This is a genomic window from Staphylococcus pseudintermedius (genome assembly GCF_001792775.2).
Classification (GTDB): Bacteria; Bacillota; Bacilli; order Staphylococcales; family Staphylococcaceae; genus Staphylococcus; species Staphylococcus pseudintermedius.
This window is the reverse complement of sequence record NZ_MLGE02000004.1, coordinates 115,343-229,799: the sequence shown is the minus strand read 5'-3', so window position 1 is coordinate 229,799 and position 114,457 is coordinate 115,343. Positions and strand designations below refer to the sequence as shown.

The 114,457-nt window shown below is 38.1% G+C and carries 106 protein-coding genes, 1 tRNA gene and 2 pseudogenes (1 of these 109 only partly in view); 91 read left to right on the top strand and 18 right to left on the bottom strand.

The genetic code is table 11. The features are described from left to right. Positions 1–606 precede the first annotated feature (606 nt). The gene (locus tag BJK46_RS05095) at positions 607–4,056 is read left to right on the top strand and encodes a pyruvate carboxylase (RefSeq protein WP_096535823.1); all 3,450 of its coding nucleotides are present in this window, start codon (positions 607–609) and stop codon (positions 4,054–4,056) included. Between the two features lie 137 nt (positions 4,057–4,193). Here the strand turns inward: BJK46_RS05095 and BJK46_RS05090 are convergent, their stop codons facing one another. Further along, on the bottom strand, positions 4,194–5,108 hold the full coding sequence (locus tag BJK46_RS05090; protein WP_015728962.1) for a COX15/CtaA family protein: 915 nt from the start codon (positions 5,106–5,108) through the stop codon (positions 4,194–4,196). 211 nt (positions 5,109–5,319) lie between these two features. Here BJK46_RS05090 and cyoE point away from each other — a divergent pair, with 211 nt between their 5' ends. The 4 genes from cyoE to BJK46_RS05070 all read left to right on the top strand — a co-directional run bounded on the left by cyoE (position 5,320) and on the right by BJK46_RS05070 (position 8,873). Next, the gene (cyoE, locus tag BJK46_RS05085) at positions 5,320–6,231 is read left to right on the top strand and encodes a heme o synthase (protein WP_103263523.1); all 912 of its coding nucleotides are present in this window, start codon (positions 5,320–5,322) and stop codon (positions 6,229–6,231) included. 27 nt (positions 6,232–6,258) lie between these two features. After that, positions 6,259–6,720 carry a DUF420 domain-containing protein gene (locus tag BJK46_RS05080; protein WP_014614224.1) on the top strand — a complete coding sequence of 154 codons (462 nt, stop codon included), beginning with the start codon at positions 6,259–6,261 and terminating at the stop codon, positions 6,718–6,720. Positions 6,721–7,363: 643 nt separating this feature from the next. Next, positions 7,364–8,431 (top strand): CAP domain-containing protein, encoded by a 1,068-nt coding sequence (locus BJK46_RS05075; RefSeq protein ID WP_065354416.1) that lies wholly within the window; start codon positions 7,364–7,366, stop codon positions 8,429–8,431. A 1-nt stretch (position 8,432) separates the two neighbouring features. Next, positions 8,433–8,873, top strand: coding sequence for a YlbF/YmcA family competence regulator (locus BJK46_RS05070; protein ID WP_019165903.1), 441 nt, complete (start codon positions 8,433–8,435; stop codon positions 8,871–8,873). Between the two features lie 70 nt (positions 8,874–8,943). Here the strand turns inward: BJK46_RS05070 and BJK46_RS05065 are convergent, their stop codons facing one another. Beyond that, positions 8,944–9,870 carry a glycerophosphodiester phosphodiesterase family protein gene (locus BJK46_RS05065; RefSeq protein ID WP_103263522.1) on the bottom strand — a complete coding sequence of 309 codons (927 nt, stop codon included), beginning with the start codon at positions 9,868–9,870 and terminating at the stop codon, positions 8,944–8,946. Positions 9,871–9,963: 93 nt separating this feature from the next. On the opposite strand from BJK46_RS05065, the gene BJK46_RS05060 reads away from it, so the two are divergent. Beyond that, positions 9,964–10,209: a YlbG family protein gene (locus BJK46_RS05060; protein WP_014614220.1), complete on the top strand. Its 246-nt coding sequence runs from the start codon at positions 9,964–9,966 to the stop codon at positions 10,207–10,209. 2 nt (positions 10,210–10,211) lie between these two features. Here BJK46_RS05060 and BJK46_RS05055 read toward each other — a convergent pair whose 3' ends face one another. Continuing rightward, on the bottom strand, positions 10,212–10,601 hold the full coding sequence (locus tag BJK46_RS05055; protein ID WP_037543286.1) for a DUF7147 family protein: 390 nt from the start codon (positions 10,599–10,601) through the stop codon (positions 10,212–10,214). A 62-nt stretch (positions 10,602–10,663) separates the two neighbouring features. Between BJK46_RS05055 and rsmD the strand changes: the two genes are divergently transcribed. Together rsmD and coaD are read left to right on the top strand one after the other, a co-directional pair. Then, positions 10,664–11,215 (top strand): 16S rRNA (guanine(966)-N(2))-methyltransferase RsmD, encoded by a 552-nt coding sequence (gene rsmD / locus BJK46_RS05050; RefSeq protein WP_014614218.1) that lies wholly within the window; start codon positions 10,664–10,666, stop codon positions 11,213–11,215. Beyond that, positions 11,208–11,699: a pantetheine-phosphate adenylyltransferase gene (gene coaD / locus BJK46_RS05045; protein WP_014614217.1), complete on the top strand. Its 492-nt coding sequence runs from the start codon at positions 11,208–11,210 to the stop codon at positions 11,697–11,699. Before rsmD ends, coaD begins: the two co-directional genes overlap by 8 nt. A 333-nt stretch (positions 11,700–12,032) precedes the next feature. Here the strand turns inward: coaD and BJK46_RS05040 are convergent, their stop codons facing one another. Next, a complete protein-coding gene (locus BJK46_RS05040) occupies positions 12,033–13,169 on the bottom strand; it encodes a nucleotidyltransferase (protein WP_014614216.1) in 1,137 nt (378 codons plus the stop codon). Positions 13,170–13,295: 126 nt separating this feature from the next. On the opposite strand from BJK46_RS05040, the gene BJK46_RS05035 reads away from it, so the two are divergent. The 5 genes from BJK46_RS05035 (at position 13,296) to pheT (ending at position 18,795) form a co-directional block, all read left to right on the top strand. After that, positions 13,296–13,835, top strand: a complete 540-nt coding sequence (locus BJK46_RS05035; protein ID WP_014614215.1) for a YceD family protein — start codon at positions 13,296–13,298, stop codon at positions 13,833–13,835. A 56-nt stretch (positions 13,836–13,891) separates the two neighbouring features. Then, the gene (gene rpmF / locus BJK46_RS05030; RefSeq protein WP_103263521.1) at positions 13,892–14,065 is read left to right on the top strand and encodes a 50S ribosomal protein L32; all 174 of its coding nucleotides are present in this window, start codon (positions 13,892–13,894) and stop codon (positions 14,063–14,065) included. A gap of 113 nt (positions 14,066–14,178) precedes the next feature. After that, a complete protein-coding gene (locus tag BJK46_RS05025; protein ID WP_096535819.1) occupies positions 14,179–14,925 on the top strand; it encodes a TrmH family RNA methyltransferase in 747 nt (248 codons plus the stop codon). Positions 14,926–15,332: 407 nt separating this feature from the next. Beyond that, the gene (pheS, locus tag BJK46_RS05020; protein WP_014614212.1) at positions 15,333–16,403 is read left to right on the top strand and encodes a phenylalanine--tRNA ligase subunit alpha; all 1,071 of its coding nucleotides are present in this window, start codon (positions 15,333–15,335) and stop codon (positions 16,401–16,403) included. After that, positions 16,390–18,795: a phenylalanine--tRNA ligase subunit beta gene (gene pheT, locus BJK46_RS05015; protein ID WP_065354414.1), complete on the top strand. Its 2,406-nt coding sequence runs from the start codon at positions 16,390–16,392 to the stop codon at positions 18,793–18,795. The genes pheS and pheT overlap by 14 nt, the downstream gene beginning before the upstream one ends. 111 nt (positions 18,796–18,906) lie before the next feature. Here pheT and merB read toward each other — a convergent pair whose 3' ends face one another. Both merB and rnhC read right to left on the bottom strand, forming a co-directional pair. Further along, positions 18,907–19,500: an organomercurial lyase gene (gene merB, locus BJK46_RS05010; protein WP_063278841.1), complete on the bottom strand. Its 594-nt coding sequence runs from the start codon at positions 19,498–19,500 to the stop codon at positions 18,907–18,909. A gap of 791 nt (positions 19,501–20,291) precedes the next feature. Further along, entirely contained in the window at positions 20,292–21,230 is a 939-nt protein-coding gene (rnhC, locus tag BJK46_RS05005; RefSeq protein WP_101485286.1) for a ribonuclease HIII, read from the bottom strand. A gap of 142 nt (positions 21,231–21,372) precedes the next feature. Between rnhC and zapA the strand changes: the two genes are divergently transcribed. The 12 genes from zapA to BJK46_RS04945 all read left to right on the top strand — a co-directional run bounded on the left by zapA (position 21,373) and on the right by BJK46_RS04945 (position 34,294). Next, a complete protein-coding gene (gene zapA / locus BJK46_RS05000; protein ID WP_014614208.1) occupies positions 21,373–21,639 on the top strand; it encodes a cell division protein ZapA in 267 nt (88 codons plus the stop codon). Position 21,640: 1 nt separating this feature from the next. Next, on the top strand, positions 21,641–22,162 hold the full coding sequence (locus tag BJK46_RS04995; RefSeq protein ID WP_037543270.1) for a CvpA family protein: 522 nt from the start codon (positions 21,641–21,643) through the stop codon (positions 22,160–22,162). Between the two features lie 72 nt (positions 22,163–22,234). Beyond that, complete coding sequence (polX, locus tag BJK46_RS04990; protein ID WP_014614206.1) at positions 22,235–23,944, top strand: DNA polymerase/3'-5' exonuclease PolX; 1,710 nt, start codon at positions 22,235–22,237, stop codon at positions 23,942–23,944. 15 nt (positions 23,945–23,959) lie between these two features. Then, positions 23,960–26,308 carry an endonuclease MutS2 gene (locus BJK46_RS04985; protein ID WP_014614205.1) on the top strand — a complete coding sequence of 783 codons (2,349 nt, stop codon included), beginning with the start codon at positions 23,960–23,962 and terminating at the stop codon, positions 26,306–26,308. 78 nt (positions 26,309–26,386) lie between these two features. Continuing rightward, complete coding sequence (trxA, locus tag BJK46_RS04980) at positions 26,387–26,701, top strand: thioredoxin (RefSeq protein ID WP_014614204.1); 315 nt, start codon at positions 26,387–26,389, stop codon at positions 26,699–26,701. Positions 26,702–26,966: 265 nt separating this feature from the next. Next, the gene (gene uvrC / locus BJK46_RS04975; protein WP_014614203.1) at positions 26,967–28,754 is read left to right on the top strand and encodes an excinuclease ABC subunit UvrC; all 1,788 of its coding nucleotides are present in this window, start codon (positions 26,967–26,969) and stop codon (positions 28,752–28,754) included. Positions 28,755–28,918: 164 nt separating this feature from the next. Continuing rightward, the gene (locus BJK46_RS04970) at positions 28,919–29,530 is read left to right on the top strand and encodes a succinate dehydrogenase cytochrome b558 subunit (protein WP_014614202.1); all 612 of its coding nucleotides are present in this window, start codon (positions 28,919–28,921) and stop codon (positions 29,528–29,530) included. 32 nt (positions 29,531–29,562) lie between these two features. Beyond that, positions 29,563–31,329, top strand: a complete 1,767-nt coding sequence (gene sdhA, locus BJK46_RS04965) for a succinate dehydrogenase flavoprotein subunit (protein WP_014614201.1) — start codon at positions 29,563–29,565, stop codon at positions 31,327–31,329. Beyond that, positions 31,329–32,144, top strand: coding sequence for a succinate dehydrogenase iron-sulfur subunit (gene sdhB, locus BJK46_RS04960; protein WP_014614200.1), 816 nt, complete (start codon positions 31,329–31,331; stop codon positions 32,142–32,144). The genes sdhA and sdhB overlap by 1 nt, the downstream gene beginning before the upstream one ends. A gap of 250 nt (positions 32,145–32,394) precedes the next feature. After that, complete coding sequence (racE, locus tag BJK46_RS04955; RefSeq protein WP_014614199.1) at positions 32,395–33,192, top strand: glutamate racemase; 798 nt, start codon at positions 32,395–32,397, stop codon at positions 33,190–33,192. An 11-nt stretch (positions 33,193–33,203) separates the two neighbouring features. Next, a complete protein-coding gene (locus BJK46_RS04950; RefSeq protein ID WP_103263720.1) occupies positions 33,204–33,788 on the top strand; it encodes an XTP/dITP diphosphatase in 585 nt (194 codons plus the stop codon). Continuing rightward, positions 33,785–34,294, top strand: coding sequence for a YfcE family phosphodiesterase (locus tag BJK46_RS04945; RefSeq protein WP_100040308.1), 510 nt, complete (start codon positions 33,785–33,787; stop codon positions 34,292–34,294). The genes BJK46_RS04950 and BJK46_RS04945 overlap by 4 nt, the downstream gene beginning before the upstream one ends. Before the next feature lie 190 nt (positions 34,295–34,484). On the opposite strand, the gene BJK46_RS12635 is transcribed toward BJK46_RS04945, so the two are convergent. Both BJK46_RS12635 and BJK46_RS12630 read right to left on the bottom strand, forming a co-directional pair. Next, positions 34,485–34,550 carry an epsilon family phenol-soluble modulin gene (locus tag BJK46_RS12635; RefSeq protein WP_095658924.1) on the bottom strand — a complete coding sequence of 22 codons (66 nt, stop codon included), beginning with the start codon at positions 34,548–34,550 and terminating at the stop codon, positions 34,485–34,487. Between the two features lie 427 nt (positions 34,551–34,977). Continuing rightward, positions 34,978–35,130 (bottom strand): ribbon-helix-helix domain-containing protein, encoded by a 153-nt coding sequence (locus BJK46_RS12630; protein ID WP_081247720.1) that lies wholly within the window; start codon positions 35,128–35,130, stop codon positions 34,978–34,980. 79 nt (positions 35,131–35,209) lie between these two features. Between BJK46_RS12630 and BJK46_RS04930 the strand changes: the two are divergent. Then, positions 35,210–35,726, top strand: a pseudogene (locus BJK46_RS04930) (CHAP domain-containing protein); the annotation flags it as partial. A gap of 289 nt (positions 35,727–36,015) precedes the next feature. Further along, positions 36,016–36,282 carry a hypothetical protein gene (locus BJK46_RS12415; RefSeq protein WP_129821132.1) on the top strand — a complete coding sequence of 89 codons (267 nt, stop codon included), beginning with the start codon at positions 36,016–36,018 and terminating at the stop codon, positions 36,280–36,282. Positions 36,283–36,519: 237 nt separating this feature from the next. Here the strand turns inward: BJK46_RS12415 and BJK46_RS04920 are convergent. Beyond that, positions 36,520–36,894, bottom strand: a pseudogene (locus BJK46_RS04920) (recombinase family protein); the annotation flags it as partial. A gap of 840 nt (positions 36,895–37,734) precedes the next feature. Here BJK46_RS04920 and BJK46_RS04915 point away from each other — a divergent pair. The 4 genes from BJK46_RS04915 (at position 37,735) to BJK46_RS04900 (ending at position 41,147) form a co-directional block, all read left to right on the top strand. Then, the gene (locus BJK46_RS04915; RefSeq protein WP_112424780.1) at positions 37,735–39,585 is read left to right on the top strand and encodes a heavy metal translocating P-type ATPase; all 1,851 of its coding nucleotides are present in this window, start codon (positions 37,735–37,737) and stop codon (positions 39,583–39,585) included. A gap of 63 nt (positions 39,586–39,648) precedes the next feature. Further along, entirely contained in the window at positions 39,649–39,885 is a 237-nt protein-coding gene (locus tag BJK46_RS04910; RefSeq protein ID WP_015728977.1) for a heavy-metal-associated domain-containing protein, read from the top strand. A gap of 1 nt (position 39,886) precedes the next feature. Then, a complete protein-coding gene (locus BJK46_RS04905; protein ID WP_103263671.1) occupies positions 39,887–40,438 on the top strand; it encodes a Dps family protein in 552 nt (183 codons plus the stop codon). A gap of 16 nt (positions 40,439–40,454) precedes the next feature. Next, the gene (locus BJK46_RS04900; RefSeq protein WP_011867731.1) at positions 40,455–41,147 is read left to right on the top strand and encodes a Crp/Fnr family transcriptional regulator; all 693 of its coding nucleotides are present in this window, start codon (positions 40,455–40,457) and stop codon (positions 41,145–41,147) included. A 119-nt stretch (positions 41,148–41,266) separates the two neighbouring features. Here BJK46_RS04900 and BJK46_RS04895 read toward each other — a convergent pair whose 3' ends face one another. Beyond that, on the bottom strand, positions 41,267–41,941 hold the full coding sequence (locus BJK46_RS04895) for an IS6-like element IS257 family transposase (protein WP_001105987.1): 675 nt from the start codon (positions 41,939–41,941) through the stop codon (positions 41,267–41,269). 43 nt (positions 41,942–41,984) lie between these two features. On the opposite strand from BJK46_RS04895, the gene BJK46_RS12705 reads away from it, so the two are divergent. Next, the gene (locus BJK46_RS12705) at positions 41,985–42,089 is read left to right on the top strand and encodes a hypothetical protein (protein ID WP_442248534.1); all 105 of its coding nucleotides are present in this window, start codon (positions 41,985–41,987) and stop codon (positions 42,087–42,089) included. Positions 42,090–42,359: 270 nt separating this feature from the next. After that, entirely contained in the window at positions 42,360–43,964 is a 1,605-nt protein-coding gene (locus BJK46_RS04890; protein WP_070407706.1) for an SIR2 family protein, read from the top strand. 312 nt (positions 43,965–44,276) lie between these two features. Here BJK46_RS04890 and BJK46_RS04885 read toward each other — a convergent pair. Next, positions 44,277–44,350: transfer RNA gene (locus BJK46_RS04885), tRNA-Arg, on the bottom strand. Positions 44,351–44,657: 307 nt separating this feature from the next. Here BJK46_RS04885 and BJK46_RS04880 point away from each other — a divergent pair. Then, positions 44,658–45,101 (top strand): VOC family protein, encoded by a 444-nt coding sequence (locus tag BJK46_RS04880; RefSeq protein WP_014614193.1) that lies wholly within the window; start codon positions 44,658–44,660, stop codon positions 45,099–45,101. A 123-nt stretch (positions 45,102–45,224) separates the two neighbouring features. Here the strand turns inward: BJK46_RS04880 and BJK46_RS04875 are convergent, their stop codons facing one another. Beyond that, positions 45,225–46,529 (bottom strand): TrkH family potassium uptake protein, encoded by a 1,305-nt coding sequence (locus BJK46_RS04875; protein WP_015728986.1) that lies wholly within the window; start codon positions 46,527–46,529, stop codon positions 45,225–45,227. Between the two features lie 386 nt (positions 46,530–46,915). Beyond that, positions 46,916–46,984: an alpha-1/alpha-2 family phenol-soluble modulin gene (locus tag BJK46_RS12625; protein WP_224398680.1), complete on the bottom strand. Its 69-nt coding sequence runs from the start codon at positions 46,982–46,984 to the stop codon at positions 46,916–46,918. A gap of 434 nt (positions 46,985–47,418) precedes the next feature. Here BJK46_RS12625 and BJK46_RS04865 point away from each other — a divergent pair, with 434 nt between their 5' ends. Both BJK46_RS04865 and BJK46_RS04860 read left to right on the top strand, forming a co-directional pair. Beyond that, positions 47,419–47,550, top strand: coding sequence for a beta-class phenol-soluble modulin (locus BJK46_RS04865; RefSeq protein ID WP_014614190.1), 132 nt, complete (start codon positions 47,419–47,421; stop codon positions 47,548–47,550). A 313-nt stretch (positions 47,551–47,863) separates the two neighbouring features. After that, a complete protein-coding gene (locus BJK46_RS04860; RefSeq protein ID WP_014614189.1) occupies positions 47,864–48,550 on the top strand; it encodes a YjjG family noncanonical pyrimidine nucleotidase in 687 nt (228 codons plus the stop codon). A gap of 189 nt (positions 48,551–48,739) precedes the next feature. On the opposite strand, the gene BJK46_RS04855 is transcribed toward BJK46_RS04860, so the two are convergent. Then, complete coding sequence (locus tag BJK46_RS04855) at positions 48,740–49,189, bottom strand: N-acetyltransferase (protein ID WP_014614188.1); 450 nt, start codon at positions 49,187–49,189, stop codon at positions 48,740–48,742. A 131-nt stretch (positions 49,190–49,320) separates the two neighbouring features. Here BJK46_RS04855 and bshC point away from each other — a divergent pair, with 131 nt between their 5' ends. From bshC to BJK46_RS04785, 14 genes are all read left to right on the top strand, one after another. After that, on the top strand, positions 49,321–50,934 hold the full coding sequence (gene bshC, locus BJK46_RS04850) for a bacillithiol biosynthesis cysteine-adding enzyme BshC (RefSeq protein ID WP_063278835.1): 1,614 nt from the start codon (positions 49,321–49,323) through the stop codon (positions 50,932–50,934). A gap of 146 nt (positions 50,935–51,080) precedes the next feature. Further along, positions 51,081–51,512, top strand: coding sequence for a division/cell wall cluster transcriptional repressor MraZ (gene mraZ / locus BJK46_RS04845; protein ID WP_014614186.1), 432 nt, complete (start codon positions 51,081–51,083; stop codon positions 51,510–51,512). A gap of 17 nt (positions 51,513–51,529) precedes the next feature. Next, the gene (gene rsmH / locus BJK46_RS04840; RefSeq protein WP_014614185.1) at positions 51,530–52,465 is read left to right on the top strand and encodes a 16S rRNA (cytosine(1402)-N(4))-methyltransferase RsmH; all 936 of its coding nucleotides are present in this window, start codon (positions 51,530–51,532) and stop codon (positions 52,463–52,465) included. Positions 52,466–52,483: 18 nt separating this feature from the next. Further along, on the top strand, positions 52,484–52,870 hold the full coding sequence (gene ftsL / locus BJK46_RS04835) for a cell division protein FtsL (protein ID WP_014614184.1): 387 nt from the start codon (positions 52,484–52,486) through the stop codon (positions 52,868–52,870). Next, complete coding sequence (locus BJK46_RS04830; RefSeq protein WP_014614183.1) at positions 52,851–55,004, top strand: penicillin-binding protein; 2,154 nt, start codon at positions 52,851–52,853, stop codon at positions 55,002–55,004. The genes ftsL and BJK46_RS04830 overlap by 20 nt, the downstream gene beginning before the upstream one ends. Before the next feature lie 199 nt (positions 55,005–55,203). After that, positions 55,204–56,169, top strand: coding sequence for a phospho-N-acetylmuramoyl-pentapeptide-transferase (gene mraY, locus BJK46_RS04825; RefSeq protein WP_015728992.1), 966 nt, complete (start codon positions 55,204–55,206; stop codon positions 56,167–56,169). Continuing rightward, positions 56,170–57,519 (top strand): UDP-N-acetylmuramoyl-L-alanine--D-glutamate ligase, encoded by a 1,350-nt coding sequence (murD, locus tag BJK46_RS04820; protein WP_015728993.1) that lies wholly within the window; start codon positions 56,170–56,172, stop codon positions 57,517–57,519. Positions 57,520–57,534: 15 nt separating this feature from the next. Beyond that, on the top strand, positions 57,535–58,425 hold the full coding sequence (locus BJK46_RS04815; protein ID WP_014614179.1) for a cell division protein FtsQ/DivIB: 891 nt from the start codon (positions 57,535–57,537) through the stop codon (positions 58,423–58,425). Between the two features lie 215 nt (positions 58,426–58,640). Beyond that, complete coding sequence (gene ftsA, locus BJK46_RS04810) at positions 58,641–60,041, top strand: cell division protein FtsA (RefSeq protein WP_037543248.1); 1,401 nt, start codon at positions 58,641–58,643, stop codon at positions 60,039–60,041. A gap of 29 nt (positions 60,042–60,070) precedes the next feature. Beyond that, a complete protein-coding gene (ftsZ, locus tag BJK46_RS04805) occupies positions 60,071–61,243 on the top strand; it encodes a cell division protein FtsZ (protein ID WP_014614177.1) in 1,173 nt (390 codons plus the stop codon). A 153-nt stretch (positions 61,244–61,396) separates the two neighbouring features. After that, positions 61,397–62,209, top strand: coding sequence for a peptidoglycan editing factor PgeF (gene pgeF / locus BJK46_RS04800; RefSeq protein ID WP_099987016.1), 813 nt, complete (start codon positions 61,397–61,399; stop codon positions 62,207–62,209). Then, positions 62,210–62,884: a YggS family pyridoxal phosphate-dependent enzyme gene (locus BJK46_RS04795; protein WP_014614175.1), complete on the top strand. Its 675-nt coding sequence runs from the start codon at positions 62,210–62,212 to the stop codon at positions 62,882–62,884. It begins immediately after the preceding gene. A 5-nt stretch (positions 62,885–62,889) separates the two neighbouring features. Next, positions 62,890–63,450, top strand: a complete 561-nt coding sequence (locus BJK46_RS04790; RefSeq protein WP_014614174.1) for a cell division protein SepF — start codon at positions 62,890–62,892, stop codon at positions 63,448–63,450. An 11-nt stretch (positions 63,451–63,461) separates the two neighbouring features. Continuing rightward, on the top strand, positions 63,462–63,755 hold the full coding sequence (locus BJK46_RS04785) for a YggT family protein (protein ID WP_014614173.1): 294 nt from the start codon (positions 63,462–63,464) through the stop codon (positions 63,753–63,755). Between the two features lie 231 nt (positions 63,756–63,986). Here the strand turns inward: BJK46_RS04785 and rbsD are convergent, their stop codons facing one another. Next, the gene (gene rbsD / locus BJK46_RS04780) at positions 63,987–64,391 is read right to left on the bottom strand and encodes a D-ribose pyranase (protein WP_063278833.1); all 405 of its coding nucleotides are present in this window, start codon (positions 64,389–64,391) and stop codon (positions 63,987–63,989) included. Positions 64,392–64,409: 18 nt separating this feature from the next. After that, positions 64,410–65,291, bottom strand: coding sequence for a ribose/proton symporter RbsU (gene rbsU / locus BJK46_RS04775; RefSeq protein ID WP_014614171.1), 882 nt, complete (start codon positions 65,289–65,291; stop codon positions 64,410–64,412). Between the two features lie 356 nt (positions 65,292–65,647). Between rbsU and BJK46_RS04770 the strand changes: the two genes are divergently transcribed. From BJK46_RS04770 to BJK46_RS04670, 20 genes are all read left to right on the top strand, one after another. After that, entirely contained in the window at positions 65,648–66,475 is an 828-nt protein-coding gene (locus BJK46_RS04770; RefSeq protein WP_099987018.1) for a MurR/RpiR family transcriptional regulator, read from the top strand. A 96-nt stretch (positions 66,476–66,571) separates the two neighbouring features. Then, a complete protein-coding gene (locus BJK46_RS04765; RefSeq protein WP_099987020.1) occupies positions 66,572–67,495 on the top strand; it encodes a dihydrodipicolinate synthase family protein in 924 nt (307 codons plus the stop codon). A gap of 27 nt (positions 67,496–67,522) precedes the next feature. Next, positions 67,523–69,064: a sodium:solute symporter family protein gene (locus BJK46_RS04760; RefSeq protein WP_015729000.1), complete on the top strand. Its 1,542-nt coding sequence runs from the start codon at positions 67,523–67,525 to the stop codon at positions 69,062–69,064. Positions 69,065–69,082: 18 nt separating this feature from the next. Continuing rightward, positions 69,083–69,532, top strand: a complete 450-nt coding sequence (locus tag BJK46_RS04755; protein WP_014614167.1) for a NanQ anomerase/TabA/YiaL family protein — start codon at positions 69,083–69,085, stop codon at positions 69,530–69,532. 355 nt (positions 69,533–69,887) lie between these two features. Beyond that, positions 69,888–70,658 (top strand): YlmH family RNA-binding protein, encoded by a 771-nt coding sequence (locus tag BJK46_RS04745; protein WP_063278832.1) that lies wholly within the window; start codon positions 69,888–69,890, stop codon positions 70,656–70,658. 23 nt (positions 70,659–70,681) lie between these two features. Continuing rightward, a complete protein-coding gene (locus tag BJK46_RS04740) occupies positions 70,682–71,281 on the top strand; it encodes a DivIVA domain-containing protein (protein ID WP_063278831.1) in 600 nt (199 codons plus the stop codon). A gap of 200 nt (positions 71,282–71,481) precedes the next feature. Continuing rightward, positions 71,482–74,229, top strand: coding sequence for an isoleucine--tRNA ligase (gene ileS / locus BJK46_RS04735; RefSeq protein ID WP_101485077.1), 2,748 nt, complete (start codon positions 71,482–71,484; stop codon positions 74,227–74,229). A 253-nt stretch (positions 74,230–74,482) separates the two neighbouring features. Then, entirely contained in the window at positions 74,483–74,968 is a 486-nt protein-coding gene (lspA, locus tag BJK46_RS04730) for a signal peptidase II (protein WP_014614161.1), read from the top strand. After that, a complete protein-coding gene (locus BJK46_RS04725) occupies positions 74,968–75,885 on the top strand; it encodes an RluA family pseudouridine synthase (protein WP_015729003.1) in 918 nt (305 codons plus the stop codon). Before lspA ends, BJK46_RS04725 begins: the two co-directional genes overlap by 1 nt. A 285-nt stretch (positions 75,886–76,170) precedes the next feature. Continuing rightward, on the top strand, positions 76,171–76,695 hold the full coding sequence (gene pyrR, locus BJK46_RS04720; protein WP_014614159.1) for a bifunctional pyr operon transcriptional regulator/uracil phosphoribosyltransferase PyrR: 525 nt from the start codon (positions 76,171–76,173) through the stop codon (positions 76,693–76,695). A 177-nt stretch (positions 76,696–76,872) separates the two neighbouring features. After that, positions 76,873–78,165: a uracil-xanthine permease family protein gene (locus tag BJK46_RS04715; RefSeq protein ID WP_014614158.1), complete on the top strand. Its 1,293-nt coding sequence runs from the start codon at positions 76,873–76,875 to the stop codon at positions 78,163–78,165. Between the two features lie 21 nt (positions 78,166–78,186). Beyond that, entirely contained in the window at positions 78,187–79,065 is an 879-nt protein-coding gene (locus BJK46_RS04710; protein ID WP_014614157.1) for an aspartate carbamoyltransferase catalytic subunit, read from the top strand. A 15-nt stretch (positions 79,066–79,080) separates the two neighbouring features. Then, positions 79,081–80,355, top strand: a complete 1,275-nt coding sequence (locus BJK46_RS04705) for a dihydroorotase (RefSeq protein WP_037544242.1) — start codon at positions 79,081–79,083, stop codon at positions 80,353–80,355. A 2-nt stretch (positions 80,356–80,357) separates the two neighbouring features. After that, positions 80,358–81,458 carry a carbamoyl phosphate synthase small subunit gene (locus tag BJK46_RS04700; RefSeq protein WP_103263446.1) on the top strand — a complete coding sequence of 367 codons (1,101 nt, stop codon included), beginning with the start codon at positions 80,358–80,360 and terminating at the stop codon, positions 81,456–81,458. Then, the gene (gene carB, locus BJK46_RS04695; RefSeq protein ID WP_014614154.1) at positions 81,451–84,624 is read left to right on the top strand and encodes a carbamoyl-phosphate synthase large subunit; all 3,174 of its coding nucleotides are present in this window, start codon (positions 81,451–81,453) and stop codon (positions 84,622–84,624) included. The genes BJK46_RS04700 and carB overlap by 8 nt, the downstream gene beginning before the upstream one ends. Positions 84,625–84,637: 13 nt before the next feature. Next, a complete protein-coding gene (locus tag BJK46_RS04690; RefSeq protein ID WP_014614153.1) occupies positions 84,638–85,402 on the top strand; it encodes a dihydroorotate dehydrogenase electron transfer subunit in 765 nt (254 codons plus the stop codon). Beyond that, positions 85,399–86,319: a dihydroorotate dehydrogenase gene (locus BJK46_RS04685; RefSeq protein WP_020220102.1), complete on the top strand. Its 921-nt coding sequence runs from the start codon at positions 85,399–85,401 to the stop codon at positions 86,317–86,319. Before BJK46_RS04690 ends, BJK46_RS04685 begins: the two co-directional genes overlap by 4 nt. Before the next feature lies 1 nt (position 86,320). Then, a complete protein-coding gene (pyrF, locus tag BJK46_RS04680) occupies positions 86,321–87,025 on the top strand; it encodes an orotidine-5'-phosphate decarboxylase (protein WP_014614151.1) in 705 nt (234 codons plus the stop codon). Continuing rightward, positions 87,013–87,621 carry an orotate phosphoribosyltransferase gene (pyrE, locus tag BJK46_RS04675; protein ID WP_103263445.1) on the top strand — a complete coding sequence of 203 codons (609 nt, stop codon included), beginning with the start codon at positions 87,013–87,015 and terminating at the stop codon, positions 87,619–87,621. Before pyrF ends, pyrE begins: the two co-directional genes overlap by 13 nt. Before the next feature lie 434 nt (positions 87,622–88,055). Further along, complete coding sequence (locus tag BJK46_RS04670; protein ID WP_014614149.1) at positions 88,056–88,469, top strand: VOC family protein; 414 nt, start codon at positions 88,056–88,058, stop codon at positions 88,467–88,469. Between the two features lie 83 nt (positions 88,470–88,552). Here the strand turns inward: BJK46_RS04670 and BJK46_RS04665 are convergent, their stop codons facing one another. Then, positions 88,553–90,256, bottom strand: a complete 1,704-nt coding sequence (locus BJK46_RS04665; RefSeq protein ID WP_101431284.1) for an Rqc2 family fibronectin-binding protein — start codon at positions 90,254–90,256, stop codon at positions 88,553–88,555. Positions 90,257–90,415: 159 nt separating this feature from the next. On the opposite strand from BJK46_RS04665, the gene gmk reads away from it, so the two are divergent. The 14 genes from gmk (at position 90,416) to BJK46_RS04595 (ending at position 106,361) form a co-directional block, all read left to right on the top strand. Beyond that, on the top strand, positions 90,416–91,039 hold the full coding sequence (gene gmk, locus BJK46_RS04660) for a guanylate kinase (RefSeq protein WP_014614147.1): 624 nt from the start codon (positions 90,416–90,418) through the stop codon (positions 91,037–91,039). Next, positions 91,039–91,248 (top strand): DNA-directed RNA polymerase subunit omega, encoded by a 210-nt coding sequence (gene rpoZ, locus BJK46_RS04655; protein WP_014614146.1) that lies wholly within the window; start codon positions 91,039–91,041, stop codon positions 91,246–91,248. The genes gmk and rpoZ overlap by 1 nt, the downstream gene beginning before the upstream one ends. Positions 91,249–91,552: 304 nt before the next feature. Next, on the top strand, positions 91,553–92,758 hold the full coding sequence (gene coaBC / locus BJK46_RS04650) for a bifunctional phosphopantothenoylcysteine decarboxylase/phosphopantothenate--cysteine ligase CoaBC (RefSeq protein WP_041613233.1): 1,206 nt from the start codon (positions 91,553–91,555) through the stop codon (positions 92,756–92,758). Further along, entirely contained in the window at positions 92,755–95,163 is a 2,409-nt protein-coding gene (gene priA, locus BJK46_RS04645; protein ID WP_063284604.1) for a primosomal protein N', read from the top strand. Before coaBC ends, priA begins: the two co-directional genes overlap by 4 nt. 256 nt (positions 95,164–95,419) lie before the next feature. Continuing rightward, entirely contained in the window at positions 95,420–95,905 is a 486-nt protein-coding gene (locus BJK46_RS04640) for a peptide deformylase (protein ID WP_014614143.1), read from the top strand. Then, positions 95,898–96,830 (top strand): methionyl-tRNA formyltransferase, encoded by a 933-nt coding sequence (gene fmt / locus BJK46_RS04635; RefSeq protein WP_014614142.1) that lies wholly within the window; start codon positions 95,898–95,900, stop codon positions 96,828–96,830. The genes BJK46_RS04640 and fmt overlap by 8 nt, the downstream gene beginning before the upstream one ends. Further along, entirely contained in the window at positions 96,831–98,132 is a 1,302-nt protein-coding gene (rsmB, locus tag BJK46_RS04630) for a 16S rRNA (cytosine(967)-C(5))-methyltransferase RsmB (protein ID WP_014614141.1), read from the top strand. It begins immediately after the preceding gene. A 5-nt stretch (positions 98,133–98,137) separates the two neighbouring features. Next, entirely contained in the window at positions 98,138–99,232 is a 1,095-nt protein-coding gene (gene rlmN / locus BJK46_RS04625; RefSeq protein ID WP_014614140.1) for a dual-specificity RNA methyltransferase RlmN, read from the top strand. A gap of 6 nt (positions 99,233–99,238) precedes the next feature. After that, positions 99,239–99,982, top strand: coding sequence for a Stp1/IreP family PP2C-type Ser/Thr phosphatase (locus tag BJK46_RS04620; protein WP_014614139.1), 744 nt, complete (start codon positions 99,239–99,241; stop codon positions 99,980–99,982). Continuing rightward, positions 99,979–101,985 (top strand): Stk1 family PASTA domain-containing Ser/Thr kinase, encoded by a 2,007-nt coding sequence (gene pknB / locus BJK46_RS04615; protein WP_103263444.1) that lies wholly within the window; start codon positions 99,979–99,981, stop codon positions 101,983–101,985. The genes BJK46_RS04620 and pknB overlap by 4 nt, the downstream gene beginning before the upstream one ends. A 759-nt stretch (positions 101,986–102,744) precedes the next feature. Beyond that, a complete protein-coding gene (locus BJK46_RS04610; RefSeq protein WP_103263443.1) occupies positions 102,745–104,013 on the top strand; it encodes a cytochrome P450 in 1,269 nt (422 codons plus the stop codon). Between the two features lie 181 nt (positions 104,014–104,194). After that, the gene (gene rsgA / locus BJK46_RS04605) at positions 104,195–105,070 is read left to right on the top strand and encodes a ribosome small subunit-dependent GTPase A (protein WP_103263442.1); all 876 of its coding nucleotides are present in this window, start codon (positions 104,195–104,197) and stop codon (positions 105,068–105,070) included. Further along, a complete protein-coding gene (gene rpe / locus BJK46_RS04600; RefSeq protein ID WP_014614135.1) occupies positions 105,070–105,720 on the top strand; it encodes a ribulose-phosphate 3-epimerase in 651 nt (216 codons plus the stop codon). Before rsgA ends, rpe begins: the two co-directional genes overlap by 1 nt. Then, a complete protein-coding gene (locus BJK46_RS04595; RefSeq protein ID WP_070407571.1) occupies positions 105,720–106,361 on the top strand; it encodes a thiamine diphosphokinase in 642 nt (213 codons plus the stop codon). Before rpe ends, BJK46_RS04595 begins: the two co-directional genes overlap by 1 nt. A 70-nt stretch (positions 106,362–106,431) precedes the next feature. Here BJK46_RS04595 and rpmB read toward each other — a convergent pair whose 3' ends face one another. Beyond that, complete coding sequence (rpmB, locus tag BJK46_RS04590) at positions 106,432–106,620, bottom strand: 50S ribosomal protein L28 (RefSeq protein WP_014614133.1); 189 nt, start codon at positions 106,618–106,620, stop codon at positions 106,432–106,434. A 332-nt stretch (positions 106,621–106,952) separates the two neighbouring features. Between rpmB and BJK46_RS04585 the strand changes: the two genes are divergently transcribed. The 7 genes from BJK46_RS04585 to plsX all read left to right on the top strand — a co-directional run. Continuing rightward, positions 106,953–107,327, top strand: a complete 375-nt coding sequence (locus tag BJK46_RS04585; RefSeq protein ID WP_014614132.1) for an Asp23/Gls24 family envelope stress response protein — start codon at positions 106,953–106,955, stop codon at positions 107,325–107,327. A 12-nt stretch (positions 107,328–107,339) separates the two neighbouring features. After that, entirely contained in the window at positions 107,340–109,004 is a 1,665-nt protein-coding gene (gene fakA / locus BJK46_RS04580) for a fatty acid kinase catalytic subunit FakA (RefSeq protein WP_065354395.1), read from the top strand. A 950-nt stretch (positions 109,005–109,954) separates the two neighbouring features. Next, positions 109,955–110,620, top strand: coding sequence for an L-serine ammonia-lyase, iron-sulfur-dependent subunit beta (sdaAB, locus tag BJK46_RS04575; RefSeq protein WP_014614130.1), 666 nt, complete (start codon positions 109,955–109,957; stop codon positions 110,618–110,620). 18 nt (positions 110,621–110,638) lie between these two features. Beyond that, complete coding sequence (gene sdaAA, locus BJK46_RS04570; protein ID WP_031254141.1) at positions 110,639–111,508, top strand: L-serine ammonia-lyase, iron-sulfur-dependent, subunit alpha; 870 nt, start codon at positions 110,639–110,641, stop codon at positions 111,506–111,508. A gap of 2 nt (positions 111,509–111,510) precedes the next feature. Further along, positions 111,511–113,556 carry an ATP-dependent DNA helicase RecG gene (recG, locus tag BJK46_RS04565; protein WP_014614128.1) on the top strand — a complete coding sequence of 682 codons (2,046 nt, stop codon included), beginning with the start codon at positions 111,511–111,513 and terminating at the stop codon, positions 113,554–113,556. Between the two features lie 126 nt (positions 113,557–113,682). Continuing rightward, positions 113,683–114,243, top strand: a complete 561-nt coding sequence (gene fapR / locus BJK46_RS04560; RefSeq protein ID WP_026066989.1) for a transcription factor FapR — start codon at positions 113,683–113,685, stop codon at positions 114,241–114,243. A 1-nt stretch (position 114,244) separates the two neighbouring features. Continuing rightward, a protein-coding gene (plsX, locus tag BJK46_RS04555; RefSeq protein ID WP_103263441.1) for a phosphate acyltransferase PlsX crosses the window boundary here: on the top strand, positions 114,245–114,457 show its 5' portion. The gene runs 774 nt beyond the window's last position; 213 of the gene's 987 nt are visible here — the first part of the coding sequence; its start codon is at positions 114,245–114,247; its stop codon lies beyond the right edge, outside the window.

Genomic DNA, 114,457 nt, shown 5'->3' with positions numbered 1-114,457 from the left:
AAGTGGGGATTAATACCATTAGCCCAGCTTGCAGAGTTGGCTTACGCAAGATATTGAACCGCCGAGTACGGAACCGTACGCTCGGTGGTGTGAGAGGACGAGTAGTCAATTAATGACTATTCTCCTACTCGATTCGAAAAGGGATAATACAACCATCAAAATTCTGAAATTTCTAATAACGAACTTATCATTAATACTAAAGAACATGTAACAGGGGGATTTAGGATAGACATAATTGTGGAAAGATTGATGAAGGATGACAAAATACAAACGATACCGCGAACGGAGAAGGATAACAACTCATTGCTTCAAGCCCTTTGTCGAGAATTTGAAATTGGACATGCGTATAGTGAAAAAGGGGGAGACAGAGTTGTCACGTTAAAAAAGACAATACAGTATAACCTTTGACATCATCAAAAAATATAGATACAATATGAATCATTAGTTTAAATTATTATAAATGATAAAATATTATTATCACATTGGTTGTTTTTGATTTCAAATTTAAAATCATTTTTACACCAGAATCTTTTAATCACACCTCATTTATTGATATAATAGAGATTGTATTTTTAGAATTTTCCCACTATTAAGGAGGTTCACTTCATGAAGCGTATACATAAATTATTAGTCGCTAACCGCGGTGAAATTGCCATTCGAATTTTTCGAGCCGCAACAGAATTGAATATTAAAACGGTAGCTATTTATTCTAAGGAAGATATGGGGTCATTACACCGATATAAAGCGGACGAGTCTTATTTAGTCGGTGAAAACTTAGGTCCAGCAGAAAGTTATTTGAATATTGAACAGATCATTAAAGTTGCTAAAGAGGCAAATGTTGATGCCATCCACCCTGGTTATGGGTTTTTGAGTGAAAATATGCACTTTGCTCAACGCTGTGCTGAAGAGGGAATTGTTTTTATCGGTCCACATGTCGAACATTTAGATATGTTTGGGGATAAAGTGAAAGCACGTGCCACTGCAATTAAAGCTGATTTGCCTGTGATTCCAGGTACAGATGGCCCTGTGGCAGGATTTGAAGAGGCACAAACGTTTGCGGAAAAAGCCGGCTTTCCGTTGATGATTAAAGCAACAAGTGGCGGTGGCGGTAAAGGGATGCGTATCGTCAGAGAACCATCTGAATTACAAGAGGCGTTCACTCGTGCTAAATCTGAAGCAGAAAAGTCATTTGGCAATAGTGAAGTGTATATTGAAAAATTTATTGATCAACCAAAACATATTGAAGTACAAGTGATGGGTGACGAAGCGGGCAACATCATTCACCTTTATGAAAGAGACTGCTCGGTTCAACGCCGTCATCAAAAAGTGGTTGAAGTAGCCCCATCAGTCAGCTTACCAGATAATTTGCGCGAACAAATTTGTGAAGCGGCTGTCGATTTAATGCGCCAAATTCAATACGTGAATGCAGGAACGGTTGAATTTTTAGTTTCTGGCAACGAATTTTACTTTATTGAAGTGAATCCACGTGTACAAGTTGAACATACCATTACGGAAATGATTACGGGCGTCGACATTGTTAAAACACAAATTTTGATTGCAGATGGCCAGTTATTACATGACGACGCGATTGCAATGCCGCAACAAAGTGATATTCGCACGTTAGGTTACGCAATTCAATGCCGTATTACGACTGAAGATCCAACGCAAGATTTCATGCCGGATACAGGGCGTATCGTGGCCTACCGATCGAGTGGAGGGTTCGGTGTCCGTTTAGATGCTGGCGATGCATTCCAAGGGGCAGAAATTTCACCGTATTACGATTCACTACTCGTTAAAGTGTCTACGCATGCAATCAGTTATAAAGAAGCAAGAGAAAAAATGGCACGCTCCCTTCAAGAAATGCGTATTCGTGGTGTGAAAACGAATATTCCATTTTTACGTAATGTGATTCAACATGCCAAGTTTGCTTCGGGTGATTACACGACGAAATTTTTAGAAGAGGCACCAGAGTTATTCACAATTAAAACGTCACGTGATAGAGGTACAAAAACGTTAGAATATATCGGGAATGTAACAATTAACGGCTTTCCAAGTGTTGAAAAAAGACCGAAGCCTCATTTCGAGAAACCTCATATTCCGACGACAGATACGAAGGCGATTGCTTCATTAAGTGGTACGAAACAATTACTTGATGCAAAAGGGCCTGATGCCGTAACAGCATGGGTGAAAGCACAAGAAGACGTATTGCTCACTGATACGACATTCCGTGATGCACATCAATCTTTGCTCGCAACACGTGTGAGAACGCATGATTTACTCAAAATTGCCCCAGAAACTGCACAAGTGATGAAAGATAACTTCTCACTTGAATTATGGGGTGGCGCGACGTTTGATGTCGCCTATAATTTCTTGAAAGAAAATCCATGGGAACGTCTCGAAAAATTAAGAAAAGCCATTCCGAATGTGTTATTCCAAATGTTATTACGTGCTTCTAATGCAGTCGGTTATCGCAATTACCCTGACAATGTCATTCAAAAGTTTATTGCGGAAAGTGCCGATGCAGGGATCGACGTCTTTAGAATATTTGACTCATTGAACTGGTTAGAACAAATGAAAGTCGCTAACGAAGCAGTCCAAAAAGCCGGTAAAATTTCTGAAGGAACGATTTGTTATACAGGTGATATTTTAAATCCTGAACGTTCTAATATTTATACGTTGGACTACTATGTAAAACTCGCGAAAGAGCTAGAGCGTGAAGGTTTCCATATGTTAGCGATTAAAGATATGGCAGGATTATTGAAACCAAGAGCCGCCTATGAGTTAATCGGTGAATTGAAAGCAGCTGTTGACCTGCCGATTCACCTTCATACACACGATACGAGCGGTAACGGAATCCTCACTTATAAAGAAGCAATCGAAGCGGGCGTTGACGTCATTGATACGGCAGTTGCGGCAATGTCAGGTTTAACAAGTCAACCAAGTAGCAATTCATTGTATTATGCCATGAGTGGCTTTGAACGTAATATTCGTATGGATATTGAAGGCCATGAAACACTTTCGCATTATTGGGATGCAGTACGTCCGTATTATAGTGATTTTGAAAGTGATATGAAGTCGCCACATACAGAAATTTATCAACATGAAATGCCAGGGGGCCAATATTCTAACTTACGACAACAAGCGAAAAGTTTAGGACTCGGTGAACGTTTCAGTGAAGTGAAAGACATGTACCGACGTGTCAACTTCCTCTTCGGTGATATTGTGAAAGTGACACCATCATCAAAAGTAGTCGGCGATATGGCGCTCTACATGGTACAAAATGAATTGGATGAAACGTCTGTAATTGAGCAAGGCCATAAGTTAGATTTCCCTGAATCTGTGGTCTCTTTCTTTAGAGGCGATATTGGTCAGCCAGTGAATGGATTTAACGAGACATTGCAACGGGTCATTTTAAAAGGCCAACAACCATTAACTGCACGTCCCGGTGAATATTTAGCACCGATTGATTTCGAAGCTTTACGCGAAGAATTACAAGAAAAGCAACAAGCTCAAGTGACGGAACAAGACTTAATCAGCTATGCATTGTATCCAAAAGTGTACGAACAATATATGCAAACTTATGAAATGTTTGGCAATGTTTCAAAGTTAGATACACCAACATTCTTCTTCGGTATGCGTAACAACGAGAAAATTCAAATCGAAATTGATAAAGGTAAAATTTTAATCGTTGAGTTGAAAACCATTACAGAACCTGATGAAAATGGTGTGCGTACTGTATTCTTTGATATGAATGGTCAAGCGCGTCGTATTCAAGTGAAAGACGAAAATATTCAAACGTCCCATTTAGCGAAAATGAAGGCAGATAAGAGCAATCCAAACCATATCGGTGCACAAATGCCGGGTACGATTATTGAAGTAAATGTCGCTGAAGGAGATCAAGTTGAAGCGGGGCAATCACTCATTATTAGTGAAGCAATGAAGATGGAAACAACAGTACAAGCGCCGTTTAAAGGAACGATTTCAAAAATTTATGTGGCTGCAAACGATAGCGTCGAAACCCAAGATTTACTCATTGAAATTGAACCAGAAGTATAGAGGTAAATTTGGAAGATTAACGATAAAACCGACATTTATTATTTTATCCAGGATATGGAAACCCGAATAACAAAGCAATCAAAAAGACATCAAACAACGATTTTTGCTGTTTGATGTCTTTTAAAACTTGTATCATTTTAAGCTTGTTGATCTCCACGATTCGTACGTAGGATTAACAAGATGAAATAGCTAATCATACCGAACAGTAACGTGATAAATAACGCATGAAGTAAAGCGATGATTAAATTCACGTTAGTCACGATAGAGAGTGCCCCTGTTAAAACTTGTAAAATAATTAAAATAAAGCTCACTGTATAACCGTAGTGAATCGTTCTCATTGTTGGATAATGTTTGACTGCATGGATATACGTGAACATAATGATGAAAAACGCTACCATCGCCATCAGTCTGTGTGTCAGTTGAACCCAGTCATGTACATCATGAGGCACAATATCGTTAAATGGTAATGGCCATGCACCGTATGCAAGACTTGAATCTGTATGTCTGACAAGTGCGCCAGTATAAATCGTTAAATATACAACAATGGTCATCAACCACGTATAGCGCTGCAATGGCTTACGGATATGGACTTTATTGGCTTCATATTTTTTGTCCATGTCGAAAATGATTAATGTCAACACGAAAACGGACGAGAAGCTAATAAGGGAAATGCCGAAATGAAGTGCCAATACATAATCATTTTGTTGCCACATGACGGCAGCAGCGCCGATTAAAGCTTGAACGAGTAAAAAGCCAATGCTAATCACACCTAAAGGCTTTACTTCTTTAATATGCCCTATGTTTTTCCAAGATGTAATCACAAGCCATGTCACAAAAATTACAGATAATCCAGATACAGCTCTGTGACTCAATTCAATAATTGTTTCTATCGGTAGGTTTTGTGGTAATAATGCGCCATGACATAGCGGCCAATCTGAACCACAACCATCTTCAGAACCTGTTTTTGTTACGAGTGCACCACCAAGCTGAACCCAAGTCATAATCAACGTCGTTACGACAGCAAGCCACTTTAGGTTTCGCTTTTTAAACAATCTCAAACACCTCATTATGTATCAAAGTTAAATAATCGCTATTCATCAATACCACCCACATTATAACAAAAACTGAACTAAAAAATGTGAATTTATCATGACGTTTTTTGAATGTCGTTAAAGTGTCACAAATTTTTCTTATTTAACCTAGTCATTCACGACGCTTTCATATATCATAAATGTATATGTTATTTTAAGGGGGAGGGAACTGATGTCCAAATCAGAGGTTGTATCACAAACTTCCGGTCGTATTACTTATAAAGAGCTGAAACAAATCATTAAGTTAGGTCTTGTTCAAGGCAACTTAATTCCATCATTTGCGGGCGCATGGTTGGCTATCGTCATGACACATCATGCATTTTTAGCTGCTATTCCACAAATTATTGTGATGATCATAGGTTCTACGTTAGTAATGGGCGGAGCATGTGCATTGAACAATTTCTATGACCAAGATATTGATCAATTAATGCCAAGTAAACAAAATCGACCAACTGTTAACAATCGTATTTCAGATCGTCATTTATTGTTATTAAGCTTTGGTATGATGGTCGTTGGTGAAATATTATTGTTCATGTTGAATATGCAAGCAGGTGTTATCGGACTCGTTGGTATCGTTGGTTATGTCTCATTTTATTCCATTTGGTCAAAGCGACATACGACATGGAATACTGTGATAGGCAGTGTGCCTGGAGCGGTACCACCATTAATCGGTTGGGTTGCAATTGAAGGTCACTTAAGTTTGATGGCCTGGGCATTATTTTTAGTTGTGTTTTGTTGGCAGCCCATTCATTTTTACGCGTTAGCAATTAAACGTAAAGATGAATATGCAACTGCACGTATTCCAATGTTACCATCTGTTAAAGGTTTTTCGCGCACACGTGTCGGCATGTTTTTATGGTTGTTCGCATTATTACCACTTCCATTTTTAATGCAAGATTTAGGTGTCGTCTTCGTCGTTTTAGCCACGTTACTGAATGTCGGATGGATTGCATTAGGGCTTACAAGTTTTAAATCGTCAGCGAATGAAACAAAATGGGCAACAAAAATGTTTATTTACTCATTAAACTATCTTGTTCTATTTTTTGCACTTGTTGTCGTGATTTCTTTAATACAATTAATTTAGAAGATCTACGAGTGAGGAATGAATAAAATGAATGTACCTATTTTACCTACGTTAAGTACAACTTGTATTGTAATTAGTGCCATTTTAGTCGCTATCGGTTGGCGCCTCATCTGGAAGCGTCAAATTGAACGTCATAAAAAAACGATGCTGTGGGCTGCTATTTTCGCAGTTGTCTTTTTTACAATTTATGCGAGTCGTACTATCTTTATTGGTAATACAGCATTTGGAGGACCAGATTCAGTAAAAGTTTATTACACGATTTTCTTGGTTTTCCACATTACACTAGCAACAGTGGGGGCAGTACTTGGTTTAATCCAAATTTTTACAGGTTTAAAAGATCGTTACAGCGTTCACCGTAAAATCGGACCTGTCGCATCAGTGATTTGGTTTTTTACAGCGATTACAGGTGTAGCGGTATATATTTTACTTTATGTGCTTTATCCTGGTGGCGAAACGACGTCGCTTATTAAAGCAACATTTGGTTTATAATAAAAAAGCAACAGATGGGAAATCATTCTGTTGCTTTTTTATTTGCACATTGAAGTCAATCATTTGATGAATCATTGATATGAATAGAGCCAATTTAAAAGTAAGTGTTTTCTATTTTAATTTCGCTCAATACCGTTAAAAACAAAAAAGAGGTAAAACGCAGCCGCATGTTTTACTTTAAACAGTTTCCATAACCATACAATTAATTGTAAATCAAAAGGCTTTTAAAAACCTGGAAAAATCATAGTGAATAAATAAGGGATTGTTTATAAAGTCAGTCATCAAGCTATTTTGAGATTCTAATTAAATGTGTAGAATTTATAGAGCGTATGAGGTATATAGTGCTGACATTTAGAGCTCAACTGTCATTGTACTTCAATTGAAGCATATGACAAGGTGACGAAGTTTGATATGCGTGTATGACAAAATTTCGACGTCTATTTTGTTAATAGTAGAAAGTCTTTTTCAACAGTGATACGATAAAGTGAAATCAGTGGATTGGTTATTTTTTAACTTTGCCCATTCACAAAGTGGTTGAATGTTTTATAATGAAAAGTGAGTTTTAAAGTCGGATAAGTCAATATGAACGATTTTATCTATATTAATTGAAATAAAATGATAATGAAAATGAGGGGGGGAACGTATGCGAAGAAAATTGATTAAAGTATTAGCGGTGTTGTTATTAGTCGGCTTTTTAGTCTATTTATTTTATTCCCCTCAACTTGAATTTGATGTACTAGAAAACCCAAATCGCGCCAATCATCAACAACCAGAAAAGCCTAAAAATGTGAACCAAAATGAGGGGCAGAATCCGCCATTGGAAAGTGGTGTCGGAACGTATATCGGCAAATCACTTAATCAAATCACATCACAATTTGGAACACCGGATCGCATTTATTCTTTTCAGCAAGGCTATCGTAAATACATTTATAAAGGTGACAAACGGTATATTATTTTTGCGGTTAAAGATGACAAAGTGAAATCTGTTTATGTGACGGGCAAAAATACGGAAAAATTAACGGGGCCTATTAAAATTAATGAACAAGCGTCCGATTTGTTTGATAAATTTTCAATCAATACAGAGCCTCAATTTAAAGTGAATGGACAAACGTATCATTACGAACTATCGGATAAAGACGTTAAAACACAAGCTTTAATCCAGTTTGATGATACATTTGCGCAAGTGTTTATAGATCAACAAAAAAATAAAGTACTCGGATTACGCTATTTAGATAAAGAAGCTTTGGCAGATATGAATCCGTATGCACAAAATAATGAAGAAACGACGTCTCAAGAAACAGAAGCATCAGAAGAAGGAGCGCGTCCTGCAGATCAAAATGTGAATGAGCGACTCACGTTATACGAATTAACGAATGAAATGCGTCAACTGAATGAACGTCAACCTTTAAAAGTGAATGATACGCTTGAAAATGTCGCAACGGTTGATTTGTTTAATTATGGTAATCAAAAAAATACGGAATTTACAGAAGAGAATTTGATTAATTTGATGAAACAAACACCACTTAACTATCAATCTGTTTCTCAGAATGTAGGGTATAACTTTAACGATGTCCCTACGTTGGTACACAGTTGGATTAATTCAGATGTTCACCGTTCACGTATGCTCAATGCAAAGTATGTTGAAATGGGTGGAGAAGTTCAGTACCAATACTATATGTTAATCTTTCTAGAGAAAGGGGAGAACGCGTAACATGTACGATGAACCGTTGATGCAAGTACTTGATCAAACCGATGACTTAGCCGATCAAATTCGCCAATCTGATTTGTTTATTACTTATCAAAAAGCAAAACAAGCTTTAGTGGAAGATCGAGAAGCACAACGATTATATGGTCAGTTTTTGAAAAGTAAGATTAATTATGATGAAGTGCAACGATTTGGACGTTATCACCCTGATTATCAAGAAGTGATGCTAACGACGAGACGACTGAAGCGGGAATATGAAATGCATGATACTGTTGTCGCATTTAAGCAAAGTGAAACGGCACTTCAACAATTATTGGATGAGATTGTTACGATGATTGCGACAAGCGTATCAGAGCATGTCAAAATCGATGCGGGAACGCCGTTGTTTGAAGCGTTAACGACAGGTGGGGGATGTGCTACAGGTGCGACGTGTCAATGCCGAGTTTAAGTAAATGAAAATTGAATATATCATAAAAGTGGTTAGGAAATATTATCCTAACCACTTCACTGTATTAAGGCTATTGTTGGCGATAGGCAGTGAGAAACTGACGACCGAGTGATGGGCGATCTGTCACGATAGTATGCACACCTAGCGACACAAGATGGTGCATTAAATCGACACTATTAACGTCATAATAGCCCGGCATTCGATTCGTGTTGTTCAACCATTGAATCAGCTTCGGTTGAACGAGCGGAATACCATGGAAGTGTGTTGGCATTTGGAATGTTTGCGCTTTTCCGTGATAAAAGTGTTTCAACCCTGAATAAAGTTTTAAAATGCCCTCTGTCACTTCAGCTTGGCTTGCCCCAATTGCTACAGTTCCTTGGCTAATTTTATGGAAACGTTCAATTTGTTCGCGATAAAAACTTGTGACGAGTACCCGTGATTTAGCTTCATGTTGTACAATGACATCGTATAAGCGTTGAGCAGCAATTTGTCCTTCATAGCTATCTGGATGATCTTTAATATCAATATTCACAAGTTGTTCAGGGTAACGCGACAAAAGCTCACCCATTGTTAAAATTTTTGCATCTGGGTGATTTTGGTAAGGACGGTCGCCGTTAATATCTTTAAAATGGTAACCCGCATCTAACGCTTTCAATGCATCAAGTGTATGTGCGCTAACGGGCCCAGAACCATTTGTTGTACGATCCACTTCAGCATCGTGAAAGACAATCACTTGTTCGTCTTTAGAAATACGAATATCTGTTTCGAAACCAGTCAATTGCATCTGCACAGAATAATCAAATGCCAGTGCAGTTGACTCAGGACGTTCACCCATGCCACCACGATGACTGAATAGGTAAGGCGCTTGGCCACTAAAAAATGACGGTATCGTTCGAAGTGTAGGTGTTTTTGTAGTCTTTTGAAGTAATACGGCACCAGTCACCATGGAAACAGCACCGAATAGCATTCCTTTTAAAATTTGCGATTTGCGTGTCATAGTCTAATACCTCCTATAGAATAAAGTGATACTTATGCTTTCCGTAGTTAGCGGCACATGGTACGATAATAATGTGAAATTCGAGGTGAAAAAATGGATATCATACAACGTGAAAATATAATTATTTATCTTAAAAACATGAAGCATGAACGTCATATTCGAAAATATGGTCACATTGTCTATACGAATTCACAACAAAAATACGTATCGATGTATGTGAATCAAAAGGATATTGACGATGTGGTGACGCGCCTGATGAAACTGAAATATGTCATTCGCGTGGTCGGCTCACCTTATAAAGATTTGAAACAAGAATATCCAAAAGAAGCAAATGAATAACCTTATTCCAGTGCGGGAATCCAATGTTGCAAGCGTAATACACTTTTTAAATAGTTAAAGTATAAATCAAGCTCAGGATAGTCATCGGGTGCATGGACATCTACACCGACCATTTCGATATGGTAGGGTGCTGCATATGATTGAATGAGCTCATATTTACGATTGCTTTCGGGATAAGGATAACGCAAGGCATCTAACATGATATACATGGCTTGAAACTTACGCCCTTCAGTAGGCTGCATAATGATCGCCACAGATGTCAATTGATGTGTGGACTTTGGTGTATGGAAAAAGACGATGCGATCGATACGTTCATGATTATATTCAATGAGCGTTTTAAATTCGTACAGATCCGTCAATCCGTGTCCTAAAACGATAAAAGATTGTTGCATTTGGGTTCCTCCTCTTAAAACAAAGTATATTAAAAATGAAATCGGATTGGAAGTGTAAAAACATGCGTGTCATCGCAGGAAAACATAAAAGTAAATCACTCGAAACATTGGAAGGGCGCAATACGAGACCGACGATGGACAAAGTGAAGGAAGGTATTTTTAATAGTTTACATACAGTTGAAGGGCTGGGGCTTGATTTGTTTGCTGGAAGTGGCAGTTTAGGCATTGAAGCACTTTCTCGAGGGATGGACAAAGTCATTTTCGTCGATCAAAACATCCGTGCTGTTAAAGTAATTCAACACAATTTAAAAAAGTTAGACTTAACACATCAAGCTGAAGTATATAAAAATAATGCAGACCGTGCGTTAAAAGCGTTGAATAAACGAGAAATTCAGTTCGATTTAATTTTTCTTGATCCACCATACGAAAAAGGATTAATTGATGAAGCGCTGAAAAGTATTCATCAATTTGATTTATTAAAGCAAAATGGTATCATCGTGTGTGAGTATAGCCATCGTGAATCCATTGATACTTCACTTTTTGAAGAAGTCAAACGCTATCACTATGGTTTAACTGACACTTGTGTTTTGAAAAAAGGAGAAAGTCATGGTTAATACGAAAGCTGTTATTCCTGGAAGTTTTGACCCTATTACAAAAGGACATATCGATATCGTTGAAAGAAGTGCCGACCGTTTTGATGAATTGCACGTCTGTGTATTACGAAACAGTAGTAAAAAAGGGACGTTTACAGTGGAGGAACGCTTGGAATTAATTGAAAAGTCCGTCGCGCATTTACCGAATGTGTATGTGCATTCCTTCAGTGGCTTATTAGTAGATTTTTGTGACGAAATTGGTGCAACAACGATCATTCGTGGATTGCGTGCGGTCAGTGACTTTGAATATGAGTTGAGAATTACTTCAATGAATAAAAAGTTGAATGACAAAGTAGAAACCTTATATATGATGAGTTCGACAGACTATTCCTTCATTAGTTCGAGTATGGTGAAGGAAGTCGCACAGTATGATGCGGATATTTCTGAATTTGTGCCGAAACATGTAGAAGAGGCGTTGTTGAAAAAGTTTAAGCTTGATAAGTAAAATGGAAACGAATGACCCAGATATTGCTTTTGAGAAAACAATAGAAGTATACGGTTAATTAAGCATTAAAAAGATGGTGAGACATCATTAAGATCTTATTCGGTAAAAGGTCAAATTGTCATCACTATCAAATGTATTGTGCCAAAATAAGTTTGGATTTTGATTATGCTAATACGATTGATATATATTAGGAAGGGCTAGGTGAAAAATATTTTTTGCCTCTAGCCCTTTTCTTAAGATTTTAGAATACAATGCGTTGACAGTCCGAATTAAAATAGTTGAAGTTGATGCCGAAAATAAAACATATTTAAGGCAGCATGATATTTTAATGATTTAACGCTTGCGAATATACACAGGTGTATTAAAGTCGGTCATAGTATCGCCCGTTAAAACGTTATAAATATTTGTTGCTTTCACTTCGTTTGGAAATAGCTTTGCCGTCTCACGATGAATCGATGTGACGATGCGGCGTTCTGGAAAATGTACTTTTAAATATTTCAAGTAGCGTTGCCCTTGAGGCGTCATTGCCAATACTCTTACGGCATGGACGTCTTCGGTAACATCAGCATATTGAAAATGCAACAACACATTCATTAAAATACGTTGAATATGGGTATAAGTATAACGCTTCGTTTTTAATGCGTGCATAAAAGTTGTGTAATCTGTTGCTGACAACGCTGCACGGTATAAACGATTTTCAAAACCTTCACTCATCGTATAAATTTGCTTTAATGTTTCAGGTGTATGTTGCAAAATCGCAAATTTAATCAAATCGAATAAACGCTGTTGATCGTGAAATGGGATGGTCATTAAAGGTATGTTTTGTTCAGGTACCATTTTTTGCCATGTCCGATCGCCACTCATGATGCCTTCGCGAATCGCTGTACCACTCGCGATGGAGGTGTGATGCATTTCGGAATCGTGGTGTTGGGCGTGTGCACGCGTTACGGTCATCGGTTGCATGCTACTGCGTTGTAAGTGCAATTGCTTCAAGTAGGCGATAGCCAAAATGTTATTCGGTGTACTTAATAGGTCGCTTTGCAATGTTTCCGCTGCGATTCTGGCATAACTTTTCCCTGATTTGATTGCTGTTTGAAAAGCGGATGTTTGCTCGAGTTGAATAAGTTGTTGCGCGGCGTGCTCTAATTGTGATAGGTCACCGCTTTCACTTCCGAAACTTAACACATCAGTTTGTAAATAGTCTGCTACTTTAACACCGGTTTGAGCGAAAATGTCACTCGATGATAGTGAGCCGACTAATGGCATTTCGACTACTAAATCAACACCTACTGTAGCCATTTGTGCACGTTTAAATTTGTTGTACATCGCGGGCAACCCACGCATCATAAATTGGCCACTCATGATGGCAATTGCAACGTCACTTTGAGAAAGTTTTTTACTTTGTTGCGCATGATAGAGATGGCCGTGATGAAAAGGGTGATACTCTGTAATCATTGCGACACTTTTCATTTGCATTCTGTCCTTTCGTGTCTCATTATGAATATTGTATCAGAACTTAAGATGTTAAGAAAAAATCTTGACAACTTAACTATCAATAGTTAAAATAAATTTTGTGCTTGTTAGAGGTGAAGCCATATGAAGTGGTCAATAACACAATTGAGAAAATACCAAGGACAACCTTTTAAATTTAATCAGACCGTAACGTTTAACCATCTGATTCAAAACTTGGATCTATTAGACTTGTCACCGATTGATATCGAGGGTGAGTTGATTGTTAAATCGAATGAGGTTGTTGCGACAATGCATTTAACTGGGCAATATAAGATGGCGTGCGCGCGTACGTTAGTGCCTGTAGATGTGCCGTTGGATGCAACAACAACGGAAGTGTTTGATTTAGATGGTTTGTATGAGGATGAGGACGATGAACATTATCATCTTGTCACTAATGGTATGATTGATCTTCGTGAAATTGCCGAAGAGATTGTTATGCTTGAGAAACCAATGCGTGTCGTTGCGGATGACAGCGATCAAATGCTTACTGGTGGTCAAGGTTGGGAAGTTATTGACGAAGATAATTTGGATAACGACCCATCTCAAGATGAATCACATGTGAATGTCGATCCAAGGCTTCAGAAATTACAACAATTATACGATGATAGTAATCATGCACGCTAAGTTTTTTGAACTACGATGCGTCAAATGAATCGAATAAAAGGGAGGATGAACTAACCATGGCAGTACCAAAAAGAAGAACTTCTAAAACAAGAAAAAACAAACGCCGTACACATTTTAAATTAGCAATACCAGGCATGCAAGAATGCCCAAACTGTGGTGAATTAAAATTATCTCACCGTGTATGTCCAAACTGTGGTTCATACAAAGGTGAAGAAGTCGTTTCTAAATAATAGACTTTTTACAGTAACTGGATATTAATGTAAAATAGGACTGGAACAATCACTGTTCCAGTCCTATTTTTTGAGCAGTACATGAACATAAGATGAAATGAGATGAACCCAAAATGGAAGCTATTACATCGATACAAAATCCTAAAATTAAAAATTACAATAAATTAAAAAAGAAAAAAGAACGCGATAAGCAAGGGCTTGCAATTCTAGAAGGATTTCATTTAATTGAAGAAGCGGTCGAAAGTCAAATTAAGGTGACGCAATTGTTTATGATTGAGCCGAGCCGTGTGCCGACAGAACTCATTGAAGCGGCAGAGGAAGTATACGAAATTACGCAAAAAGTCGCTGAAACATTATCAGGAACTGTCACACCTCAAGGGATATTTGCAATCATTGAAAAGCCGCAAGTTGATGTCACTGCAGCAAAACAAGTGTTAATTTTAGATCGTATTCAAGACCCAGGTAACCTCGGCACGATGATTCGTACGGCTGATGCAGCAGGGTTAGACTTAATAGTGATGACGAAAGGAACTGCTGATGTCTACCAAGATAAAGTATTACGTGCTAGTCAAGGTAGCGTCTTTCACATTCCAATTCAATATGTAGATGACATGTCAGCTTGGATGTCATCGTTTAAAGGACCAATATATGGGACTGCGCTCCAAGATGCAACGACGTATCATCAAGTCGCTAGCCAACAAGATACATTTGCACTCATCCTCGGCAATGAAGGGGAAGGTGTCGCGATGGATTTATTAGCGCATACGACACAAAACTTGATTATTCCAATTTATGGACAAGCTGAGAGTTTAAATGTTGCCGTCGCTGCAGGGATTTTAATGTTTTATTTAAAGGGTTAGACTTTGGGTTGACCCTTGATGAACGCATGTATATAATAGACGTATTAACAATTCAACAAACTGCTGATAAAAAGACGTAAACTATTATCGAGATTGTTCAGGGAGGTCTGGCATAAACTGTGAGTTGGACTCAATCTACATAGTTTTTTTCACCTTTTTAGCTACTTAAAGAGATTTAAGTCGGAAGTAAAATCCGTTATCAATATGAATTCAGAGTGTATGTGTCTTGGATACATAAAACTGGGTGGTACCACGGAAGAGATTTCGTCCCAATAGTGCGGGCGGAGTCTTTTTTATTTGTGTGCGCTGTGATTGAGGGCAAAAGACATATCCGACAGTTGACAAAATGAAGTGCGATAAAGAGGTTTCAGTATGAATGGCGTTAAAGAATTAAAGGAGGAATGACAATGGTGCAGAATGAAGCAATGATTCAAATCAAAAATGAAGCAATGACTGATATTGAACAAGCACAAGATGAAAAAGCGTTACAAGATGTTAAGGTCAAATATTTAGGTAAAAAAGGTCAAGTGACAGGTCTGATGAAACAAATGAAAGACTTGCCGAAAGAAGACAGACCTGCATATGGCCAAAGAGTCAATGAAGTGCGTCAAGCGATTGAAGGGGCGGTTGCTGAACGTCAAACGCTACTTGCTGAAGCACAATTAAATCAACAATTAGCAGAAGAGTCGATCGATGTGACATTACCAGGGCGTACAGTCGCAACGGGAGCACAACATCCTTTAACACGTACAGTTGAAGAAATTGAAGACTTATTTTTAGGTTTAGGTTATGAAATTGTGACAGGATTTGAAGTGGAACAAGATTACTACAACTTCGAAGCACTCAACTTACCGAAATCACATCCAGCGCGCGATATGCAGGATAGTTTTTACATTACTGAAGAAGTATTGTTACGTACTCATACGTCACCCGTACAAGCGCGTACAATGGAGCAACGTAATGGTCAAGGCCCAGTGAAAATCATTTGCCCGGGTAAAGTGTATCGACGTGACTCTGACGACGCGACACATAGTCATCAATTTACACAAATCGAAGGGCTCGTGGTCGACGAAAACATTAAAATGAGTGATTTAAAAGGAACACTCGAATTATTAGCGAAATCACTGTTTGGTGCAGATCGTGAAATTCGTTTACGTCCAAGTTATTTCCCATTTACTGAACCGTCTGTGGAAGTTGACGTGTCATGTTTTAAATGTAAGGGTAAAGGCTGTAACGTGTGTAAACATACTGGCTGGATTGAAATTTTAGGAGCAGGTATGGTACATCCGAACGTACTTGAAATGGCAGGCTTTGATTCGAAAAAATATTCAGGTTTTGCGTTTGGAATGGGGCCTGATCGTATCGCGATGTTGAAATATGGTATTGAAGATATCCGTCATTTCTATACGAACGATATCCGTTTCTTAAATCAATTTAAAGCAGTAGAAGATAGAGGTGAACAACATGTTAATATCTAAAGAATGGTTAGAAACATATGTCGATTTAGATGTTTCAATTGAGGCGTTGGCGGAACGTATTACGCGTACAGGAATTGAAGTTGATGATATTCAAGACTTTACGAAAGAGATTAAAAATTTAGTGGTCGGTTATGTTGAAGAAATTGCACCACATCCAGATGCAGATAAACTTAACATTTGCCAAGTGAATATCGGTGAAGAGACCCCTGTACAAATTGTTTGTGGTGCGCCGAACGTAGGTGCAGGTCAAACAGTCATCGTCGCAAAAGTAGGCGGTCGTTTACCAGGCGGTATTAAAATTAAACGTGCTAAATTACGTGGCCAAGTATCTGAAGGTATGATTTGTTCGCTTCAAGAAATCGGTCTGCCAAGCAATGTTGTACCGAAAAAGTTTGAAGATGGCATTTATCAATTTGCGACTGCTATTGAACCAGGCACAGATGCATTAAAAGCGTTATATTTAGATGATCAAATGATGGAATTTGATTTAACACCGAACCGTTCTGATGCATTAAGTATGATTGGAACAGCTTACGAGGCAGCTGCCTTGTACGATAAGCAAGTTCGCAAACCAGAAACAACAGTGACAGCACAGCCGAAAGCAGCGCATGAAACATTGACGGTCAAAGTTGAAGATACGACACAAGTTCCATACTACAGTGCACGCGTCGTTGAAAATGTCCAAATCGCACCGTCACCCGAATGGATGCAAGCGCGTTTAATGAAGGCAGGCATTCGTCCAATTAATAACGTTGTCGATATTTCAAACTATGTCATGTTAGAATACGGTCAACCATTGCACATGTTTGACAAAGATCACATTGGGTCAAACGATATTGTCGTTCGACTCGCTCATGAAAATGAAAAAATGACAACTTTAGATGATCAAGAACGCGAATTATTATCAAGCGATATCGTCATTACCAATGGTCAACAACCGATTGCACTTGGTGGTGTGATGGGTGGCGATTTCTCTGAAGTAACACCAGAAACTAAAAATGTTATCGTTGAAGGGGCGATTTTCAACCCAGTTGCGATTCGTCATACATCACGTCGTTTAAACTTACGTAGCGAATCATCAAGTCGTTTCGAAAAAGGCATTGCGACTGAATTTTTAGATGAAGCTGTTGATCGTGCATGTTTCTTACTTGAAACATTGGCACAAGGTCAAGTGTTAGACGGCCGTGTGACAGACGGTGATTTAGGTGCATTAGTCACAGATATTACGATTACAGCAGATAAAGTAAATCGTACAGTCGGCTTTGATTTGACAGAAGCGGATATCGTGCGTGTATTTGAACAACTTGGCTTTAACACTGAAATTACGAATAACGACATTCATGTAAAAGTCCCATCGCGTCGTCGCGATATTACGATTGAAGCGGATCTAATTGAAGAAATTGCACGTATTTACGGTTACGATAACATTCCATCGACGTTACCAGTATTTGAAGATGTAACAAGTGGTGCACTGACTGACCGTCAACGTAAAACACGTGTCGTGAAACGTACATTAGAAGGTGCGGGTTTATCACAAGCGATTACGTATTCATTAGTGGATCGTGAACGTGCAACCGCATTTACAACAACAACGCATCAAACGGTTGAACTGTTGATGCCGATGAGTGAGGCCCATTCAACATTACGTCAAAGCTTAATTCCACATTTAATTGACGCAACGCAATATAACGTTGCGCGTAAAAATCAAGATATTGCACTTTATGAAATAGGAAATGTCTTTTTCGGTCAAGAAGGCCAAACATTACCAGAACAAGTGGAATATTTAAGTGGGATTATGACAGGAGAATATGTATCTAATCCATGGCAAGGTAAAAAAGAAGTGGTTGATTTTTATCTTGTGAAAGGTATTGTCGAACGTATTGCTGACCAACTCGCATTACGTTTTGAATATGGAACAACCCAAATCGATGGTCTTCACCCAGGTCGTACTGCAGCAGTGACGTTAAATGGTGAAGCGATTGGTTTTATCGGGGAATTACATCCAACTGTAGCGAAAACATATGATTTAGGCCGTGCGTATGTTTTTGAACTCAATTACGAAAAAATCATGCAACAGTCAGTCGGTTATATTAACTATCAACCGATTCCGAAATTTCCGGGCGTGACACGTGACATTGCACTTGTTGTAGCGTCAGAAGTACGTGCCGCAAGCCTTGTTCATACGATTCATCAAAATGGTGGTGCAATTTTAAAAGATGCCCGTGTATTTGATGTTTATGAAGGTGAACATATGGAACCAGGCAAAAAATCAGTAGCCATTCGTTTAACTTACTTAGATGAAAATAATACATTAACAGAAGAACAAGTGACAAAAGTTCATCAAGCGATTCTTGCAGTGTTAGAAGCACAAGGTGCAACATTACGTGGATAAAAAACGATAACAGGGAACACCAAGTAACGATTGAAGTTACTTGGTGTTTTTTGAGTTGTCTCGTTATATCGAAAATTGATGTATTTCAAATGATAACCTTAACTGTACATGTCATGATTGACAACAGCGACCACATTCCACTGGCTGATATCGAAATAATGCCTTTGCTGTTTCATTCGCTTCATCTAAATTTAATATTTGATAAGGTCCCGTATATTGAACTTGTTTAAGATATTCTAGGGCATTTTGCTCGCTTGTAAAAAAGTGAATATAAGGACAACAGTCAACATTGCAATTTTCTTTTTTTAGCACATCTTTGTATAAAACAAAAATGTCGTGTTCATTTCGATTGATGATATGTCCGTCTTTCATTTCAAGGTGGATGGGTGTGTGCATCAACTCGTCTTCACTCTCAATCGTGATATTCGAATGAATCGTATAATGCACACCTATCGCATCAATCGCACACATTGCAAATACTGGCGACGTATTTTGATTTGTGTATACTTTTTTATTCGTTGCTTTAAGTGAAATCGGATAAATAGAAATCAATTCACCATTTTCGGCAACCACAACATTTTTGTTGATGAGTGTTTGATATTCAGGCTTTACTTTAAGAGGTGTTTCTGGGTTGTCGCAAATATAGTGAATCATCTCAAGTCTTGAGTCATTCTCTGCTTCAGTTAAACCCTGGGTAAAATTCAAGTCAATCCCTCAAATCGTAATTATTTCGATTTATTATATATGGAAACACACTTTGAAGTAAAATATAAACGTCCAAACGAGCAAAGAAAGTATAAATTTTGATACGCAAAAAGCAGAAATGAATAAAATTGAAAAATCGTCTATCAAAACGTAAAAGTGAATCAATGATTATAGTATTCGAAAGCAAACCAGATACACAGTGAATCAAAGAGGTAAGTATTAAAGTCATCAACATGTCGCAAAAACAGAAAAGCACCGACAAATATAAACATGACTCAAAAATCAAGAAGGTGTAGAAGGCACGGATCATATACAATAAAAGAGAGGGTATCTGCAATAGAAAAAGTAGTGTAGGTTGAGAAAAATAGTAACCGAAAGAAAACCAGCTGCACAGTGAATCAAAGGGGTAAGGATTAGAGTTATCCACATGTCGAAAAAACAGAAAAGTACCAAAGATTGCAAGAATCGCGCAAGACTCCTGAGGGGACGCGTGCATACTGCTAGCAGTCACATCTTTACTTTAAAAGTGGCTACCGTTTAACGCAGTAGCTGTTTGACTTCTCAATGCGCATGCTTTTGAGAAGTCTAGTCAGCCTTGCGGGGGCAGTACAACGAAATCTTTGTTACACATAAGATTTCTGTACTGCTCCCAAAATCCAATTCGGCCTCGAATAAGTATCTATTTTAATTAAGCCGAATTGAGTTGAAGGGCCAGCCCCTAGGAAAGCGCAGCGCGATTCAAGCAATCTAAGGTTGCAACGCCTACTGTGAACAAGTGTTCATAACCCCAATTAACGCTTTGAATTCACCAGTGCCAACGCTTTATTTCGATTACTAAAGTGACTTTTACTCATTCCATCAAGCACCTCAATCCCATACTTCTCAATCACCTTTGCCGCAGTCACATCTACCTTATGACTCGCCCCTTTCAAAATTTCCATACGGTAACGCTTCGACAACTGATCCATATGTTTCACAAACGCATACCGTGAAATGATACTCGCCGCCGCAATCGCCAAAGATTTCGACTCACCCTTCGTCTCAAATTGCGTTTTCTGACGTTCTGGAATCGCACCTAGCGCATAATGTTCATAAACCTCTTGTTTCGCAAACTGATCAATAACAATATAATCCACTTCAGTTGCATCCACTTTTTTCAATACATTCTTAATACATTCATTATGTAAAACAGCCTTCATTTTAACTTGTGACCAGCCTAATTGTTTGCGTTCATTATATTTTGGGTTATCCAATACGAGTAAAGAATGAGGTAAAAATGTAACAAGTTGCTCAGCCAAGGCAACAATTTTTTTATCAGTTAAACGTTTGGAATCATCTACACCTAATTCTTTCAATATAGGAATATGCTGTGCAGAAACGTAACACGCACATACTGTTAATGGTCCGAAATAATCACCGCTACCTGCCTCATCACTGCCGATACAACTATGTGTATTGTAACGAATGTACTGTGTCGATGTGACGGATTTCTTTTTCGATTTCGACTTCGCAGGGGACTTCCTTTCAGAGTGGTCAATCAGTTTACGCCATAACGCTTCTGCATTTTTACCTTGAAACATGACTTTTTGTGAATTGTAAATACTGATCGTGACCCCTTCATATTTCGCCCGTGCGCGCATGCCAGTAGGGAGATCTTGCGTGTCGGGATGAAGGTGCTTTAAAAGTTGTTCAATTTCGTTTTCATTTAACTTTTTAACAATATTTGTCATCCAATACCCTCTCTTCTATTTTTACTTTAAAATGGTAACATAGAATCGATAAGACGGGAACAATGAATGATACACAAATAAGCCTAACTCGTGTATAATGTACCATGATCAAACAAAAAGATAATAAGGCTAGGTGAGTGAAATGGCTGAGTTTAAAAACCGAATCAATGTAACGATTAATGATCAAAACTATACGATTTTAGGGGAAGATGACCCTGAACGCATTCGTTATGTCGCTGACTTAGTCGATGGTAAAATTCGAGAGTTGGGACGTAGAAACGCAGGACTGGATTCTGTGCGCAAAGCTGTACTAACTGCGGTCAATGTGATGCATGAACTCGTGTTATTAGAAGAAGAGAATGCACTGTTACGAGAAGAAATTCAACGTTTAAAACATAGAGGACACTAATGTGTATCTACTATTTATTATCATTGTCTTACTGCTTTTTGCAATGACAGGATTTCATAGAGGTTGGAATGTCAGTGCGTTGCATTTGGGAAGTACATTTTTTTCTTTGTGGGTTGCAGCTCAATTTTATCAACCACTCAGTCATTATTTTAGGTTGTTTATTCCTTATCCACGAACTGTCGCATACGATACCCAATTTGCTATGGATATTGCGCAACCAGAAGTGCGATTCAATTATGTCATCGTATTCCTGTTGCTCGTGATGATTGTAAAAACGATGCTGTATTTTGTGATTGGCAGCTTTAATGGTGTGTTTGCATTGCAACGCCTCGGATGGTCCAGTAGAATTATAGGCGCATGTCTCGCTTGTTGTTCGGGCATCATTTTTATCCATTTTACTTGTTATGTCACAGCATTGTATCCGAATGAGATGATGCAATATGCACTTGCACAATCACAAGTGGCTCAATGGTTTATTAACGGCATTCCATTTTTATCAGAATTTACATTGAATTTGAAATAAAACAGACGAATGAGGCTGAGACGGATATGTGTTGTCACATGGTTTCACCCTCTTTTTTAATGAGGTGATGAGATGACTAAGAAAGATGTTATTCGTTTATTAGAAGAAATCGCGACTTATATGGAGTTAAAGGGAGAAAATGCGTTCAAAGTCTCTGCATATCGTAAAGCTGTCCAAAGTTTAGAAGCAGATGAACGCACAATGGATCAAATTGATGATGTAACAGAATTAAAAAATATTGGTAAAGGTGTAGGCGAAGTCATCAACACATTTTTAGAAACAGGTGACTCACCTACATTGAATGCTTTAAAAAAAGAAGTGCCAAGTGGATTAATTCCATTATTGAAAATTAAAGGGCTCGGCAGTAAACGGATTGCACGACTCTATCAAGAACTCAATATTACGGATAAAGATTCATTTCAAAAAGCGGCTGAAAACCATGAAATAAGTGCATTAGACGGCTTTGGTAAGAAGACTGAAGAAAAATATTTAGAAGCCATTCGTGAGTTAGGTGCGAAAAAAGATGCGTACCCAATCGACACGATGAAAGGATTAAACACGCTGATTACAAAACATCTACAGTCGATAGAAGCGATTGAACGTTTTGAAGTTGCAGGCAGTTTTCGTCGTAAGAAAGAAATGAGTAAAGATTTAGACTATATTATTAGTACAAATGATCCGCTTGAAGTTCAACAACAATTGTTAGCGATACCTGAAAAAGTGGAAGAGGTTGCTGTAGGAAAAACGAAAGTATCTCTGGAACTGGCTTTTGATGATGAAACGATTGGTGTGGACTTTCGCCTAATTGAACCTGCTGCATTCTATCATACATTGCAACATTTTACAGGTTCTAAAGAGCATAATATTCGAATACGTCAAATTGCGAAACAAACGAACGAAAAAGTAAGTGAATACGGCATCGAACAACCGGATGGCTCTTTGTTACAATTCGATAGTGAAGCGGCGATTTATGAACATTTTGGTGTGAAATGGATGGCGCCAAGTATGCGCGAAGATGGTACAGAATTTGATAAAGATTTATCAGAAATTGTCACACTCGATGATATTAATGGGGATATTCATATGCATACGACTGCGAGTGATGGTGCGTTTTCATTAAGAGAAATGGTAGAAGCAAATATCGAAAAAGGCTACCAATTCATGTGTATTACAGACCATTCACAAAGCTTACGTGTGGCGAATGGTTTGTCTGTGGACCGTTTATTGAAACAAAATGAAGAGATTAAAAAATTAAACCAAGCGTACCCAGAAATTGATATTTATTCAGGTACGGAAATGGATATTTTGCCTGATGGTCGATTAGATTACGATGATGAAGTGCTCGCTCAACTCGATTATGTCATTGCGGCGATTCATCAAAGTTTCAATCAATCGGAAGAAGAGATTATGAAGCGATTAGAAGCCGCATGTCGCAATCCTTATGTACGTCATATTGCACATCCGACTGGTCGAATTATTGGGCGTCGTGATGGTTATGCGCCGAATATGACGAAGTTGATTGAGCTCTGTCGCGAAACAGGGACCGTGCTTGAAATCAATGCGAACCCGAAACGTTTAGATTTAAGTGCGGAAGTGTTACGACAAAATCCAGGTTTGAAAGTAACGATTAATACAGATGCGCACCATGTCGACCATCTCAACTTTATGAATTATGGTATCGCTACAGCACAAAAAGGCTTCGTCAAAAAAGAGGACGTGGTGAATGCGATGTCTCGACAAGCATTTAAACAATTTATTACGCAACCCAAATCTGTTGAATAGAAATTGAGGGATTGGATGAAACAAAAAACGTTAGAAATATTGGAATTTAATAAAGTGAAGTCATTGATTGAGCAAGAGGTCATCAGTGATTTAGCGATTGAAAAAGTAAAACAATTAGCGCCATCGTCTGATTATGAGACGGTCGTCCATCAAATGGATGAAGTGGACGAAATTTCACGAATCTATAATCAATATCGTTTGCCAAGTATGAGCGGTTTGTCACGCGTGCAACCGTATATTAAGCGTTCGCAAATTGGTGGGACATTGAATGTGCAAGAACTGAATGCGATTAAAACGTTAATTCAAGTTCAAAACCAGTTTAAAACATTTTATAACCAACTTGTTGAAGATGAAGAAACGGTCAATTATGAGATTTTAGATGGGCAGATGCAGCAATTACCTGTATTAACGCATTTATACCAATCGATTCATCAAAAATGTGATACGCAAGACTTATTCGATTCTGCAAGTATGGAGTTACAGTCGATTCGGAGTCGGATTGCTAAAACGAATCAACGTGTTCGTGCACAATTAGATCGTATGGTGAAGTCGACAAGTAATCAGAAAAAGTTATCCGATGCCATTGTGACAGTGAGAAATGAGCGCAATGTAATTCCTGTACGTGCAGAATATCGCCAAGATTTTAACGGGATTGTGCATGATCAATCTGCTTCAGGTCAAACACTTTATATCGAACCTTCTGCAGTCGTCGAGTTGAACAATCAAATTAGTCGTTTACGCAGTGAGGAAGCAACGGAAGTTCAACGCATACTTGCTGAGTTAACGGCCGAAGTAGCAGAAGAAGCAGAAGCATGTTTGATTTCTGAACAAGTGATGGGGCATTTAGATTTTCTGATTGGTAAAGCGCGTTATGCTGCTAAAATTAAAGGGACGAAGCCGACATTTGCAGTAGAGCGCCAAGTGTATTTACCGAAAGCATTTCACCCGTTGTTGGACCGAGACACAGTTGTAGCGAATACGATTGAATTTGAGTCTTCTATTCAAACTGTTATTATTACCGGTCCGAATACAGGTGGTAAAACAGTCACATTAAAAACATTAGGCTTAATTATTCTAATGGCACAGTCTGGTTTGTTAATTCCAACACTAGATGGCAGCCAGTTGAGCGTGTTTGACAACGTCTTTTGTGACATTGGCGATGAACAGTCGATTGAACAATCATTGTCTACATTTTCGTCTCATATGAAAACGATTGTAAATATTTTAGAAGAAGCCAATGATAAGAGCTTGATTTTATTTGATGAGCTTGGTGCTGGGACTGATCCAAGTGAAGGTGCGGCCCTTGCGATGAGCATTTTAGATCACGTGCACGGTATGGGCGCGCTTGTTATGGCCACGACGCACTATCCTGAATTGAAAGCATACAGTTACAATCGTGAAGGTGTCATGAATGCAAGTGTGGAATTTGATGTGGATACGTTAAGCCCGACTTACAAGCTTTTAATGGGTGTGCCAGGACGTTCAAATGCGTTTGATATTTCGAAACGTTTAGGTCTCGGCTTGAAAATCATTAATCATGCGAAATCTATGATCGGTCAAGATGAACAAGAAATTAATGAAATGATTGCGTCACTCGAAAAAAATGCGAAACGTGTGGATGATCAGCGTATTGAACTTGATCGACTGGTCCGTGAAGCTTCACAAATTCATAACGACTTATCACGTGCATATGAACAATATCAAAACATGGAATCCCGTTTAATTGAAGAAGCAAAAGATAAGGCGAATCAGCGTGTCAAAGCAGCGATGGAAGAAGCGGATGATATTTTGAAATCATTACGTGATATGCGCGATCAAAAAGGTGCAGAAGTGAAAGAACATGAGCTCATTGATCAACGTAAACGCCTAGAAGATCAATATGAAGCGAAATCCATTAAACAAAATGTGCAAAAGCAAAAATGGGATGAAATTAAAGCAGGCGACGAAGTCAAGGTGCTTTCTTACGGTCAAAAAGGAGAAGTGCTTGAAGTATTGAGTGATGAAGAAGCGGTCGTTCAAATGGGCATTATTAAAATGAAATTACCATTAAGTGACCTTGAGAAAAAAGAAAAGGCTAAAGAGCAACCGAAAAAAGTGGTCACACGTACGAATCGTTCTACTGTAAAAATGGAACTGGATTTAAGAGGCTATCGTTATGATGAAGCGATGGTGGCACTTGATCAGTATCTCGATCAAGCTGTGCTCAGTAATTATGAAGATGTTTACATTATTCATGGTAAAGGGACGGGAGCATTACAAAAAGGCGTGCAACAACATTTGAAACGTCATAAAAGTGTGGCTACGTACAGAGGCGGCATGCCAAGTGAAGGTGGATTTGGTGTTACAGTCGCAACATTGAAATAATTGAGCAATGATAATGAAATCATGCATACAATTTGTTATAATTTTAACATCAAACGATATTTAAGGAGGAAACTTCCTATGGCAATAATAGAAGTGAAAGATTCCAATTTTGACGAACAAATTCAATCAGGTGTTAAGTTAGTAGACTTTTGGGCAACTTGGTGTGGCCCATGTAAAATGATTGCACCTGTATTAGAAGACTTAGCAGTTGACTACGAAGGTAAAGCTGACATTTTAAAATTAGATGTTGACCAAAACCAAGCAACAGCAGCAAAATTTGAAGTAATGAGTATTCCAACATTAATCGTATTTAAAGACGGTCAACCCGTGGACAAAGTTGTTGGATTCCAACCAAAAGAAAACTTAGCACAAGTATTAGATAAACACGTATAATCTCATATTCACTTTTATAAAAATAAATGAATTTAAATAGTTAGAGTATCAAATTACAGTTATTTTATTAAATGGAAAGCGCAGTCGGTGATAAGTGACTCCGCGTGCTTGTAAATATGAAGTGAATCACCGTTGCGGGAGTGAAACAGTCATTGAAGTATTGCGATGATGTTCGTTTCACTCCTTTTCGTTGTTTATAATGATGATGGTGTTATTTGAAAATGAGCTTGTTTAAGGTAGGAGATGTAAAGAAGGTGAATGATGCATGGAGGAGACCCAAAGTCGAATTAAACAAAAGTTAGGTGTGTTACCAATGGAGCCGGGCTGCTATTTAATGAAAGACCGGCAAAACCAAGTCATCTATGTTGGCAAAGCGAAAAAGCTACGCAATCGTGTGCGTTCTTATTTTACAGGCGCACATGATACAAAGACGACACGTTTAGTTCGAGAGATTGTTGATTTTGAATATATCGTCACTTCAAGTGAAACGGAATCATTGTTGCTTGAGCTGAATTTAATTAAAAAATATCAACCGCGCTATAATATTTTACTTAAAGATGACAAAAGTTATCCGTTTATAAAAATCACGAAAGAACGTCATCCAAAATTGATTGTGACGCGAACAGTGCGTAAAGGAAGCGGAAAATATTTTGGTCCTTATCCGAATGCCTACTCTGCACATGAAACGAAAAAGTTATTAGATCGGATTTATCCATTTCGAAAATGTGATAAAATGCCGGACCGTTTATGCTTGTATTATCATATTGGGCAATGTTTAGGACCATGTGTTTATCCCGTTCAGCAAGAAGAATATGGACGCATGACGAAAGAAATTACTGATTTTTTGAATGGTGAAGACAAAACGATTTTAAAAAATTTAGAAGAAAAAATGATTAAGGCGAGTGAAAATCTAGAGTTTGAACAAGCGAAAGAGTATCGCGATTTAATTCAACACGTGAATAATTTGACGAAAAAACAAAAAATTATGTCTGTCGATCAAACGGTGCGAGATGTATTTGGTTATCACGTCGATAAAGGTTGGATGTGTATTCAAGTATTCTTTATTCGACAAGGGAATTTGATTGAACGTGAAGCAACAATGTTTCCGTTACAACAAACGCCTGAAGAAGAGTTTTATACTTTTATCGGACAATTTTATCAGCTAAATCAACATTTTCTACCTAAAGAAGTGCATATTCCGAAACAGCTAGATGTAGAAATGGTGCATACTGTTGTGGATACAAACATCGTCACACCGCAACGTGGACAGAAAAAGCAATTGGTCGATATGGCCAATAAAAATGCACGTATATCATTAGAGAATAAATTTGAACTGATTGCGCGTGATGAATCCCGTACGGTAAAAGCAATTGAACAACTTGCTGATGCGATGGGAATACAGATACCGATTCGTATTGAAGCCTTCGATAACTCCAATATCCAAGGTGTGGATCCGGTTTCAGCAATGGTTAGCTTTGTGGACGGGAAACCAGATAAAAAAGGGTATCGTAAATATAAGATTAAATCTGTTGAAGGACCAGATGATTATAAATCAATGCAAGAAGCCGTACGTCGCCGATACACACGTGTGTTGAATGAAGGGTTACCGTTGCCAGACTTAATCATTGTTGACGGTGGGAAAGGTCATATGTCGAGTGTGGCAGATGTCCTTGAAAATGAACTTGGTCTAGACATTCCAATTGCAGGACTTGCAAAAAATGATAAACACCAAACTTCAGAATTGTTATATGGAGAAACTGCGCAAGTCGTCCCATTAAAGAAAAATAGTCAAGCGTTCTATTTATTACAACGCATTCAAGATGAAGTGCACCGATTCGCGATTACTTTTCATCGTCAAACACGACAAAAGACGGGATTGCGTTCGATTTTAGATCAAGTTGAAGGCATCGGGCCAAAGCGGAAAACAAAATTATTGCGTACATTTGGTTCAATAAAAAAAATGCGTGAAGCATCTGTAGAGACACTACAAGAAGCGGGATTGCCGAAAAAAACGGCGGAGGTCCTTTTTAAAGCATTACAAGAGGAAGGCTAGATAAATTTGGTATGAGAATCATTCTCATACCCAAATTTGTCACAATTAATGTTACAATAATAGAGAGTTGATTTCTTTTTTTTATATGATATGCAAACGTTTTCTCGATAGTCAATTACAAAAAGAAATCAAAAAAATTAATAGTATCGCAGGGGGGACTTCCTTTGGCACATTCAAAGAACCAATTCTACCTTAGACGTTTACATTCTTTACTTGGTGTCATTCCGTTAGGTGGCTTTTTACTCGTTCACTTATTGGTTAACCATCAAGCAACTCAAGGGGTGGAAGCATTTAATAAGGCGGCAAGCATGATGGAGTCGCTACCATTTTTATATGCTTTAGAGATTATCATGATTTATATTCCAATTTTGTATCATGCAGTCTATGGCGTACATATCGCGTTTACAGCGAGCCACAACATCGGGCATCATTCGTATATGCGAAATTGGATGTTCTTGTTTCAACGTATTTCGGGCATTTTAACGTTTATTTTCGTAATGATTCACATGTGGCAAACACGTATTCAAAAGTTTTTTGGTCAAGAAGTGAACTACGATATGGTACATGATATCGTATCGAATCCGATTTGGTTAGTGTTCTACATCATATGTATCATTGCGGTCGTATTCCATTTCTCTAATGGTTTATGGTCATTTTTAGTAACTTGGGGCATTTTGCAATCACCAAAATCACAAAAGGTATTCACTTGGGTATCCCTTGTCATCTTCCTTGTGATTTCTTATATCGGTGTAAGTGCAATTTTAGCTTTCGTATAAACGTTTAATCATTTCAGGGGAGTGACAATTCTATGGCAGAGAAGAAAATTATTGTTGTCGGAGGCGGTCTTGCCGGTTTAATGTCAACAATTAAAGCAGCGGAGCAAGGGGCACATGTTGATTTGTTCTCAATTGTTCCAGTAAAACGCTCTCACTCAGTATGTGCACAGGGCGGTATTAACGGAGCGGTAAATACAAAAGGTGAAGGTGACTCTCCGTGGGTTCATTTTGATGACACTGTTTACGGTGGGGACTTCTTAGCGGATCAACCGCCTGTTAAAGCAATGACTGAAGCAGCACCACAAATCATCCATTTATTAGACCGCATGGGTGTCATGTTTAACCGTACAGCTGAAGGACTTATCGATTTCCGTCGTTTCGGTGGAACATTACATCACAGAACTGCATTCGCTGGTGCGACAACAGGTCAACAATTATTATATGCATTAGATGAACAAGTGCGTAGTTATGAAGTGGATGGACTTGTGACGAAATATGAAGGATGGGAATTTTTAGGTATCGTTAAAGATGATGAAAATGCGGCGCGTGGTATTGTTGCGCAAAACATCACAACTTCTGAAATTCAATCTTTCGGTTCTGATGCAGTGATTATGGCAACTGGTGGTCCAGGTATTATTTTTGGTAAAACGACAAACTCTATGATCAATACAGGATCAGCTGCATCTATCGTATATCAACAAGGGGTAAAATATGGTAACGGTGAGTTTATCCAAATTCACCCAACAGCAATTCCTGGTGACGATAAATTACGTTTAATGAGTGAATCAGCACGTGGTGAAGGTGGCCGTATTTGGACGTATAAAGACGGTAAGCCTTGGTATTTCTTAGAAGAGAAGTATCCTGATTATGGTAACCTCGTTCCTCGTGATATTGCGACACGAGAAATTTTCGATGTTTGTGTGAATCAAAAGCTCGGTATTAACGGTGAAAACATGGTATACCTTGACTTATCACACAAAGATCCACATGAATTAGATGTAAAATTAGGGGGTATCATCGAAATTTACGAAAAATTCACAGGTGACGATCCACGTAAAGTACCAATGAAAATCTTCCCAGCAGTACACTACTCAATGGGTGGTCTTTATGTAGATTATGATCAAATGACGAACATTGATGGTTTATTTGCGGCAGGGGAATGTGATTTCTCACAACATGGGGGTAACCGTTTAGGTGCCAACTCATTATTATCAGCTATTTATGGTGGTACTGTTGCAGGACCTAATGCTGTGAAATATGTAGAAAACATTGAAAAATCTTACGTTGACATGGATGATAGCATGTATCAAAAACGTGTGGATGAAGAACAAGCACGTTTTGACAAGTTGTTAAACATGAAAGGTTCTGAAAATGCATATAAATTGCATCGTGAACTTGGTGAAATTATGACTGCGAATGTGACGGTTGTTCGTCATAATGACAAATTGTTAGAAACTGACAAGAAAATTGTTGAATTGATGAAACGTTACCAAGATATTGATATGGAAGATACATCGCAATGGAGTAACCAAGCTGTATTCTTCACACGTCAATTGTGGAACATGCTTGTGTTGGCGCGCGTAATCACAATCGGTGCTTATAATCGTAATGAATCTCGTGGTGCGCACTATAAGCCGGAATTCCCAGAAAGAAATGACGATGAGTGGTTAAAACACACATTAGCTGAATATAAAGGGCCAGATGCACCACCAGCATTTACGTACAAACCTGTTGATGTCAGCTTAATCCCACCTCGTAAACGTGACTACACAAGTAAGTCAAAAGGGGGTAAAAAATAATGGCAGAAACACAAGAGAAACAACAAACATCACAACAAGTTCAAAATAGCACTTCAAATAAAACAATTAAGTTAATTATTAAACGACAAAAGGATCAAAATTCATCACCATATGAAGAATCTTTTGAAATTCCTTATCGTGAAAATATGAATGTCATCGCAGCATTAATGGAAATTCGTCGTAACCCAATCAATACAAAAGGTGAAAAAACAACACCGGTAACATGGGATATGAACTGTTTAGAAGAGGTCTGTGGTGCATGTTCAATGGTCATTAATGGTAAAGCCCGTCAATCATGTTCAGCGATTATCGATCAATTAGAACAACCGATTCGTCTTGAACCGATGACGACATTCCCAGTCATTCGCGACTTACAAGTAGATCGTACGCGTATGTTTGACAACTTGAAACGTATGAAAGCATGGGTGCCGATTGATGGTACGTATGACTTAGGTCCTGGTCCACGTATGCCAGAAAAAAAACGTCAAACAGCTTACGAATTATCAAAATGTATGACATGTGGGGTATGTTTAGAAGTATGTCCAAACGTCACAAAAACCAATAGTTTCGTCGGTGCTCAAGCCATTTCTCAAGTGCGTTTGTTTAACTTACATCCGACTGGTGCAATGACAAAAGACGAACGTTTAGATGCGTTAATGGATCAAGGTGGTTTACAAGCTTGTGGTAACTCACAAAATTGTGTGCAAGCTTGTCCGAAAGGTATTCCGTTGACAACTTCTATTGCAGCGATGAACCGTGAAACATCATTCCATATGTTCAAATCATTCTTTGGTTCTGATCATGAAGTAGAATAAGTATATTAAAATGGCGCATGTTCTTAATAGAGCATGCGTTATTTTTATGAAAAAAGTCAATTTCGTATACAAGTGTGTAAAAGAAGAGTCAATCATATATCAATATATATCCTATTATGAGTGTAATGAATATCAATAAATATTTAAAATGGTATCTTTCAGTGTAGTTTTACGGAATGTCAGATTGTTCAACTTCATATTAGATGTGATAAAATAAAAAGCAATAATGAACACGAATAGGATGAAAGAGATGGATAGACCAATTGGAGTTATGGATTCAGGGGTCGGGGGACTCACAGTAGCAAAAGAAATTATGAGACAACTCCCCAATGAAACCATTTATTATTTAGGGGATGTCGCTCGTTGCCCATACGGTCCTCGAGATCAAGAGGAAGTTAAAAAATTTACAATCGAAATGGCCAATTATTTAGTACAGTATGATATAAAAATGCTTGTCATCGCATGTAATACGGCAACAGCTGTTGCATTGGAGCCCTTACAAGAACAGTTGAAAATTCCAGTTATCGGCGTTATTGAACCCGGTGCGAGAACAGCAATTATGACGACTAAAAATCAAAATGTCCTCGTACTTGGTACAGAAGGAACGATTAAATCAGAAGCTTATCGTACGCATATTAAAAAAATTAACCCGCATGTCGATGTATACGGTGTGGCATGTCCAGGGTTTGTACCATTAGTAGAAGAGATGAAGTACAAAGACCCGACGATTACAAATATCGTAATTCACCAAACATTGAAAAGTTGGCGTCAAACAGAAGCAGATACGGTCATTTTAGGATGTACACATTATCCGTTACTCTATCAACCGATATTTGATTACTTTGGAAAGACGAAAACCGTTATTTCATCAGGGTTAGAAACAGCGAGAGAGGTCAGTGCACTCCTTACATTTAGTCATGAACATGCGCACTACACGCCTCAGCCAAAACATCGCTTTTTTGCGAACGGTGAAGTACGTCATATGACTTATATTATTCAAGAGTGGCTCAAAATAGACGCTGAAGTTGAAAGAATTCAGCTAGGATAGGAGAGGTAGATATGGCAGATATCGTCATTGCATCATCAAATCAAGGGAAAATTAATGATTTTAAAGTCATTTTTTCTGAAGACAATGTCATTGGAATCAACGAGATGATTGAAGATTTTGATGTTGAAGAAACAGGCACGACATTTGAAGAAAATGCCCGCTTGAAATCAGAGGCAGCCGCAAAGTTACTGAATGCAACGGTGATTGCTGATGATAGTGGCTTAGAAGTTGCTACATTGAACGGCGAACCCGGCGTCTATTCAGCACGTTATGCAGGGGTACAAAAAAGTGACGAAGCGAATATTGAAAAAGTGCTTAAAGGATTAGAAAATGAAGAGAACCGTGCAGCCCGTTTTGTATGTGTGATTAGTATGACGACAGCAACTGGAGAAACAACAACGTTTAAAGGCACGGTTGAAGGAGAAATCACGTTAAGTCAAATTGGTGAGAATGGTTTTGGATATGATCCGATTTTCTTAATTCCTGAACGCCAAAAAACAATGGCCCAACTGACTGCCGAAGAAAAATCAGAAATCAGTCATCGTCGTAAAGCCATTGACCAATTAAAAGCATATATTGAGGGTGAGGGGAAATGAAAAAGCTTATCGTCCTGAGTGACAATCATTCAGAAACAGGTATTTTATATGATGTGTACCAACAACATGAAGACGCAGATGCATTTTTTCATTTAGGTGATTCAGAATTTAAATATGATGACACAGAGTTAAGTCTATTCCTACGTGTGAAAGGGAATATGGACTTTTATCCTGAATTTCCTGACAATCAAGTCACATCGGTTGGTAGTCATCGTATATTTTTCGCGCATGGACATCTCTATGGTGTTAACAGTTCACGTCAACAACTTGCACAAGCCGCAATTGCACATGAAGCAGTCATTGCCTTGTATGGTCACACACATGTCGCAAAATATGAACAAATTCATGGTGTACATGTGATCAATCCGGGAAGTATTTCACAATCACGGAGCGACATTGAAGAAACGTATGCTGAAATTATACTAGAGGGTACAGACAGTTTTGTGAATTTCCGCAATCGTCACCATGACATCATCGATAAAGTGACATTTCAAATAGAGGAATAAATCATTGAGCAGTACAGTTTTGGGATTCAGACCTATCACTGTATTGCTTTTTAATTGATGAAAACAAAGCCACCCTACTAACGATTCATATGAAATGAAACGTAGTAGGGTGACGTTAGAGGTGAGAATCGGAATGAAGATATGTATCTCCATTAGTATGATTCAGCCTCAAACTCAGTCAAACGATGTCTTATTTGTTACCGAATAAACCTTTCAAGAATTCGATAACTTTTTTGATTAAGTCGATGATAAACATGTCGATTCACCTCCTAATGTTTGATTAATGTCATTATAAATCACGTAAGGCATTAATTTTTGAAAAGTCCTCAAGTTGTTTAAATTCATTCGCAACTGTTTAAATAATGAAAAGTACAGACAGTTGTGCATGCCGAAATGTCCGAAAAATGAAAGGCTTCCGTTTATTTTAGTGTTGCTACCATGATGAAGACGTTGAATATCAATAAGGATTCGAAAAATTTTCGGAAAGTGGATGATTAAATGGCTTCAATGATCCTTTTAGTGGATTTAATTTTAAAAGTCGCAATATCGAGAAAATAGAGACGTGTTAAGATTTTATTTTCTTCTTCCCATCACTGACACGCCTACCAATTGATTTCTTTGATGATGCATCAAGTTCTTCATCAATTTACTGTGTCCGTTTCTTAGTCTAGCATCAATTCACCTCATTTTTCTGAACTTCTCTCGATGTAAGATGTAATCAAATGCTCAACCATGTTCGACATACTTCTGTTTTCTTTTTTAGCGAGTTCCTTCAACTTGTCTCGATTATCTTTTGAAACTGTAACGCTAATTCTCGTGTTAGTATCTTTTATCATTTTATCACCTCACAAATAATATAGCACAGTGCCTGCACTTTTTAAATAAAAATAGAAATTAGTGTTTGCATAGTGTATCGTACCGCAAGTGGGTGATGTGGCGGTATATAGAGACGGTATTTATAAACAATACGGCCGGTACTGTTTACAATGGTGGTAATACGAAGCAGTTTTTAATTTTAGAGCAAAATTTTGATGGCAATGCAAACATGACCGCAATATTAAGATGAAACAATTACTATGGTTGCACTCATTTTATCCGCCCTCATTACAAAAGCGAGAATACCACTTCTAAAATCGCTAATAAGATTAACCCACCATTGCACAAAGCTGTAAATAACTCAGCTAGTAAGATTATCAGTGGAAGTAGAACGCCTTATCACCTCAAATGGTCAAAAGGTGCATATTTTAATGCAAAAGTGGACGGTTTAGGTGCTACATCAGCAACACGCTATGGAGAGAATCGCGCTAATTATCAATTCAATGTAGGACAAGCCGAATACGTACTAGGCGCGTTAATTTATGTGTTTGAAATCATTGATAGTTGGTGTCGCATCTATTGGAAAAATCATAATGAATGGATCTGGCATGAATGACTAATCGCTAAAGAAGTTTTTTAATTGTAAGTTGGGACTATCCCTATATAGATTGCTTTTTTTGTGTGTTAGGAAATGACGTTTTAGCTTCTTAATGCTATACATATTTCGGTGATAAACCATGGGACATTAAATTATTTAATTATTATTTCAAGTGAACCCATGGCAATAAATTACTTGTAATAAGATTAAACTATATTATGGTTACGAAGGAGATGTTATTAAAACTTGGAAGTAAAATTAAAACTAAGGGTTTTTAAATTCGAAACTAAGAAAAACATTTGGAACATTGTTAGCGAGTGCAGTTTTATTAATGGAGATGAGTCCATTAGCAGATGCTAAAGCAAGCAATGTGAACAGTCAGACTTTTAAAACAGCCAATGATAGTACGGAAGCCAGATATGTAAGTGTCGATGGAGTTAAAATAAATAAAAATTCTGACTTGGCTATTAACCCAAAAGCGCAAAATCGAATTGGGACTACAAAGATTGTTAAGACCGCTATTAAATTAATCATTAACAATAAAAGCAAGGCGGTTGCACTAGTAGAAAAGTAGGTGAAAAAAAGCGGTTAATGCTTTTAATAAAGCATACACTCCTTTAGTAAAAGAGTTAAAGCATTTGTTGAAATGGAGTGAAGTCCCTGCTAATGCAGTTAGAGATGCTGCTATTAGAGCGGGTCGTGCAGCTGGTTTATCTGAGTCACAAGTCCATACTCTAGGAGTGACTTTAAAGGAAGCTATATCTTGGTTATTTTAATATGTTAAGGAGGTTTATATGTTAAAAGAAAAAGGTTTTGTACGTTCACTTAATAAGTTAGCTTCAAGTTCCGCAAATGCACTCATCATGGTAAAGAACATTTTTCCCATCGCATCTTTGGTCGATACGTTCATATCAATAATATGTAAATCGATGTTATTTTCGTCCAACCATTGAGAAAGTTCGATGAGTTGTTTCGTTGTACGACCAAGACGATCGAGTTTGTAAATAACCAACACATCGCCTTCACGTAAATAATCTAAACATTTATCAAGTTCCGTTCTTTTTGTTTTACATCCACTTGCTTTCTCACTAAAGATACGTTCACAACCATATTCTTCAAGTGTATCTATTTGTCCGTCTAAACTTTGATCTTGTGTTGATACACGTGCATAACCAATTTTAGCCATTTGAATACCACCTCTTTTAATAGTTTTATAGGTACTTACTAATGAAATCTGGTTCTCGATGCAAATAAACACGACTCTCATCGTCTAAAAACTCGTATTTTTTGATATTTATGACACATTGATTATAACACAAGTTTAGAAACTAAAGTATGTAAGAAAAACCTCCTAATTCTGTAGTAGGAGGTTTTGTCTCAAAAACGATGATTTACAAGAAAATAATTGGAATATTGTCCAAAGTAATGGTAATTCAGGTGAAGCAGATTTCGCTGATGACACCGTTATATTTTCTTCTTCTAATATTTTATCAATAACAACAGCTTATCAATATACATTAAATGAAGAAGAAACAGAAATAACATTTACACTTAATAAACCTAGTTATACTGGAAATAAATCAGAAGAAGTAGTTATGAAATATACTATTGAGAAAAAAGATAATGAATATTTACTTATTTTAATTAGTGATAGTTCAGAATATTTTGAAAAGGGGTTTACAATTATATTAATCCCTCAAGAATTAGAAAGTACAAGTTAAAAACAATAATAAAAAGAAAACGGCTAGCATTGCGACTGCTAGCCGTTTAGAGAATAAGCTTAAGATGAATGATCATTTGAGCTATAAAAAGGAATTAAATGCTAACAAAAATTATATGAAAGAGTAAATAGTCAATAATGAAAATAATTAGGTCATGAGTATATGTCCTAGTTATTTATATATATCTATCTGTTTAAGCCTAAATATTATTCGCTATATTTATTAGATAAGATTGATATAGGTCAAGTTTATATTTCTTAAAAACGAATACACTATGGTTAAACTAAAGTGTAGGAGAGGTTTATATGCAACAGACTATTTTGAAACATAAAAATCATATTACTGTTATTAGTGGTTTACTTATTATTATAGGTTTTATTGCACATTTTATCTTTAGCAATATGGTTATCTTTAATAGTGCTTTTATAATTGCTTCTATATTGGGTGTTATACCAATCGCAATACAGGCTTATCAGGCTATGAAAGTAAAAGTAGTGAGTATTGATGTTTTAGTAACTATAGCGGTTATTGGTGCTTTCTTTATTCAAAATTACGAAGAGTCAGCTATTGTTACTTTCTTATTTTTATTTGGATCATATTTAGAACAGCGTACACTTAAGCAAACACGGTCTGCTATTAAAGAGTTGACGGAAATGGCTCCAGAGACTGCTTTTAAGCAATTGTACGACGGACAATTTGAAGAAGTAGATATTGATGAAGTAGAGGAAGGAGATATTCTCATAGTAAAAACTGGGGCTAAGATTCCAGTAGATGGTAAGGTAACTACTGGAAAAGGACATGTAAATGAGGCTAATATCACCGGTGAATCTTTACCTCTAAAGAAAGAGAAAGGTGATGAAGTATTTGCCGGTACCATTATGGATAATGGGACTATTCAAATAGTTGCTGATAGAATTGGGGAAGATTCTACATTTGGCCGAATTATTGAGTTAGTAGAAGAAGCACAAGATTCTAAATCGGAAGCTGAACGATTTATTGACCAGTTCTCTCGTTGGTATACACCTGTAGTACTTATCATTGGGCTATTAGTTTGGGTATTAACTAAAGATACAGCACTTGCAGTTACTGTATTAGTACTTGGTTGCCCAGGGGCCTTGGTCATTGGTGTACCTGTTTCAAATGTCGCGGGTATAGGAAATGGTGCAAAGAATGGTATTTTGTTTAAAGGTTCTGAAGTGATTAGTCATTTTGCGAATGTAGATACAGTCCTATTTGATAAAACAGGTACCTTAACTGAAGGAAAGCCTGAAGTTAGCGAATTCGTTTACTATGGAAATAATCAAGAGGAGGATTTATCTTTAATATACTCGATTGAAAGGGAATCTGACCATCCCTTAGCTGTCGCTATTACAAATAAATTAGCGCAATATAAACTAAGACCTGTAGAGAGTACACAGGTTATAAAAGGTGGGGGTATAATTGCTCACGTTGACGGACACATTGTTGCAGTAGGGAATAAAACCTTAATGGAACAAGAAAGTATTCCACTATCTAATGATGTTCTTAAAGAATTAGATAAATTAGAAAGAGCCGGTAGTTCAATTGTATTAACGGCAGTTGATCGTCAGTTAATCATTTTAATGGGAATCCGTGACCAAGTTCGACCAAGCGTTAAACAAGACCTACAAAAATTAAAATCACTTGGTGTTAAAAATATCATTGTATTATCAGGGGATAATCAAGGTACAGTTAATTTAGTTAAAAAGGAGATAGGATTAACCGAGGCCCATGGCGATATGCTACCAGAGGAGAAGCAAGCATTTTTAAAAGAAAGACAGTCTACTGGTGAAATTGTTGCTTTTATTGGTGATGGTGTGAATGATAGCCCTTCTCTAGCTATTGCAGAAGTAGGGATAGCTATGGGAAATGGGACAGATGTGGCTATTGAAAGTTCAAATATTGTTCTAATGAATTCCAATTTTAATCGTCTCCCCCATGCTTTAGGTTTAGCTAAAGGGACATACGCGAATATGCAACAAAATATTCTCATTGCTGTTGGTGTGGTGATAATATTATTGGGTAGTTTAATATTTAGTGAATGGATGTCTATGTCAATTGGTATGTTAGTTCATGAGGCAAGTATTTTGGTCGTTATTTTAAATGCAATGAGATTAAGAAGTTATCAATTAAGATAATTGATCCGTGTCAATTATTTTTAAAAAAATACCTTGTATAATTTATTTAAAGGAGTGATAGATATGACTAAAGCAACATTAAAATTAGAAACATTAACTTGTCCATCATGTTTACAAAAAATTGAAAGTGGTTTAAAACAGACTGCTGGTGTAGAAAAAGATTCTGTAAAAGTGCTGTTCAATGCAAGTAAGGTAAAAGTGGATTTTGATGAAGAACAAGTCAATTTGAATACAATTGAAAAAGCTATTGAAAACTTAGGATATTCCGTTATTAATTCAAAAGTAAAGGAAGGTGTATAAAATGACAACAGTAAATGAAAGACAAGAAAAATTAGCTGCTGAACAAGCCTATAAAGAACACATTCATCATACTAAGATTAATGCAGCAGCTGTTACAGATCATGTACTGGCTAATATTCATACCTTTCATGTAAAATTACACCAATATCATTGGTATGTAAAAGGCACAAATTTTTATTCATTGCATGAGGTATTTGAAAAACTATATAATGAAAATGAAACATGGTTTGATAAAATTGCAGAACGTTTACTAGCTTCAGGATTTAAGCCAGCATCAACAACTACCGAATTCCAAAAATTCACAACGATTTCTGAAGATCTGTCTGAAAAATATTATTCTGCTGAAAAAATGGTCTTACAGTTAGTAGAGGATTTTAGATCTAACCGTGAATTTACCATTCGTGCAATGCGTTTAGCCCAAGAAGAAGCAGATGATGCGTTAGAGGATTTACTAATTAGTTATAAAGATTATTTAGATGTAAATATTTGGCAACTTCAAGCCTTTGTTAACAAGGATGCGCTAGAAGACGATGACTATATAGATAATGATTAATTAGGAGGAAAGTTGTATGGCACACCATCATCACCATAGTCATGTAGATTGTATACGTTTAGTTCCGATTTTTAACCACCTAAATGAAGAACAAATGAGTTTAATTGCACAATCAGCGCATGAAGTACATTATGAAAAGAATGCGTTGTTATTTGGAAGTGGTGATAAAGATGACACACTATATATCGTAAATAATGGGCGTGTACGTATTTATAACTTAAATGAATCCGGTCGTGAACAAACTGTACGCATACTAAATCCTGGTGATTTTATGGGAGAAGTGGCTATTTTTCAAACTGAAAGTTACCATTCTAATTATGCTGAAGCAATATCAGAAGTAAGTATATGTAGAATTCATAAAAAGGATATGAATGACTATTTAGATGCTTACCCAGAAATTATGAGAAGAATCCTATCAGACGTTACGAAACGTTTACAGGTATCAGAAAAGCAAACGATGCAGGTTGGTATGGAGCAAGTAGAGTCTCGTATTATTGATTTTCTATCAGAATACGTTGAGAATGAAGAAAATCATACTTATGTGACCTTACCAATGTCAAAGAAGGATCTAGCTTCTTATTTGGGTACAACTCCTGAAACAATAAGTCGAAAGTTTTCAGCATTGGAAGAAAAGGGTTTAATTAAACAACATACGCATAAATATATTGAGATATTTGATTTAGATGAATTATTATTTTCATCAAGTTAAAGTGCCGAAAAAACCGTAAGAGGATAATACTCTCACGGTTTTTTGGGTATACAAAAAGGCGGTTCTGTTGCAAAGTAAAAAAATATAGCTAACCACTAATTTATCATGTCAGTGTTCGCTTAACTTGCTAGCATGATGCTAATTTCGTGACATGGCGAAAATCCGTAGATCTGAAGAGACCTGCGGTTCTTTTTATATAGAGCGTAAATACATTCAATACCTTTTAAAGTATTCTTTGCTGTATTGATACTTTGATACCTTGTCTTTCTTACTTTAATATGACGGTGATCTTGCTCAATGAGGTTATTCAGATATTTCGATGTACAATGACAGTCAGGTTTAAGTTTAAAAGCTTTAATTACTTTAGCCATTGCTACCTTCGTTGAAGGTGCCTGATCTGTAATTACCTTTTGAGGTTTACCAAATTGTTTAATGAGACGTTTGATAAACGCATATGCTGAATGATTATCTCGTTGCTTACGCAACCAAATATCTAATGTATGTCCCTCTGCATCAATGGCACGATATAAATAACTCCATTTTCCTTTTATTTTGATGTACGTCTCATCAATACGCCATTTGTAATAAGCTTTTTTATGTTTTTTCTTCCAAATTTGATATAAAATTGGGGCATATTCTTGAACCCAACGGTAGACCGTTGAATGATGAACGTTTACACCACGTTCCCTTAATATTTCAGATATATCACGATAACTCAATGCATATCTTAGATAGTAGCCAACGGCTACAGTGATAACATCCTTGTTAAATTGTTTATATCTGAAATAGTTCATACAGAAGACTCTTTTTTGTTAAAATTATACTATAAATTCAACTTTGCAACAGAACCATAATTTTTATATGCCTATTGGTAAAATTACTGACAAGGATGGTAAATTGTTGAAAGAAAAAGCCTTGTGGGGCAAGTTAGAAGTTAAGTAATAAGTTAAAAAGTTCATACTATATTATATTAAGGGCAGTCATTGCGACTGCCCTGTTTTTTTGTGTTATAATTTTGGTGATAACGCCTCCACTCCTTTTTAGGCAGATACGCTCTGATGTGGGGGTATTTTTGCTATATTGTAAACACTTATATTATGGATACGACTAATATCAGTAAATGCAAAAGTTTTTTTACTAATAAATGTCTATACAATATTTAACTTGAACAACCTATATCTAGCTATTTTTAAAAGGGGGGCATTATTCAAAATGAACAATGTTTTAGACGAATTAATTGAAATAAACGAATTTCCCATTATATTTATTGGATCAGGTATTTCTAAAAGATTTTTAGAAAAATCACCTTCTTGGAATGAGTTGTTAGAGGAATGTTGGGAAAAAGCCGGATTGGAAAATTTTTACGGCGAATTAAATAAACTAAGAAGTAGCATTAAAGATAAAAATCCAGAAAAGAATAAATATGAAGTATCTCATGAGGTTAATATAAAAATAGCTACTAAAATTGAAGAAAGATTTAATAACAAGTTTTATGAGAATGAAATAAGTATCAACGGCTTTTCAGCCAAAGATGCCTACCAATCTGATATTTCACCATTCAAAAAATTTTTGTCAAATAAGTTTGAAAACATTAAATTTAATAAAGAAATGGAAAATGAACGAATTGTTTATCAAAAAATGTTACGTAAAGCACAAATAATTTTGACCACTAATTATGATGAATTTATTGAAAAAGTATATAATGAAAATAATAAGTATAAAATAAAAAAGTATATTGGTCAAAGAGGTTTTTTTGAGGATACAGAAAACTATTCTGAAATATATAAAGTCCATGGTTGTATAACAGACCCTAAAAGTATTGTAATAACCGAAGCTGATTATAGTTTTTTTCATAAAAATTCAGTACTTATAAGTGCAAAAATCATCTCTATGATGATCAATTCGCCTATTATTTTTATGGGTTATTCATTAACTGATGTTAATATAAGAGGTATAATAAGGGACTTTACTAAATCATTAAATAACGAAGAATTAATACAGTTTGAAAAAAGACTTATATTAATTGAATATGACGAAAATGAACATGAAATAAAAGAAGAAAGAGTAAAAGATTCTGATCTTGGTTGCAGTATCAGGATTATTAGAACAAGTAATTTCTATGAAATATTTAATAAAATATCAAAGATAAATCAAGGTGTAGCGCCAGCGGAAGTCAGAAAATATAAGCACGTAATGAAAAAACTAATTATTGATAGCGGGAAAAAGGGTACTTTGAACTCTGTTTTGATATCACCTGAAGAAATTGACAAAATTGAAGAGAAAATGCAACACAATAATATAGCTATAGCTATAGGTGATAGTAAATATATATTTCAGATACCTGATAATATTTCATATTGCCTAGATTACATCTCCGATAAGGATGAAATAAGCAATGAAACGAGATTGAGATATGCTCATATGCAAAACGGAAATGCAAGATTTCCATGCAATAAATTTTTAACAATTGAAAATATCAATAATTCAAAACTACATAATACAGAAAAAGAAAAGCTACGAAATAAAATTCCGACATTATCAAATTTTTCCAAACATTATGATTCTATTAATGAATCTTCTGTCATTAAAAACTCGAACTTATCGTTGACAAAACTAATTAAAGCGGGGTATAAAAAGGCTAAAATATATGAAACAATTTCATATAACATTAGAGAATTAAGTATCAATGAAGTTAAAGAGTTTTTAGTTGATGAGTTGAAAGAACTAAAAGAAGATGGGGAAATACAATTGACTACAGAGTTAAGAAGATTGTTATTACTCTATGATATACTGAAAAACAAAGAAGACAGCCCCTAACCACTATGTGTGATTGACACTGCCTCCCTGTCTTTCATTTGAATTATAACAAATAATATAAAATGATTCAAATAATGACTTTGTTAGTATTATAAAAAATACAACGAATACAACCCTATTAGCAATATTATAAATAGATGAAATCAGAAATAAATGACACATATAGACTGTGATTAAAGTAAACGTTGAGACTGTAATTTGTTTCAATTCACATAAGAACGAAAACCACCCTGCCTGCAATAGGTGGGGTTTAATAATTGACACGTAAAAAACGAAATCCCTCTAACAACAAGCGTTAGAGGGAGTAATTAGCGTCCTGGGAGGGATTCGAACCCCCGACCGATGGCTTAGAAGGCCATTGCTCTATCCAGCTGAGCTACCAGGACATTTTCAACACAAGGATAATTATAGCGAATCGGTCGTTATAAATCAACATAAGCTTAAGAAAAAAATTAAACATTTAACACCTAATACAAAAAATTACAACAAATAGATAGTAAAATTTAAATTATCACTAAAAAATGAACAATGCTTTTCACTATACCTTTAAAATATTTTAGGTTAGTTTTCAATTTTTTGATAAGACTTTAATCCATAGTATGACAGTTATGGCCCTTATCATACACTTTGTTTCTTTTATCTAACTAAAAGGTATATAGTAATAAAGTAAGTGATATGAAAGGGATAGGGACTATGACAAAATTATATCCATATATTGCGTTTGAAAATACCAAAGAAGCGTTAGAATATTATGAGGAAGTTTTCGGAGCCACTGAGATTAATCGTTTACCAGTAACAAAAGAACAAGCAGGTCATTTTGGACTGTCACAAGAGGATGCAACTGATGCGACGATGCATGCGGAATTCACTATTGCTTCAACGCAATTGTTTGCGTCTGATTCATTTGGTAAAGCGGCGTCAATTAACGGTGCGATTTCACTCATGTTAGACTATGATGTGAATGTTGGGGAAGATGCTCAAGAAATTGAAGCGCTGTATGACCGCGTAAAAGATCATAACAGTATTACAGTCGAAATGCCTTTAGCAGAACAGTTCTGGGGCGGGAAAATGGGTGTATTTACAGATCGATACGGTATTCGTTGGATGATTCACGGTCAAGATACAACGGCACAATAATTCAAAGTAGTCGCATAGGGCAGTGCGCTATCATTGAGATATTGTCCGGTGCATACTTAGGAATCACATCAACTAAAAACACGTCATCACATTTTAAACAGTGTGATGGCGTGTTTTGATTTTTTATAAATATAAATGGCTTTTCGCGTAATGGAAAGTTTCTCTTGTGCGATTATGTAAAACACCTAACAATGTGAGTACACCTATTTTACCGGCAATCATTGTAATAATAATCAGTGCCTTCGCAAAGGTATCGTATTCTGTAGAAATGCCTGTAGATAAGCCCACTGTTCCAAATGCGGAAATGACTTCGAAAGCGATCGCTTCAAATTGTAAGTTCGGTTGCGCCACAGCAAACCAAAATATAATAAAGATAATGAACATCATTGCTGTTAATGTAATCGCAACTGCTTTTTGTGTTTGTTTTTGATCAATCGAACGATGAAAGACTTGTGTATAGCGGTGACCTTTCAATGAGGTGATCACATATAATAGTACAAGTGTAAATGTTGTGACTTTAATCCCGCCGGCTGCACTAATCGGACCTGCACCAATAAACATTAAAATCATGGTCAACATGAGTGTACCCGGCGCGAGATGTGAAAAGTCTATCGTGTTAAAACCGGCTGTACGTGTACTGACGGATTGGAAAAATGAAACTAATATTTGTTGCGGAAAAGACATCCCTTTTAATGCGTGATGATGTTCTAATATTAAAAAGCCGAGTGTCCCAACAACAATTAAAATAAAAGTGACAAATAATGTGACCTTCGTATGAACGTGAAGTCGTTTTAAATGGCGTGTTGTCATTAGGTCGAATAACACGATATAGCCTATCCCACCGACAATAATTAATATCGCAATCATCAAATTGACTACGGGATCACTCGCATAAGAAACTAAATTGTCACTGAATAAAGAAAATCCAGCATTATTGAGTGCTGAAATAGACGTAAAGACACTAATGAACATGCCTTTAGACCATCCATACTCAGGCACGAATACTGTTGCGAGGATCATGGCACCTAGCGCTTCAAATACTACCGTAAAAATGAAAATAAATTTTGCGAAATTAACAACATTGATGGTCTCATCGATGTTAAGTTCTAACTTGAATAATTGATTATTTTGAAATGTAATCTTCTTTTGTGAAATCATTAGTGTCAATAGAGACACGGCTACAATTCCCATACCGCCAATTTGAATGAGAAGCATGATGACAGTATGACCTAAAACGTTAAACTGCTCTGTAATATCCACGGTTGTCAGGCCGGTCACTGTAAAAGCACTCGTCGCTACATACATAGCATCGACAAAAGAAATCGGCTTTTGACCAGTCCAAGGTAAGTAAAGAAGAAGACTACCAATGAAAGTAGTACTTAAAAATAAAATAAGATAAAACAAGATAGGTTGCCTTTTACTATACATCTTTGACGCCTCGGTTCTTTTTGAAGTTATAATATCACGATATGTTTCAAAAACAAATCACTATTTTTCAAAAGTATATCAAATCGGCTTTGAATCGTCACTTCGAGCGCAGGTTTTGTATGTATTTTGTAGTGATAACATATAGATTGCTTCATAATGAAGGGACGGTGTGAAGCATAAGCTTTGCATGGATGCGCATGTGAAAAGTTTACGGACGAAAATGGTAAGCGGGTGAGGTAGTATAAGGGGTGTAAGGTGGTCAATGTGCAGAGTAGTATTTGAACATCATGCATGTTGAGCCAGATTGTTGTAAGGGAATCGAAGTACTATTTTACTCACTAAAAAAAGGCCGGACAATTGAATGTCTCAGCCTTTATCATGTCGGATTATTTTTTGAATGTATCGATTAACCCTTTAATTAATTTAACAATGCCTAAAATGATATCTGCCCACATCATAGCGATGACCTCCTCTTTATTTATACTGTAACCATATTTTAAACGATGTGGGAGATTAAAAGGAGGATATGGCCTAACTCGTTTATTTGAATGCTTAAGTGTAAATAAAGATGAATTCATTTTACAGTTAGGCAATATATCTTTGCCAATATGTTAATGATAATCAAGAAACTAAATATATTGATAAGTTAAATCTGTAAGTAATCTTAATTATATTTTATAGATGTTTATCAAAAGTAATTATTATCTTTTAGAAAACAGTTGGGCATCTTAACTGTGAAAAATGACGATGGTTTCAGACGATTAGGAATGCTAACCAACAAGTTGAGAAAGATTGACGGCAATATTTATAAAACACGTTATAGTTAATTTAACAAAGCAAACCGTTCAATGCTTTGTAATATAAATTATCTTTATGGAGGGGTTCTATTATGACAGAATTATTTGACGCAATTAAAAACACAATCGAGGCAGGTATTAACCATGATTGGGTCACATTAGGCACAAGCATTGCTGATATCGTAGCAAATGGTATTAATGTAATTAGTGGCTTCTTTGGTTAATTAATCGTTTCTACTTTTGACAATTGAATATCAACTTTCCTTAACAATAAATAAATTCAAATGTCGAATCAGTTAAGATGATGAACTTGACTATTGATAGAGATGATAGATTTCGTGCGCATAGGGTGAACGTGGGCACTGGAATGTATCATCTTTTTTTACGTTGAATGACATGTCGAAGTGTGCAATCAAGTAGTCCACTCTGTCATAGTTTTATCGGCCCATTCTTACTCCATCAGTGAAATCGTATGACAGATCATACGTATTTTGATACACTTAGAAAGATTCTTTTGACTTTCGGGAGGCGTGAAATTTGAGTTATAAAGTAATTTTATTCGATTTTGATGATACATTGGTAGATTTTCATGACGCTGAAGTACAGGCATATGCCCATTTAATGCGTCATTATGCCGTACCTTCTCAACTACATGACTATCACCGTTTTAAGGAAATTAATCAAAATCATTGGGAAGCATTTCAACGTGGAGAAATAACGAAAGCGGAAGTATTGCGTCATCGCTTTATCGAAACATTTGCGACATATGGCATGACAGTTGATGGTCAAGAAGCGGATGTTGTCTTTCGTGATGGTCTTGCACGTGCTCCCATTAAATGGCTCACGGGTATCATTCCTATGTTGAAAACACTTCAATCAAATTATGCATTAGCGATAGTGACGAATGGTGTAACAGATACACAAGAACGACGTATCGCACGAACGGACCTTCACTCCATGATGGATCATATTTTTATTTCAGATAAAATTGGAGCACAGAAGCCGAATGTCGCATTTTTTGAAGAGGTCTTTAAAGTGTTTCATCAGTATGATAAAAAGGACTTCCTAATCGTGGGGGATTCACTTACTTCTGATATTCAAGGTGGTATTAATTCTGGAATTGATACTTGCTGGTTTAACCACCGTCAGCTTGAAAATAAAACGTCTATTCAACCGACGTATACGATTAACCATATTGAAGCATTAAAAGAGATTTTAAAGTAATTCAAGTAACTACCATCATTTGTATGGTTGTAATGTAAGTGGAAGATGATTAGATTTCCAAAAACTAGATTATCATTTTTCAGAAATCCAATCTCCTCAATTTTTTAGAAGGGATTCAGGATTGTCTTAAAATTGAAGGGTGCTGTTCTTAGTTTTTCAACTGAGAACAGCACCCTTCAACTTTTGTTATTATTTTTGGGGTTCCCAAACGAGTATATCGTGCCCATCGTCATTTTTGACTTCTAAATCTTTAAAACCATTTTTAATAAAGAAGTCTTTAGACTCATTTCTCGCAATCGCTTTAATAGGAAGGTCGAATGATTTTGCATATGCGACTAATGCAGAACCGTAACCTTTGCCTTGATATTTTTTAAGTACTTCGAGTTTCCAAACGACGAGATAATCGTCAAAGTTCGGAAAAAATGTCTCTTCAACTTCGCCTTTTCGATAAAGTGCCATACGTGCGCCAATTTTTTCCCCAACATAAATACCATAAAATGGTGACTCAGAACTGGCATCAATCATCTCACCGTGCAGTTCGTTCACCATGTATAAATCTTTGTTGCCAAAATTTTGACGAAAGTCTTCAAAAAGTTCTTCTGTTTTGTAGTTAATGTCAAGGTGCTCAACTTTTGTCATGTGATTACCCCCTTGTCTTTAATAATTTAATTATAGCCTATTTATTTTAAATTTTGAAGCAAGCCGTTAGATTGTCATGTGCGTGTGGAACCTTTATACTGTTATGGAATACTGTTTAAGGAGAAATGAGCATGGATTGTTTAAATATTACAGTCAATGAGTCGGATCAATTTATAAACCGTTTAAAACAACAAGATGAAAATATATTGCAATTTTTTGATTATGATCCGGTTGAAGAGGAAAGTTATGCACGCCGTATGCAACAACCTAACAATGGTAGAGAACATGAAATGGCGAAAGTTGTGCGCGCGTATATGGCGGATTTAAACCTTTCTGAAGCCCAACAACGTGCACTCGATGCTTTAGAAAATGGCGCGAAAGTCGTCGTAGGTGGTCAACAAGCAGGGTTGTTTACTGGTCCACTTTATACTTTCCATAAAATTATTTCTATCATCGTTAAGGCCAACGAACTGGAATCTACATATGAGACGCCTGTCGTTCCAGTCTTTTGGATTGCAGGTGAGGACCACGACTTTGATGAAGTCAATCATACGTATGTGATGCAACAACGAACTGGGACGCTGAAAAAAGTGAAATATCACACGATGGCACCACCAGAGTCCAATGTGTCCCGCTATGACCCTGATAAAGCGGCATTGAAACAAGCATTGACTGATTATTTTGCAGCATTACCTGAAACACCGCATTCGAAAGTATTGTATCAACAAATTGCTCATTTTATCGATCAAGCAGACAATTGGACATCGTTATTCAAACAAATCGTACATGAATGTTTTAGTCAGTCAGGCTTATTATTGATTGATGCCCAATTTGAAGCGTTACGTGAAATAGAAGTGCCGTTGTTCAAACAAATCATTCAACATCACGAGCAGATTGACAACGCTTTTCGAACGCAACAACAACGTACAGGTGCTGCTGGGTTAACACCAATGATTCAAACCGATACAAATGTCCACTTGTTCATGCATGAAGATGGGCAACGTCAGTTATTAAAGTATGAAGATGGTGTCTATCGTTTAAGTAAATCGGATGTCACGTTCAGTCAAGCAGCGTTATTACAAAAAATTGAAGCGACACCAACAGATTTTTCTAACAATGTGGTCACGCGTCCGCTTACCGAAGAATGGTTGTTTAACACTGTTGCATTTATCGGTGGACCGAGTGAAATTAAATACTGGGCAGAGTTGCAAACGGTCTTTCATGAAATGGGCATTGAAATGCCGATTGTATTGCCGCGCTTACGTTTCACATATGTGACACCTAAAATCGAAAAATTGTTAGCTTCATATGACCTTGATTTAGCAGATATGATTGCGAATGGTACGGAAGCAGCACGTCAACGTTTTGTACGTGCTCAAGCTTCTGAAGAGGTGCTTGTGGATATGCAACAAATGCTCGACCAGCAACATGCCTTTTATGAGCGTTTGCAAGCACAGTTAAATGATTCGGAAGATCAGCGCAAGTTACTGAAGAAGAATCATCAAATCCAAACCCATCAATATGAATATTTACAGTCACGTTACCTTAAAAATATTGAGCGTGAAAATGAAATTAGTATGCGACACTTCCATTTATTGTCACAAACGTTACATCCGATGGGGGGATTGCAAGAACGTATCTGGAACCCACTCCAATTATTAAATGAATTTGGGATGGAGATGTACACGTCCTCCACTTTCCCTCCACTTCGTTACTCTTTTGATCAATATGTCATTAAAACATGATAATATCAACGGTTTGAGAACCCTTCTTAATATGAGCAGGGTTCTTTTTTTGTGTCTATTTTGATAAATATTGGAGATTTTTACAGAATTAGTGGAGGATAGTGGTGAGATGTGGTAAATTAGAATAAAGGTGAGGTGATAATAGAATGTTCATGGGTGAATACGAAAATAAACTCGATGCTAAAGGCCGTATGATAGTACCATCAAAATTTCGTTATGACTTAAATGAACGTTTTATTCTCACAAGAGGCCTTGATAAATGTTTATTTGGTTACACACTTGAAGAATGGCAAACGATTGAGGAGAAAATGAAATCCTTACCTTTAACTAAACGTGATGCACGTAAGTTTGTGCGCATGTTCTTCTCAGGTGCTATCGAAGTGGAAATCGATAAACAAGGGAGAATTAACATCCCAGCTAAATTAAGAGAGTACGCACATCTTGACAAAGAATGTACGGTGATTGGTGTGTCAAATCGAATTGAGATTTGGGATCGCAACACTTGGAATGATTTCTATGATGAATCTGAAGAGAGCTTTGAAGAGATTGCAGAAGACTTAATTGATTTTGATTTTTAAAAAACGGAGGGTTCGCGGTGTTTCATCACATTAGCGTGTTATTAAAAGAAACTGTAGACCAACTGAATATTAAAGAAGATGGCGTCTATGTTGATTGCACGTTAGGTGGCGCAGGACATTCGCAATATCTTCTGAATCAATTATCGGATGAAGGTCGATTGATTGCGATTGATCAAGATATGACGGCAATCAATCATGCTAAAGAAAAATTGCAACAAGATTTACATAAAGTCACGTTTGTACATAACAACTTTAGAAATTTAGCTAATATTTTAGCTGAATTAAACATAGACAAAGTGGACGGCATTTTATATGACTTAGGTGTTTCGAGCCCGCAACTGGATGTACCAGAACGAGGGTTTAGTTACCAACATAATGCCAAGTTAGACATGAGAATGGATCAAACGCAACCTCTTTCCGCCTACGAAGTTGTCAATACGTGGTCTTATGAAACACTCGTAAAAATCTTTTTTCGATATGGGGAAGAAAAATTTTCGAAACAAATCGCACGAAAAATTGAAGCAAGACGACAGCAACAACCGATTGAAACCACTTTTGATCTAGTGGCGTGTATTAAGGAAGGGATTCCAGCAAAAGCACGACGTAAAGGTGGTCATCCTGCGAAACGTGTATTTCAAGCGATTCGTATTGCAGTGAATGATGAACTTGCTGCATTTGAAGATTCATTAGAACAAGCGATTGACCATGTGAAAGTGAACGGACGAATTTCTGTTATCACCTTCCATTCATTAGAAGATCGTTTATGTAAGCAAATGTTTCAAGAGTATGAAAAAGGGCCAGACGTCCCAAGAGGATTACCCGTACTTCCAGAAGCGTACACACCTAAATTGAAACGTGTGAACCGAAAACCAATCGTAGCGGATGCGACAGACTTAGAAGACAATCATCGTGCGAGAAGTGCAAAACTTCGAGTAGCCGAAATATTAAAATAGAGGGGCGAAAAAGAGACTATGGCTGTAGAAAGAATATATGATACCTATCAACCGCAAGTCGAACCACAGAGAAAACAATCGACACAAAAACAAACTATCAAGAAGCAAGTTGTTGTCAAATTAACACGATTTGAAAAGATGTTATACATAACGCTAGTTACGATTATTGCTGTCATCAGTATCTATATGCTATCTTTAAAAATGGATGCATATGATACGAGAGGGAAAATTGCAGATTTAGATCAAAAAATAGAAAAGCAAACAAGTCAAAATAGCGCATTAAAGTCTGAAACAATGGAAAATTCATCGTACAAACGCATTTATAAAAAGGCTGAAGATCAAGGGATGAGCTTGAAGAACGACAATGTAAAGGTAGTGCGTAAAGATGGCGAAACGAAAAATTAAAATTAAAAAAAATAAGCTAGGAGCAGTCCTCCTGATGGGTGTTTTCGGGCTGCTCTTTTTTCTTTTGGTTTTAAGATATGGCTATGTCATGTTGACAGGACACTCGTCAGGAGAAGACTTGATCGCCAAAGCAAATGAAAAATATTTATCTCATTTAGATGAAGATGCTGAACGAGGTAAGATTTATGACCGTAACGGTAAAGTTTTGGCAGAAGACGTGGACCGTTTCCGTTTGGCTGCAGTTATTGATCCACAAGCAAGTAAAGATTCAGACAAACCACGTCACGTTGTGGATAAGAAAAAAACAGCTAAAGTTCTCGCTAAAATTATCGATATGCCTGAAAAGGACATCGAGAAGCGTCTCAACACGAAAAAGGCATTCCAAGTCGAGTTCGGCCGATCGGGTCAAAATCTGACTTATCAAGATAAAGAAAAAATTGAAAAAGCGAATTTACCTGGGATTACACTTTATCCAGAAGTGAAGCGCTTTTATCCAAATGGTAAGTTCGCCTCACACTTGATTGGGATGGCACAAAAAGATCCCGATAGCGGCAAATTAAAAGGGGCTTTAGGCGTTGAAAAGATTTTCGACAGTTATCTTAAAGGTAAAGCCGGCCATACTTCATTTACAAAAGATATTTGGGGTTACATTATTCCGAATTCGAAAAATGAAGTCGCACCGCAACGTGGCGATGATGTGCATTTAACGATTGATTCTAATATTCAAGTCTTTGTGGAAGAAGCATTAGATAAAATGGTTGAGCATTATGAACCAAAAGACATCTTCGCCGTTGTCATGGATGCGAAAACAGGTGAAATCTTAGCTTATAGTCAGCGTCCAACATTCAATCCAGATACAGGTGAAGATTTTGGTAAAAAATGGGCGAATGATTTATATCAAAATACGTATGAACCAGGTTCGACATTCAAAAGTTTTGGTTTAGCCGCAGCGATTCAAGAAGGGGAATTTAAACCAGACCGTAAATATCAATCGGGTTACAGAGATATTCAAGGGTCACGTATTTATGACTGGAATAAAAAAGGTTGGGGCGAAATTGATATGAGTCTCGGCTTCACGTATTCATCTAATACTTTGATGATGCGCCTTCAAGACCTTGTCGGTGCAGACAAAATGAAGTCTTGGTATGAAAAGTTCGGTTTTGGCAAGTCAACGCGAAGTTTGTTTGATGGTGAACAATCCGGCAATATTGCCTGGGAAAATGAATTGATGCAAAAAACATCTGCGTTCGGTCAATCGACAACAGTCACGCCGGCACAAATGTTGCAAGCGCAATCGGCATTTTTCAATAAAGGCGAAATGTTACGCCCATACTTCGTCCAATCCATTGTAAATCCTGTGACTAAAAACACATATTATAAAGGTGAACGCGAAGTTACGGGCAAACCGATTAAAAACGATACAGCGAAGAAAGTGAACAAACAATTGGATGAAGTGGTGAACAGTGAAGATAGCCATGCGAAAAACTATCGTGTAGACGGATATCGTATTGGTGGTAAAACAGGTACTGCACAGGTGGCTGACCCTGAAAATGGCGGCTATGTGAAAGGACCTAATCCATATTTTGTGAGCTTTATGGGGCATGCGCCAAGTAAAAATCCGCGTGTTGTTGTTTATGCAGGGATGAGCTTAGCGCAAAAGAACGATCAAGAAGCATACGAAATGGGTGTCAGCAAAGCATTTAATCCGATTATGAAAAACACTTTACAATATTTAAATGTCGGCGATAATGAAGTAGATGACAGCAAAACGAAGATCAGCAATGTTCCAGATGTTGAAAATCGTAGTGTACAACGTGCTGAAGATGAGATTAGAGGTAAAAAACTCAACCCAATTGTCATTGGTAATGGTAAAAAAGTTGTGAGTCAATCGCCGTCATCAAATGGTCGATTATTGCCAAATAGTAATGTCCTCTTGTTAACTGAAGGTGATTTAACAATGCCAGATATGACAGGATGGACAAGAGATGATATTGTCGCCTTCCAATCATTGACAGATATCAAAATTGATGTCAAAGGCAGTGGTTTTGTGAAGTCGCAATCGAAAACACCACAGTCAGCGATAGATAAAAACACTAAACTTGAAGTAACATTAGATTCCCAAAAAACAGAATAGGCAACGTGATAAACAGACACTGTGCGAAAGGCTATCACGGCATGTTGATGTTTATGACGATGCGTAAGTTGAAAAGAACGGCCATGAATGCAATCACTTCAGTCGACTTATACGAATACGCGCATTGAAGTGATCGCATCATGTTTAGAATGACTAAGAATGTGAGCAAAAGAAGAGAAGATAAGATAAGGAGAATATTATGGGATTGATTAGCGCAATTATCGCATTTGTTATTACAGCAGTTTTAGTACCGATTTTGATTCCAACATTAAAAAGGATGAAATTTGGTCAGAGCATTCGTGAAGAAGGTCCGCAAAGTCATATGAAAAAAACAGGTACACCAACGATGGGTGGGTTAACATTTTTAATTGGTGCAATTGTTACAACGATAATCGCAAGTATTTTTGTAGAACCAGCAAGTCCATTGCTGCTACTACTCTTTGTCACAATTGGTTTTGGTTTAATTGGCTTTATTGATGACTATATTATTGTAGTGAAGAAAAACAACCAAGGGCTTACAAGTAAGCAGAAATTTTTAGCGCAAATCGCAATCGCAGTCATTTTCTTTATTGTCGCTAAAGGTTTTAACGCGTTTAATTTCTCTACAGATATTCATATTCCGTTTACAGATGTGAGTATCCCGTTATCATTTGCTTATGTAATTTTTATCGTATTCTGGCAAGTTGGTTTTTCTAATGCAGTTAATTTAACAGACGGTCTTGATGGTTTAGCGACAGGGTTATCTATTATTGGTTTTACGATGTATGCCATTATGAGTTTTGCGCTTGAACAACCAGCAATTGGCGTATTTTGTATTATCATGGTCGCAGCTTTAGCCGGCTTTCTTCCATATAATATTAACCCAGCGAAAGTGTTCATGGGGGATACAGGAAGTTTAGCGCTAGGGGGTATTTTCGCTACAATTTCAATTATGTTAAACCAAGAAATATCTTTGTTATTCATCGGTCTCGTTTTCGTACTAGAAACATTGTCAGTGATGATTCAAGTGACATCATTCAAGTTAACAGGAAAGCGTGTCTTTAAGATGAGTCCATTACATCATCATTTCGAATTAGTCGGTTGGAGTGAATGGAAAGTTGTGACTGTATTCTGGTCAGTAGGATTAATTACTGGTTTAATCGGTTTATGGATGGGAGTGAATTAATTGATACATTATACAGGGCTTAGAGGTAAAAAAGTACTCGTTATCGGTATGGCGAAAAGTGGTTATGAAGCAGCGAAATTGTTACATCGTATAGGCGCTGAGGTGACGGTGAACGATGGCAATGATTTATCAAACGATGCTCACGCGAAAGATTTAGAGGACTTAGGCATTAGTGTCGTCAGTGGTGCACATCCGCTTGCGTTATTAGATGAGGCACCGATCATTTTCAAAAACCCAGGTATTCCATATACAGTACCTATTATTCAAGAAGCACAAAAACAAGGATTGAAAATTTTAACAGAAGTAGAATTAAGTTATTTAATTTCTGAAGCACCAATTATAGGCATTACTGGGACAAATGGTAAAACGACAGTAACGTCATTAATCGGTGACATGTTTAACAAAAGCCGTGAAAATGGCCGTTTGTCGGGAAATATTGGTTTCGTTGCATCAAAAGTCGCACAAGAAGTGAAGACAGATGAGTATTTAGTGACGGAATTGTCTTCGTTCCAATTGCTCGGTATTGAACATTATCGTCCGCACATCGCGATCATCACAAATCTTTATTCAGCGCATTTAGATTACCATGAAAATCTTGAAAACTATCAAAATGCGAAAAAACGTATTTTTGAAAATCAAACTGAGAGCGACTATTTAATTTTCAATGATAAACAAAGACACCTCATTGATACATCGAAAATTCGAGCTAAAATTTTATACTTTTCTACGCAACATCGTGTAGACGGTATTTATGTTGAAAAAGAGTATATTGTTTATAACGGTGTACGTCTCATTCATTTAGATGATATCGTATTACCAGGTGAACACAACTTAGAAAACATTTTAGCAGCAGTCATGGCGGCGATTTTAGCAGGGGTGTCCATTAGTGCTATCGTCCAATCGTTGTCTACGTTTTCAGGCATTGCACATCGTCTGCAATACATTGGCAATAACAAAACGAATAAATACTACAACGATTCTAAAGCAACGAATACATTAGCGACACAATTTGCGTTAAGTTCATTCAAGCAACCTGTCATTTGGTTATGTGGTGGTTTAGACCGTGGAAATGGTTTTGACGAACTGATTCCGTATATGAACAATGTGCGCGTAATGGTGACGTTTGGTGAAACACAAGATAAATTTGTGAAGCTAGGAGAGAGTCAAGGAAAGTATGTCATTCGAGCAAAAGATGTGACAGATGCTGTAGCTAAAGTCCAAGTTGTCATCGAACCGAATGATGTTGTATTATTATCCCCTGCTTGTGCAAGTTGGGATCAATATGACACCTTTGAACAACGTGGAGAACGTTTTATTGAAGCTTTCAGAGCACATTTGCCATCACATTAAAGGATGTGACGATTGATGACAAAAGAAATACCCAAGATTAATAACGAATATTTAAAAGAAAAGAGAAAAAAGCAACGTATTCAGCAACGTCGTGTTCAACGTATGATTGTCGGGATACTCGTTGTCATTGTTTTATTGATCCTGGTTTATATGTTTACACCTATCAGTCACATTAAAAGTGCTGACATTAAAGGGAACCATTATGTGTCTAAGCAAGATATCTTGAAAGAGCTGGATATTCAAAACCATCCACGCATTTACGCCTATAGTTCTGATGATGCTGAGACACGTTTGAAACAAAACGAATTGATTGATGAAGTGACGATTGAAAAAGGACTGTTCAATCCGATCGAGGTCAACGTGAAAGAACATACTATCATCGCAATCACGACAGAAAAGTCACGTGTGGTCCCAATGATTGAAAATGGCAAAGTGTTAAAAGATTATAAACAGGAAGTACCGAATGAAGCACCTTACATTGAAGGGTTTAAAGGTGCTGAAAAACGCAATCTCATTGATGCTTTACAAAAAATGGATCGAACGACGCGGGCACAAATTTCAGAAATTGTGAGTGCACCACAAAAAGATCAACCCCATTTAATTAAACTGTTCATGCGTGATGGGATTGAAGTCGTTGGGAATACAAACACCATTGCTGAAAAGTTGAAATACTATCCAAGTATGTCACAAGCTTTAGAAAAAGATGAAACAGGCAAATTGAAAAAATCTGGTTTTATAGATTTATCAGTTGGTGCGACATTTATTCCTTATGACAATGTGAACAACGGACAAACAAGTTCGGCGAGCGCCAAAGAAGTTCAAAGTGGTACAGCGAGTGAAGACAAAGCTAAAGATGATTTACAAAAGGCTTTGAACAAGATTAAAGATGAAGAATCATCGGAATAGCAAAGTTGAGGCTCAAAAATATTTTGTTATCATAATGATTTTGAGCCGCCATCTACCTTGTAAATAGATGATTGCGCGTTACAAAAAGATTACATTAATATATAAATGTGATAAAAAGTTGAAATTCCACTGTGTTTATAGTTCACATTGATAGTGTGTTATTGTAAACTTAAAATAGCTTAATTATGTAAAGAAATGTCAGGAGGTGCCTATCTATGGAAGAGCATTATTATGTTAGTGTAGATATCGGCTCATCAAGCGTGAAAGCGATTGTTGGTGAAAAATTTCATAACGGAATTAATGTGATAGGTACAGGGCAGACCTATACAAATGGAATCAAGAATGGTTTGATTGATGATTTCGACCTTGCTAAACAGGCCATTAAAGATACGATAAAGAAAGCTTCAATCGCTTCAAGTGTGGATATTAAAGAAGTATTTTTAAAGCTACCAATCATTAGTACTGAAGTTTTTGATGAAACAAATAAAATCGAATTTCATCAAGATACAGAAATTAACGGCACACATATTGAAGAGGTGCTTGAAGGAATTCGTGAAAAAAATACGGAACCTGAAACGGAAGTCATTGATACATTCCCGATTCGCTTTATCGTGGATGACAACAATGAAGTTTCAGATCCAAAAGAGCTTGTCGCGCGTCACTCTTTACAAGTGGATGCGGGCGTCATTGCGATTAATCAATCGATTTTAATTAATATGATTAAATGCGTAGAAGCTTGTGGTGTGGATGTATTAGACGTTTATTCTGATGCATTGAATTACCGTTCCGCATTAACTGCAACTGAAAGAGAACTTGGTGCATGTGTGATTGATATCGGTGAAGATTTAACTCAGATTGCGTTTTATGAACGCGGAGAACTCGTCGATGCGGATGTCGTTTTCATGGCAGGGCGTCATATCACAGAAGATATTGCTCAATTTTTAAATACTACATATGATACAGCAGAAAAGATTAAGCAACAATACGGACATGCATTTTATGATTCAGCTTCAGACCAAGATGTGTTTACTGTAAACCAACTTGACTCTGATGAACCTGCACAATTTACACAAAAAGAGCTGAGTGATGTCATTGAAGCACGTGTTGAAGACATTCTCATTAAAGTATTCGATGTTTTACAAGAGTTAGGTTTAACGAAAGTCAATGGTGGATTTGTAGTGACAGGTGGTTCTGCTAACTTACTTGGTGTGAAAGAATTACTTCTCGATATGGTGAATGAAAAAGTACGCATTCATACACCTTCACAAATGGGAGTAAGAAAACCAGAATTTTCTTCAGCAATTTCCACAATTTCTAGTAGTATTGCTTTCGATGAGCTATTGGATTATGTTACAATTAGTAATCATGATAATGAAGAAATTGAAGAAGAAATCATTGAAAGCGATTCAAAACGACAAGAACATAAATCAAGTGGTTTTGAGTCATTCTTCAAGAAAAAACCAAAAAAACAACAATCACAAGACACGGCAAATTCTGAATTTGTCGACGATGATACTTCGGAAGAGGTATATGAAGACATTGATGGACATGAACACGGAGAACCTAAACAAGAAGAAAGTAAGTTCAAGAAGATTATGAAATCACTGTTTGATTGATTGGCTACAAAGATTAGGAGGAAATTTAAATGTTAGAATTTGAACAAGGATTTAATCATTTAGCGACACTTAAAGTCATCGGTGTCGGTGGTGGCGGTAATAATGCTGTTAACCGAATGATTGACCACGGTATGAACAATGTTGAATTTATTGCAATTAACACAGATGGACAAGCTTTAAACTTATCTAAAGCAGAATCTAAAATCCAAATTGGTGAAAAGTTAACACGTGGATTAGGTGCAGGTGCGAACCCTGAAATTGGTAAGAAAGCTGCAGAAGAATCACGTGAACAAATTGAAGATGCGATCCAAGGTGCAGACATGGTATTCGTAACTGCTGGTATGGGTGGCGGTACTGGTACAGGTGCAGCACCTGTTGTAGCCAAAATCGCTAAAGAGATGGGCGCTTTAACAGTGGGTGTTGTGACACGTCCATTCAGTTTCGAAGGTCGTAAACGTCAAACACAAGCTGCTGCGGGTGTTGAAGCAATGAAAGCTGCTGTTGATACATTAATTGTCATTCCTAATGATCGCTTGTTAGATATTGTAGACAAATCTACACCAATGATGGAAGCATTTAAAGAAGCTGACAACGTATTACGTCAAGGTGTACAAGGTATTTCTGATTTAATTGCAGTATCTGGTGAAGTGAACCTCGACTTTGCTGACGTTAAAACAATCATGTCAAACCAAGGTTCTGCATTAATGGGTATCGGTGTATCATCTGGTGAAAACCGTGCAGTTGAAGCGGCTAAAAAAGCCATTTCTTCTCCTTTACTTGAAACATCAATCGTAGGTGCACAAGGTGTGTTAATGAACATTACTGGTGGCGAATCATTATCTTTATTCGAAGCACAAGAAGCTGCTGACATCGTACAAGACGCTGCAGATGAAGATGTGAACATGATCTTTGGTACAGTCATTAACCCAGAATTACAAGATGAAATTGTTGTTACTGTGATCGCAACAGGTTTTGAAGATAAGCCTTCATCACAAGCCCGTAAACAAGGTCACTCTGGCTTCGGTGCAAGTGCTACACCAACAAGCTCAAAAGAATCTAGCTTCGGTGGTGGGCACACTGGTCAAACTTCAACACAAGATAAAGAAGTTGAAAGTGGACGTAGCCATACGACAGCGGACGACGATATTCCAAGCTTTATTCGTAACAGAGAAGAAAGACGCTCAAGAAGAACACGTCGTTAATCGTGTGATATGTTGAAATATAAAGTACACCTATCAACAGGATAAAGTGTGATATTTATCTTACATAGGATGTCAAGAACTGCTAGGACAATTGTCACTTCATCAATGTCCTAGCAGTTTTTAATAGATAAAAGTAAAAAAGGAGGGATGAAGATGGAATTATTTACGAAAAAGGGACATCATTTATCTTACCAGCCGAGTTTAGTACAAGGTGTTCAAATTGGCATCACGACAAGAGGTGATGGCGTGAGTGCATATCCAAATGCAGCATTCAACATGGCAAGATATATTGATGATAAGCCGGAAAATATTACCCATCATCAGGAAGTATTGGCACAAGAAATCGGTATTCCGAGAGCGCAATGGGTCTTTCCAATACAGACACACGAAGCAAATGTCGTAGAAGTGACTCAAGCGGATCGTGGTAAAAATATCGATGCACTTTCGAAAGACACACTTTATGGTATCGATGCGATGTTCACATATGATGAGGATACGATGTTGACGATGTGTTATGCAGACTGTGTGCCGATTTACTTTTATAGCCCTTCTCATCACTTTATTGCTTTGGCACATGCAGGTTGGCGGGGCACTGTCGCAACTATTGTACATCGTGTATTAGACCAATTTCCTTATGATTACAACGACTTATACGTGGTTATTGGTCCAGCAACATCAGATAGTTATGAAATTAATGATGATATTTTCAAACAATTTCAGCAACTGCCGATTGACAGTGCAGCTTATATTGAAACGCGTGATGAAGACCGTCATGGAATTGATTTGAAATATGCGAACCAACTATTGTTAGAACAATACGGCGTGCCACGTGACCATATTTATCGTACAGAATATGCAACTTCCGAAGACTTGGATTTATTTTTCTCGTATCGTTTAGAAAAAGGAAAAACGGGAAGAATGTTAGCATTTATTTCTCAATCATTGAATGAAAGTGGAGATGATTAAATGTCAGTGAAGACAAACTTAGCAGAAATAGAGCACACCATAACTGAAAATGTGACTTTTCGTGAGGACCCAACAAGACCTCACGTGATTGCTGTCACAAAATATGTTACAATAAACCGAGCGAAAGAAGCTTATGAAGCAGGCATTCGTCATTTTGGTGAGAACCGCATCGAAGGTTTTTTAGAGAAAAAAGCAGCTTTACCAGACGATGTCCACATGCATTTTATTGGTTCTTTGCAGTCACGTAAAGTGAAAGAAGTCATTAATGATATTGACTATTTACATGCATTAGACCGTCAAAGTTTGGCCAAAGAAATTAGTAAACGCGCAGAACATGAAATCAAATGTTTTGTCCAAGTGAACGTTTCTGGTGAAGCATCTAAACATGGCATTGCTTTAGAAGAGGTTATCCCCTTCATTGAAAAGTTAGTGGACTATGACCATATTCGTGTTGTAGGTCTGATGACGATGGCACCATACACAGATAATGAAGCTGAATTAGAAGACATTTTTGAAAAACTTAAAAATAAACGCGATGAAGTCCAATCATTGAACCTTACATATGCACCTTGTACAGAGCTTTCGATGGGTATGAGTAATGATTATCATATTGCCACGAAAAAGGGTGCCACATTTGTTAGAATTGGAACGCGTCTTGTAGGAAAAGAGGAGTGAATCCATTGGCTATAAAAGATTTGTTCAACAATTTTTTCACAATTGAAGAAGAGGAAGATGAAGATTTCATTCAAGAAGAAGAACGCCGTCGTGAACGTGAGCAACAGCAAGTGCAACAACAAGCGAACAAACAACAATCTGAGCGTCCAAGAGCAGTCCAATCCGTACCCAAACGTCAAGCTTCACGTTCCAAATCTTCTCAAAATGATAAACAGTTGCAAGTTGCCCAAAAACAAGAGCAAGGGAATGTGGTGAATATGAGCCCAACACAAGATACTTATCAAAATGGGAGTTCTAAAATGTGTTTATTTGAACCACGTGTATTTTCTGATACACAAGACATTGCAGATGAATTGAAAAATCGTCGTGCCACACTTGTGAATCTTCAACGTATTGATCAAGTTTCTGCAAAACGTATTATCGACTTTTTAAGTGGTACCGTTTATGCGATTGGTGGCGATATTCAACGTGTTGGTGCAGATATTTTCTTATGTACACCAGACAATGTCGAAGTTGCGGGTAGTATTACCGATCATATCGAATCTATGGAAAATCATTATAAATAAGGGAGTATGCTATGAACATCGAGTTATTAACATCCATCCTTGAATTTCTACTGTTTATTGTTAAAGCTTACACATTTGGAATGATTATTTACATTTTTATGTCGTGGTTACCAGGTGCAAGAGAAAGCGCAGTTGGAAGATGGATGTCAAAAATTTATGAGCCATTTTTAGAACCATTTCGACGTATCATTCCGCCATTAGGTCTAGTTGATATTTCACCGATTGTAGCCTTTTTAGTGCTCAATTTGTTTGAACGTGGACTTGTAGCCATTTTTAATCTTATTTTGCATCAAATCTATTCATAAAATACAATATGATCAAAAGACTGTTCAGACGTGATGACGACGTGTTTGAACAGTCTATTTTTTATTTGGGTGGTGATGTTAAGAAATAGGCATCAAGTTTAATACGATATAATCAGCAGTGATCTAATGCTTAAGCGCATAAAATCAACAGCAACTGTCCCCCCTCAACAAAAAGGCCCCTCCATAACGCAATCATCACGAACGCGTTGGAAGGGCTTATTTTAGATTGATTTAAAATGTCACGTCAGATTCTAAAATAATATTAGAAAACGGAGTGATTTCACCAGTGCGAATATTACCTTTATTCAATGGGTGACTTAAATATGATTTCATTTCTGAGTGTGGAATAAACGCAATCTCGACATCTTGATCAATCAATGCTTTAATTTGTTTCAATTGTGTCGGGTTATGTGTTTTAATTTCTTCGGCGATATAAATTTTTTGGATTTTTAATTCTTCTAACACTGTTGCTAATACATCGATAAAGAGCGGTAATGCTTTTGTTACAGCTAAATCGATTCTTCTGTCATCATTAGGAATTGGCATCCCTGCATCATTGACGGTCAACAAGTCGAAGTGACCCATTGTTGCAATAACTTGAGAAACGTGGCTGTTAAGTAAAGCTGCTTTTTTCATTCTCTTCACCTCTGGATATTATTTAATAAATACAGTGACTGTTGCGGCTGCTAAAATCAAAATTAAACCAATGATTGTGATAAACATTTCTTTTGAAGTTTTACGCTGATTCAAGAAATAAATACCTGTTAGCGTAGCTAAAACAACTGAAGTTTGAGATAAGATGAAACCTGTTGCTAAACCATTCATATCAGGTTGTGCTGAGATTAAATATGTCAATGCTGCGAAAGCAAAGAAGAAACCAGAAATGATTTGCAACCATGTAACTTTCTTGTTGAATGGATTGTCTTTTTTCATTGTCATTAAACCATAAATGATGGCCGACAATACCATTCCAATGGCTTGTGGTAAAAATGCTACTTTACCACCAATGTCTGTCGCTTGTGGTGCAGCAGAGTAAAGCCAATATCCAATTTCACCGATTAATAGGATAAGGACTGCTTTTCTCAAGTTACTACTTTTTGTTTCTTGTGCATCTTCACTCCAAACTGTCATCCATGCGCCAATTAAAATCACGATTAATGCGGCAAAACCAATCAGTTTATTTGTAACACCTGGCCAGTTACCTAATGCGAATACACCCCAAAGTGATGCACCGAGTAATTGGAAAGCTGTTGTGATAGGCATTGCACGAGAAGACCCGATATATTCAAATGCTTTGAAAGTCATAATTTGACCAAAACACCAGCCAGCTCCTGAGAGTAAGGCGAAAAACAAATCTAGTCCTGTTGGGAATTGACGCCCTGAAAATATAAAAAAGGCAATTGCGAAAATCAGTGTCCCAACAGTAGCGCCGATAATCTGATTGACTGGTTTACCTCCAAATTTTGATGCGATTGTAGGAAAAAGACCCCAACCAATGAGCGGTCCTAAGCCAATTAATAGTGCGACCATGTTCATTACTTACACTCCTCTATTTCTATTAAACATTTTGTCTTTCATTAACAAGTCCACGTTTTAAAATATACCATTTCTATATGAATATATAAACTAACATTTACTAAAATTCAAAACTATTATTTGGGAAATTTAAGGATTGAAACAAACTTGTCACACATGTCGGCTAAGAAGAGGGATTTGGGTAATAGTGTCAGTTAACGAATTAAAAATGAACCGAAAGCCAATCAGAAAGTTATTTATAAACGATATTATATTTATTCTGAAACTCGTTTCTAAAATAATAGTATTGCTTGAAAAGTAGAACGAAACGGCATACAATTAAATTTGTAAACGCTTGCAACGATGAGGTGTGAACAATGAGATTTTATAAGGTACTCGTTCCTATGATTGAATCGAATCTTGAAAATATGACAACAACAGAAAAAGAGGTCGCACAATTTTTTCTGAAACAAGTAACTGTTGAGGATTTATCGTCTGAAATGTTTAGCCACCAACTGCACGTGTCAAAAGCAACATTAACACGGTTTGCGAAAAAGTGTGGTTTCACGGGTTTTAGAGAATTTTTGTTTCATTATAGAGAAATGATGCGTGAAAAAGAGGACATTCTCGCATACAAAGATTTAATACAAAAAGTTTTGTTTGATTATGAAGAGATGCTTCGTAAAAATTATTCGATTCTCAATGAAAGTCAGTTAGAACATATTAAAGAGATGATTAATCAAGCTGAACGTGTATATCTTTATGGAAAGGGAAGTTCGGCGCTGGCATTAAAAGAAATGAAAATGAGATTTATGAGACTCGGCATTATTTGTGAAGTGATTGAAGATAATGACATGCTTGTCTGGAATAATTTATTAGTAGATGCGTCATGTCTCGTGATTGGTGCTTCAATTTCAGGCAAAACAAGTTCCGTCCTACATGCATTAAAACGTGCCAAAGCACAAGGTGCACAAACTGTTTTGATGACGACCCGAAATTTTAATGCACATGAATTCGGATGTGATGAAATTTTGTTGTTAGCAGCAGCTAAACATTTATCGTATGGCAATGTCATTTCACCGCAATTTCCGATATTACTCATGACAGATTGTTTGTTTTCTTATTATTTGGAGGATCCTCAAAGGGGGATGTATTACGATCAAACGATTATAGATAAAGAAGCGCAATCTCATCATCATGATTAGGGCGTGTTATACCGTTTTATAAGTGTTTTGCAATAAAATATTGATATAAACATTTTAATAAAATTCACTAAAATCATTAAGAAGAGGAGAATGGATATGAGAGATTTAAATCGATATCAAGGCATTATTCCGGCATTTTACGCATGTTACGACGAAAACGGGGAAGTCAGTCAAGAACGCGTACGCCAACAAGTGCAATATTTAATTGATAAAGGTGTAAAAGGGATTTACGTGAATGGTTCTTCTGGGGAATGTATTTATTTAACAACTGAAGAGCGTAAACAAATTATTGAGGCAGTGATGGATGTCGCGAAAGGTAAAATCACCGTGATTAATCATGTCGCGTGTAACAACACCAAAGAGAGTGCGATTTTAGCAGCGCATTCTGAACAACTCGGTGTCGATGCGATTGCGGCGATTCCACCGATTTACTTTAAATTACCAGAATATTCAATCGAAAAGTATTGGAATACGATTAGTGATGCGGCACCGAATACAGATTTTGTTATTTACAATATTCCGCAATTAGCGGGTGTTGCGTTGACGAATCAGTTGTATGCGGCGATGCGTAAAAACCCTCGTGTGATTGGCGTGAAAAACTCTTCTATGCCTGTACAAGACATTCAAACGTTTGCAGCGGCAGCGGGTGAGGACTATATCGTATTTAACGGTCCAGATGAACAATTTGTCGGTGGTCGAATGATGGGCGCGCAAGCTGGCATTGGCGGTACATATGGTGTGATGCCTGATTTATTTTTGAAATTAGATTCATTATTTAAGACACGTAATATTACACAAGCACAAGCACTTCAGTTTGCGATTAATGATATCATTTCAAAATTAGTGTCTGGCTATGGCAATATGTACGCAGTCGCAAAAGAAGTGTTAAGAATTAATGAAAATGTGGATTTAGGCTCAGTGCGTGCGCCGTTAGAACCATTGACAGAGGAAGATAAAATTATTGCAAAACAAGCAGCTGACATGATTGTCGCGACAAGACAACAATTTCTTGCATCATAGTGAATGCATCATAAAGGAGCGTTGATTATGAGTACAACTGGATTTACATTAGTTGACTTATTTGTGTTGATTGTTTACTTACTCATTGTGTTAGTAGCGGGGCTCTACTTCTCGAAAAAAGAAATGTCAGGGAAAGAATTCTTTAAAGGGGATGGCTCGGTCCCGTGGTATGTGACGTCAGTATCTATTTTTGCAACGATGTTAAGTCCGATTTCGTTTTTAGGGCTTGCTGGGAACTCTTATGCAGGCAGTTGGATTTTATGGTTTGCGCAGTTAGGGATGCTCATTGCGATTCCATTAGCCATTAAATATGTACTGCCAATTTTCGCGCGTATGGACATTGATACGGCTTACGATTATCTCGAACGCCGTTTTGAAGCGAAATCGTTACGTGTCATTTCAGCGTTACTGTTCATCGTGTATCAACTCGGGCGTATGTCCATTATTATGTATTTACCTTCAATCGGTTTGGCAAAATTAACAGGTATTGACATTAATATTTTAATCATCTTAATGGGTGTCATCGCAATTGTTTACTCGTATACAGGTGGTTTGAAATCTGTACTTTGGACGGACTTTATTCAAGGCGTCATCTTATCTGGTGGGGCATTAATCGCATTGTTCGTATTGATTAAAGATATCGATGGCGGTATGGGCGCGATTGCAGAACAATTGGCTCACGGGAAGTTTATTGCACCGACAGAAAAATGGTTTGATCCAAACATATTATCAGGCTCGATTTTCTTAATCGTGTTTGGTTCTGGTTTAACGATTTTCTCATCTTATGCTTCTTCTCAAGATTTAGTACAACGTTTTACGACAACACAAAATATTAAAAAGTTAAATAAAATGTTGTTCACAAACGGGGTATTGTCATTAGGTGTAGCGACAGTATTCTATTTAATTGGAACAGGTTTATATGTGTTTTACCAACTTCAAAATGTGAGTGAAGCAACGAAAGCCATTCCACGTGACCAAATTTTTATGTATTTTATCGCTTACCAGCTACCAGTTGGGGTGACAGGTATCATTTTAGCAGCGATCTATGCCGCAGCACAGTCGACGATTTCGACAGGTTTAAACTCAGTTGCGACGTCATGGACCTTAGATATTCAAGAAGTTGTTGCGAAACAAATGTCGGATAGCGTGCGTACACGAATTGCACAAATCGTCTCATTATTGGTCGGTATTTTCTCAATTGTCGTGGCGATCGTGATGGCACATTCTGATATTAAATCTGCGTACGAATGGTTCAACGGCTTTATGGGACTGGTGTTAGGTTTACTTGGTGGGATTTTCATTTTAGGATTTGTCACTAAAAAAGCGAATAAACAAGGGGCTTATGCGGCGCTAATTGTTGCGACAATTGTGATGGTGTGCATTAAATACGTGTTGCCTCCAGAAGCGGTAAACTACTGGGCGTATTCGTTCATTTCAATCAGTGTGTCTTTAGTGGTAGGTTATGTTGTGTCATTATTAACTGGAAACAAAACATCAGCACCACAATTTACAACGATTCATGACATTCCTGAAATTCTTGCAGATAAGAGTTGGGCAAAACGTCATTAATTAAGGAGGATGTTTGTAATGATTATTGCTGAAAGAAAAGATTTTAAAAGATATATTACGATTAATCCACATTTTGAAAAAGTAAATGACTTTTTAGAACATACGGATTTGTCACAGTTAGAAGATGGTCGGATTGAAATTGACGGAGATCACGTATTTGCAAACTGCATGACTTATATTGCAGATGGCGTTGCAGGGGAGCAATTTGAAAACCATAAAAAATATTTAGATATTCATCTTGTCATCAGTAACACTGAAAAAATGGCGGTGAGCACACCTCAAGATGCATCTTCAAAAACAGAATTCGATGTAGAAAATGATTTTGAATTGTTCAATAGTAAAAAATATCAAATTGTAGAATTGAATGAAACGAACCTTCTTGTGACTTTTGAAGAAGATTTACATCAACCTAAAGTGCGCGTCAATGATCAAACTGTGAAGAAACTTGTGATTAAAGTTTTGAACTAAGAGGAGGAAAATGTGCAAATGTGCGTTAAACTAGGCGGTGCGCATCATTTTTATCTTTGCGTTCATCTTCAATATCTAGAAAGTAAAAGGCTCGTTGAATTATGAGCCTTTTATTTTTTCTAGTGCGCCCGGCATGGGTAACACCTTGACGGTGAAAGTCCATTACAGGCTTGGTAGTAGGAACTGTTAGCCAAAGACAAGTCATGTAACTTATATTAAAATGTTTGTGAATTAGCTATTCTCCTTTCTTCTATACTTCAATTAATGATAAACTGTATAGGTAAAACTTGTACATTCTTTATTAAAGTGAATGACAATCGAAAGTTAGGATTAATGAGGAAAAGGAGTTCCACCTTTGGATATTTATCAACATTTTAGACCTGAAGAGCATGAACAAATTGATTATTTATTAGATAAAGTGCGCCAGGCTGAAACACAATATGCCCCAGTACTGACTTATTTTTTAGATCCTCGTGGACAATATATGTTAGAAGTGATAGCAGGCAGTTTCAACGATTTGCACGTTTCATTTGATGGGGGACGTGATGCGGAGAGGTGTCGGGCGGTTATTGCGCCAAGCTATTATGAACCGTCGCGGGATGACTTTGAATTGGCTTTAATTGAAATTGATTATCCGACAAAGTTTGTGACATTGCAACATCAACATGTGTTAGGAACATTGATGTCTTTAGGTATAGAACGTGAACAAGTCGGTGATATTATCGTAGCTGAACGCATCCAATTTGTTTTGACAAAGCAATTAGAATCATATATTATGTTAGAATTAACACGTATTAAAGGGGCAACAATTAAACTTCATGTGATTCCGTTTGAAGATATGATACAATCAGAAGAGTATTGGGAGACGCATGAAGCAACAGTGAGCGCAACAAGACTCGATGTCGTATTAAAGGAAATGATTCGGAAGTCACGTACAATTGCCAAGACACACATTCAGCGAAAACGTGTCAAAGTGAACCATACGCTTATTGAGGCAGCGGATTTTCAACTTGAAGCAGGCGATTTGTTGTCCATACAAGGATATGGCCGCGCAAAGATTACAGAAATTGGTAATCGTACGAAGAAAGATAAATTAAGAATCACCTATCAAACTTTATTTAAATAGTGTATGATGGAGGAGGGCAAGAAATGGCTTTTACACCTAGCGAGATTAAAAACAAAGCGTTCACACGTATTAAAAACGGCTTCGAACCTACAGAAGTAGAACAATATTTAGAACAGTTAAGCCATGAAATCGAACGTTTAAAAGAGGATAAAAAACAATTAGAAAAAGTGTTAGAAGAACGTGATGCACACATTCAATCATTCAAAGAGGTTGAAAAATCAGTCGGTGAAGCGATTGTCAGTGCCCAACGCGCTGCCGATGAAACAAAAGCAGCAGCACAAAAAGAGCGAGATGCAATCATTCAAAAAGCACAAGCAGAAGCAAGTCAAATTGTGAATGATGGTATAGAAAAGGCGCGTCGTTTATCTTTCCAAACCGAAGATATGAAGCGTCAATCTAAAGTGTTCCGTTCACGTTTTAGAATGCTTGTAGAAGCACAGCTTGACTTGTTGAAAAGTGATGACTGGGAATACTTGTTGAACTATGATTTAGATTCACAACAAGTGACAGAAGAAAACTTTCAACATTTAAATGAACAAGACATTACAGCACAAGAGAAGCGACAAGCTGAACAAGCGAACCAACAACCAAACGAAACATCATCAAGCGAAACAGACAAGTAAAAGAGATAATCATCCATACAGCGAGTTAGGAAGTGGTGAGAGCCTAACAGATGACCTTATTTTATATCACTGATTCGCCGTGTCATATTAAAATCAATGAGAGAACTCTAAGCTGAGTTAAGCAGGGTGGTACCGCGGCATGTCCGTCCCTGAATATCTGAGCTTAGAGTTCTTTTTCAGTTAAAGGAGTGTAGTTTAAAATGGAATACAAAGATACGTTACTCATGCCAAAAACAAAATTCCCAATGCGCGGAGGACTTCCAACAAAGGAACCACAAATTCAACAAGAGTGGAAAGAGAAAGATTTATACCGCAAAATGTTAGAAAAAAATGAAGGACAACCGTCATTTATTTTGCATGATGGTCCGCCATACGCAAACGGTAACTTACATATGGGACATGCGTTGAATAAAATTTTGAAAGACTTTATCAACCGCTACAAAACGATGCAAGGATTTTATACACCTTATGTTCCGGGTTGGGATACACACGGTTTACCGATTGAGCAAGCGTTAACGAAAAAAGGCGTTAAACGTAAAGAAATGACAACTGCAGAATTTCGTGATAAATGTCAAGCTTTTGCGATGGAACAAATCGATATTCAGAAAAAAGACTTCTTACGTTTAGGGGTTAACGGCGATTTTGACAACCCATACATTACGTTAAAACCAGAATACGAAGCGGCACAAATTCGCTTATTTGGTGAAATGGCTGACAAAGGTTTAATTTATAAAGGGAAAAAGCCGGTTTACTGGTCACCTTCAAGTGAATCGTCATTAGCAGAAGCGGAAATCGAATACCACGACAAACGTTCAGCTTCTATTTATGTCGCATTTGACGTGAAAGACAGTAAAGGTATCGTTGCGGATGATGCGAAGTTTATCATTTGGACAACAACACCTTGGACATTACCGTCAAACGTAGCCATTTCAGTGCATCCCGAATTGACATATGTTCAAATGAATGTGGACGGTACACGTTACATTATCGCCGAAGCATTAGTTGATGCAGTTGCTGAACAATTAGGTTGGGATAAAGAAGCTGTTGTTCGCGAAAAAGATTTCAAAGGTTCAGAATTAGAATATATCGAAGCACAACATCCATTTATTGATCGTATTTCATTAATCATCAATGGTGAGCATGTCACAACAGATGCTGGTACAGGCTGTGTGCATACAGCGCCTGGACACGGTGAAGATGACTTTATTGTAGGTCAAAAATACGGTTTAGAAGTCATTAGCCCATTAGATGATAAAGGGGTTTTCACTGCTGAAGGTGGCCCATTTGAAGGGATGTTTTACGATAAAGCCAACCAAGCTGTTACAGAATTGTTAACTGAAAAAGGTGCATTACTCAAATTAGACTTTATTACACATAGTTACCCACATGACTGGCGTACGAAAAAACCAGTGATTTTCAGAGCGACACCACAATGGTTTGCGTCGATTTCTAAAGTGCGCCAAGACATTTTAGATGCGATTGAAGATACAAAGTTTAAAGTCGACTGGGGTAAAACACGTATTTACAACATGATTCGTGACCGTGGCGAATGGGTCATCTCTCGTCAACGTGTCTGGGGTGTGCCATTGCCAGTATTCTATGCTGAAAACGGCGACATCATTATGACGAAAGAAACGGTTTATCACGTAGCAGATTTATTCGAACAACACGGCTCTAACATTTGGTTCGAACGTGACGCGAAAGACTTATTACCAGAAGGCTTTACACATCCGGGTAGCCCTAACGGTGAATTTACAAAAGAACAAGATATTATGGACGTATGGTTCGACTCTGGTTCATCACATCGCGGTGTCCTTGAAACACGTCCAGAGTTAAGTTTCCCAGCAGATATGTATCTTGAAGGCAGTGACCAATATCGTGGTTGGTTCAACTCTTCAATTACAACATCCGTTGCGACGCGCGGCCGTTCACCATACAAAATGTTATTGTCACACGGTTTCGTAATGGACGGGGAAGGTAAGAAAATGAGTAAATCATTAGGTAACGTGATCGTGCCTGATACGATTGTGAAACAAAAAGGTGCCGACATTGCACGTTTATGGGTGAGCTCAGTGGACTACCTTGCTGACGTACGTATCTCAGACGAAATTTTAAACCAAGTTGCTGACGTATACCGTAAAATCCGTAATACTTTACGTTTCTTATTAGGTAACATCAACGACTACAACCCAGCAACAGACCGAATTGCTGAAGCGGATTTATTAGAAGTGGACCGCTATATCTTAAATCGCTTACGTGAATTTACAGCAGGTACGTTAGATCATTACGAATCATTTGATTATTTAAATATTTACCAAGAGGTTCAAAACTTTATCAACGTTGAATTAAGTAACTTCTATTTAGATTATGGTAAAGATATTCTTTATATTGAAGAAAAAAATGCGCATAAACGTCGTAGTATGCAAACAGTATTGTTCGAAATTTTAGTGAATATGACTAAATTACTTGCGCCAATCATTCCGCATACTGCAGAAGAAGTTTGGTCACATATCGAACAAGTAGACGAAGAAAGTGTTCATTTAACAAATATGCCGGCTAAAGAAGAAGTGGACCAAGCGTTATTAGATAAATGGAACACATTCATGGCTTTACGTGATGATGTGAACCGTGCATTAGAAGCGGCAAGAAATGAGAAAGTTATCGGTAAATCTTTAGAAGCTAAAGTGAAAATCGGCAACAGCCCTTCATTTGATACGCTTGCATTTTTAGAAGGTTTTAATGATTTACATCAATTGTTCATCGTGTCTCAAGTTGAATTAGTAGAAGATACAAAAGGTGAAGCATATCAACACGGTACAATCGAAATCGCAAAAGCTGATGGAGAGAAATGTGCACGTTGTTGGAATTACAGCGAATCATTAGGTAGTGTGGGTGAATTAGATGATTTATGCCCACGCTGTCAAGAAGTCGTAAAAACGTTAGTATAATCGAATCAATGAAATATTAAAGAAGGCAATGTTGGTACTGGCTAAGTGCTAACATTGTCTTTTTTGTTTGTGTGAAACATACATAACTTTGAGTTACAAATTACTCCATTTAAATCAATCTTTTGTAAACGGTCCAACACTGTATCACTGACAACCCTAGGATGTATTTCAAATGTAGTTATCATGAAATAATTACATAGTTAAAATATATCGTGTTATAATATATCAGTGACTAACAGAAAGGACAAAAAGTATGAAACAACAATATTACATTGGCCTATCGCTCTTTATTACATTAATCATCTTGATAGGCGACCAACTGACTAAATTCATTATCCGTACACAAATGACGTTGGGTGAGTCATTTGCAGTAGTTCCAAAATTTTTATACATTACTTCTCATCGCAATAATGGGGCCGCTTGGGGTATACTAAGTGGGAAGATGACATTCTTCTATATTATTACGATAATCGTTTTAATTGCGCTCATTGTCTTTTATATTAAAGAAGCGAAAAATAATATGCTGATGCAAATTGCGATAAGCCTGTTGTTTTCGGGCGCGTTAGGTAATTTTATTGATCGTGTCAGTAGCGGTGAAGTGGTGGACTTTATAGATACAGTCATTTTCGGTTATGATTTTCCTATTTTTAATATTGCAGATGCGAGTTTGACAATAGGTGTGGTCTTGTTGATTATTGTATTATTAAAAGATCAGAATCAAAAAGGTAAGGTGTCGTAATGGAAAAACATATATTTAATATTGAAGACGCAACGCATCATTTACAGCGTATTGACAAAATATTGCCTGAATTCAATTCGGAGTGGTCACGCAGTCAATTACAAGAGTGGATTAAAGAAGGATTAATTGAAGTTAATGGTAAAGCTGTCAAGTCGAACTATAAACTAAAATTAGGTGACCGTATAGAAATCACTGAAAAAGAAGTGGTAGAAGCAGATATTCAAGCAGAGAACTTAAATTTAGACATTTACTACGAAGATGACGACGTGGCGATTGTTTATAAACCTAAAGGCATGGTCGTTCACCCATCGCCAGGGCATTATACTGGGACGCTTGTAAATGGTTTAATGTATCAAATCAAAAATTTATCAGGTATTAACGGTGAAATTCGTCCAGGTATCGTGCACCGTATCGATAAAGATACTTCAGGGTTACTGATGGTTGCGAAAAATGACGTGGCACATCGCAGTTTAGTTGAACAATTGATGGCAAAAACTGTGAAAAGAAAGTATATTGCGCTCGTACATGGCCATATTCCACATGAGTTTGGAACGATTGATGCACCTATCGGACGCAATAAAAATGACCGTCAATCGATGGCTGTCGTTGATGACGGTAAAGAAGCTGTGACGCATTTTAATGTCATTGAAACGTTTAAAAACTATACATTGGTTGAATGTGAACTAGAAACAGGACGTACGCACCAAATTCGTGTGCATATGAAGTATATCGGTTATCCGCTTGTAGGCGATCCGAAATATGGTCCGAAAAAGACGTTAGAAATAGGCGGACAAGCTTTACATGCGGGTCTTATCGGTTTTGAACATCCTAAAACAGGGGAATACATTGAACGTTTTGCGCCGCTTCCTGCAGAATTTGAAGCTGTCATTGAACAAGTGCGTAAAGAAGATATTTAAGTAAAATTTTAAAAAATAGCCAGATTTGCTTTGACTTTTGGTGTTAAAAACGTTACCATAAGAACAAGTTAAAAACGAATAAAAACTGAATCGTCTTTAAGAGGGAGTCCAGTGAGGCTCAAAAGACATGATATCAATCATTCAATTTAGAGAACTATCATATAGATGCTGCATTGTACGTACGAGAGACGTAATGGGACAGTTTTTGATAGTCTATCATATTAAATTGCTTAAAACTCATGTCTACTTAAAGACATGAGTTTTTTTACGTAAGGAGTGAAAGGATTGGTTGAACGCGTTGTATTAGACGAATCTGCTATCAAACGCACAGTAACACGTATTGCCCATGAAATATTGGAATACAATAAAGGCACAGAAAACCTTGTATTACTCGGTATTAAGACGCGCGGTGAGTATTTAGCGCAACGTATACAACAAAAGATTCAACAGATTGAAGAGGTCCAAATCCCAACAGGAGCAATCGATATTACAAGTTTTAGAGATGATATCGATTCGCGGCAACAACAAGATGCACCAGGATTTAACATCGACACTGATTTGAATCATCAAGTGGTTATTATTGTGGACGATGTGCTTTATACTGGACGTACAGTACGTGCTTCACTTGATGCGATTTTACTTCATGCGAGACCGAAAAAGATTGGTTTAGCGACACTCGTGGATCGTGGTCATCGAGAGCTACCGATTCGTGCAGATTTTGTAGGGAAAAATATTCCAACGTCTCATGAAGAATCTGTCAATGTTTACCTAGAAGAAATAGACGATCGCAATGCGGTTGTCATCACATAATGACACCTTTTAATTCAGTACGAGAGACTGACAAAGGTATAATTGCAAATAGAGCCAATGACGTACGATGTAGGCCGCCGATTATAGTCGGTGTATGTGTGTATATCTGTTTGTAATCACCTCAGTCTCTTACCTTAATTGGTGAAGAGGCTTTTTTTATAAGAAAGGAAGAAAACAATGGAAAATGAACAAATGTTTACGAGAACGGTTCAACCGGTACTCGATGTGAATGAAAAACCAAAAGCGGGGCAATGGGTATTTTTAAGCCTTCAACATTTATTTGCGATGTTCGGTGCAACAGTATTAGTACCGTTTTTAACAGGCTTACCTGTATCATCAGCGTTACTCGCATCAGGAGTAGGAACATTACTCTACATCTTGATTACAAAAGGGAAGATTCCAGCGTATCTCGGTTCAAGTTTTGCGTTTATCACACCGATTATTACCGGTTTAAGTACGAATAGCTTAGGTGATATGCTCGTTGCATTATTCATGAGTGGTGTTATGTACGTTATCATCGGGGTTGCGATCAAAGTGAGTGGCACAGACTGGCTCATGCATTTATTACCACCTGTCGTTGTCGGTCCAGTCATTATGGTGATTGGTTTAAGTTTAGCACCGACTGCTGTCAACATGGCGATGTTTGAAAGTTCAGCTGAGATGAAAGGGTACAATTTAAGCTTTGTAGCCGTGGCAGGGATTACCTTACTTGTGACATTGATTGTTCAAGGATTTGCGAAAGGCTTTTTCTCGCTCATTCCAGTGTTAATCGGTATCATCGTCGGCTACATTACAGCGATAGTGTTTGGCATTGTAGATTTCAAACCTGTCGCAGAGGCCGCTTGGTTCCAGTTCCCAGATATTTACATTCCATTTGCAGATTATCAACCTTCCGTGCATCTCGGATTAATTGCAGTGATGCTCCCAATCGTGTTTGTAACGGTGAGTGAACATATCGGACACCAAATGGTCATCAACAAAATCGTCGGCCGTAACTTCTTTAAAGATCCGGGACTACACCGCTCCATCATCGGTGACGGGGTATCGACAATGTTTTCAAGTATCATCGGGGGGCCACCGAGTACGACTTATGGTGAAAATATCGGTGTACTCGCGATTACGAAAATTTACAGTATTTACGTCATAGGCGGTGCGGCAGTTATCGCCATTATGCTTGGCTTTGTTGGGAAATTCACAGCACTGATTTCATCTATCCCTACACCAGTAATGGGTGGTGTGTCTATCTTATTATTCGGGACTATCGCGGCAAGTGGCTTACGTATGATTGTCGAAAGTCAAGTCAACTTTGCGCAAAACCGTAACTTAGTCATCGCGTCAGTCATTCTCGTCATCGGTATCGGTAACATGATGTTGAATTTATCTGATTTAGGTGTACATCTCACAATTGAAGGGATGGCATTATCAGCAACAGCAGGGATTTTACTGAACTTAATTTTACCAAAAAGTTAATTATAGGAGGCCTTGATTATTATGCAACATCTCGTATCAATGGAACATTTAGCTGTAGAAGAAATTGAAAACTTAATTCAAAAAGCGATGCAGTATAAAGCAGGAGAAGCGGTACCGAATTTGAAAGGACGTTACATTGCGAACTTGTTTTTCGAAAATTCGACACGTACGAAATGTAGTTTTGAAATGGCAGAACACCGTTTGGATATGAAGCAAATCAACTTTGAATCAAGTGCCTCTTCTGTACAAAAAGGGGAATCGCTGTATGACACATGCCGAACATTACAAAGCATTGGCTGTGATGCACTTGTCATCCGACACGAACAAAATCATTACTACGAACCCTTGTTGAATATGGGGATTCCGATTATTAATGCAGGGGATGGCAGTGGCCAGCATCCGACGCAAAGCTTATTGGACTTAATGACGATTTACGAAACATATGGTCGTTTTGAAGGACTAAAAGTGGTCATTTGCGGTGACATTAAAAACTCACGAGTGGCACGTAGTAATTACCATAGTTTAACTGCACTTGGTGCAAAGGTCGTTTTCTCAAGTCCTGACGTTTGGAAAGATGACAGCATGGCTGCAGATTACGTTGAATTAGATGATGTGATTGACGAGGTCGACATTGTAATGTTATTACGTGTCCAACATGAACGACATGCAGGCGTTTCACAAGGTTTTGAAAAAGAAGAATATCACCGTCGTTATGGTTTGACTGAAGAACGATATGCCACACTTCAAGATCATGCGATTGTGATGCACCCCGCACCAGTAAATCGCGATGTAGAAATTGCAGATACATTAGTAGAAGCACCGAAGTCACGTATTTTTGAACAGATGTCAAATGGTGTGTACATAAGAATGGCAGTATTAACTGAAATTTTAAATGGTTAAGGAGCGATTAGGATGATGAAATTAATTCAAAATGCAAAGATGTTAGAAGCAGGTACGTTGAAAAAAGTTGATGTATTAATCGAAGGCAAGACAGTGAAACAGATTGCAGAAACGATTGAACCAACTGAAGACATGACAGTCATTGATGCAAAAGGTCACTTTTTAGCGCCAGGTTTTATCGATGTCCATGTGCATTTGAGAGAGCCAGGTGGCGAATATAAAGAAACGATTGAAACAGGCACCAAAGCAGCGGCACGTGGAGGTTTTACAACGGTTTGTCCTATGCCAAATACGAAACCTGTTCCTGATTCGTTGGAACATTTAACACAGCTGAATGAATTAATTGACAAAAATGCACAAGTTCGTGTCCTACCGTATGCCTCTATTACAGTACGTCAAGCAGGAAAAGAGCATGTCGATTTCAAAGCGTTAGCTGAAAATGGCGCATTTGCATTCACAGATGATGGGGTCGGTGTTCAAGAAGCGGCGATGATGTATGAAGCGATGCAACAAGCGAAGGCACAAAATAAAGCAGTCGTTGCACACTGCGAAGATAATAGTCTTATCTATGGTGGTGCCATGCATGAAGGCCGCCGCAGTCAAGAGCTTGGCATTCCAGGTATTCCAAATATTTGTGAATCGGTACAAATCGCGCGTGACGTGTTACTGAGTGAAGCAACAGGATGTCATTATCACGTGTGCCACGTATCAACGAAAGAAAGCGTGCGTGTCATTCGTGATGCGAAAAAAGCAGGTATTCCAGTGACAGCGGAAGTGACGCCACACCATTTATTACTGACAGAAGATGATGTGCCAGGAGATAATGCGATTTATAAAATGAATCCGCCTTTAAGAAGTCAAGAAGATAGAGCGGCGTTATTAGAAGGCTTACTTGACGGTACGATTGACTGTATTGCGACAGACCACGCACCACATGCAGCAGACGAAAAAGCACAACCGATGACACGTGCACCATTCGGCATTGTCGGCAGTGAAACAGCCTTCCCATTACTTTATACACACTTTGTGAAAAATGGGGATTGGTCATTACAACAACTCGTTGATTACTTGACAACAAAACCAGCTGAAGTGTTCGGTCTCCCTTATGGCAAGTTAGCAGAGGGTGCACTTGCAGATTTAACATTAATCAACTTAGACGATGCGTACGAAATTAAAGCAGAAGATTTCTTATCAAAAGCGTCTAACACACCATTCTTAGGTGAAACAGTATACGGTAATCCTATTTTAACTATGGTTGAAGGCAACATTCGTTACGAGGAGGCAAAATAAACATGTTTGAGAAACGTTACCTTGTTTTAGAAGATGGTTCACATTATACAGGTTTTAAGTTAGGGTCTGACAAATTAACACGCGGTGAAATTGTATTCAACACTGCAATGACAGGTTATCAAGAAACCATTTCTGACCCCTCATATACAGGCCAAATCATTACATTTACGTATCCTTTAATCGGTAATTACGGCATTAACCACGATGACTTTGAATCACTTACACCAAGCCTTAATGGTGTCGTCGTGAAAGAAGCGTGCACAATGCCGAGTAACTTTAGAGCACAGAAATCATTTGACGATGTATTGAAAGAATATGATATTCCAGGTATTAGTGGCGTGGATACGCGCAGCATCACGAAAAAAATTCGTCAACATGGTGTGCTCAAAGCAGCATTTGTCGATGATCCATCAGAAATTGAAACAACTGTGACAGCACTCAAAACAGCAGAATTTCTAAGAACTGAAGTGCCAACTGTCTCTACGAAAACGCCTTACGTCTCAACAGGATTTGACTTGCGCGTTGTACTTGTGGACTTCGGAAAGAAGCAAAATATTGTCCGTGAATTGAATGCACGTGGCTGTGAGGTAACGGTCGTACCATATGACACTTCTGCAGATACAATTATTAAAATGGCGCCAGACGGTGTCATGTTATCAAATGGTCCTGGTGATCCGGATGACGTGACAGTTGCACTTGATATGATTAACGGTATTTTAGGGCGCATTCCATTTTTCGGCATTTGTCTTGGTCATCAACTTTTTGCGCTCAGTCAAGGTGCGAAATCGTTCAAGATGAAATTCGGACATCGAGGTGCCAACCACCCTGTTAAAGATTTGGCGACAGGTAAAATCGCACTCACAAGTCAAAACCACGGTTATGCAATCGACGCGGATTCTGTGGCTGCAACAGATTTAGAAATTACACATATCGCCTTAAATGATGGCACGGTTGAAGGCTTGAAACACCGTACGTTACCAGCATTTTCGGTACAATACCATCCAGAAGCTTGTCCAGGTCCAACAGATTCTAATTACTTATTTGATCAATTTGTAGAAATGATGCAGCAAAATAAGCAAAAGGAGCGCGTTACACATGCCTAAAAGAAATGATATTCAAACGATTTTAGTGATTGGCTCAGGTCCTATCATCATTGGTCAAGCAGCAGAATTTGACTATGCAGGGACACAAGCATGTCTCGCACTCAAAGAAGAAGGTTACCGTGTCATTTTAGTTAACTCAAACCCTGCGACGATTATGACGGATAAAGAAATTGCTGACAAAGTTTACATCGAACCGCTCACACACGATTTTATTGCACGCATTATCCGTAAAGAACAACCGGATGCACTTTTACCGACGCTCGGTGGACAAACAGGGCTCAACATGGCGATCGAATTACATAATAGTGGGGTCTTAGCTGAAAATAACGTCACACTGCTCGGTACGAAATTGTCATCTATTGAACAAGCAGAAGACCGTGAATTGTTCCGCTCGTTAATGAATGACTTGAATGTGCCAGTACCTGAAAGTGACATTGTGAATACACTTGAACAAGCCTTTGCATTTAAAGAAGCAGTCGGTTATCCGTTAATCGTACGTCCAGCATTTACGATGGGCGGTACAGGGGGCGGCATTTGTCATAATGATGAAGAACTCCGTGAAGTCGTTTCTAACGGATTAAAATATAGTCCGGCTACGCAATGTTTAATTGAAAAGTCGATCGCAGGCTTTAAAGAAATTGAATATGAAGTGATGCGTGACAAAAATGATAACGCGATTGTCGTATGTAACATGGAAAACATTGATCCAGTCGGTATTCATACGGGTGACTCAGTCGTTGTTGCACCAAGTCAAACATTGTCAGACGTGGAATATCAAATGTTGCGTGACGTGTCATTAAAAGTCATTCGTGCACTGGAAATTGAAGGGGGATGTAACGTACAGCTCGCCTTGGATCCGCATTCGATGCAGTTTTACATTATCGAAGTGAATCCGCGCGTGTCCCGTTCGTCGGCACTCGCTTCAAAAGCAACAGGGTATCCGATTGCGAAACTCGCTGCGAAAATTGCGGTAGGTCTGACGCTAGATGAGATGAAAAATCCAGTTACTGGCACATCTTATGCGGCATTCGAACCAAGTTTAGACTATATCGTATCGAAAATCCCACGTTTTCCATTCGATAAGTTCGAAAAAGGTGAACGCGAACTCGGTACACAAATGAAAGCGACAGGGGAAGTCATGTCGATTGGTCGCACGTACGAAGAATCTTTATTAAAAGCAATTCGCTCTTTAGAATACGGCGTGCATCATCTTGGCTTACCTAATGGTGAATCTTTTGACTTAGAGTACATTAAGGCACGTATTCAAGCGCAAGATGATGAAAGATTGTTCTTCATTGGTGAAGCGATTCGTCGTGGCACAACACTTGAAGAATTACATGAAATGACGAAAATCGATTACTTCTTCTTAAATAAATTCAAAAATATTATCGATATGGAACATGCATTGAAGGCACATCCAGGCGATATTGATTACTTAAGATTTGCGAAACGTTTTGGCTTTAGCGACCGCGTCATTGCACATCGTTTTGAAATGACAGAAGCAGAAGTGTATAAGTTACGTCAACAGCACAACATTTGCCCTGTGTATAAAATGGTCGATACGTGTGCAGCAGAGTTTGAATCCACAACACCATACTTTTATGGTACCTATGAAGAAGAAAATGAATCGCTCGTCACTGAAAAAGAGAAAATCATCGTACTCGGCTCAGGGCCTATTCGTATCGGTCAAGGGGTAGAATTCGACTATGCAACAGTGCACGCTGTATGGGCAATTCAAAATGCTGGTTATGAAGCGATTATTATTAACAATAACCCGGAAACGGTATCGACAGACTTCTCAATTTCAGACAAGTTGTATTTCGAGCCACTCACAGAAGAAGATGTGATGAACATCATTAATCTAGAACAACCTAAAGGCGTCGTCGTGCAATTCGGTGGTCAAACAGCGATCAACTTAGCGGACAAATTAGCGAAATACGGCGTAAAAATTTTAGGTACATCACTTGAAGATTTAAACCGTGCTGAAGACCGTAAAGAATTTGAAGCGTTACTGAACAAAATCGACGTGCCTCAGCCGAAAGGGAAAACAGCGACATCGGCTCAAGAAGCACTCGATAATGCACGCGATATCGGTTATCCTGTTGTGGTCCGTCCATCATACGTGCTCGGTGGTCGTGCGATGGAAATTGTGTACAATGATGCAGAACTTGAAAACTATATGAATGAAGCGGTGAAAGCCAGTCCAGAACATCCCGTACTCGTGGACCGTTATTTAACAGGTAAAGAAATTGAAGTGGATGCCATTTCTGACGGAGAAACAGTTATGATTCCAGGGATAATGGAACATATCGAGCGTGCAGGTGTTCACTCAGGTGACTCTATCGCAGTATATCCGCCACAAACGTTAAGTCAAGACGTCATTGATACGTTGGAAGCTTATACAATCAAATTGGCGAAAGGGCTCAACGTTATCGGTTTAATCAATATCCAATTCGTCCTCGCACATGATGGGGTTTATGTGCTAGAAGTGAATCCGCGAGCGAGCCGTACTGTGCCGTTCTTAAGTAAAATTACAGAAATTCAAATGGCACAACTCGCAATGCAAGCGATTATAGGTCAAAAACTAACAGCGCTCGGTTATCAACCAGGCATTCAACCGTATAAAGAAGGGGTATTTGTTAAAGCACCGGTATTCAGCTTTAATAAATTGAAAAATGTCGACATCACACTTGGACCTGAAATGAAATCAACAGGAGAAGTGATGGGTCGCGACATTACGTTAGAAAAGGCGCTATATAAAGGATTAACAGCAGCAGGGATGGAAGTCAAAGATTACGGTACAGCATTGATTACCGTCAGCGATAAAGATAAAGAAGAAATGGTTAAAATTGCGAAGCGTTTAAGTGAAGTAGGCTACAAAATCGTGGCAACAGCAGGCACAGCGGCTACGTTGAAAGATCATGGCATCAACGTTGAAACGGTAGGAAAAATTGGAGGCCACGACGATTTGATTACAAAAATTCAAGACGGTTCAGTCCAACTTGTCATTAACACGATGACAAAAGGTAAAACAATTGAACGTGACGGATTCCAAATCCGCCGTGCATCAGTTGAAAATGGGGTGCCTTGTCTCACGTCACTCGATACAGCGAACGCATTAACAAATGTTATTGAAAGCATGACATTTTCAATGAGAAATATGTAGGAGGTCAAAAGCGGTGGAAAAATTAACAGTGGTTTCAAATGCACCTATTGCAGAACGCATTTATGAATTAACAGTCAAAGGGCCGGTTGTTGAAAAACTTCAGCAACCTGGTCAGTTCGTGCATATTAAAGCTGGAGAAGGCTCATTACACATGTTGCGTCGACCGATTTCGATTTGTCATATCGATCAAGCGCAACAACAATTTACAATGCTATTTCGTGCTGAAGGGGAAGGCACAAAGCGTATTGCTGCCTTAAATGAAGGCGACGAAATTGATATTTTAGCACCACTAGGTAATGGTTTTCCAGTAGACAAAGCGAAGAAAAAAGCTTTACTCGTCGGAGGGGGCATCGGTGTTCCGCCGCTTTATGAACTTTCGAAACAACTCAATGAACGAGGCATCGAAACAGTACATGTTTTAGGTTTCCGTTCTGCTAAAGATGTGTTTTATCAACAACAATTTGAGGCATTAGGAGAAACGCACATTGTTACAGAAGATGGCTCATTAGGTACAACAGGTTTTGTCACAACGGTCATTGATGCACTTCCAGTCGATTATGACATTTTTTACACGTGTGGGCCGTTACCCATGTTAAAGGCGTTAACACAGTTAGAAACGTTGAAAGATGTGCCGGGTTACATTTCATTAGAGGAGCGCATGGGCTGCGGTGTCGGTGCATGCTTTGCGTGTGTTTGTCACGTACCAGAAAGTCCAACAGATTATGTGAAAGTGTGTACAGATGGACCAGTATTTGAAAGAGGGGCGGTTGTACTATGAGTCGATTAGCAGTAAAAATTCCAGGATTATCGTTAAAAAATCCGATTATGCCGGCAAGTGGGTGTTTCGCATTCGGTGCGGAATACGGTCAGTTTTACGATTTGTCTGAGTTAGGGGCCATCATGATTAAAGCTGCAACGAAAGAAGCACGTTTTGGCAATGAAACGCCACGTGTCGCGGAAACAGATAGTGGGATGTTGAATGCGATTGGACTGCAAAATCCAGGCGTCCATCATATTATTGATCATGAACTTAAAGCATTAGCACAACACGACGTTCCAATTATTGCAAATGTAGCCGGCTCGATGGAAGAAGACTATGTATACGTAGCTGAACACATTTCCAAAGCACCAAATGTGAAAGCGTTAGAACTGAATATCTCCTGTCCAAACGTAAAAGAAGGTGGCATGCAGTTCGGTGTAGACCCGACCATCGCCTCTGAATTAACACGTAAAGTAAAAGCAGTGTCTGAAGTACCTGTTTATGTGAAACTGTCGCCTAATGTAACAAACATTGTTGAAATGGCGGAAGCGATCGCACAGTATGCAGATGGATTAACGATGATTAATACACTTGTCGGTATGAGAATTGACGCACGCACAGGCAAACCAATTATTTATAACGTTACGGGTGGTTTAAGTGGGCCAGCGATTAAGCCAGTCGCATTAAGAATGGTGCATGACGTTCGTAAAGCTTTACCTGATATTCCAATTATCGCAATGGGTGGCGTCCAAAATGCGCAAGACGTCATTGATTACGTGTCAGTCGGTGCAGATGCAGTGGCAGTCGGAACAGCAAACTTCCAAAATCCAATGGTCTGCAAAGAAATTATCGATACTTTACCTGAATATTTAGATGCCTTAAATGTGCATCGTATTTCAGAACTTAAAGGTCGTACATTGAAAGGATTGCAGTAACATGAGACAAGATCCGATTATCGCCTTAGATTTTGCAACCGAAGCAGAAGTGATGTCATTTTTAGCGCAATTTGATGAACCATTATTCGTCAAAATTGGTATGGAATTATTTTATCAGACGGGACCAGCACTCATTGATCAAATTAAAGCACTTGGCCATGACATCTTTTTAGACTTAAAATTGCACGACATTCCGAATACGGTCGGTAAAGCGATGGAAGGTCTTGCAAAGTTGAATGTGGATCTCGTCAATGTCCATGCAGCTGGTGGTACAGTCATGATGCAACGTGCAGTGGAAGGGTTACGTCGACACAACAAAGCTATTAAAATCATCGCCGTCACACAATTAACATCTACATCTGAACAACAGTTGCATGAAGAACAAAATATCCAAACGTCGATGGAAACAGCCGTCTTAAACTATGCTAGCCTTGCGCAACAAGCAGGCTTAGATGGTGTCGTATGTTCACCGTTAGAAACGACAATGATTCGCGAACATTGCGGCGACGACTTCTTAAAAGTGACACCAGGTATTCGTCTAGCTAATAGTGCAAAAGACGATCAGCAACGCATCACAACACCTGAAAAAGCACGTCAGCTCGGTTCGACACATATTGTTGTCGGTCGCCCGATTACACAAAGCGACAATCCAGTACAAAGTTATCATCAAATTAAAGAAAGTTGGTTAAATGCATGTCAAAATTAATCGCAAAAGCATTATTAGATATCGAAGCCGTATCATTATCACCGAATGAAATGTATACATGGAGTTCCGGTATTCAATCACCTATTTATTGTGATAACCGTGTCACACTCGGATATCCAGAAGTACGTACCGCGATCCGTGACGGCTTAATTGAACTGATTGAACAACATTTTGCTGATGTCGAAATCGTTTCAGGAACAGCAACAGCCGGCATTCCACATGCGGCATATATTTCAGATAAAATGAATTTGCCAATGAATTATGTGCGTTCAAAAAGTAAAAGTCATGGCAAGCAAAATCAAATTGAAGGCGTGCGCAGTGAAGGTAAAAAAGTAGTGGTCATTGAAGATTTAATTTCAACTGGTGGCTCTTCCATCACAGCTGTTGAAGCCTTACAAGAAGCGGGTGCTGAAGTGTTAGGTGTCGTTGCAATTTTCACATACGGTTTAAATAAAGCTGGCGAAACGTTTAAAGCAGCCGGTGTCCCTTTCTATACGTTAAGCAACTATGACGAGCTAATTGAAGTCGCACGTGAAGAAGACCAAATTTCAGAAGATGACATTCAGACATTAGTCGAATGGCGTAATCAATTATAAGCAGAAAAAGAAGCTGGTTCATATCCCCAGCTTCTTTTTGTATTTGTTAATATAACGAATTAGTTGCGAACTGCACAATAAAACATTACTGAAAACCTATTGTGATGAGAAGAAAATCCTCCTATACGCCATCGTTTAGGTTTAGCGTTCGATGACTTCTTTTAAACGTGTAAACTATTATCTTAAGTACCAACGTAAAAAGAGCCAACCGCCAATTAAGATCAATAAAAATACTAAAAGAGGGATTAATAAATGCATACTAATCATAAAATAACCTCCAAAAATGATTTAACACTATTGTAACCGGTTATAATATAGAGTGAAAGCAAAAACAATAGAAATAGAAATAAACACTTCACAGTATGACGCAGTTGTAACTGATGATTGTGAATTTCAAAATGAAAGTATCGCTTGACATTTGAGGAGGACCGGTTATGAAAATACCTAAAATTACGACGTTTTTAATGTTTAATGGTGACGCTGAAGAAGCAATTCAACGTTATACATCATTATTTGAAGATAGCGAGATTATTACAATGGTGAAATACGATGACACGATCCCAGAACAAGCAGGAAAAGTACAACATTCTATTTTTACATTAAATGGTCAAGTCTTTATGGCGATTGATAATATGAATGGCACGGATATTGAAATGAACCCAGCGATGTCATTGTATGTGACAGTGAAAGATCAATTTGAAATGGATACATTATATCATGGTTTAAAAGATGGTGGCGCGATATTAATGCCGAAAACAGCAATGCCACCACAATTTCGTGAATTCGCCTGGGTTCAAGATAAATTCGGCGTGAACTTCCAACTCGCCTTACCAGAATCAAAGAAATAACAATAGAATAAGATAAGCAAAAATCCGAGTCTTTCGTTACGTGTGACGAAAAGGCTCGGATTTTTATGTTGATATTTAATCTTTTACGCTTCTTCAGCTTTCAATCGACGAATCATGTCATAATCCGGCGTTGCGTAAAGCGTCTTCTGGTTATCGTACGTTACAAATCCAGGTTTACTGCCACTCGGCTTATGCACATTGCGAATTGTTGTATAATCCACTGGAATTTGTCCCGATTGCCCCGCCTTTGAAAAGTACGCTGCAATCATCGCCGCTTCTTCAATCGTTTTGTCACTTGGCACATCATTTAAAATCACGACATGGCTTCCTGGAATATCTTTTGTATGGAACCATAAATGCGATTTTTGCGCACGTTTATTCGTTAAATAATCATTTTGCTTATTATTTTTACCGACTAAAATTGTATCGCCATCAGTCGAAACGTAGGATTGTAACTGGATTTTTTGTTGCTTTTTCTTTTTTTGCTGTTTCTTTTGTTTGATAAAGCCTTGTTCTGCTAGTTCTTCACGAATATCGTCAATTTCATGAACTTGAATGTGTGACAACTGTTGCTCGATATTTTCAAAATAAGCGATATTTTCTTCTGTTAAAGTAATTTGATGGGTCAATTCGCGCTCACGTGTTTTCATTCGGTTGTATTGCTTGTAATAGTATTGCGCATTTTCAGCAGGTGACTTTTGTGGATTTAACGGAATAGTCACGTTTTCTCCTGTATAATAATTTACTGTTTCTAACTGGCGATCTCCAGGTTTGAGTTGATAAATATTCGCTGTGATTAACTCGCCGTACAATTGTTGATTTTCTTTTTCTTCAGTCCCCGCTTGTTCATCGATGAGCTTACTTAATTTATTTTGATATTTTTGAAGTAATTGTTGGACGAGTTTGACTAAATCGTTTGCACGTTGTTTGACGCGTTCACGTTCACCGCGTGCATCATAAAAACGGTCGAGCAGTTCATGGAGTGAATCATATGTGACGCAATCATCGTAAAATTGATGTAACTTCATAAAATAAAAGTCTTCTTTACCTGTTTCGTGATTTTTATGAAATACCGGTTGGGGTGTCGCTTTCGTTTCGGCCATCACTTCGTCAAAAGCTTCAGGTAAAGTTTGTGTGGTCATAAAATGGCGTCTTGATGTGATTTCTTTTGTGATTAACGGTGAAAAACCTTCAAACGTTTGAAGCAGTTGGCGATCAATTTTGCCCGCATTGAAATCAATATGTTGGAGCACTTGCGCACCAGTATATGCATAAGGGTTCTGTTTATGTTGTGTTGGCGGCACTTCATATTGAAAACCTGGCATCACGGTTCTAAATTGATTCGTATTTGGTGTAAGGTGTTTAAAACCTTCTAAAATTTTACGTTCTTCATTAACGAGAATGAGATTACTATGTTTGCCCATAATTTCTAAAATCACTGTACGATGAATCGTGTCACCAATTTCATCTTTACTTTCCACGTCCATTTCGATGCGACGGTCATTTCCGATTTGGCGAATGGCAAGGATACGTCCACCTTCTAAATGTTTACGAAAGACGCGCGCAAACATCGGCGGTTCAAATGGATTATCATATTTTTTTGTAGTGAGGTGAATCCGTGCAAAATTCGGGTGAATCGACAACAACAATTGATGATTTTGGCGTTGCTGTCTTATAACCATGATGATTGTATCGTTTTCCGGTTGATTGATTTTATGAATACGCCCAGAAACGAGAAATTGTAAATCTTCTACCATTTTTCTTGTAAACATACCATCAAATGCCATAATTATCTGCCACCTTTAAAAATTTTCATTACATTATTATAACATGCCTATCCATGCACGTCAGAACTAAAGTTTTCGCTTGGCCCTCTATGCAATTCAATAAAAATTGTGGTAAGATATGTTAATAAATAGAAGAATAGCGAAGAAAGGTCGTAAGGCATGGATACTGAAAAAGGCTTACTAATAGTACTCTCAGGCCCTTCTGGTGTTGGCAAGGGCACAGTTAGAAAACGTATTTTTGATGATCCACACACATCTTATAAATATTCTATCTCGATGACAACGCGTCAAATGCGAGAAGGTGAACAAGATGGCGTTGATTATTTTTTCAAAACGAGAGAAGAATTTGAAAAACTCATTGAAGCAGATGAGTTTATTGAATACGCAGAGTATGTAGGAAATTATTACGGCACACCCGTGCAATATGTTAAAGATACGATGAATGCAGGTCATGATGTATTTTTAGAGATTGAAGTTGAAGGGGCCAAGCAAGTGCGCAAGAAATTTCCAGATGCGCTATTTATCTTTTTAGCACCACCAAGTCTAGACCATTTAACAGAGCGTTTAATCGGTCGTGGAACAGAATCAAAAGAAAAAATTGAAAGTCGCGTAAAAGAAGCGAAAAAAGAAGTTGAGATGATGAATCTTTACGATTATGTTGTCGTAAACGATGAAGTGGATCTAGCGAAAGACCGCATTCAGTCCATTGTTGAAGCTGAACATTTAAAGCGAGAACGCATTGAAGCGAAATACAGAAAAATGTTATTGGAGGCCAAAAAATAATGTTATACCCACCGTTACACCATTTACAAGATAAAATTAACTCAAAATATTTAATTGCGACAACAGCCGCTAAACGTGCACGTGAGTTACAAGCTGACCCTGATCATTTATTATTAGATCGTTATGAAAGCAAAAAAACAGTAGGCCGTGCGTTAGAAGAAATCGCCGCAAGCAAAATTCATCCACACGTTGATGAATCACACTTTTAATTCAATACAATCGATAAATGCATATGACATTTAAAATACGCTTTTCAAAGTTGTCTCTATCCGTTGAGATGAATTTGAAAGGCGTTTTTTATCATTCATCATGAAGTATTAAAATGGGCACCTCATTAACGATTCATTGTGTCTATTGAAGATTGATATCGGTTAGTTTGGATTATAAATTATATTAAGATTCTCCAAAAATTTTTATGTCCGATGCTATGATTCTAAAAAGCAACGTCATATGAAACAAAACGTTAAATATATTATAATGCTTTTAAGAGTGAAAAAAACAGGAGTGGAAATGATGAAAAATATTTTGCTAGCTGTAACAGGCGGTATCGCTGCATATAAAGCCATAGATTTAACAAGTAAACTGACACAAGGGGGTTATGATGTGCGCGTCATGTTGACAGAGCATGCACAACAATTCGTAACACCATTATCATTTCAAGCGATTAGTCGTAACGCAGTTTATACGAATACGTTTTTAGAAGAGAATCCAGCTGAAATCCAACATATTGCTTTAGGAGATTGGGCGGATGCGATTGTCGTTGCACCCGCGACAGCGAACATCATTTCAAAATTAAGTCACGGTATTGCGGACGATATGGTGACGACGACGTTATTAGCGACGACGACACCTAAATTTATGGCGCCTGCAATGAATGTCCATATGTTTGAAAATCCGCGAATTCAAGCTAATATTCAAACACTCATAGACGATGGTTATCATTTTATCGAACCGGGAGAAGGCTTTTTAGCATGTGGTTACGTAGCGAAAGGACGTATGGCGGAACCTCTCGAAATTAAAGCAGTCATCGATCGACAAGGTCAGAAAAATGCAGAAAAGATACAATCGGCATATTTCCGTGATAAAAAAGTGCTTGTTACTGCAGGGCCAACTATCGAAACGATTGACCCTGTACGTTTTGTATCGAACAGAGCATCAGGGAAAATGGGATACGCCATCGCAGAGGCACTTCAAAAAGTCGGTGCAGAGGTAACTCTAGTAACTGGACCTACGTCAATCGAAGCACCACGTCATGTCGAAGTCGTACAAGTGACGACAGCTGAAGATATGTTTCAAGCGGTAAGGCAGCGTTTCAAGCAACAAGATATTATATTCAAAACTGCTGCCGTATCAGATTACACACCGGTTGATCCGTTGCCACATAAAATGAAAAAGCAAAACGGTGATGTGACTGTCACGTTCAAACGTACACAAGACATTTTGAAATATTTAGGTGAACACAAAACGACACAAAAACTGGTAGGCTTTGCTGCAGAAACACAAAATATGGAAAGCTACGCACAAGACAAACTCGCGCGTAAAAATGCAGATGTCATTATTGCGAACAATGTGGGCGATACGTCTATTGGTTTTAGTTCAGACAACAATGAAGTGTCACTTTATTTTAAAGACGGGACATTTGAAACGCTTCAAAAAGGCCCTAAAAAGAAATTGGCTTTCCAAATCTTATCAATTTTAGAAAGTAGATGGGATGTATGATCGCGCAAGTCATTGTAGACGTTGCCTCGAAAAGTGTAGATAAAAGGTTTGATTACGCCATACCCGCTGATTTAGAAAATATCGTTCAGCCGGGGGTTCGTGTCATTGTGCCATTCGGCCCGCGCAAAATTCAAGGGTACGTCATGCGATGTGTACCGGATGAAGAAGCGGAATATGATTTGGAGAAATTAAGACCGATTTTAGAAGTGAAAGATATTCAGCCAGAACTGACGACAGAACTCGTCCAATTAAGTGAATGGTATAGCCGCTATTTTTTATCGAAGCGCATCTCTATTCTTGAAGCGATGTTGCCCAGTGCGATTAAAGCGAAATATTCAAAAGCATTCAAGTTAAAAGAGGATGCGGATTTGCCTGATGAAGTGGTGGCGTATTTTAATAATGAAGGGCTGTACTATTATAAAGACGCGCAACAAGATGAAAATATTGAACAGCTCATGCCGTATTTGAAAGAAGGCTATATTGAAGCTGTTACGATATTATCGCAAAATACGACGAAGAAAAAGCGACGTGCGGTCAGAGTGGTGTCTACAGAAATGGCTGAAGCGTATTTGGAAACCGCGCAAAAGAAACAAAAGCAGTATGAGGTCCTCGTATTTTTACTCGATGAACGTCACCGTGATGTATTGTTGCAAGAATTATTAGAAATGGCATTTTCTACTTCAGCCATCAATACGTTAGAAAAACAAGGTATAATCGAAAAATATGATGCGATTGTGGAACGAAACCCATATGAAGGACGTGTTTTTGAGAAAGAACAAAAACGTGAGCTCACGCCAGAACAACAAGTCGCATATGACACTTTACTGCATTCGGTCCGTCAACAACAAGCTGAAACGTTTTTACTACATGGCGTAACGGGTTCCGGCAAAACAGAAGTGTATCTCCAAATTATTGAAGATGTCCTCACACAAGGTAAAGAGGCGATGATGCTCGTGCCAGAAATCGCTTTAACACCGCAAATGGTATTACGATTTAAACGACGCTTTGGTGATGAAGTAGCCGTCCTACACTCTGCTTTGTCGAACGGCGAACGTTATGATGAATGGCAAAAAATTCGTGATGGCCGTGCACGTGTCAGTGTTGGCGCGCGTTCGAGTGTATTTGCGCCGTTTAAAAATCTCGGCATGATTATTATTGATGAAGAGCACGAATCGACATACAAGCAAGAAGATTATCCGCGTTATCATGCAAAAGATATTGCAGAGTGGCGCAGTCGATATCATCAATGCCCACTCGTGTTAGGCAGTGCGACACCAAGTTTGGAAAGTTATGCACGCGCCGAAAAAGGCGTTTATACGTTATTGTCAATGCCGTCACGTGTCAACCAACAGCCATTACCTGATGTTGAAATTTTAGACATGAGAGAAGAACTGGCAAATGGAAACCGTTCCATGTTTTCAGCACGTCTCGTTGAAGCGATCGAACAACGACTTGCGCGCAAAGAACAAGTCGTCCTCTTTTTGAATCGTCGTGGGTATGCATCATTTATGTTGTGTCGCGACTGTGGTCATGTGCCACAATGTCCGAATTGTGATATTTCATTAACGTATCACAAATCGAGTGACCAATTGAAATGTCACTATTGTGGTTATCAAGAACAAGCACCGTTTCAGTGTCCGAACTGCGAAAGTGAACATATTCGTCAAATGGGGACAGGGACGCAACGTGTAGAAGAATTGCTGCAACAACAATTCCCTGACGCCCGAACGATTCGCATGGATGTTGATACGACGACCAAAAAAGGCAGTCATGAAAAATTATTGAAACAGTTTGGTGAAGGGAACGGCGACATATTGTTAGGCACACAGATGATAGCGAAAGGATTGGACTTTCCGAATATTACCCTCGTTGGCGTACTGAATGCAGATACGATGTTGAATTTGCCTGATTTTCGCTCGAGTGAACGGACTTTTCAAATTTTGACGCAAGTCGCAGGACGTGCAGGACGTCATGAGAAAAAAGGGGAAGTGATCATTCAAACGTATAATCCGGACCATTACGCGATTAAAGACGTACAACAAAATGATTATTTGAATTTTTACCAAAAAGAAATGCAGTATCGTAAGTTAGGACAATATCCGCCTTACTATTATTTAATTAACTTTACAATCACGCATGAAAAGACGAAAGAAGTCCTACAAGCAGCAACACATATTCATCAAATTTTGTTGCAACATTTAACAGATAAAGCATTCATATTAGGGCCGTCACCGTCAGTTATTCCGCGTATTAACAACGAGTACCGCTTCCAAATATTAGTGAAATACAAAAGTGAACCGTCACTCATCCATGCATTGACGTATTTAGATGACTATTACCACGAAATGTTTGTGAAAAATAAGTTGGGGCTTAAAATAGATATCAATCCTTATATGATGATGTAATAGATTGGACTAAGTATTCATATGCCAGTGTTTTGATACAGTGATATGGTAATCGAATATGATTCATGCAACAAAAGGGCAAATAGCTTAATGTGATAGATTTTTAATTGATCATTGAGTAGTTTGTCCCTTTTTTTGCATACGCATAATGATGAATGATGTGTTTTTTGTTATGATGTCGATGAGAGACTATCGCATTTTAGGTGAGAATAAGCTATAATATAATGATAAATTTTCGTGAGGGGCGATGAAGGATATGATCAGAAAAATTAAAACACATATGCATCCGATTTTGAGGAAAAAAGCAGCGCCTGTAACTGATTTTGATGCACATTTGAAAGATCTCATTCAAGATTTGGAAGATACGTTATATGATGCAGAAGGTCAGGCGTTAGCTGCACCACAAATTGGTGTGAGTGAGCGTGTCGCAATTGTCGACATGGAGCAAGATGGTTTGTTGCAGCTGATCAATCCTGAAGTCATTGCCCAATCAGATGAAACAGCGACGGAACTTGAAGGGTGCTTGAGTGTGCCAGGGCGTTTTGGTGAAGTGACGCGCAGTCGTATGATTACGGTTCGAAGTTACGATTTAAATGGCAATGAAGTTGAAATGACGGCTTATGATGACATTGCTCGGATGATTTTACATGTCATTGATAATTTAAATGGCATTTTATTTGTAGATATGATGGATCGAGAAATTTCAAATGCAGAATTGGAGGCTTATTTAGAAGATGAGTAAAATTATTTTTATGGGGACACCTGATTTTTCAACCGCAATTTTAGAAATGTTAATCGACACTGAAGAGGTGATTGCAGTTGTCACTCAACCCGACAGACCCGTAGGACGTAAACGGGTACTCACGCCACCTCCAGTGAAAAAGGTTGCGGTTGCACACGATATTCCTGTGTACCAACCTGAAAAGTTAAGTGGCTCAGCAGAACTTGAAACATTACTTCAAACGGAATGTGACTTAATCGTGACAGCGGCGTTTGGTCAATTATTACCTGAATCATTACTTGAACATCCAAAATTTGGCGCGGTCAATGTACATGCGTCATTATTGCCAAAATATCGCGGCGGTGCACCGATTCACCAAGCGATTATTGATGGTGAAGCAGAAACAGGTGTGACAATCATGTACATGGTGAAAAAGTTAGATGCCGGTGATATCATTTCACAACAAGCGATTCCTATTGAAGACAAAGACAATGTGGGGACTATGCATGATAAGTTGAGTAGACTTGGTACGGAGTTATTGAAAGAAACGCTCCCATCAATTATAAATGGGACGAACGACCGTACACCACAAGATGAAGCGTTAGTGAGCTTTGCATCCAATATTCAACGTGAAGATGAACGCATAGATTGGACACAAGATGCACGCACGATTTTCAACCATATTCGTGGTTTATCTCCATGGCCAGTGGCTTACACGACATTTGAAGATAAAAATATGAAGTTATATGAAGCGCAATTTGTAAAAGGTCAATCTGGGCGTCCGGGTGAGATAATCGATGTTACGAAAAAACATATCATTGTCGGTACAGGTTCAGACGATGCGATTGCACTGACAGAAATTCAATTAGCGGGTAAGAAAAGAATGTCTGTTGCACAATTTTTAAGTGGTTTCCAAACATCTCTAGTTGGAAAGGAACTCATCTAAATGGTCACAGTTCGTGAATTAAGTTTAATGACAATTGAAGCAGTGTTGAAAGACGGCGCTTACAGTAATTTAAAAATGAATGAGATGTTACAGACATATCCATTAAATCCTGCTGATCGCGGTTTATATACAGAGCTCGTGTATGGGACAATTAAGCGCAAACTGACTTTAGATTATTATTTAAAACCATTCGTGAAAACAAAAATTAAAGGTTGGGTGCGTCGTTTGTTATGGATGAGTCTGTATCAATTCCTTTATTTAGATAAAGTGCCGACGCATGCTTTAATTAACGAAGCCGTGAATATCGCAAAGAAGCGCGGTGGTGCACAAACAGGCAATACGGTCAATGCGATTTTACGTCAAATGACATCGCAGCCGTTACCAGACATCACAGCGATTAAAAAGCAACCTGAGAGACTTTCAATTCAGTACAGCATACCAACTTGGATTATTAAACATTGGTTAACGCATTTCGGAGCTGATACAACTGAAGCGATTGCGGCGAATTTGCTTCTCCCAGGAACACAAACTGTACGTGTGAACCGTACGCAAATCACTGTAGATGAAGCTATCGAACAATTACGCGCTGAAGGTTTTGACGTTCAATCAGATACTCATATTGACGTTTGTCTACACGTGTCAGGTCATGGCGTGATGACGTCTGAACTGTTTCAAAAAGGTTTGATCAGTATCCAGGATAAGAGCTCTATGTTTGTCGCTGAATATATGGAATTACAACCGGGTGACGCCGTGTTAGACAGCTGTAGTGCACCTGGCGGTAAAGCGTGTCACATGGCTGAAATTTTAAATGATCAAGGAACAGTGCTCGCAACAGATGTACATGCGCATAAAATTCAGCTCATTGACCATAACATCCGCAAGTTGCATTTAACAGGGATTCGTGCGATGCAACATGATGCAACACAACCATACGACCAGCAGTTTGACAAAGTTTTACTCGATGCGCCATGTAGTGGGCTAGGTGTTTTGAGACATAAACCAGAAATTAAATATGTGATAACGCCACAAGATGTTAAGGGATTAGTAGACTTACAATTACGCATCATTGACAATGTTTCAAAGCATCTTAAAGCTGGGGGAACAATGGTTTATTCGACATGTACCATTGAACAACTAGAAAACGATAATGTGATTTATACTTTTTTAAAGTCACATCCTGATTTCGAATTTGATCCTATAGAAGACCCTCGGACACATGAACCAGTGAAAACATTGCAACTATTGCCACAAGATATGCATGCAGATGGCTTTTTTATAACGAGAGTAAGGAAGAAAGGGTAGACAATATGATTACTGCAGAAAAGAAAAAGAAGAATAAATTTTTGCCAGACTTTGAAAAACAATCGATTTATTCACTTAGATTTGATGAATTGCAAGGTTGGTTGAAAGAGAATGGCCAACAAAGTTTCCGGGCTAAGCAGATTTACGAATGGCTTTATGATAAACGTGTAGATTCTTTTGAAGAAATGACAAATTTATCGAAAGCATTACGTCAACTTCTCGCGGATCACTTTACGATAACGACTTTGGCAACGGTTGTCCGCCAAGAAAGTCGCGATGGTACAATCAAGTTTTTATTTGAATTACAAGATGGGTATACGATTGAAACGGTATTAATGCGTCATGACTACGGAAATTCTGTATGTGTGACGACACAAGTGGGCTGTCGTATTGGCTGTACGTTTTGCGCGTCAACATTAGGCGGACTGAAGCGTAATCTAGAAGCGGGTGAAATCGTCTCACAAGTCTTAACTGTGCAAAAAGCGTTAGATGAAACAGACGAACGTGTCTCTTCTATTGTTATTATGGGGATTGGTGAGCCGTTTGAAAACTATGATGAAATGATGGACTTTTTGAAAATAGTGAACGATGATCACAGTTTAAACATTGGTGCGCGTCATATTACAGTTTCAACATCAGGTATTGTACCGAGAATTTATGATTTTGCTGATGAATCACTTCAAATTAACTTTGCGGTGAGCTTACATGCAGCGAATAATGAAATTCGTTCAAAATTAATGCCGATTAACCGAGCATACGATGTGGATAAATTGATGGAAGCGATTCAATATTATCAAGAAAAAACAAAGCGTCGTATTACGTTTGAATATGGCTTATTTGGCGGTGTGAATGATCAGCTTGAGCACGCGCGTGAACTGGCAAAATTGATTAAACCATTAAATTGTCATGTGAATTTAATTCCAGTGAACCACGTTCCGGAGCGTAATTATGTTAAAACGCCTAAAGATGACATTTTTAAATTTGAAAAAGAATTAAAAAAATTAGGCATTAATGCTACAATTAGACGTGAACAAGGCGCAGATATCGACGCAGCGTGTGGACAACTTAGAGCAAAGGAACGTCAAGCAGAAACGAGGTAGAACATAATGTTAAATGCAGAATTTTTTTCAGTAGCAGGGGATTTTCGTGAAAATAATGAAGATGCAGGTGGCGTGTTTTACAATAAAACAGAACAACAATTTTTAGTATTATGTGATGGTATGGGTGGTCATCAAGCAGGTGAAGTTGCATCTCAATTTGTTGTAGATGCTTTACAGGAAAGGTTTGAAGCGGAAAACTATATTGAGCCTGAGCAGGCAGAAGCTTGGTTGAAACATCAACTTCAAATCGTCAACCGTGATTTATACGATCAAGCCCAACAAAATCCTGAGTACCATGGCATGGGGACGACGTGTGTATGTGCATTAGTATTTGATCATCATATTGTTGTCGCAAATGTAGGCGATTCACGTGCGTATTTAACGAATGGTCGAACGATGGACCAAATTACAATTGACCATACATTTGTCAATCAGCTCGTGATGTTAGGTGAAATTACCGAAGAAGAAGCTTTCGTACATCCGAGAAGACACATTATTACGAAAGTGATGGGTACAAATCGTTTTGTGACACCTGATATTTTCACTAAACGTACGCAATTTTACCAATATCTGATTTTAAATTCTGATGGTTTAACAGATTATGTGAAGCCGTACCAATTGCATGAACTCTTGAATGAGGGTAAGACTATTCAAGAGATTGGTGATGACATGCTTGCAGTTGCTGAAGAACAAGAAGCAAAAGATAATGTTTCTTTTATACTCGCTGAAATTGCAGGTGAACCTGTATGATTGGGCGTTTAATAGATGACCGCTACGAGTTGAAGCAAATTCTTGGTGGCGGTGGCATGTCGAATGTTTATGTCGCAATGGATACTATTTTGAATCGTCAAGTCGCTGTGAAACTCATTCATATTCCACCGAACGAAAAGCAAGCGACGATCCAACGCTTTGAAAGAGAAGTTCAAAACACGACGATACTGACACATCCAAATATTGTCAGTGTTTTAGACGTGGGTGAAGAAGTCGACTTTTTCTTTCTCGTGATGGAATATATTGAAGGGCCCACCTTAGCCGATTACATTAAAGCGAACGGGCCGTTAAAGCCTGAAAAAGCGCTCTATTTTATCGAGCAAATTTTAAGTGGGATTCGTCATGCACATGAACGTGGCATTGTGCATCGTGATATTAAGCCGCAAAACGTCATGATTGACAGGAATCAAACGTTAAAAATTGTAGACTTTGGTATTGCGAAAGCGCTCAGTGAAACAACGATGACGCAAACGAATCATGTTGTTGGCACTGTCCAATACTTATCGCCTGAACAAGCAAAAGGTGAAAAAACAGGCGAACGTTCTGACATTTACTCAATCGGTATTGTATTGTATGAAATGTTGACGGGGCATCCACCTTTTAGTGGCGAAACGGCAGTGAGTATTGCAATTAAACAAATACAAGAAGCTGTGCCGAACGTGACAGATACGCGAAGAGATGTGCCTCAAGCGTTAAGTAATGTTATTTTAAAAGCCACAGAAAAGGATCAAAGTCACCGTTACCGTTCAGTATCAGAAATGGCGCACGATGTCATGTCGACTTTAGATCCGACCCGTCAAAATGAAGCAATATACGAAGTGGACGGTACAGCAACAAAAACTGTACCCATCAATAAAAATGCGTTAAAAGCTGAGCAAGCGAAACAAGGTCAAGCTGTTGATGAAACGGCACAAATTCCAATTGTCACGCCTGAGAAGCAACCTCAGGGACAACCTAAGCCGAAACCACAACCTGCTTATTATAGTCCGCCACCGAAGCGCTCGGGACGCAAAAAATGGATTTTCGGTGTGATTTTATTACTTTTATTAGGTAGCTTGTTTATTTTTATGGGTGCAGCGATGACTGGAGATAAATATAGTCAAGTGCCTGAAGTGCTCGGCAAATCGAGAGCTCAAGCCGAAAAACTATTAAAAGATAATAAATTGACTGTAGGTGACGTCACATATGATTACAGTGACCGTTACAGTAAAGATCAAGTGATGACCGTCGATCCAGAAGAAGGCAGTAAGGTGGAACAAGAAAGCAGTGTGGACCTTGTCATCTCAAAAGGTCAACGTGTGGAAGCCATGCCGAACTTGGTAGGTATGACGAAACAAGATGCCGAACGAAGATTAAAAGAATTAGGTTTCACGCATGTGACATTTACAACGGCCTATACTAAGAATAATATTGAAAAAGGTCATATTGAGTCGCAAAGTATTCAGCCAGGTCAAAACGTGGCAGTGACGCAAGATAAAGTTGAAGTCACAGAATCACTCGGTAAACGTCAAGTATATGTCGGTGATTATACGAACAAAGACATAGATGATGTGAAAGCAGAATTAGAAGAAAAAGGACTTGTCGTTAAAATTGAAAAAGAACGTTCAGACCGCCGTGTGAAAAAACATCATATTATCAATCACTCGCCTAAAAAGACAAATGTAGAAGAAGGCGATACGGTGAGCTTTATCGTATCTACAGGTGAGAAAGAAGATGATGAGGACAGTGATTCAGCGGTGAAGGCGTACAGTGAGACGGTGAACATTCCTTATACAGGTGAAAATGATAAGCCTCAAAAAGTAGAAGTTTTTATTACAGATAAAAATGATAATGGTCAAAGCCCTGCTGAAACGTTTAATATTACACGAGATACGCCGCAAACGATGCAATTTGTGATAGAGAAAAATAAATCGGCGAAATATGTGATTAAAGTGGATGGTAAAACAGTGGCGAGAAAGACGATTGATTTTGATGATTTTTAGAAGATGAAGTGTTGTTTTTGTTAGGTTTTTAGTATTTCGGTGACATGTGTGTTTTAATCCTACAGATTGCTGAACGATGCTTCGTTGTTATATTGATTTAGCCTTATTGATGCAATCTAAGGCTCGCGTTCCTAGGGGTGGGTCCTTCAACTCAATTCGGCTTGATTATAGTGTACATTTGGTGGTAGCCGAATTGGATTTTGAGAGCAGTACAGAAATCTCATGTGTCACAAAGATTTCGTCGTACTGCCCCCGCAAGGCTGACTAGACTTCTCAAAAGCGAACGCGTTGAGAAATCAGACAGCTACTGCGTTAAACAGTAACTACTTTTGAAGTTAAGTAACATTATTTTGCCTTTAACATAACCACTCAGGAGTCTTGCCAGGATTGTTAATCAATAAGGCTATTTTGTTTTTAGGAAGCATCGTTCTAGCAATCTGTTTTTTTGTATAGGGAGACATAGATTGCGTTGTGCTCGGTAAAAATAAATTTATCATCTTTCGCCACTATTATGTGTGGGTGAGATATTGGAGATTGTTGACATTTAATAGCATATCATTTATCAACTGTGAAAATGGACGTGGGGTTCGTTTTGACGGTTGTTTTTTATGTTGAAAATGGCTTTCTGATATCTGTGATTAAGAAAACAGATTAATTTGCTAAGAATGCTTTTGAAAGTTGGGTTTTGGGATTACATTTCGCTGTTAACCACGTATAATGGGGGAGAAGATAAAAAATTGTTTTTCGGGGGGATTTAAAGTGGCAAATAAATTACCAAAAGATACGGGATTAGACAATACGCTTAAAATGATCAACGAAGCTTATACTTATGTACCTAAGCGTCTAGAAAAGTTTGGAACGAAAGCTTTTGAAACGCGTGCATTAGGGATGAAACCTATTGTTGTAATCAGTGGTAAAGCAGCGGCAGAACTATTTTATGACAACGATAAGATTTCAAGAAAAGGGACGTTGCCGAAACGTATTGTTCATACTTTATTCGGAAAAGGTGCGATTCATACGACAGAAGGTAAAGTGCATGTCGACCGTAAAGCGCTTTTTATGTCTTTGATGACTGAGAAAAATTTGAAATATTTACGTGAATTGACACGAAATTATTGGTTTATGCATACAGAACGCATGCAAAATAAGGATGAAGTTAACGTCTACCAAGAAGCGGGACTGATTTTAACAAAAGTCGGTTTTCGCTGGGCAGGTTTAAGACAAACAGATGAACAAGCAGTGCAAAATGCGGAAGATATGAATACGATGATTGATTCGTTTAGCGGGCTCGGCCAATCTTTGAAAGGGTATCGTGAAGCGAAAAAGGCGCGTGCACGTGTTGAACAGTTTTTACAAGAGCAAATCGAAGCGGTGCGAGTGGGTCAGCAATATGCAGAACCAGGAACGGCTTTATATGAGTTTGCGCATTGGAAAGATTTGAATGATCAACCGATGGACCCTCACTTATGTGCAGTAGATTTAATGAATATTGTACGTCCACTTGTTGCGGTGAATCGCTTTGTGAGCTATGGTGTGAAAGCGTTGATTGAATTTGATCAAGAACGTAAAAAGTTACAAGTGACTAACGATCCGAATTACGCTTATAAATTCGCTCAAGAAGTGCGACGAATTTTCCCATTTGTGCCATTTTTACCAGGTCGATTAAAGAAAACGGTTGAATTTGACGGTTTTAAACTGAAAAAAGGCACATTGACGGTATTGGATATTTTTGGGACGACACATGACCCTGAATTATTTGAAAATCCATATCAATTTAACCCAGACCGTTTTGACAATTGGGATGGCAGTCCATTTGATTTAATTCCACAAGGTGGCGGAGATTTCTATACGAATCATCGTTGTGCGGGTGAGTGGATGACAGTAATTGTGATGGAAGAAACGATTCAATATTTTGCGAATAAAATTGATTTCGTAGCACCTCCACAAGACTTGTCTGTGAAGTTAAGTCAATTCCCAGGTAAAGTGACAAGTGGGACGATGATTAAAAATGTATATCCAAGAATTTAATTTGTGTGTATGAATAGGCTGAAATAAAGCGAGATGGGACTGGGGCATTGTTTTCTCAGTCTCTTTTTTAAATGACATGGCATCCATTAATGTCAAAAATTGTTGCAAGTATTAAATCATATCATTGTCTATAAGGCTTTGATATAATAATTGAGGATATTAACGAAAAAGAGGTGTGAATTTGAAAACAGGTCGAATTATTAAATCAATCAGCGGTGTCTATCGCGTTGACGTCAACGGTGAAATGTTTGATGCAAAACCACGCGGACTCTTCAGAAAAAAGCAAATTACGCCTATCGTTGGAGATATTGTGGATATTGATGTGGAAACACATGCATCGGGTTATATCCAACACGTACATGAACGTCGTAATGAATTAAAAAGGCCACCAGTGAGCAATATCGATTTACTCATTGTCGTGATGAGTGCGGTGTCTCCTGATTTTTCAACACAATTGTTAGATCGCTTTCTCGTGATTGGTCATTCATATGGGTTACAACCGAGTATACTCATTACGAAAAAGGATCTTGCATCAAAAGAAGAGCAAGCAGCTATTGAAGAAGTTCTCAAATATTACGAAAAAATTGGTTATCAAACACAGTTTATTGGTAAAGATGATGATGTGGCTGAAGTATTTCAACATTGGGCACCTGGACTTGCCGTATTGAGTGGACAATCAGGGGTAGGGAAATCGACATTACTCAACCGTTATGCGCCGAGTCTTGGGTTGGAGACGAATGAAATTTCACAATCACTCAACCGAGGCAAGCATACGACGCGCCATGTCGAACTTTATCCACGCGAGCAAGGTCATATCGCCGACACACCTGGCTTTAGTGCGCTCGATTTTGATCATATTGAAAAAGAAGATTTGCGAGACTATTTTATCGATATTGCCGAATTAGGGGCATACTGTAAATTTAGAGATTGTTATCATATTAATGAACCGCGTTGTCATGTCAAAGCGATGTTAGATGCAGGAAAATTGCCAGCATTCCGTTATGACCATTACGTACAATTATATAATGAAATATCAAATCGAAAGGTAAGATACTAATGACAAAAGTTTTTCCTTCTTTATTATCAGCTGATTTTTTAAACTTAAAACAAGAATTAACAAAATTAGAAGAAAGTGGGATTGATGCATTACATTTTGATGTGATGGATGGCCAATTCGTACCTAATATTTCAATTGGTTTTCCAGTGCTTGAAGCGATTCGTGCGGCAACGGATTTACCGATTGATGCACACTTGATGATTGAGACGCCGAATGACTATGTCGAAGCATTTGCGGAAAAAGGTGTGAACAAAATTTCAGTGCACATGGAAGGTAATCCACATATTCATAGAGTGGTTCAAAATATTAAGAAACATGGTGTTGAAGCGGGCGTTGTCATCAATCCAGGGACACCTGTACATGCTTTAGATGCGATCATTGAGGAGGTGGATTTCGTCTTAGTCATGTCTGTGAATCCAGGTTTTGGCGGTCAAGCATTCCTTCCAGCTGCCGTAGATAAAATTAAACAATTAGATGACATACGAAAAAATCGCCAACTTGACTTTAAAATTGAAGTCGACGGTGGTATTAATGATCAAACAGCGAAACAAGTCATTGAAGCAGGTGCAGATTGGTTAGTAGCAGGTTCGTATTTCTTTAGCCGAGCAGACTATAAAGAAGCGAACCAACGTTTAAAAGGTGAACTGTAATGAATGATAAAGTCATTGGCTTGCTCTGTAGTGATCGCGAATTGCCAGAAGCATTGTTCGACAACCAACGCCATCAAACATGGGGGGGCGTAGATAGAGGGACGATGATTTTATTACAACACAATATTACGCCAATCTTTGCGGTAGGCGATTTTGATTCAATTTCTGAAAGTGAACGCGAATGGGTACAATCACGCATTGCCATTGAGCCCGTACCAGCCGAAAAAGCCGATACAGACCTAGCCCTTGCTGTACGCACTGCAGTGGAACAAGGGTATCATCATATTCAAATTTTTGGGGCAACAGGTGGACGTTTAGATCATTTTATGGGCGCTATGGAACTCCTGCAACACCCTGATTTTGAAGCGGTGCGTATTCAACTCATTGATCAACAAAATGAAATCGAATATTTAACTAAAGGTCAGCATGTATTACAAAATGATACAGCTTATCGTTATGTTTCGTTTATGCAAGGGGTGGATCAAGTCGTACTTTCATTAAAAGGGTTTAAATATGAATTGTGCGAGCAGCAGTTGAATCGAGGCGAAACTTTAACAGTCTCAAACGAATTTGATGCAAAACAAGGAGAGGTCATCGTTCATCGAGGTGGCGTCTATGTCATGAGAAGTCGAGATAAGTAAAAATGAGTAGCAATAAAAAAACAGGTCTCCCACATAAAGACCTGTTTTTTATTTCGATATATGTTGTTAATTATACGCGAGTAACTTTACCTGATTTTAAAGCACGAGTTGAAACCCAAACTTTTTTAGGTTTACCATCAACAAGGATTCTAACTTTTTGTAAGTTAGCATTCCAACGACGTTTAGTTGAGTTTAACGCGTGTGAACGTCTGTTACCTGTTGAAGCTTTACGTCCTGTTACGAAACATTCTTTACCCATCATCGTACCTCCTTTAAGAAATACAAATACACTTTTCTACTACATACTAAGGTAATATACCACATTAATAATTGACATGCAATAAAAAGTTAGGTTATATTTTCATAAATCACTTTTTGTGTTATGCACTTTCTGATATAATTTGAAACTGTGATTAACTGAAATATGAGAAAATGTAATCGTGCACATACGTATATTGGCAACGACTCGTCAGATATAGTAATATAATATTATTAGAAATCAGAGTGTTTTTTAATGATTGGTAATCAATTTTAATAAATATAGTGATAGATGATATAAAAGAGTGAATTTGTAAATAGGAGGCGAAAAGGATGGCTTTAGAAATTACAAATGATTATGGAAGTATCGATATCTCAAATGAAGTAATCGCGTCAATTGTAGGCGGTAAAGCTGTAGAATGTTATGGTATTGTTGGAATGGCTTCACGTCAACAAGTGAGAGACGGTATTGCTGAAATTTTAGGACATGAAAACTATGCGAAAGGGATCGTAGTGAGGGAAGATAATGGTGTATTAGACGTAGATATGCACATTATTGTAAGTTACGGTGTGAAAATTTCAGAAGTTGCGCAAAACGTGCAATCAACTGTGAAATATACTTTAGAAAATACATTAAAACTTAAAGTCAACTCTGTGAATATTTTTGTTCAGGGCGTGCGCTTTAATAATGACGGGAAAGACAAATAGGAGGATATTTGCATGATAACGAAGATCAACGGTAATCTATTTGCCGACATGATTATACAAGGGGCACAAAATTTATCAAATAATGCGGACATGGTGGATGCATTAAATGTTTACCCTGTGCCTGATGGGGATACAGGTACAAATATGAACTTGTCAATGACTTCTGGACGTGAAGAAGTACAGGCCCATTTGACGGCTCATATTGGGAACTTAGGTAAAGCTTTTTCTAAAGGATTATTGATGGGCGCACGAGGCAACTCTGGTGTTATTCTATCTCAAATTTTCCGCGGATTTTCAAAAGCATTAGAAGATAAAGAAGAAATTGATGTCAAACAATTCGCGGAAAGTTTTGAAGCTGGTGTTAAAACAGCTTATAAAGCAGTCATGAAACCGGTGGAAGGGACAATTTTGACTGTCGCTAAAGATGCCGGTGCAGCAGCTGTTAAAAAAGCGCAAGAAACAGACGATTGTTTGGAAGTGATGGCGTATGTTTATGAAGAAGCGCAAAAGTCACTTGAAAATACACCTAATTTATTACCAGTGCTGAAAGAAGTCGGCGTTGTAGATAGCGGTGGTAAAGGCCTGACATTAGTTTATGAAGGTTTCCTTAAAGCGATGAAAGGTGAAAAAATTGTCGCAGAAGCACCGAAAGTCGATCGTGAAGCTTTCTTTAATGATGAACACGATTTTCATGGGGTTATTGATACAGATGATATCGTCTATGGCTATTGTACAGAAATGATGGTGCGTTTCGAAGCAGATAAAGCACCGTTTGATGAAGCTGACTTTAGACAAGAAATGAGCCAGTTTGGGGATTCATTATTGGTAATTAGTGATGACGAAATCGTGAAAGTCCATGTTCATACAGAAACACCAGGTGAAGTCTTTTCATTCGGTCAAAAGTACGGTGAATTGATTAAAGTTAAAGCTGAAAATATGCGTGAACAACACCGTGAAGTTTTACGTAAAGAAGCAGCACATCAATCTAAAACAAAAAATATAAATGATACAACACAAACTGTAGAAACAGCGGTCATTACCATTTCAATGGGTGACGGCATTACAAAGCTGTTCAAATCAATGGGTGCGACACATGTCATTAGTGGCGGTCAAACGATGAACCCTTCAACTGAAGACATTGTCAAAGTGATTAACGACAGTGGTTGTAAGCGTGCCATTATTTTACCGAATAATAAAAATATTCAAATGGCGAGTCAACAAGCAGCAGATATTGTTGAAGTTGAAACGATCATTATTCCAACACGTACTGTCCCACAAGGTATCGCAGCCATGTTCCATTATGATGAAAGCGCGGACCTAGCGACTAACGAAGAAGCAATGACTGCAGCTATTGACGACATCCAGTCAGGTGCGATGACTTATGCCGTGAGAGATACGAAAATTGACGGTATCGAAATTGAAAAAGGTGCTTTCATGGGACTTGTAGAAGATAAAATCATCGCAAGTGACCGAGACAAGCAAACCGTATTGAAAGATACTTTAAATCACATGTTAAGCGAAGATAGTGAAATTTTAACGATTATCACAGGTGAAGAAGCGGAGAGCGAATTAACAGATTGGATTGAAACATTCGTAGGTGAGCACTATGAAGACGTTGAAGTTGAAGTACAAGACGGTCAACAGCCAATTTATCCATACTTATTTGCAGTAGAATAGTTTGATTGATAGAACCTAAAAAGCATCAGACGACGTATCATCGTTGTTTGATGCTTTTTAATGGTCGTTGGGTTTTCCGTATTACGGAGTAGAGCGTTGTTAACAGATTGACGAACTTAACCTTCGCATTCCTAGGGCAGAAATCAACTCACCACTTGATGTTTACTTAATGTTAGTAAATGTAGTATATTTTTTGATTTGCATCGTGTGTCTTGATAATTCTAGAAAAGGGTATTGAAAATGAGCATATGCCTTTTTGAAACTGTAGTTAAAATGGACTGCTTTTGATTTTCAAAGGTGCTTCTTGGTACAGAAGTGTAATGGTGTAGGCATTAAGTCTATTGAACTGTTCTTAGGCAACAAGTGGACATGCCTTCCATGTATCATGACGGCTCAAAAACGATGCCAGAGATTGCCAAAGCCACCCAAGACTCCTGAGGCATAGAGTTCAATACAAATGCATGTCTTTAAACCTTGAAAGTGGTTAATGGTTATCGCAGTAGTTGTCTGACTTCTCAATACGCTTGCTTTTGAGAAGCCCAGTCAGCCTTGCGGGGGCAATACAACGAAATCTTTGTTACACATGAGATTACTGTACTGCTCCCAAAATCCAATTCGGCAACCACCCCATGTACACCACAATTAAGCCGAATTGAGTTGAAGCGAGCGCCTAGGAACGTGAGGGTGGCAAGCAATCCAAATAACTGAAATGTTAAAGGAATAGTATTCTGTGAGCTACAATGTCAAAACCAACGCGACATTATAACCTGAAATGTATCAAAAACACCGCATCAAAACCAAACGTATCACAAACACCAAATGTTCAAAACCATATAGGAAAAACAACACAATCAAACACAAATAATAAAAAACAACAAAAATTACATTCTACAAAGAACATTGATATAATAAAGAGACACATTTGATGGTCAAAAACGGGGGGAGCAAAAATGAAATATAAAAGCGTATTTGATATTATCGGACCTACAATGGTTGGTCCGTCATCTTCACATACAGCAGGTGCCGTCAGAATCGGTCTTGTCGCAAGAGATCTATTCGGCAAACAACCAGAACGGGCAGACATCTATCTATACGGCTCATTTATGGAAACATACAAAGGGCACGGTACAGACGTCGCATTAGTCGGGGGATTACTCGGCTATGACACAGATGACGATCGCATTGTAACGAGTCTCGAAACTGCAAAAGAGGCCGGCATGCGCATACACTTTATTGAAATGAGTGAAGAACGTTCACATCCAAACACAGCAATTATCGACATGACCGATGGAGTAAAAAATATTTCTGTTGAAGGCGTATCGATTGGTGGCGGTAAAATTGAAATTGTCGCGATTAACGGTTTTCCATTAGCCATTAGTGGTAACTATCCGACATTACTCGTATTTCATCAAGATACATTTGGTACGATTGGTAAAGTTGCCAATATTTTAGGTGATGACGGTATTAACGTCGGCAGTATGCAAGTGTCACGAAAAGAAAAAGGTGATCAAGCGTTAATGACGTGTGAACTGGACGATGAAGTGAATGACAAGATTTTAGATGCGATTCGACAAGTTCCAGGTGTCGTAACAGTTTCGTTGATGGGGGATAATTAAATGATGACAGACGTGAAAATGTTTAAAAGTGTCAAAGAATTAATTGAGAGATGTGAAGCGGAGAATAAAGCGATTTATGAAGTTATGTTAGAGCAAGAAATGGCTGTAACGGGTATGACAGCTGAAGAAGTGTATACGCACATGGATCGTAATTTACAAACGATGGAAAATGCACTTGAAGAAGGATTAGCAGGGGTCACTTCTAAAACAGGATTAACGGGTGGCGATGCGGTCTTAATGAAACAATACATCGAAAGCGGCCAAGCATTAGCAGGTAATCTAGTGTTAGATGCAGTAAGTAAAGCAGTAGCGACAAATGAAGTGAATGCAGCGATGGGGAAAATTTGTGCAACACCTACTGCGGGTTCTGCTGGCGTTGTTCCTGGTGTTTTATTTTCACTTAAAAATAGATTACAATTAAACCGACAAGATATGTTGAACTTTTTACTCACGTCGGGTGCTTTTGGTTTTGTTGTAGCGAACAATGCGTCTATTTCTGGTGCGGCAGGTGGCTGTCAAGCAGAAGTCGGTTCAGCAAGTGCAATGGCAGCTGCGGCAATTGTTGAAGCAGCTGGCGGATCACCGCAACAATCTGCAGAAGGTTTTGCGATTTGTCTTAAAAATATGTTAGGTCTCGTATGTGATCCAGTGGCAGGCTTAGTGGAAGTACCTTGTGTAAAACGTAATGCGGCGGGCGCGTCCAATGCGATTGTGTCAGCGGATATGGCATTGGCAGGTATTACATCTCGCATTCCAACAGATGAAGTCATTGATGCGATGTATAAAATTGGTCAAACGATGCCATCTGCTTTGCGTGAAACAGGTCGTGGTGGCTTAGCGGGTACACCAACAGGTCAGCGATTAAAACAACAGATTTTTGGTGATTAATAATGACAAAGTTAAACCTCATTGAAAATCCTTATGCGCTTAAGGACATCAAAGGGTTAGGTCCTAAACGGTTGGCCATTTTAAACGAAATGAATATTCATACCATTCAAGATTTGGTGCTTTATTTACCGACGCGTTATGAAGATAATACGTTGGTTGATTTGACGACGGCTGAAGATGAATCTCATGTGACAGTTCGCGGGGAAGTATATTCAACCCCCACTGTCGCTTTTTTTGGAAGAAATCGTTCAAAATTGACAGTTCATCTCATGATTAATGGGATTGCGGTCAAAGCAGTGTTCTTCAATCAACCCTATTTGAAAAATAAAATTCAGTTGCATGAGACGGTCGTTATTAAAGGAAAATGGTCTCGCCGTAAACAAGAAATTAATGGTCAGAAAATGTTTTTTGATCTGTCGCAGTTAGCGGATGCGCAGTTTACACCTGTTTATCGTGTGAAAGAAGGGTTAAAACAAAAAACGTTGCGCGATATGATTCAACAAACACTACAAGACATTACAATTCATGAATGGTTGCCGGCTTCGATGCGTGAACAATACAAGTTAGAAACGTTACATGATACTATACATGCCCTTCATGAAGCGAAAGATCAGCAATCGTTATTACGTGCACGCCGGACGTTTGCTTTTACAGAATTTTTTATGTTTGAGCTTCGTATGCAGTGGCTCAATCGTATGGAAAAAATGTCAGAAGAAGCGATAGAAGTACAATATGATATTCAGCAAGTTAAAACGTTTATAGAGACGTTGCCTTTTGAGCTGACAGAGGGGCAAAAACAAAGTGTGAATGAAATTTTCCGTGATTTGAAAGCACCAATACGTATGCACCGTTTATTACAAGGGGACGTGGGCTCCGGTAAAACGGTCGTAGCGGCGATTTGTATGTATGCGATGAAAACAGCAGGATACCAATCAGCATTGATGGTACCGACAGAGATTTTAGCGGAACAGCATGCGGAAAGTTTGGTCGAATTATTTGGACCGTATATGAACGTAGCGCTGTTAACTGGTTCTGTCAAAGGGAAAAAACGTCAGCTCTTGCTTGAACGGTTAGCAAATGGCGAAATTGATTGCTTGATTGGTACACATGCATTGATTCAAGATGATGTGGCGTTTCATAATGTGGGTCTTGTGATTACGGACGAACAGCATCGTTTTGGGGTGCAACAGCGTCAAAAGTTACGTGAAAAAGGTGCACTCAGCAATGTTCTCTTTATGACTGCAACACCGATTCCTAGAACGCTCGCCATTTCAGTATTTGGTGAAATGGATGTCTCCTCAATTAAAAGTTTACCAAAAGGCCGTAAACCGATTGAAACTTACTGGGTGAAACATGAGCAATACGCCCAAGTCATTGAACATATGGAACGCGAGTTGCGACAAGGGAGACAGGCGTATGTCATTTCACCGCTTATCGAAAGCTCGGAACATTTAGAAGACGTCCAAAACGCGATTGCACTGTATGAAAATTTACAAGTAGCGTTACCACAGCGAAGAATCGGTTTATTACATGGGAAAATGAGCGCAGATGAAAAAGATGACGTCATGCATCGGTACAGTGCACATGAACTCGATGTCCTTGTTGCAACAACCGTTGTTGAAGTCGGTGTGAATGTGCCCAATGCGACTTTTATGATGATTTATGACGCGGATCGTTTCGGGTTGTCGACGTTACATCAATTGCGTGGTCGTGTAGGTCGTAGTGATTTTCAAAGTTATTGTGTACTCATTGCTTCCCCTAAAACAGAAACAGGAATCGAACGTATGCAAATTATGACGCAAACGACGGACGGGTTTGAATTGAGTGAGAAAGATTTAGAAATGCGGGGGCCCGGCGATTTCTTTGGTGTGAAACAAAGTGGTTTGCCTGACTTTTTAGTGGGCAATTTGGTCGAGGATTATCGCATGTTAGAAGTAGCGAGAGATGAAGCAGCTCAATTAATGCAGTCAGGTGTGTTTTTTACGAATGAATTTGAACGGTTGCGGACATTTATTGAAGATAAAGTGTTGTACCAAAGCTTTGATTAATCGGTAGTCAAATGACCTGATATTCGCGTGTTGATGTGACATGAAATCATTTTGAACTGTGCTGTAAACATGTTAAAATAAAATGGAGTCGATTAAGACTTGGTACTAAATTTGGGTGGCGATGATGTGAAAAAGACGAAAGATGAAAGACGGACACTTATTGAAACTACCATCCAGCAAAATCCATTTATCACTGATCAAGCTTTGAGTGATATGTTTGAAGTGAGCATACAGACGATACGCCTTGATCGAAGCCAGTTACAAATTCCTGAACTTCGAGAACGCGTGAAAAATGTAGCAAAAGATCAATATCAAAATATTAGTGCCCTTGAAGATCAAGACATTATAGGTGATATCGTGTCACTAGAACCTAATTTATCTGGGAAGTCAATTATGACGATTTCAAAAAAAGATGTCTTTACGCGAAATGCGATTGCACGTGGACATGTGTTGTTTGCACAAGCGAATTCATTATGTGTCGCGATTGTGAAACACGCATCCGTACTGACGAAAGAAAGTCACATCCACTTTGTCAAACCTGTACAATTGGGTGATGTCGTTGTTGCAGAAGCGGAAGTCCAATTTCATGATGATAAATATTATGAAATGAGTGTGACGTCATTCGTTGCGCAAGAAAAAGTCTTTGAAGGCCTATTTAAAATGTATTACATAAGCGAGGATGAATAAGATGGTAAAACTAGCTGTAGATATGATGGGTGGCGACGATGCCCCTCACATCGTACTTGAAGCTGTTGAAAAAGCGGTACAAGATTTCGATGATTTGGAGATTATTCTTTTCGGTGATGAAAAGCAATGTCATTTGAACCATCCAAGAATTGAAATACGTCATACAACTGAAGAGATTTCAATGGAAGATGAGCCAGTGCGTGCCATTAAACGC

What these genes read in the sequence shown, in the direction of transcription:
- coaD (WP_014614217.1), top strand. Translation starts at nt 11,208, where the DNA reads ATGGTTAATACGAAAGCTGTTATTCCTGGAAGTTTTGACCCTATTACA.
- BJK46_RS04760 (WP_015729000.1), top strand. Translation starts at nt 67,523, where the DNA reads ATGAGTACAACTGGATTTACATTAGTTGACTTATTTGTGTTGATTGTT.
- ftsZ (WP_014614177.1), top strand. Translation starts at nt 60,071, where the DNA reads ATGTTAGAATTTGAACAAGGATTTAATCATTTAGCGACACTTAAAGTC.
- ftsL (WP_014614184.1), top strand. Translation starts at nt 52,484, where the DNA reads ATGGCTGTAGAAAGAATATATGATACCTATCAACCGCAAGTCGAACCA.
- BJK46_RS05060 (WP_014614220.1), top strand. Translation starts at nt 9,964, where the DNA reads ATGGATATCATACAACGTGAAAATATAATTATTTATCTTAAAAACATG.
- rpmF (WP_103263521.1), top strand. Translation starts at nt 13,892, where the DNA reads ATGGCAGTACCAAAAAGAAGAACTTCTAAAACAAGAAAAAACAAACGC.
- BJK46_RS04950 (WP_103263720.1), top strand. Translation starts at nt 33,204, where the DNA reads ATGGCAGATATCGTCATTGCATCATCAAATCAAGGGAAAATTAATGAT.
- cyoE (WP_103263523.1), top strand. Translation starts at nt 5,320, where the DNA reads ATGTCCAAATCAGAGGTTGTATCACAAACTTCCGGTCGTATTACTTAT.
- BJK46_RS04585 (WP_014614132.1), top strand. Translation starts at nt 106,953, where the DNA reads ATGGCTTTAGAAATTACAAATGATTATGGAAGTATCGATATCTCAAAT.
- BJK46_RS05055 (WP_037543286.1), bottom strand. Translation starts at nt 10,601, where the DNA reads ATGCAACAATCTTTTATCGTTTTAGGACACGGATTGACGGATCTGTAC.
- BJK46_RS04710 (WP_014614157.1), top strand. Translation starts at nt 78,187, where the DNA reads ATGCAACATCTCGTATCAATGGAACATTTAGCTGTAGAAGAAATTGAA.
- BJK46_RS05070 (WP_019165903.1), top strand. Translation starts at nt 8,433, where the DNA reads ATGTACGATGAACCGTTGATGCAAGTACTTGATCAAACCGATGACTTA.
- BJK46_RS04700 (WP_103263446.1), top strand. Translation starts at nt 80,358, where the DNA reads ATGTTTGAGAAACGTTACCTTGTTTTAGAAGATGGTTCACATTATACA.
- BJK46_RS04855 (WP_014614188.1), bottom strand. Translation starts at nt 49,189, where the DNA reads ATGACAAAAGTTGAGCACCTTGACATTAACTACAAAACAGAAGAACTT.
- BJK46_RS04685 (WP_020220102.1), top strand. Translation starts at nt 85,399, where the DNA reads ATGAGTCGATTAGCAGTAAAAATTCCAGGATTATCGTTAAAAAATCCG.
- BJK46_RS04620 (WP_014614139.1), top strand. Translation starts at nt 99,239, where the DNA reads ATGTTAAATGCAGAATTTTTTTCAGTAGCAGGGGATTTTCGTGAAAAT.
- rpe (WP_014614135.1), top strand. Translation starts at nt 105,070, where the DNA reads ATGACAAAAGTTTTTCCTTCTTTATTATCAGCTGATTTTTTAAACTTA.
- zapA (WP_014614208.1), top strand. Translation starts at nt 21,373, where the DNA reads ATGGCTGAGTTTAAAAACCGAATCAATGTAACGATTAATGATCAAAAC.
- sdaAA (WP_031254141.1), top strand. Translation starts at nt 110,639, where the DNA reads ATGTTTAAAAGTGTCAAAGAATTAATTGAGAGATGTGAAGCGGAGAAT.
- BJK46_RS04715 (WP_014614158.1), top strand. Translation starts at nt 76,873, where the DNA reads ATGGAAAATGAACAAATGTTTACGAGAACGGTTCAACCGGTACTCGAT.
- sdhA (WP_014614201.1), top strand. Translation starts at nt 29,563, where the DNA reads ATGGCAGAGAAGAAAATTATTGTTGTCGGAGGCGGTCTTGCCGGTTTA.
- rbsU (WP_014614171.1), bottom strand. Translation starts at nt 65,291, where the DNA reads ATGAACATGGTCGCACTATTAATTGGCTTAGGACCGCTCATTGGTTGG.
- fakA (WP_065354395.1), top strand. Translation starts at nt 107,340, where the DNA reads ATGATAACGAAGATCAACGGTAATCTATTTGCCGACATGATTATACAA.
- BJK46_RS04770 (WP_099987018.1), top strand. Translation starts at nt 65,648, where the DNA reads ATGAGATTTTATAAGGTACTCGTTCCTATGATTGAATCGAATCTTGAA.
- BJK46_RS05065 (WP_103263522.1), bottom strand. Translation starts at nt 9,870, where the DNA reads ATGACACGCAAATCGCAAATTTTAAAAGGAATGCTATTCGGTGCTGTT.
- BJK46_RS04865 (WP_014614190.1), top strand. Translation starts at nt 47,419, where the DNA reads ATGACAGAATTATTTGACGCAATTAAAAACACAATCGAGGCAGGTATT.
- BJK46_RS05075 (WP_065354416.1), top strand. Translation starts at nt 7,364, where the DNA reads ATGCGAAGAAAATTGATTAAAGTATTAGCGGTGTTGTTATTAGTCGGC.
- BJK46_RS04785 (WP_014614173.1), top strand. Translation starts at nt 63,462, where the DNA reads ATGAACATCGAGTTATTAACATCCATCCTTGAATTTCTACTGTTTATT.
- sdhB (WP_014614200.1), top strand. Translation starts at nt 31,329, where the DNA reads ATGGCAGAAACACAAGAGAAACAACAAACATCACAACAAGTTCAAAAT.
- sdaAB (WP_014614130.1), top strand. Translation starts at nt 109,955, where the DNA reads ATGAAATATAAAAGCGTATTTGATATTATCGGACCTACAATGGTTGGT.
- mraZ (WP_014614186.1), top strand. Translation starts at nt 51,081, where the DNA reads ATGTTCATGGGTGAATACGAAAATAAACTCGATGCTAAAGGCCGTATG.
- ileS (WP_101485077.1), top strand. Translation starts at nt 71,482, where the DNA reads ATGGAATACAAAGATACGTTACTCATGCCAAAAACAAAATTCCCAATG.
- bshC (WP_063278835.1), top strand. Translation starts at nt 49,321, where the DNA reads ATGGATTGTTTAAATATTACAGTCAATGAGTCGGATCAATTTATAAAC.
- ftsA (WP_037543248.1), top strand. Translation starts at nt 58,641, where the DNA reads ATGGAAGAGCATTATTATGTTAGTGTAGATATCGGCTCATCAAGCGTG.
- carB (WP_014614154.1), top strand. Translation starts at nt 81,451, where the DNA reads ATGCCTAAAAGAAATGATATTCAAACGATTTTAGTGATTGGCTCAGGT.
- BJK46_RS04900 (WP_011867731.1), top strand. Translation starts at nt 40,455, where the DNA reads ATGGCACACCATCATCACCATAGTCATGTAGATTGTATACGTTTAGTT.
- rbsD (WP_063278833.1), bottom strand. Translation starts at nt 64,391, where the DNA reads ATGAAAAAAGCAGCTTTACTTAACAGCCACGTTTCTCAAGTTATTGCA.
- BJK46_RS12630 (WP_081247720.1), bottom strand. Translation starts at nt 35,130, where the DNA reads ATGATAAAAGATACTAACACGAGAATTAGCGTTACAGTTTCAAAAGAT.
- BJK46_RS04740 (WP_063278831.1), top strand. Translation starts at nt 70,682, where the DNA reads ATGGCTTTTACACCTAGCGAGATTAAAAACAAAGCGTTCACACGTATT.
- rsmD (WP_014614218.1), top strand. Translation starts at nt 10,664, where the DNA reads ATGCGTGTCATCGCAGGAAAACATAAAAGTAAATCACTCGAAACATTG.
- BJK46_RS04915 (WP_112424780.1), top strand. Translation starts at nt 37,735, where the DNA reads ATGCAACAGACTATTTTGAAACATAAAAATCATATTACTGTTATTAGT.
- BJK46_RS04895 (WP_001105987.1), bottom strand. Translation starts at nt 41,941, where the DNA reads ATGAACTATTTCAGATATAAACAATTTAACAAGGATGTTATCACTGTA.
- pheS (WP_014614212.1), top strand. Translation starts at nt 15,333, where the DNA reads ATGGTGCAGAATGAAGCAATGATTCAAATCAAAAATGAAGCAATGACT.
- BJK46_RS04815 (WP_014614179.1), top strand. Translation starts at nt 57,535, where the DNA reads ATGACAAAAGAAATACCCAAGATTAATAACGAATATTTAAAAGAAAAG.
- uvrC (WP_014614203.1), top strand. Translation starts at nt 26,967, where the DNA reads ATGGAGGAGACCCAAAGTCGAATTAAACAAAAGTTAGGTGTGTTACCA.
- pknB (WP_103263444.1), top strand. Translation starts at nt 99,979, where the DNA reads ATGATTGGGCGTTTAATAGATGACCGCTACGAGTTGAAGCAAATTCTT.
- BJK46_RS04890 (WP_070407706.1), top strand. Translation starts at nt 42,360, where the DNA reads ATGAACAATGTTTTAGACGAATTAATTGAAATAAACGAATTTCCCATT.
- BJK46_RS04665 (WP_101431284.1), bottom strand. Translation starts at nt 90,256, where the DNA reads ATGGCATTTGATGGTATGTTTACAAGAAAAATGGTAGAAGATTTACAA.
- coaBC (WP_041613233.1), top strand. Translation starts at nt 91,553, where the DNA reads ATGAAAAATATTTTGCTAGCTGTAACAGGCGGTATCGCTGCATATAAA.
- BJK46_RS04945 (WP_100040308.1), top strand. Translation starts at nt 33,785, where the DNA reads ATGAAAAAGCTTATCGTCCTGAGTGACAATCATTCAGAAACAGGTATT.
- gmk (WP_014614147.1), top strand. Translation starts at nt 90,416, where the DNA reads ATGGATACTGAAAAAGGCTTACTAATAGTACTCTCAGGCCCTTCTGGT.
- BJK46_RS04640 (WP_014614143.1), top strand. Translation starts at nt 95,420, where the DNA reads ATGATCAGAAAAATTAAAACACATATGCATCCGATTTTGAGGAAAAAA.
- BJK46_RS04595 (WP_070407571.1), top strand. Translation starts at nt 105,720, where the DNA reads ATGAATGATAAAGTCATTGGCTTGCTCTGTAGTGATCGCGAATTGCCA.
- BJK46_RS04985 (WP_014614205.1), top strand. Translation starts at nt 23,960, where the DNA reads ATGAAACAAAAAACGTTAGAAATATTGGAATTTAATAAAGTGAAGTCA.
- pheT (WP_065354414.1), top strand. Translation starts at nt 16,390, where the DNA reads ATGTTAATATCTAAAGAATGGTTAGAAACATATGTCGATTTAGATGTT.
- BJK46_RS05095 (WP_096535823.1), top strand. Translation starts at nt 607, where the DNA reads ATGAAGCGTATACATAAATTATTAGTCGCTAACCGCGGTGAAATTGCC.
- BJK46_RS04755 (WP_014614167.1), top strand. Translation starts at nt 69,083, where the DNA reads ATGATTATTGCTGAAAGAAAAGATTTTAAAAGATATATTACGATTAAT.
- BJK46_RS04880 (WP_014614193.1), top strand. Translation starts at nt 44,658, where the DNA reads ATGACAAAATTATATCCATATATTGCGTTTGAAAATACCAAAGAAGCG.
- rnhC (WP_101485286.1), bottom strand. Translation starts at nt 21,230, where the DNA reads ATGACAAATATTGTTAAAAAGTTAAATGAAAACGAAATTGAACAACTT.
- BJK46_RS05025 (WP_096535819.1), top strand. Translation starts at nt 14,179, where the DNA reads ATGGAAGCTATTACATCGATACAAAATCCTAAAATTAAAAATTACAAT.
- BJK46_RS04910 (WP_015728977.1), top strand. Translation starts at nt 39,649, where the DNA reads ATGACTAAAGCAACATTAAAATTAGAAACATTAACTTGTCCATCATGT.
- lspA (WP_014614161.1), top strand. Translation starts at nt 74,483, where the DNA reads ATGAAACAACAATATTACATTGGCCTATCGCTCTTTATTACATTAATC.
- rpmB (WP_014614133.1), bottom strand. Translation starts at nt 106,620, where the DNA reads ATGGGTAAAGAATGTTTCGTAACAGGACGTAAAGCTTCAACAGGTAAC.
- fmt (WP_014614142.1), top strand. Translation starts at nt 95,898, where the DNA reads ATGAGTAAAATTATTTTTATGGGGACACCTGATTTTTCAACCGCAATT.
- rsmB (WP_014614141.1), top strand. Translation starts at nt 96,831, where the DNA reads ATGGTCACAGTTCGTGAATTAAGTTTAATGACAATTGAAGCAGTGTTG.
- BJK46_RS04875 (WP_015728986.1), bottom strand. Translation starts at nt 46,529, where the DNA reads ATGTATAGTAAAAGGCAACCTATCTTGTTTTATCTTATTTTATTTTTA.
- rlmN (WP_014614140.1), top strand. Translation starts at nt 98,138, where the DNA reads ATGATTACTGCAGAAAAGAAAAAGAAGAATAAATTTTTGCCAGACTTT.
- racE (WP_014614199.1), top strand. Translation starts at nt 32,395, where the DNA reads ATGGATAGACCAATTGGAGTTATGGATTCAGGGGTCGGGGGACTCACA.
- BJK46_RS05080 (WP_014614224.1), top strand. Translation starts at nt 6,259, where the DNA reads ATGAATGTACCTATTTTACCTACGTTAAGTACAACTTGTATTGTAATT.
- polX (WP_014614206.1), top strand. Translation starts at nt 22,235, where the DNA reads ATGACTAAGAAAGATGTTATTCGTTTATTAGAAGAAATCGCGACTTAT.
- BJK46_RS04670 (WP_014614149.1), top strand. Translation starts at nt 88,056, where the DNA reads ATGAAAATACCTAAAATTACGACGTTTTTAATGTTTAATGGTGACGCT.
- BJK46_RS05040 (WP_014614216.1), bottom strand. Translation starts at nt 13,169, where the DNA reads ATGAAAAGTGTCGCAATGATTACAGAGTATCACCCTTTTCATCACGGC.
- mraY (WP_015728992.1), top strand. Translation starts at nt 55,204, where the DNA reads ATGGGATTGATTAGCGCAATTATCGCATTTGTTATTACAGCAGTTTTA.
- trxA (WP_014614204.1), top strand. Translation starts at nt 26,387, where the DNA reads ATGGCAATAATAGAAGTGAAAGATTCCAATTTTGACGAACAAATTCAA.
- pgeF (WP_099987016.1), top strand. Translation starts at nt 61,397, where the DNA reads ATGGAATTATTTACGAAAAAGGGACATCATTTATCTTACCAGCCGAGT.
- rpoZ (WP_014614146.1), top strand. Translation starts at nt 91,039, where the DNA reads ATGTTATACCCACCGTTACACCATTTACAAGATAAAATTAACTCAAAA.
- recG (WP_014614128.1), top strand. Translation starts at nt 111,511, where the DNA reads ATGACAAAGTTAAACCTCATTGAAAATCCTTATGCGCTTAAGGACATC.
- BJK46_RS04765 (WP_099987020.1), top strand. Translation starts at nt 66,572, where the DNA reads ATGAGAGATTTAAATCGATATCAAGGCATTATTCCGGCATTTTACGCA.
- pyrF (WP_014614151.1), top strand. Translation starts at nt 86,321, where the DNA reads ATGAGACAAGATCCGATTATCGCCTTAGATTTTGCAACCGAAGCAGAA.
- BJK46_RS05035 (WP_014614215.1), top strand. Translation starts at nt 13,296, where the DNA reads ATGAAGTGGTCAATAACACAATTGAGAAAATACCAAGGACAACCTTTT.
- BJK46_RS04705 (WP_037544242.1), top strand. Translation starts at nt 79,081, where the DNA reads ATGAAATTAATTCAAAATGCAAAGATGTTAGAAGCAGGTACGTTGAAA.
- BJK46_RS04830 (WP_014614183.1), top strand. Translation starts at nt 52,851, where the DNA reads ATGGCGAAACGAAAAATTAAAATTAAAAAAAATAAGCTAGGAGCAGTC.
- pyrE (WP_103263445.1), top strand. Translation starts at nt 87,013, where the DNA reads ATGTCAAAATTAATCGCAAAAGCATTATTAGATATCGAAGCCGTATCA.
- BJK46_RS04795 (WP_014614175.1), top strand. Translation starts at nt 62,210, where the DNA reads ATGTCAGTGAAGACAAACTTAGCAGAAATAGAGCACACCATAACTGAA.
- priA (WP_063284604.1), top strand. Translation starts at nt 92,755, where the DNA reads ATGATCGCGCAAGTCATTGTAGACGTTGCCTCGAAAAGTGTAGATAAA.
- BJK46_RS04905 (WP_103263671.1), top strand. Translation starts at nt 39,887, where the DNA reads ATGACAACAGTAAATGAAAGACAAGAAAAATTAGCTGCTGAACAAGCC.
- BJK46_RS04725 (WP_015729003.1), top strand. Translation starts at nt 74,968, where the DNA reads ATGGAAAAACATATATTTAATATTGAAGACGCAACGCATCATTTACAG.